The 112,572-nt window shown below is 63.4% G+C and carries 110 protein-coding genes and 1 pseudogene (2 of these 111 running past the window's edge); 56 read left to right on the top strand and 55 right to left on the bottom strand.

Going from position 1 to position 112,572, the window contains the following annotated elements; all coding sequences use genetic code 11:
- Positions 1–806, top strand: partial view of a ubiquinone anaerobic biosynthesis protein UbiV gene (gene ubiV / locus LPW30_RS04225; protein WP_025282442.1) — the 3' portion only. The gene continues 88 nt to the left of window position 1, outside the view; 806 of the gene's 894 nt are visible here — the last part of the coding sequence; its start codon lies off the left edge, out of view; it ends in the stop codon at positions 804–806.
- Positions 803–2,374: a lipoyl protein ligase domain-containing protein gene (locus tag LPW30_RS04220; protein WP_239680169.1), complete on the top strand. Its 1,572-nt coding sequence runs from the start codon at positions 803–805 to the stop codon at positions 2,372–2,374. The genes ubiV and LPW30_RS04220 overlap by 4 nt, the downstream gene beginning before the upstream one ends.
- Positions 2,375–2,377: 3 nt before the next feature.
- Here the strand turns inward: LPW30_RS04220 and LPW30_RS04215 are convergent, their stop codons facing one another.
- Genes LPW30_RS04215 through rph form a run of 4 tightly spaced genes read right to left on the bottom strand, consistent with a single transcriptional unit; the run spans position 2,378 to position 5,097 of the window.
- Positions 2,378–2,572 carry a CPXCG motif-containing cysteine-rich protein gene (locus LPW30_RS04215; protein WP_239680168.1) on the bottom strand — a complete coding sequence of 65 codons (195 nt, stop codon included), beginning with the start codon at positions 2,570–2,572 and terminating at the stop codon, positions 2,378–2,380.
- Complete coding sequence (gene hemW, locus LPW30_RS04210; RefSeq protein WP_239680167.1) at positions 2,569–3,732, bottom strand: radical SAM family heme chaperone HemW; 1,164 nt, start codon at positions 3,730–3,732, stop codon at positions 2,569–2,571. Before hemW ends, LPW30_RS04215 begins: the two co-directional genes overlap by 4 nt.
- Before the next feature lie 25 nt (positions 3,733–3,757).
- Positions 3,758–4,348, bottom strand: coding sequence for an RdgB/HAM1 family non-canonical purine NTP pyrophosphatase (gene rdgB, locus LPW30_RS04205; RefSeq protein WP_239680166.1), 591 nt, complete (start codon positions 4,346–4,348; stop codon positions 3,758–3,760).
- A 32-nt stretch (positions 4,349–4,380) separates the two neighbouring features.
- Positions 4,381–5,097: a ribonuclease PH gene (gene rph / locus LPW30_RS04200; RefSeq protein ID WP_239680165.1), complete on the bottom strand. Its 717-nt coding sequence runs from the start codon at positions 5,095–5,097 to the stop codon at positions 4,381–4,383.
- Positions 5,098–5,276: 179 nt separating this feature from the next.
- Between rph and LPW30_RS04195 the strand changes: the two genes are divergently transcribed.
- The gene (locus tag LPW30_RS04195) at positions 5,277–6,590 is read left to right on the top strand and encodes a pilus assembly PilX family protein (protein ID WP_239680164.1); all 1,314 of its coding nucleotides are present in this window, start codon (positions 5,277–5,279) and stop codon (positions 6,588–6,590) included.
- A gap of 47 nt (positions 6,591–6,637) precedes the next feature.
- Here the strand turns inward: LPW30_RS04195 and LPW30_RS04190 are convergent, their stop codons facing one another.
- Complete coding sequence (locus LPW30_RS04190; protein ID WP_025282434.1) at positions 6,638–7,162, bottom strand: retropepsin-like aspartic protease family protein; 525 nt, start codon at positions 7,160–7,162, stop codon at positions 6,638–6,640.
- Between the two features lie 272 nt (positions 7,163–7,434).
- Between LPW30_RS04190 and LPW30_RS04185 the strand changes: the two genes are divergently transcribed.
- From LPW30_RS04185 to LPW30_RS04170, 4 genes are all read left to right on the top strand, one after another.
- Positions 7,435–8,598 (top strand): Fic family protein, encoded by a 1,164-nt coding sequence (locus LPW30_RS04185; RefSeq protein ID WP_239680163.1) that lies wholly within the window; start codon positions 7,435–7,437, stop codon positions 8,596–8,598.
- 164 nt (positions 8,599–8,762) lie between these two features.
- Positions 8,763–9,005: a FitA-like ribbon-helix-helix domain-containing protein gene (locus LPW30_RS04180; protein WP_025282432.1), complete on the top strand. Its 243-nt coding sequence runs from the start codon at positions 8,763–8,765 to the stop codon at positions 9,003–9,005.
- Positions 9,006–9,017: 12 nt separating this feature from the next.
- Entirely contained in the window at positions 9,018–9,443 is a 426-nt protein-coding gene (locus tag LPW30_RS04175) for a type II toxin-antitoxin system VapC family toxin (protein WP_239680162.1), read from the top strand.
- A gap of 93 nt (positions 9,444–9,536) precedes the next feature.
- Complete coding sequence (locus tag LPW30_RS04170; protein WP_239680161.1) at positions 9,537–10,298, top strand: transposase; 762 nt, start codon at positions 9,537–9,539, stop codon at positions 10,296–10,298.
- Positions 10,299–10,434: 136 nt separating this feature from the next.
- Here LPW30_RS04170 and LPW30_RS04165 read toward each other — a convergent pair whose 3' ends face one another.
- From LPW30_RS04165 to tnpA, 3 genes and pseudogenes are all read right to left on the bottom strand, one after another.
- On the bottom strand, positions 10,435–10,716 hold the full coding sequence (locus tag LPW30_RS04165; RefSeq protein WP_025282428.1) for a helix-turn-helix domain-containing protein: 282 nt from the start codon (positions 10,714–10,716) through the stop codon (positions 10,435–10,437).
- A gap of 1 nt (position 10,717) precedes the next feature.
- Positions 10,718–11,032, bottom strand: a complete 315-nt coding sequence (locus LPW30_RS04160; RefSeq protein ID WP_239680160.1) for a type II toxin-antitoxin system RelE/ParE family toxin — start codon at positions 11,030–11,032, stop codon at positions 10,718–10,720.
- Between the two features lie 151 nt (positions 11,033–11,183).
- Positions 11,184–11,465 (bottom strand): annotated as a pseudogene (tnpA, locus tag LPW30_RS04155) (IS200/IS605 family transposase); the annotation flags it as partial.
- A 17-nt stretch (positions 11,466–11,482) separates the two neighbouring features.
- Between tnpA and LPW30_RS04150 the strand changes: the two are divergent.
- Entirely contained in the window at positions 11,483–12,292 is an 810-nt protein-coding gene (locus LPW30_RS04150; protein ID WP_239680159.1) for an RNA-guided endonuclease InsQ/TnpB family protein, read from the top strand.
- A gap of 52 nt (positions 12,293–12,344) precedes the next feature.
- Here LPW30_RS04150 and LPW30_RS04145 read toward each other — a convergent pair whose 3' ends face one another.
- A complete protein-coding gene (locus tag LPW30_RS04145) occupies positions 12,345–12,506 on the bottom strand; it encodes a hypothetical protein (protein ID WP_238984760.1) in 162 nt (53 codons plus the stop codon).
- A 583-nt stretch (positions 12,507–13,089) separates the two neighbouring features.
- On the opposite strand from LPW30_RS04145, the gene LPW30_RS04140 reads away from it, so the two are divergent.
- From LPW30_RS04140 to LPW30_RS04130, 3 genes are all read left to right on the top strand, one after another.
- Positions 13,090–13,320, top strand: coding sequence for a DUF4160 domain-containing protein (locus LPW30_RS04140; RefSeq protein ID WP_338018724.1), 231 nt, complete (start codon positions 13,090–13,092; stop codon positions 13,318–13,320).
- Positions 13,301–13,540 carry a DUF2442 domain-containing protein gene (locus tag LPW30_RS04135; RefSeq protein ID WP_025281135.1) on the top strand — a complete coding sequence of 80 codons (240 nt, stop codon included), beginning with the start codon at positions 13,301–13,303 and terminating at the stop codon, positions 13,538–13,540. Before LPW30_RS04140 ends, LPW30_RS04135 begins: the two co-directional genes overlap by 20 nt.
- 246 nt (positions 13,541–13,786) lie before the next feature.
- Positions 13,787–14,740 carry a transposase gene (locus tag LPW30_RS04130; protein ID WP_239680158.1) on the top strand — a complete coding sequence of 318 codons (954 nt, stop codon included), beginning with the start codon at positions 13,787–13,789 and terminating at the stop codon, positions 14,738–14,740.
- 459 nt (positions 14,741–15,199) lie between these two features.
- Here LPW30_RS04130 and LPW30_RS04125 read toward each other — a convergent pair whose 3' ends face one another.
- Positions 15,200–15,658 carry a pilin gene (locus LPW30_RS04125; protein ID WP_239680157.1) on the bottom strand — a complete coding sequence of 153 codons (459 nt, stop codon included), beginning with the start codon at positions 15,656–15,658 and terminating at the stop codon, positions 15,200–15,202.
- A gap of 481 nt (positions 15,659–16,139) precedes the next feature.
- Between LPW30_RS04125 and pilV (LPW30_RS04120) the strand changes: the two genes are divergently transcribed.
- From pilV (LPW30_RS04120) to LPW30_RS04105, 4 genes are all read left to right on the top strand, one after another.
- Positions 16,140–16,625 carry a type IV pilus modification protein PilV gene (gene pilV, locus LPW30_RS04120; protein ID WP_239680156.1) on the top strand — a complete coding sequence of 162 codons (486 nt, stop codon included), beginning with the start codon at positions 16,140–16,142 and terminating at the stop codon, positions 16,623–16,625.
- A complete protein-coding gene (locus LPW30_RS04115) occupies positions 16,625–17,194 on the top strand; it encodes a PilW family protein (RefSeq protein ID WP_239680155.1) in 570 nt (189 codons plus the stop codon). Before pilV (LPW30_RS04120) ends, LPW30_RS04115 begins: the two co-directional genes overlap by 1 nt.
- A 72-nt stretch (positions 17,195–17,266) precedes the next feature.
- Positions 17,267–18,481, top strand: coding sequence for a pilus assembly PilX family protein (locus tag LPW30_RS04110; RefSeq protein ID WP_239680154.1), 1,215 nt, complete (start codon positions 17,267–17,269; stop codon positions 18,479–18,481).
- A 4-nt stretch (positions 18,482–18,485) separates the two neighbouring features.
- On the top strand, positions 18,486–18,941 hold the full coding sequence (locus LPW30_RS04105) for a tetratricopeptide repeat protein (RefSeq protein ID WP_239680153.1): 456 nt from the start codon (positions 18,486–18,488) through the stop codon (positions 18,939–18,941).
- A gap of 27 nt (positions 18,942–18,968) precedes the next feature.
- Here the strand turns inward: LPW30_RS04105 and LPW30_RS04100 are convergent, their stop codons facing one another.
- The 7 genes from LPW30_RS04100 to LPW30_RS04070 form a co-directional block, all read right to left on the bottom strand.
- Entirely contained in the window at positions 18,969–19,256 is a 288-nt protein-coding gene (locus LPW30_RS04100) for a type II toxin-antitoxin system RelE family toxin (RefSeq protein ID WP_026623772.1), read from the bottom strand.
- A 3-nt stretch (positions 19,257–19,259) separates the two neighbouring features.
- The gene (locus LPW30_RS04095) at positions 19,260–19,550 is read right to left on the bottom strand and encodes a type II toxin-antitoxin system Phd/YefM family antitoxin (protein WP_035369602.1); all 291 of its coding nucleotides are present in this window, start codon (positions 19,548–19,550) and stop codon (positions 19,260–19,262) included.
- A 197-nt stretch (positions 19,551–19,747) separates the two neighbouring features.
- Complete coding sequence (locus tag LPW30_RS04090; RefSeq protein WP_338018723.1) at positions 19,748–19,975, bottom strand: hypothetical protein; 228 nt, start codon at positions 19,973–19,975, stop codon at positions 19,748–19,750.
- Positions 19,976–19,997: 22 nt separating this feature from the next.
- On the bottom strand, positions 19,998–20,315 hold the full coding sequence (locus LPW30_RS04085; RefSeq protein WP_025281672.1) for a helix-turn-helix domain-containing protein: 318 nt from the start codon (positions 20,313–20,315) through the stop codon (positions 19,998–20,000).
- Positions 20,316–20,398: 83 nt separating this feature from the next.
- Positions 20,399–21,592 (bottom strand): RNA-guided endonuclease InsQ/TnpB family protein, encoded by a 1,194-nt coding sequence (locus LPW30_RS04080; protein ID WP_239680152.1) that lies wholly within the window; start codon positions 21,590–21,592, stop codon positions 20,399–20,401.
- Between the two features lie 78 nt (positions 21,593–21,670).
- Entirely contained in the window at positions 21,671–22,588 is a 918-nt protein-coding gene (locus LPW30_RS04075) for an Rpn family recombination-promoting nuclease/putative transposase (protein WP_239680151.1), read from the bottom strand.
- Positions 22,585–22,755, bottom strand: a complete 171-nt coding sequence (locus LPW30_RS04070) for a Type I secretion system protein TolC (protein WP_239680150.1) — start codon at positions 22,753–22,755, stop codon at positions 22,585–22,587. Before LPW30_RS04070 ends, LPW30_RS04075 begins: the two co-directional genes overlap by 4 nt.
- A 157-nt stretch (positions 22,756–22,912) precedes the next feature.
- Here LPW30_RS04070 and LPW30_RS04065 point away from each other — a divergent pair, with 157 nt between their 5' ends.
- The 10 genes from LPW30_RS04065 to LPW30_RS04025 all read left to right on the top strand — a co-directional run bounded on the left by LPW30_RS04065 (position 22,913) and on the right by LPW30_RS04025 (position 32,008).
- Positions 22,913–23,131, top strand: a complete 219-nt coding sequence (locus tag LPW30_RS04065; protein ID WP_239680149.1) for a hypothetical protein — start codon at positions 22,913–22,915, stop codon at positions 23,129–23,131.
- Between the two features lie 310 nt (positions 23,132–23,441).
- A complete protein-coding gene (locus tag LPW30_RS04060) occupies positions 23,442–23,681 on the top strand; it encodes a hypothetical protein (RefSeq protein ID WP_025282590.1) in 240 nt (79 codons plus the stop codon).
- On the top strand, positions 23,681–24,070 hold the full coding sequence (locus LPW30_RS04055) for a type II toxin-antitoxin system VapC family toxin (RefSeq protein ID WP_025282589.1): 390 nt from the start codon (positions 23,681–23,683) through the stop codon (positions 24,068–24,070). Before LPW30_RS04060 ends, LPW30_RS04055 begins: the two co-directional genes overlap by 1 nt.
- A gap of 46 nt (positions 24,071–24,116) precedes the next feature.
- The gene (locus LPW30_RS04050; RefSeq protein ID WP_239680148.1) at positions 24,117–25,070 is read left to right on the top strand and encodes a transposase; all 954 of its coding nucleotides are present in this window, start codon (positions 24,117–24,119) and stop codon (positions 25,068–25,070) included.
- 406 nt (positions 25,071–25,476) lie between these two features.
- The gene (locus LPW30_RS16005) at positions 25,477–25,611 is read left to right on the top strand and encodes a hypothetical protein (RefSeq protein WP_274521627.1); all 135 of its coding nucleotides are present in this window, start codon (positions 25,477–25,479) and stop codon (positions 25,609–25,611) included.
- A 259-nt stretch (positions 25,612–25,870) separates the two neighbouring features.
- A complete protein-coding gene (pilV, locus tag LPW30_RS04045) occupies positions 25,871–26,353 on the top strand; it encodes a type IV pilus modification protein PilV (protein WP_239680233.1) in 483 nt (160 codons plus the stop codon).
- A complete protein-coding gene (locus LPW30_RS04040) occupies positions 26,350–27,393 on the top strand; it encodes a PilW family protein (protein WP_420797709.1) in 1,044 nt (347 codons plus the stop codon). Before pilV (LPW30_RS04045) ends, LPW30_RS04040 begins: the two co-directional genes overlap by 4 nt.
- 17 nt (positions 27,394–27,410) lie before the next feature.
- A complete protein-coding gene (locus tag LPW30_RS04035) occupies positions 27,411–27,893 on the top strand; it encodes a pilus assembly PilX family protein (RefSeq protein WP_239680147.1) in 483 nt (160 codons plus the stop codon).
- 127 nt (positions 27,894–28,020) lie between these two features.
- A complete protein-coding gene (locus LPW30_RS04030) occupies positions 28,021–31,497 on the top strand; it encodes a pilus assembly protein (protein ID WP_239680231.1) in 3,477 nt (1,158 codons plus the stop codon).
- Between the two features lie 127 nt (positions 31,498–31,624).
- A complete protein-coding gene (locus LPW30_RS04025) occupies positions 31,625–32,008 on the top strand; it encodes a type IV pilin protein (RefSeq protein WP_239680146.1) in 384 nt (127 codons plus the stop codon).
- 74 nt (positions 32,009–32,082) lie between these two features.
- Here LPW30_RS04025 and LPW30_RS04020 read toward each other — a convergent pair whose 3' ends face one another.
- The 7 genes from LPW30_RS04020 to LPW30_RS03990 all read right to left on the bottom strand — a co-directional run bounded on the left by LPW30_RS04020 (position 32,083) and on the right by LPW30_RS03990 (position 39,826).
- Positions 32,083–32,565 carry a GspH/FimT family pseudopilin gene (locus LPW30_RS04020; protein ID WP_239680145.1) on the bottom strand — a complete coding sequence of 161 codons (483 nt, stop codon included), beginning with the start codon at positions 32,563–32,565 and terminating at the stop codon, positions 32,083–32,085.
- 270 nt (positions 32,566–32,835) lie between these two features.
- Entirely contained in the window at positions 32,836–34,776 is a 1,941-nt protein-coding gene (locus LPW30_RS04015) for an Ig-like domain-containing protein (protein WP_239680144.1), read from the bottom strand.
- 106 nt (positions 34,777–34,882) lie between these two features.
- Complete coding sequence (locus LPW30_RS04010) at positions 34,883–37,006, bottom strand: type IV pilus secretin PilQ (protein WP_239680143.1); 2,124 nt, start codon at positions 37,004–37,006, stop codon at positions 34,883–34,885.
- A 19-nt stretch (positions 37,007–37,025) separates the two neighbouring features.
- Positions 37,026–37,592, bottom strand: a complete 567-nt coding sequence (locus LPW30_RS04005) for a pilus assembly protein PilP (protein WP_420797710.1) — start codon at positions 37,590–37,592, stop codon at positions 37,026–37,028.
- Positions 37,585–38,196 carry a type IV pilus inner membrane component PilO gene (locus LPW30_RS04000; RefSeq protein WP_025282882.1) on the bottom strand — a complete coding sequence of 204 codons (612 nt, stop codon included), beginning with the start codon at positions 38,194–38,196 and terminating at the stop codon, positions 37,585–37,587. The genes LPW30_RS04005 and LPW30_RS04000 overlap by 8 nt, the downstream gene beginning before the upstream one ends.
- Complete coding sequence (locus LPW30_RS03995) at positions 38,196–38,765, bottom strand: PilN domain-containing protein (RefSeq protein WP_025282881.1); 570 nt, start codon at positions 38,763–38,765, stop codon at positions 38,196–38,198. The genes LPW30_RS04000 and LPW30_RS03995 overlap by 1 nt, the downstream gene beginning before the upstream one ends.
- Entirely contained in the window at positions 38,765–39,826 is a 1,062-nt protein-coding gene (locus LPW30_RS03990) for a type IV pilus assembly protein PilM (RefSeq protein WP_239680141.1), read from the bottom strand. Before LPW30_RS03990 ends, LPW30_RS03995 begins: the two co-directional genes overlap by 1 nt.
- 186 nt (positions 39,827–40,012) lie before the next feature.
- On the opposite strand from LPW30_RS03990, the gene LPW30_RS03985 reads away from it, so the two are divergent.
- Positions 40,013–42,451, top strand: coding sequence for a penicillin-binding protein 1A (locus LPW30_RS03985; protein WP_239680140.1), 2,439 nt, complete (start codon positions 40,013–40,015; stop codon positions 42,449–42,451).
- A gap of 39 nt (positions 42,452–42,490) precedes the next feature.
- A complete protein-coding gene (locus tag LPW30_RS03980) occupies positions 42,491–43,087 on the top strand; it encodes a hypothetical protein (protein ID WP_025282872.1) in 597 nt (198 codons plus the stop codon).
- A 40-nt stretch (positions 43,088–43,127) separates the two neighbouring features.
- On the opposite strand, the gene hemE is transcribed toward LPW30_RS03980, so the two are convergent.
- The 3 genes from hemE to rpsU form a co-directional block, all read right to left on the bottom strand.
- A complete protein-coding gene (gene hemE, locus LPW30_RS03975) occupies positions 43,128–44,192 on the bottom strand; it encodes a uroporphyrinogen decarboxylase (RefSeq protein ID WP_239680139.1) in 1,065 nt (354 codons plus the stop codon).
- Between the two features lie 102 nt (positions 44,193–44,294).
- A complete protein-coding gene (locus LPW30_RS03970) occupies positions 44,295–44,750 on the bottom strand; it encodes a GatB/YqeY domain-containing protein (RefSeq protein ID WP_238623839.1) in 456 nt (151 codons plus the stop codon).
- Positions 44,751–44,912: 162 nt separating this feature from the next.
- Positions 44,913–45,128, bottom strand: a complete 216-nt coding sequence (rpsU, locus tag LPW30_RS03965) for a 30S ribosomal protein S21 (protein WP_025282869.1) — start codon at positions 45,126–45,128, stop codon at positions 44,913–44,915.
- Positions 45,129–45,249: 121 nt separating this feature from the next.
- Here rpsU and tsaD point away from each other — a divergent pair, with 121 nt between their 5' ends.
- Positions 45,250–46,293, top strand: a complete 1,044-nt coding sequence (gene tsaD, locus LPW30_RS03960; RefSeq protein ID WP_239680138.1) for a tRNA (adenosine(37)-N6)-threonylcarbamoyltransferase complex transferase subunit TsaD — start codon at positions 45,250–45,252, stop codon at positions 46,291–46,293.
- Between the two features lie 85 nt (positions 46,294–46,378).
- Here the strand turns inward: tsaD and plsY are convergent, their stop codons facing one another.
- On the bottom strand, positions 46,379–46,972 hold the full coding sequence (gene plsY / locus LPW30_RS03955) for a glycerol-3-phosphate 1-O-acyltransferase PlsY (protein ID WP_025282867.1): 594 nt from the start codon (positions 46,970–46,972) through the stop codon (positions 46,379–46,381).
- A 303-nt stretch (positions 46,973–47,275) separates the two neighbouring features.
- On the opposite strand from plsY, the gene bioH reads away from it, so the two are divergent.
- The 11 genes from bioH (at position 47,276) to LPW30_RS03900 (ending at position 57,701) form a co-directional block, all read left to right on the top strand.
- Positions 47,276–48,040 (top strand): pimeloyl-ACP methyl ester esterase BioH, encoded by a 765-nt coding sequence (gene bioH / locus LPW30_RS03950; protein ID WP_239680137.1) that lies wholly within the window; start codon positions 47,276–47,278, stop codon positions 48,038–48,040.
- Positions 48,033–48,893: a malonyl-ACP O-methyltransferase BioC gene (gene bioC, locus LPW30_RS03945; protein ID WP_239680136.1), complete on the top strand. Its 861-nt coding sequence runs from the start codon at positions 48,033–48,035 to the stop codon at positions 48,891–48,893. The genes bioH and bioC overlap by 8 nt, the downstream gene beginning before the upstream one ends.
- A gap of 171 nt (positions 48,894–49,064) precedes the next feature.
- Positions 49,065–50,558 (top strand): cytochrome-c oxidase, cbb3-type subunit I, encoded by a 1,494-nt coding sequence (ccoN, locus tag LPW30_RS03940; RefSeq protein WP_025282864.1) that lies wholly within the window; start codon positions 49,065–49,067, stop codon positions 50,556–50,558.
- A 26-nt stretch (positions 50,559–50,584) separates the two neighbouring features.
- Positions 50,585–51,319 (top strand): cytochrome-c oxidase, cbb3-type subunit II, encoded by a 735-nt coding sequence (gene ccoO, locus LPW30_RS03935; RefSeq protein ID WP_025282863.1) that lies wholly within the window; start codon positions 50,585–50,587, stop codon positions 51,317–51,319.
- Positions 51,320–51,331: 12 nt separating this feature from the next.
- Complete coding sequence (locus LPW30_RS03930) at positions 51,332–51,538, top strand: cbb3-type cytochrome oxidase subunit 3 (RefSeq protein ID WP_025282862.1); 207 nt, start codon at positions 51,332–51,334, stop codon at positions 51,536–51,538.
- A complete protein-coding gene (gene ccoP / locus LPW30_RS03925) occupies positions 51,535–52,470 on the top strand; it encodes a cytochrome-c oxidase, cbb3-type subunit III (RefSeq protein ID WP_025282861.1) in 936 nt (311 codons plus the stop codon). The genes LPW30_RS03930 and ccoP overlap by 4 nt, the downstream gene beginning before the upstream one ends.
- 5 nt (positions 52,471–52,475) lie before the next feature.
- Positions 52,476–53,870, top strand: coding sequence for a cytochrome c oxidase accessory protein CcoG (gene ccoG / locus LPW30_RS03920; RefSeq protein ID WP_239680135.1), 1,395 nt, complete (start codon positions 52,476–52,478; stop codon positions 53,868–53,870).
- Between the two features lie 57 nt (positions 53,871–53,927).
- Entirely contained in the window at positions 53,928–54,752 is an 825-nt protein-coding gene (locus LPW30_RS03915) for a FixH family protein (protein WP_238623807.1), read from the top strand.
- On the top strand, positions 54,749–57,352 hold the full coding sequence (locus LPW30_RS03910) for a heavy metal translocating P-type ATPase (protein WP_338018807.1): 2,604 nt from the start codon (positions 54,749–54,751) through the stop codon (positions 57,350–57,352). Before LPW30_RS03915 ends, LPW30_RS03910 begins: the two co-directional genes overlap by 4 nt.
- Entirely contained in the window at positions 57,349–57,546 is a 198-nt protein-coding gene (gene ccoS, locus LPW30_RS03905) for a cbb3-type cytochrome oxidase assembly protein CcoS (RefSeq protein ID WP_025282858.1), read from the top strand. The genes LPW30_RS03910 and ccoS overlap by 4 nt, the downstream gene beginning before the upstream one ends.
- Positions 57,546–57,701 carry a hypothetical protein gene (locus tag LPW30_RS03900; protein WP_156946814.1) on the top strand — a complete coding sequence of 52 codons (156 nt, stop codon included), beginning with the start codon at positions 57,546–57,548 and terminating at the stop codon, positions 57,699–57,701. Before ccoS ends, LPW30_RS03900 begins: the two co-directional genes overlap by 1 nt.
- 232 nt (positions 57,702–57,933) lie before the next feature.
- On the opposite strand, the gene rpoH is transcribed toward LPW30_RS03900, so the two are convergent.
- The 4 genes from rpoH to ftsY form a co-directional block, all read right to left on the bottom strand.
- A complete protein-coding gene (gene rpoH, locus LPW30_RS03895; protein WP_025282857.1) occupies positions 57,934–58,791 on the bottom strand; it encodes an RNA polymerase sigma factor RpoH in 858 nt (285 codons plus the stop codon).
- Positions 58,792–58,961: 170 nt separating this feature from the next.
- The gene (ftsX, locus tag LPW30_RS03890) at positions 58,962–59,927 is read right to left on the bottom strand and encodes a permease-like cell division protein FtsX (protein ID WP_239680133.1); all 966 of its coding nucleotides are present in this window, start codon (positions 59,925–59,927) and stop codon (positions 58,962–58,964) included.
- Positions 59,924–60,598, bottom strand: a complete 675-nt coding sequence (gene ftsE / locus LPW30_RS03885) for a cell division ATP-binding protein FtsE (RefSeq protein ID WP_025282855.1) — start codon at positions 60,596–60,598, stop codon at positions 59,924–59,926. The genes ftsX and ftsE overlap by 4 nt, the downstream gene beginning before the upstream one ends.
- A gap of 27 nt (positions 60,599–60,625) precedes the next feature.
- The gene (gene ftsY, locus LPW30_RS03880; RefSeq protein WP_239680230.1) at positions 60,626–61,966 is read right to left on the bottom strand and encodes a signal recognition particle-docking protein FtsY; all 1,341 of its coding nucleotides are present in this window, start codon (positions 61,964–61,966) and stop codon (positions 60,626–60,628) included.
- Between the two features lie 395 nt (positions 61,967–62,361).
- Here ftsY and LPW30_RS03875 point away from each other — a divergent pair, with 395 nt between their 5' ends.
- The 3 genes from LPW30_RS03875 to rsmD all read left to right on the top strand — a co-directional run bounded on the left by LPW30_RS03875 (position 62,362) and on the right by rsmD (position 65,701).
- Entirely contained in the window at positions 62,362–63,738 is a 1,377-nt protein-coding gene (locus LPW30_RS03875) for a M16 family metallopeptidase (protein ID WP_238623790.1), read from the top strand.
- A gap of 131 nt (positions 63,739–63,869) precedes the next feature.
- Positions 63,870–65,129, top strand: a complete 1,260-nt coding sequence (locus LPW30_RS03870; protein ID WP_239680132.1) for a M16 family metallopeptidase — start codon at positions 63,870–63,872, stop codon at positions 65,127–65,129.
- Positions 65,126–65,701 carry a 16S rRNA (guanine(966)-N(2))-methyltransferase RsmD gene (rsmD, locus tag LPW30_RS03865; protein WP_239680131.1) on the top strand — a complete coding sequence of 192 codons (576 nt, stop codon included), beginning with the start codon at positions 65,126–65,128 and terminating at the stop codon, positions 65,699–65,701. The genes LPW30_RS03870 and rsmD overlap by 4 nt, the downstream gene beginning before the upstream one ends.
- Here the strand turns inward: rsmD and LPW30_RS03860 are convergent.
- The 6 genes from LPW30_RS03860 to LPW30_RS03835 all read right to left on the bottom strand — a co-directional run bounded on the left by LPW30_RS03860 (position 65,691) and on the right by LPW30_RS03835 (position 72,245).
- Entirely contained in the window at positions 65,691–66,575 is an 885-nt protein-coding gene (locus tag LPW30_RS03860) for a fructosamine kinase family protein (protein WP_239680130.1), read from the bottom strand. The genes rsmD and LPW30_RS03860 overlap by 11 nt on opposite strands.
- Before the next feature lie 12 nt (positions 66,576–66,587).
- Positions 66,588–68,630, bottom strand: a complete 2,043-nt coding sequence (locus LPW30_RS03855) for a transglycosylase SLT domain-containing protein (RefSeq protein ID WP_239680129.1) — start codon at positions 68,628–68,630, stop codon at positions 66,588–66,590.
- A 225-nt stretch (positions 68,631–68,855) separates the two neighbouring features.
- The gene (locus LPW30_RS03850) at positions 68,856–69,440 is read right to left on the bottom strand and encodes a pseudouridine synthase (RefSeq protein WP_239680128.1); all 585 of its coding nucleotides are present in this window, start codon (positions 69,438–69,440) and stop codon (positions 68,856–68,858) included.
- Positions 69,441–69,442: 2 nt separating this feature from the next.
- Positions 69,443–70,564, bottom strand: coding sequence for a nickel/cobalt transporter (locus LPW30_RS03845; RefSeq protein ID WP_239680127.1), 1,122 nt, complete (start codon positions 70,562–70,564; stop codon positions 69,443–69,445).
- On the bottom strand, positions 70,552–71,238 hold the full coding sequence (locus tag LPW30_RS03840) for a DUF1007 family protein (RefSeq protein ID WP_238623771.1): 687 nt from the start codon (positions 71,236–71,238) through the stop codon (positions 70,552–70,554). The genes LPW30_RS03845 and LPW30_RS03840 overlap by 13 nt, the downstream gene beginning before the upstream one ends.
- A 128-nt stretch (positions 71,239–71,366) precedes the next feature.
- Entirely contained in the window at positions 71,367–72,245 is an 879-nt protein-coding gene (locus LPW30_RS03835) for a 5'-3' exonuclease (protein ID WP_239680126.1), read from the bottom strand.
- 170 nt (positions 72,246–72,415) lie between these two features.
- Between LPW30_RS03835 and LPW30_RS03830 the strand changes: the two genes are divergently transcribed.
- Together LPW30_RS03830 and LPW30_RS03825 are read left to right on the top strand one after the other, a co-directional pair.
- Positions 72,416–72,670, top strand: a complete 255-nt coding sequence (locus LPW30_RS03830; RefSeq protein ID WP_025282845.1) for a DUF6489 family protein — start codon at positions 72,416–72,418, stop codon at positions 72,668–72,670.
- A 161-nt stretch (positions 72,671–72,831) separates the two neighbouring features.
- Positions 72,832–73,812 (top strand): malate dehydrogenase, encoded by a 981-nt coding sequence (locus LPW30_RS03825; RefSeq protein WP_025282844.1) that lies wholly within the window; start codon positions 72,832–72,834, stop codon positions 73,810–73,812.
- Between the two features lie 187 nt (positions 73,813–73,999).
- On the opposite strand, the gene LPW30_RS03820 is transcribed toward LPW30_RS03825, so the two are convergent.
- Positions 74,000–74,800, bottom strand: a complete 801-nt coding sequence (locus tag LPW30_RS03820) for a thermonuclease family protein (protein WP_239680125.1) — start codon at positions 74,798–74,800, stop codon at positions 74,000–74,002.
- 17 nt (positions 74,801–74,817) lie between these two features.
- On the bottom strand, positions 74,818–75,021 hold the full coding sequence (gene rpmE / locus LPW30_RS03815) for a 50S ribosomal protein L31 (protein WP_025282842.1): 204 nt from the start codon (positions 75,019–75,021) through the stop codon (positions 74,818–74,820).
- Between the two features lie 465 nt (positions 75,022–75,486).
- Here rpmE and rimO point away from each other — a divergent pair, with 465 nt between their 5' ends.
- A complete protein-coding gene (gene rimO / locus LPW30_RS03810) occupies positions 75,487–76,794 on the top strand; it encodes a 30S ribosomal protein S12 methylthiotransferase RimO (RefSeq protein ID WP_239680229.1) in 1,308 nt (435 codons plus the stop codon).
- 127 nt (positions 76,795–76,921) lie between these two features.
- On the opposite strand, the gene ubiT is transcribed toward rimO, so the two are convergent.
- From ubiT to LPW30_RS03795, 3 genes are all read right to left on the bottom strand, one after another.
- Complete coding sequence (gene ubiT / locus LPW30_RS03805; protein WP_025282840.1) at positions 76,922–77,446, bottom strand: ubiquinone anaerobic biosynthesis accessory factor UbiT; 525 nt, start codon at positions 77,444–77,446, stop codon at positions 76,922–76,924.
- Between the two features lie 94 nt (positions 77,447–77,540).
- Positions 77,541–78,206 carry an N-acetylmuramate alpha-1-phosphate uridylyltransferase MurU gene (gene murU, locus LPW30_RS03800; RefSeq protein ID WP_239680124.1) on the bottom strand — a complete coding sequence of 222 codons (666 nt, stop codon included), beginning with the start codon at positions 78,204–78,206 and terminating at the stop codon, positions 77,541–77,543.
- Between the two features lie 2 nt (positions 78,207–78,208).
- Complete coding sequence (locus tag LPW30_RS03795; RefSeq protein WP_051582582.1) at positions 78,209–79,288, bottom strand: aminoglycoside phosphotransferase family protein; 1,080 nt, start codon at positions 79,286–79,288, stop codon at positions 78,209–78,211.
- A gap of 180 nt (positions 79,289–79,468) precedes the next feature.
- Between LPW30_RS03795 and glgX the strand changes: the two genes are divergently transcribed.
- A complete protein-coding gene (glgX, locus tag LPW30_RS03790; RefSeq protein ID WP_239680123.1) occupies positions 79,469–81,631 on the top strand; it encodes a glycogen debranching protein GlgX in 2,163 nt (720 codons plus the stop codon).
- A 153-nt stretch (positions 81,632–81,784) separates the two neighbouring features.
- On the opposite strand, the gene cpdA is transcribed toward glgX, so the two are convergent.
- A complete protein-coding gene (cpdA, locus tag LPW30_RS03785; protein WP_239680122.1) occupies positions 81,785–82,591 on the bottom strand; it encodes a 3',5'-cyclic-AMP phosphodiesterase in 807 nt (268 codons plus the stop codon).
- 161 nt (positions 82,592–82,752) lie between these two features.
- Here cpdA and LPW30_RS03780 point away from each other — a divergent pair, with 161 nt between their 5' ends.
- Entirely contained in the window at positions 82,753–83,415 is a 663-nt protein-coding gene (locus LPW30_RS03780) for an O-methyltransferase (RefSeq protein WP_238623758.1), read from the top strand.
- 7 nt (positions 83,416–83,422) lie between these two features.
- Here the strand turns inward: LPW30_RS03780 and argA are convergent, their stop codons facing one another.
- Positions 83,423–84,778: an amino-acid N-acetyltransferase gene (gene argA, locus LPW30_RS03775; protein WP_239680121.1), complete on the bottom strand. Its 1,356-nt coding sequence runs from the start codon at positions 84,776–84,778 to the stop codon at positions 83,423–83,425.
- A 121-nt stretch (positions 84,779–84,899) separates the two neighbouring features.
- Positions 84,900–86,051 carry an acetylornithine deacetylase gene (gene argE / locus LPW30_RS03770; protein ID WP_239680120.1) on the bottom strand — a complete coding sequence of 384 codons (1,152 nt, stop codon included), beginning with the start codon at positions 86,049–86,051 and terminating at the stop codon, positions 84,900–84,902.
- A 985-nt stretch (positions 86,052–87,036) separates the two neighbouring features.
- On the opposite strand from argE, the gene LPW30_RS16175 reads away from it, so the two are divergent.
- From LPW30_RS16175 to LPW30_RS03750, 4 genes are all read left to right on the top strand, one after another.
- Positions 87,037–87,984 (top strand): hypothetical protein, encoded by a 948-nt coding sequence (locus LPW30_RS16175; RefSeq protein ID WP_476588332.1) that lies wholly within the window; start codon positions 87,037–87,039, stop codon positions 87,982–87,984.
- A 155-nt stretch (positions 87,985–88,139) separates the two neighbouring features.
- Positions 88,140–88,445: a hypothetical protein gene (locus LPW30_RS03760; protein ID WP_239680118.1), complete on the top strand. Its 306-nt coding sequence runs from the start codon at positions 88,140–88,142 to the stop codon at positions 88,443–88,445.
- A gap of 55 nt (positions 88,446–88,500) precedes the next feature.
- Positions 88,501–89,184: a C39 family peptidase gene (locus LPW30_RS03755; protein WP_420796943.1), complete on the top strand. Its 684-nt coding sequence runs from the start codon at positions 88,501–88,503 to the stop codon at positions 89,182–89,184.
- Positions 89,185–89,201: 17 nt separating this feature from the next.
- Entirely contained in the window at positions 89,202–89,768 is a 567-nt protein-coding gene (locus tag LPW30_RS03750) for a hypothetical protein (protein ID WP_239680117.1), read from the top strand.
- Between the two features lie 22 nt (positions 89,769–89,790).
- On the opposite strand, the gene LPW30_RS03745 is transcribed toward LPW30_RS03750, so the two are convergent.
- Both LPW30_RS03745 and LPW30_RS03740 read right to left on the bottom strand, forming a co-directional pair.
- Positions 89,791–90,846: a transporter gene (locus tag LPW30_RS03745; RefSeq protein ID WP_420796944.1), complete on the bottom strand. Its 1,056-nt coding sequence runs from the start codon at positions 90,844–90,846 to the stop codon at positions 89,791–89,793.
- A gap of 92 nt (positions 90,847–90,938) precedes the next feature.
- Entirely contained in the window at positions 90,939–92,270 is a 1,332-nt protein-coding gene (locus LPW30_RS03740) for a sigma-54 dependent transcriptional regulator (RefSeq protein WP_338018806.1), read from the bottom strand.
- 335 nt (positions 92,271–92,605) lie between these two features.
- Between LPW30_RS03740 and ilvD the strand changes: the two genes are divergently transcribed.
- A complete protein-coding gene (gene ilvD, locus LPW30_RS03735; RefSeq protein ID WP_239680115.1) occupies positions 92,606–94,468 on the top strand; it encodes a dihydroxy-acid dehydratase in 1,863 nt (620 codons plus the stop codon).
- Between the two features lie 2 nt (positions 94,469–94,470).
- On the opposite strand, the gene LPW30_RS03730 is transcribed toward ilvD, so the two are convergent.
- From LPW30_RS03730 to LPW30_RS03715, 4 genes are all read right to left on the bottom strand, one after another.
- Positions 94,471–95,871, bottom strand: coding sequence for an MBL fold metallo-hydrolase RNA specificity domain-containing protein (locus LPW30_RS03730; protein WP_239680114.1), 1,401 nt, complete (start codon positions 95,869–95,871; stop codon positions 94,471–94,473).
- A 69-nt stretch (positions 95,872–95,940) separates the two neighbouring features.
- Positions 95,941–99,438 carry a translocation/assembly module TamB domain-containing protein gene (locus tag LPW30_RS16105; protein WP_239680113.1) on the bottom strand — a complete coding sequence of 1,166 codons (3,498 nt, stop codon included), beginning with the start codon at positions 99,436–99,438 and terminating at the stop codon, positions 95,941–95,943.
- The gene (locus tag LPW30_RS03720) at positions 99,435–101,216 is read right to left on the bottom strand and encodes an autotransporter assembly complex protein TamA (protein WP_239680112.1); all 1,782 of its coding nucleotides are present in this window, start codon (positions 101,214–101,216) and stop codon (positions 99,435–99,437) included. The genes LPW30_RS16105 and LPW30_RS03720 overlap by 4 nt, the downstream gene beginning before the upstream one ends.
- A 169-nt stretch (positions 101,217–101,385) precedes the next feature.
- Complete coding sequence (locus tag LPW30_RS03715) at positions 101,386–101,778, bottom strand: hypothetical protein (protein WP_025282822.1); 393 nt, start codon at positions 101,776–101,778, stop codon at positions 101,386–101,388.
- A gap of 621 nt (positions 101,779–102,399) precedes the next feature.
- Between LPW30_RS03715 and LPW30_RS03710 the strand changes: the two genes are divergently transcribed.
- The gene (locus LPW30_RS03710; RefSeq protein WP_239680111.1) at positions 102,400–104,385 is read left to right on the top strand and encodes a type VI secretion system Vgr family protein; all 1,986 of its coding nucleotides are present in this window, start codon (positions 102,400–102,402) and stop codon (positions 104,383–104,385) included.
- Here LPW30_RS03710 and LPW30_RS03705 read toward each other — a convergent pair.
- From LPW30_RS03705 to LPW30_RS03695, 3 genes are all read right to left on the bottom strand, one after another.
- Positions 104,369–105,412, bottom strand: coding sequence for an ABC transporter ATP-binding protein (locus tag LPW30_RS03705; RefSeq protein ID WP_239680110.1), 1,044 nt, complete (start codon positions 105,410–105,412; stop codon positions 104,369–104,371). The two genes, LPW30_RS03710 and LPW30_RS03705, sit on opposite strands and share 17 nt — an antisense overlap.
- Positions 105,396–107,087: an ABC transporter permease gene (locus LPW30_RS03700; RefSeq protein WP_238623735.1), complete on the bottom strand. Its 1,692-nt coding sequence runs from the start codon at positions 107,085–107,087 to the stop codon at positions 105,396–105,398. The genes LPW30_RS03705 and LPW30_RS03700 overlap by 17 nt, the downstream gene beginning before the upstream one ends.
- Before the next feature lie 275 nt (positions 107,088–107,362).
- The gene (locus LPW30_RS03695) at positions 107,363–108,400 is read right to left on the bottom strand and encodes a Fe(3+) ABC transporter substrate-binding protein (RefSeq protein WP_239680109.1); all 1,038 of its coding nucleotides are present in this window, start codon (positions 108,398–108,400) and stop codon (positions 107,363–107,365) included.
- Positions 108,401–108,588: 188 nt separating this feature from the next.
- Between LPW30_RS03695 and LPW30_RS03690 the strand changes: the two genes are divergently transcribed.
- The 3 genes from LPW30_RS03690 to LPW30_RS03680 all read left to right on the top strand — a co-directional run.
- The gene (locus LPW30_RS03690; protein WP_025282817.1) at positions 108,589–109,065 is read left to right on the top strand and encodes a hypothetical protein; all 477 of its coding nucleotides are present in this window, start codon (positions 108,589–108,591) and stop codon (positions 109,063–109,065) included.
- Positions 109,066–109,149: 84 nt separating this feature from the next.
- A complete protein-coding gene (locus LPW30_RS03685; protein ID WP_239680108.1) occupies positions 109,150–111,582 on the top strand; it encodes a protein kinase domain-containing protein in 2,433 nt (810 codons plus the stop codon).
- 42 nt (positions 111,583–111,624) lie between these two features.
- Positions 111,625–112,572: the 5' portion of a type IV pilus twitching motility protein PilT gene (locus LPW30_RS03680; protein WP_025282815.1), read on the top strand. The gene runs 147 nt beyond the window's last position; only the first 948 of its 1,095 coding nucleotides appear in the window; the start codon lies at positions 111,625–111,627; its stop codon lies off the right edge, out of view.

Here is a 112,572-nt window from a genome sequence, read left to right as displayed (position 1 = left end):
ATATCGTCTACCTGGGCGAGACGGTGTGCTCCAAGCGCCGCGAGCTGCGTGCCGCTGACTGGCTGGAACTGGCTGATCGCCTGAGCGAGTCTGGCAAGACGGTGGTCATGTCCACCCTGGCCCTCATGGAGGCGGAATCCGAGCGCCTGGCCCTGGAACGCCTGGTGAACAACGGCCGCTACATGATCGAGGCCAACGATGCTACCGGCCTGGGCCTGTCCATGGGCAAGCCCTTCGTGGCCGGCCCTCACATCAACACCTATAACGCCGGCACCCTCAAGGAACTGGCCGACGTGGGTGCCGTGCGCTGGGTGATGCCCGTGGAACTGTCCAGGGACATCCTGGCGGCCATGCACGCGGCCCGGCCCGAGGGGCTGGAGACCGAGGTGTGGGGCTTCGGGCGTTTGCCTCTGGCCTTCTCCGCCCGCTGTTTCACCGCCCGGGCCCGCAACCTGCCCAAGGATAGCTGCGAGCTGGCCTGCATCGATTACCCTGGCGGTCTGTCCATGTCCACCCAGGACGGCAAGGGCTTCCTCACCATCAACGGCATCGAATTGCAATCTGCCGACCCATGCAACCTCATCGAAGCCGTGCCGGAGTTGCTGGACATGGGCGTGGAAGTGCTGCGCATCTCCCCCGAACCCGAGGGCACCGAGCAGGTGATCCAGGCCTTCCGCGACTGCGTTGAGGGCACCCGCTCGTCCGCCCAAGCCATGGAACAGATCAGGGACCTGTATCCGCGGTTCTCCAACGGTTACTGGAAGGGCGAGGCCGGCATGAACTGGCAGGAGAGCTTATCGGCATGAGCACCCGGCCCTGCCGGGTGTGGAGCGAGCCGGCCGCGCCGGGTTCCGTGCAGGCCGCACGGGACCGCCTCCATCTGGAGGGCTGCGTGGCTGCGGATGAGGCGCGGTTGCGGTTTCATCGCTACCAGCCCACCGCCAGCCTTGGCCGCTTCGAGGCCGCGTGCCACGCGGTGCGCGAGCAGTACTGTGCCGAGGTCGGCATCCCCGTGGTGCGTCGCCTCACCGGCGGCGGGGCCCTGTACCTGGCCCCGGCACAATGCTGCCTGAGCCTGACCCTGCCCCGGCACTGGCTGGGAGAGGGTGATACTCTCACCGCGCTCATGGCCCGTCTCAACCGGGCCCTGGCCCGCGCCCTGCAAAGCCTGGGCGTGCCCGCGCGCACGGCGTTTCCCAACGACCTGGAAGTGGACGGCCGCAAGCTGGGGTCCGGTTTTCTGGCCATGGATGCCGAGTCGGTGCTCTACCAGGCGGTCCTGCTGGAAGACCTGGATACCGAAGTGCTGCTCAAGGTACTGCGCGCCCCCCGGGAAAAGCTTAGTGCCCAGGGCATCCTCAGTGCCCGGCAGCGCTTCATCACCCTGCGGGACTTCCCGGGCGACGCCCCGGAGATGGAAGCGGCCAAGGCGGCGGTATCCCAGGCACTGATGAAGGAACTGGCCCTGGAGCCAGTGGCCGCGCCGCCGGACCGCTGGATGGCGCTGGATCAGGGCAGGCCGCCTCCTGCAGTGAATCCGGCCCTTCAGGAAGACTGGTCCGATCAGCGCCAGGATCGCTGGGAGGCCTTCTTGCCCACCGCCGGCGGCGTGCTGCACCTGCGCGTCACACCGGATGCAGAGGGTCGTGTGATCGAGCAGGCCGTGTTTGCCGGCGCCGTGCATGTTTCGCCGGCCGACCTGTTCGACTCCCTGGCGGATGCCATTACCGGTGCGCCCATGGATGCCGCCGAGGTGCGCCTGATCCGGCGCCTTCGAACCGACGCGGGGCAGACGCCGGGTTTTGGGCCCGATGAGTTGTCGCTGTTGCTGCGCCTGGCCCTGGGACGCCGCTCCGAGCAGGCCCTGGGGTTGTCCAACTGGCAGGCCAATCGTTTGATGGTGCATCGGGTGAGTGGCAACGAGACCGCAAGGCAGATCCTGGATCGGGCCACGGTGATGCTGGTGCCCTATTGCGCCAAGCCGGGCTGGTGCCGGTGGCGTCACGAGGATGGCTGTCCGGAATGCGGTGCCTGCGAGGTGGGCGAGGCCTACCGCCTGGCCCGGGAGCGTGGGCTGGAAGTGGTGACCATCACCCGTTTCGAGCATCTGTGTGAGGTGCTGGAGCAAATGCAGGCCCGGGGTGAGCCCGCGTACGTGGGCATGTGCTGCAGCCACTTTTACCTCAAGCGCATCCACGCCTTTCGCAATGCGGGCATACCGGCGGTGCTCATGGATATCAGCGGTTCCAACTGTTACGAACTGGGGCAGGAGGACGAGGCCTATGCAGGGCGTTTCACGGCCGAGGCCCAACTGGATGGCGAGCTGCTGGAGAAGGTGATGGTGTGGGTGCCGAAGATGCCTGGCAAGCCCTGAGGCTCAGTCGTTTTCGCGACGCACGGTGACTTCCAGTTCGCCATCCATGCCCTCCTGGATATGGAATTCAATGGGGCTGCAGCAAGTGGGGCAGTCCTCCACATAGCTGTCGCCCAGCTCCAGGATGTCCACGCGCGTTTCAAATGTCTCGCCGCAGTGGGGGCATTGGGTGGTGATGAATTCGAGCGGATGGGTCATGGTTGATCCTCCAAAAACATCCCCACCAGATCGTTGAGATACCGCCGCCCCAACTCTGTGGCCACCAGCCGATCAGCATGGTTCGCCAGCAACCCCCTCTCCACCGCCTGGCCACGGGCCGGCTCCAGCACCTCCGGTGTGAGCCCGGTGTGGGCGGTGAACATCTCCACTGTAACCCCCTCCCTCAAGCGTAGCCCATTGAGCATGAATTCAAAGGCCGCGTCCGCCACCGTGAGGGCGCGCTCCCCGGCGACAGCAGATCCCGCTCGGGCCTCGTCCATGAACGCCTGAGGCTGACGCTGCTTCCAGCGGCGCAGGATGCGCCCCTCGCCAGGCAGGGTAAGCTTGCCATGGGCGCCGGCGCCGATGCCCAGATAATCCCCAAAGTGCCAGTAGTTCAGGTTGTGGATGCATTGCCGCCCGGGCAGGGCATGGGCCGATACTTCGTAATGGGCGTAACCTGCCACCCGGAGTCGCTCATCCCCCGCTTGCTGCATGTCCCACTGGGTGTCTTCATCGGGCAGCATGGGTGGGTGGCTGGCAAAACGCGTATTGGGCTCCAGGGTCAGTTCATACCAACTTAGGTGTTCAGGCCCGAGCGCCAGGGCCGTGTCCAGATCCTTCAGGGCCTGATCCAGGGTCTGGTTCGGCAGCCCGAACATCAGGTCCAGATTCAGGTTGTCAAAGCCCGCTGCACGAGCCGCCGCCACGGCGCCATGGGCCTCATCCCCGGTGTGAATCCGCTCCAGCCGTTGAAGCAGCCCATCATCGAAGCTTTGCACCCCAATGGAGAGCCGGTTCACCCCGGCCTCGCGATAGCCCCGGAAGCGGTCCTGTTCCACCGTGCCGGGATTGGCCTCCATGGAGATTTCGATCCCCGGCCGGCAGGTGAGCCGGGCGCGGATGGCGCTCAGCAGACGGTCAATGGCCTCCGGGCTGAACAAGCTGGGGGTGCCGCCCCCCAGGAATATGCTCTCCAGCCGCCGCCCCCATACCAGCGGCAGGTCCGCCTCCAGGTCGGCGATCAAGGCATCCACATAGTCAGACTCGGGGACGGAGTCCGCCGCATGGGAGTTGAAGTCGCAGTAGGGGCATTTGCGCACACACCAGGGCAGGTGGATGTACAAGGACAACGGTGGCGCGGGCAGCGAGGCGAACATCAGTGGATGCACTCGGGCCAGCGCCCTACACGGTCTCCAGCCGTGCCAGGAAGACCCGTAGTGCCTCACCCCGATGGCTGCGGCGGTTCTTTTCGTCGCCGCTCATCTGCGCCGCCGTCATGCCCAGTTCGGCATCCAGGAAGATGGGGTCGTAGCCATGTCCGCCATCACCGGCGGGCCCCGGCGCGATCATGCCCTCCCAGCTGCCCTCGGCGATGATGGGGGAGGGGTCCTCGGCGTGGCGCAAAAAGGCGATCACGCAGCGAAAGCGGGCAATGCGTCCCGATGCGGGGATCTCCCGCACGGCCTTGAGCAGCTTGATGTTGTTCTCCTCGGCCGAGGCATTGGGGCCGGCATAGCGGGCGGAATAGATACCCGGCGCACCGTCCAGGGCGTCCACCTCGATGCCCGAGTCATCGGCCATGGCGGGCAGGCCGGTGTGGGCGGCGGCGTTGCGGGCCTTGAGAATGGCATTCTCCACAAAGCTCAGGCCCGTCTCCTCGGCCTCGGGCACCTGAAAGTCCGACTGGGGCACCACCTCGTGGCCGCTTTGGGCCAGCAGTTGCGCGAATTCCCGAACCTTGCCCTGATTGCCGGTGGCCAGCACGATCTTCATTTTCAGTCTCCCGTGATCAAGGCGGACCACGCTTACAGCGCCAGCGCCGCCTGCTGTGCGGTGATGATCTCGCCGATACCCTTCTGGGCCAATTCCAGCATGGCCTGCAACTCCTCCGGGCGGAAGGCGTGGCCCTCTGCCGTGCCCTGCACCTCGATGAAACCACCGGCCTCGTTCATCACCACATTCATGTCGGTCTCGGCTTCGGAGTCCTCTGGGTAATCCAGGTCCAGCACCGGCGTGCCCTTGTAAATGCCTGCGGACACCGCCGCCACGCTGCCAAACAGCGGATCGCGCTTGATCTGGCCCTTGGCCTTGAGGGCAGCAATGGCGTCCGCCAGGGCCACGTAACCGCCACTGATGGAGGCGGTGCGGGTGCCACCATCGGCCTGGATCACGTCGCAGTCCACGGTGATCTGACGCTCACCCAGGGCCTCCAGGTTCACGGCCGCCCGCAGGCTGCGACCGATCAGACGCTGGATCTCCACCGTGCGCCCCCCCTGCTTGCCCCGGGCCGCCTCGCGGGGTACCCGATCATGGGTGGCCCGGGGCAGCATGCCGTATTCCGCCGTCACCCAGCCGCGCCCCTTGCCCTTGAGGAACGGGGGCACCCGATCGCTCACCGAGGCGGTGCAGATCACCCGGGTATTGCCATACTCCACCAGCACCGAGCCTTCGGCATGGGAGGTGAACCCCCGGGTGAAACGGATGGGTCGCAACTGATCCGGGGCGCGGCCGCTGGGTCGCATAGGGTGCTCCTTCTGGAAAATGGGGGGAGAGTATAACGCTCTTGATGTTGGGGCGCCGCCTGGGCGTTTCCCCAACGGGTGGCGCCGATTGCGGAAAATTTGAACTAGTACGCTGTTTGTCGGCTGGATGAGCGCTTTAATCGGGAGACACACTGTCGATACAGGGATAGGAGGTCCTCATGCGCTACAGACCCGCCAAGGAGCAGGGAGCGGTCCTGATTGTTTCATTGGTGATGCTGTCACTGGCCACGCTGATCGGCGTGAGTGGGATGACGTCGGCCCACCTTCAGGAGCGCATTGCCGGTAATCAGAAGCAGGGCACCGATGCGTTCATGGCGGCCGAGACGGGGGTGGCCGAGGTGCTCGCCAATTCTCGCCTCATCTACAAGAATCTGAACCGACTGGATCCCGACGTGTTGCTTGAAGATCTCGGCGGTATGGGCCCGCATGATGTCACTGGCGAGCATCCGGCCCAGTGGTGGCTTGCTCAGGCTCCCGAAGCCAGCGGCAGTGCGATGACCGTGCAGGTCGTGGGCGGCGTGGGCAACACCGCCGCCCGGCGCACCCTTGAGATCACCCTGGAGACCGGCCTCGGCGGGCCTCATCCTGAGGGGGCCTATCATTGCTTTGGGGCTGCGTGTGCCGTGGACGACGATGATGTCGTTGTCCAGAGCGACAACTTTGACTTGCTCTTCGATGGCCGGATCTGGCCGTTGCCCAGCAGTGATGATGGCTATGTCTGCACATCGGGTTCATGTCCGAGCGATCCTCCCGAGAACCTGCCAGAGGCGTTGGCCGAGGCGCTTCCCGTCACAGGGCTTTACCTGGTGCTGGGAGACGCAAACGCCCCTGCGGAGGGCCCGCGCTCTGTGGAGACGACGTCGGAACGGATTCATGGCGAACCTGCTCCCGTCATGGTCAGCGAGGGGGTGAGCACGGGGGGTGGGAACCCCTCCGGCACGCGCGCCAGTGACTGGAAGAGTTACGTGGACCAGCTCCTGACGCACCCGGAGCGAAAGCATGTGCAGCTTGACGCTGATGGGGGGCCCTTGATCAACGACCGTTCCCCTACTGAGTATGGTAGTGTGGTGGACTCTGTGTACGTTCAGGACTTCATGGGTAACCGGGAGTCCCCGGGTATTTACCATGTGGAAGGGGAGGGCAGCATCGGTGTGAGCGGGGATGTGCATGGGGCGGGCATCCTGGTGATCTCCGATCAGCTCACACTCCACCCAGGCGACGACATGTCAATTACCTTCGAGGGGCTGGTGATCCTTCTCGAAGGGGCGGAAATGAACGCGGATGCGGCGAAAGTGAATATCTTCGGGTCCGTGATTTCTCTAGCGGGCGACGATGGCGAGTTATTCGACCACCTCTCCGGCAACATTAACATCCGCTACAGCCCCGAAGCCCTGGACAATCTGCGTGAACACGGCCTGTGGGACGCCGCTTTCGAGCATCCACAGATCACCGCCTGGCGGGAGTTGATGTAAATAGAATGGAACCTGGTGGGAGAAGCGGCCGCCCTTCGGCGGCCTCATCAACGCCGCTCGGGTGTCTGCAACACCATCGTGGAACCACGGATCTGGATGTCAAAACGCCCCAGGTAGCTCATCCCCAGCAAGGCAAAATCCCCCTCCAGCCCCGGCGTGATGGCGCCGCGCACCCCGCGGGCGGACAGGTCTCCCAGTCTCACATCATCCAGCGTGGTGAGATGCCCCTGAACGCGCCCATTGGCCGTGTTGAAAGTGGCCCGATGCTCCCGTGGCAGACCAAGTCGTTCTGCCAGATGCGCAGGCAAGGCCACATAAGTGGCGCCGGTATCCAGAAGGAAATCCACAGGCTCCCCATTGATCCGGCCCGTGGCCACAAAATGCCCCGCCCGGTTGCGCTCCAGGGTAACGCTGCCATCCCCATCGCCAAGGCTGTGCACAAGGTGCGTATTGGGATTGCGCTGACCATCCAGCACCCCCTGATACACCCACGTGCCCGTGCCCAGGGCCAGCACCCAGAACAGGGTCAACATGATCAAACCGGCCCGGCGGCCGGGGGGTGCCTGGTTCATCCGCGAAGCCCCGCGTATCCACTTCATCGTATGGGAATTGGAGTCGGATCCATTGTCGCGGGTTCCCGGGGGCTTGAGCGGCGTTGTCACTCACAGAGCAATACAGGTGACGATCCCCATTCTTATGTGGGAGCGGGCCTCGCCCGCGAAGGCGGTGGGCACACGGCCTGGCCTGGGCGCTGCTGGCGCATCACCCGAAATCCCAAGGCTTCCTTGCTTGCCCACTGAGCCGAAAAGGGCCATTCTTTCAGCTCACATAATGAGCCGAATAAATGACCGATCAAGCCCCCAAGTGGATCTGGCAACATCCCGATTGGCCCTGCTTTACCTGGCAAGTGGCTGAGGTTCAGCCTCGGCTTCAGAAGTGCTGGAGGGGGCTCGGCATCTTGCTGGGGCGGTCGGAGGCCCTGTTGCCCGCAGATGATCCGGAGGCCGAGGCGAGAGCCGCCCTGGACACGCTATTGGAGAACATTGTGACCTCCTCGGCCATCGAAGGTGAGCGCCTGAATGTTGCGTCGGTACGCTCATCGCTGGCCCGGCGCCTTGGTGTGCAGGAGCCTGGCGGGCCCCCTTCACCGCGCTCCGAAGGCCTGGCAGAGTTGATGCTGGATGCCACCCTCAAACCGGATTCACCGCTGGATGCAGAAAGACTATTTCAATGGCATCGATGGCTGTTCCCTGATGCGGAAGCCTCTCTTACAACGCTGCGCCCCGGCCAATGGCGAGGGGTGGAGCCGATGCAGGTGGTCTCAGGCCGCATTGGCCGCCCCAAGGTGCATTTTGAGGCCCCGCCCCGAGAACGCCTGGAGTGCGAGGTTGACCAATTCCTCCAATGGTTCGAGTCCAGCCGCCATGACCCCGGGATGGACCCTCTCGTGCGGGCAGGGCTGTCCCACTTCTGGTTCGTGACGTTGCACCCGTTCGAAGATGGCAACGGGCGTATCGCCCGGGCCATCGCCGATCGAGCCCTGGCGCAGGCGGACCAGCAAGGGATTCGCTTGTATGCCATGTCCGCAGCCATCCTGGAGCGCCGAGCCAATTACTATCGCCATCTCGAGGAGAGCCAACGTGGAAAGCCGGACCTGACGACCTGGCTTGTCTGGTTCCTGGATACCCTGAATGCCACGTTGCTGAACGTAATTGATCAGGCTGAGCGGACACTGGCCAAAGCCTGCTTCTGGCAGCGCTTCGGGACGGCTGGCCTGCTCCCCGAGCAGGCAAAAGTGCTGAACCGGTTGCTTGATGGAGGGGAAAGGGGATTTGAGCAAGGCATCAGTGCTTCGCAGTATCAGAAAGTGGCCAAGGTGAGTAAGGCCACTGCCACCCGCCATCTTGCCGGGCTTGTCGAGAAGGGCTGCCTGGTGAAGTTATCGGCAGGAGGCCGAAGCACTCGATATCAGGTTCCAGAACTGTGCCGTAAGTGGATCCATTCCTGAGTGTTCTGGTCAAGTCGCAGCGGACACGGATTAAGCAGCAACCGCTAGAAAATGTTGCTGTGGGGGGCGGTCAAGAGTGCCTGTCCCTCGCTCCTGGTCCAGCTGGGTGAGTTGATATCAATGCAATCAAAGATTAATCTTAAGAGAGCTTGATGGAGAGTGCCATGGCCAGTATCACAATTCGTAATCTCGACGAGGGTCTGAAGCGTCGCCTGCGCATGCGCGCGGCCCAACATGACCGGTCGATGGAGGAGGAAGCGCGGGAAATCCTGCGCCAGGCCATCGGTAAGCCGGTGGCGCCCAAGAACCTCGGCGAGACTATCCACCGCCGGTTCGCGGCGCTCGGTGGGGTGGATCTCCCATTGCCGCCGCGGGAACCGATGCCGGAACCGCTACGGTTCGACTAAAGCGGACCGGCAATGATCCTGATCGACACGAATGTGATCTCGGAGCTGATGCGTCCAAACCCCGCCCCGGCTGTTCTAGCCTGGTTCGGGGTACAAGACGCTGCAGTGCTTCATATCAGCGCGGTGGGAGAGGCCGAACTGCGGCGCGGGGCAGCGGTGATGTCCGAGGGCAAACGACGCAGTCGATTGATCGCCGAAATCGACGCCATGATCACCGAGGACTTCGCGGGCCGGGTTCTGCCCTTTGACAGCGTCGCAGCGCAAGCCTTTGCTACCATCTTCGTCGACCGCCGCGCCGCCGGTCGGCCGATCAGCTTCCCGGACTGCCAGATCGCCGCCACGGCACGTGCTCATGGCGCCGCCATCGCGACCCGCAACGTGACCGATTTCACGGGCTGCGGTGTCGAAGTGATCGACCCCTGGAAGCACGGGGCTTGAGCAGTTGATTCGGGCCTGGCCTCCTACCTCGCGGTAGGCTGTCGTTCCACGGCCCATGGATCTGGCCGGTTAACCATCGTCCAGGAGGGACACATGCCGCGCCCCCGTTGCCAGCAGATATCGGTCACCGAGACCCCTTACTACCACGTCGTCTCGCGCTGCGTGCGGCGCACTTTCCTGAGTGGGCAGGATCACGCCACCGGCAAGAGCTTTGAACACCGCCGACAATGGATCGAAGATCGTATCCGACTGCTGGCGTCCTTGTTCGCCGTGGAGGTGGCCGCCTACGCGGTCATGTCCAACCATTACCACCTGGTGGTCAAGCTGGAACCGACCCAAGCCGAGCGCTGGTCCGATGACGAGGTGCTACGGCGCTGGAGCTGCCTGTTCAAAGGGCCACTGCTGGTTCAGCGGTATCTGGCCGGCGCGTCGCAGGAGAGCTACGAGCTGAGCCAGGTGGCAGAATTTGCCCAGTGTTACCGGCGGCGACTGGCGGACCTGAGCTGGTTCATGAAGTGCCTGAACGAGCCCATTGCCCGCCAGGCCAACCGGGATGGCGGCCACCCCGGAGGCCTGGGCGCACACCAGCATCCGGAAACGGATCACGCCCCGGTTCAACCTGGCGCAGGCCGTGCGCGAGCAGATGGGGCAGGGAGTCCATCTGCATCATGTGGGAGCGGGCCTCGCCCGCGAAGGCAGTGGGCGCATGGGCTGGCCCGGGCGCTGCTGGTGCAACGCATCGCCGGCAGGCCGGCTCCCACTGGGGGCGGTAGAGCAGGCAGACCAGCTGCCGCCCATCCTGCAGCGTCTGGGCATCACCTCGGATCAGTGGCTGGAGCAGAGTACGCGGTTTGAGGCCGTGTACCGACGGCAGCGGCGACGATCAGTGGCCTGAGGGGCTTTTCTGACCGACTTTTCCCATGCGGCGGCGAAAGGATGCCAACGGGGCGGGTGGACCTCGTCAGTCAAGAGTGCCAGTCCCTTGCTCTGCTCAGTCAATCCGCAACTCCACACGCTTACCCGCTCGGTGCAGCAGGCCCACCAGTTTGTCAGCGCTAAAGCGGTCGGTCTTGTGATGCAGCACCTCGGAAATTCGGCTGCGTGACACCCCTAACTCTGCTGCCAGCTCCCGCTGTGTCTTGCCGCGTTTGCGCAGTTCTTTCTCCAACGCGATCAAAAGAGTTTCCCTTACTTGCATTGCCGCAGCATCCTCCGGCGAGAATCCTAAATCCTCAAAAACGTTGCCACAGCTCACTGTCATCTTTTCGTCCATATCAGAACCCGATTTGCCTGTACCTGCGCTGTCCCAACTCGATATCCTTCGGGCTGGTCTTCTGCGCCTTTTTCTGGAAGGCATGCAATACATACACAGCGTTACCAATGTTTGTGACATAAAGGACCCGGAACTGGCCCTTAACATTGACCCGCACCTCGCGCACACCTTTGCCCACAGTCTTCATCGGCTTCCAGTTATCGGGGTCCAGTCCATGCTGAATACGAAGCAACTGTCGCCCAAGCTCCCTCCGCGCCCCCTCCGGAAAACCCCGGATATCCTCGCGACTGGAGCCCATGAAAATCAGTGTTTGCATGCTCGGAGTGTACGTAATTTTAGACGTCGCAGCAAACAGCAGGCACGCCTTTGCCAGCGCCTCGCTCCGCGCTAGTCTGACCCAGCGCGCGACAAGCCCCGCCGTTCAGGGCGGGGAAGGATAGCGCGGACGGCGTAGCCGTCCTTGGGTTTCAGTGAGGTGTCTGCTGCTGCTCGATGTACTGGCGCACGATGGAGGTCGGCGCGCCGCCGCAGGAGGATGCGAAGTAGGACGGCGACCACAGCACGCTGCCCTTCCAGTAGCGTTTCTCGATATCCGGGCGCTCCTTGCGAAGCAGACGGCTGGAGACGCCCTTGAGGCTGTTCACGAGGTTCGAGACGGCCACCTTGGGCGGATACTCCACCAGCAGATGCACATGATCGTCCTCGCCGTCCATCTCGATCAGTTGTGCCTCGAAGTCGGCGCAGACCTTGCCCATAGGCCAAGGTGGTGGGCGAGGTTCGCAATGTCACCGTTGCCCTCTCGGGCGGGCGCTGGCATGTATCCATTCAGACGCGACAGGAGATCGAAGATCCCCGCCACCCGGCTCGCAGCATCGTCGGCATGGATATGGGGGTGGCCTGCTTCGCCGCCCTCTCCAGCGGCGAGATCATTGCCCCGGCGCATGCCCTCAAAAAGCGCCAGCGGCAACTGGCGCGGGCTCAACGGGCGATGAGCCGCAAGGTCAAATTCAGCAATAACTGGAAAAAGGCCAAAGCCCGTATCCAGCGCATTCACACCCGCATCGGCCATGCCCGCCGCGACTTCCTGCACAAGACCTCGACCGCGATCAGCCAAAACCACGCAGTCGTTGTGATAGAGGACTTGCAGGTACGGAATATGTCCAAGTCGGCAGCAGGCACGGTCCATCTGCCGGGGCGAAATGTCCGGGCCAAATCGGGCCTGAACCGATCCATTCTGGATCAGGGATGGGCCGAGTTCCGACGCCAGCTTGAATATAAGCAGACATGGCGCGGTGGAATGGTCATTGCGGTGAATCCACGCAACACCAGCCGGATGTGTCCGGCTTGTGGTCATGCGGACAAGGCCAACCGCAAGACCCAGGCCCGATTCAAATGTGTTGCCTGCGGTCACACGGCTCATGCCGATGTGAATGCAGCCAACAATGTATTGGCGGCAGGGCATGCCGTCATGGCCTGTGGAGGGGATGTAAGGCCGCACCCACACCTCGGTGTAGGCACGGCAGCTCCGATGAAGCAGGAACCCACCGAAGCGACTCAAATCGCATCAGCGAACTGAGCGCCGTAGGAATCTCCGGCCTTCGGGCCGGGGAGGATGTCAACAGAGCGCTTCACCGCCAGCGCTCCTTGAGATCATCGTCGGAATAAAGATCCGGTTCGTCCTCCAGGCCTCGCATGGATTGTTCAATACTCATGGCCCGGAACTCTTGTTCTGGCCAATCCACCTGTTCACTTGGAGGCGAAACCCCATACCGCTGTTCCAAGAACGTCACGAAATCTATCACCTCCTGGCGACGACTGTCTGGTAGGCGGCCTGAGGGGCTTTCCTGACCGACTTTTACCATGCGGCGGTGAGGTGCCGAGGTTGGCGCGTGGGCGCGGTTCGTGCTCTCAGCCAGATGGCGGGGAAATTCGAGGCTGGAAGCGCATTCCCAGGTGGGGAAAGGGTCGCCAGCGGGGCGGGTGGGCGTTGAACATAACGGCCAGGGGACGAAAGGCTGACCACGATGGTCAAGACTGCCTGTCCCTTGCCTTCTCGTCTTGCTCCGCCGCCCTGAGGCGGTAGTCGTGCTATCCTCGTGGTGCGTGGTTATCCCCTGCTTGCTTAAGGTGTCATATTTACGCGGTAGAGTTCGAGACGGATATCAAAAGCGCGTTCATCCGGATTCCGCAGTTTGAGAAGCTGATGAATCGCCACGTGAAGGTGATCGTATTAATGGAGGATCCGCCCGAGGATGTATTGGCGGTGAAGGTCCAAGCCTCATCGTCCCGGCGACACCCGGCGAAGGTGCCTCCTATACTTTTCCAGGGTGGCGTTATCGACACGGTGCCGGATTCCAGGTGGAAACTAAGTTGATGCCGACCTTATTGAACGAAAAAGGGTTCAAATTCTTTTTCTATGCGAATGAGCATCGGCCAGCGCACGTGCATGTGATGAAGTCTGGCGGCTGGGCCAAGATCGAAATGGAAACCAGCGTGGTGGTATATTCAACGCTCAAGAAGCAAGAACTCAAGGAGTGTCTTGAACTTTTGAGCTTGCATAGACGGCAATTTCTGGAGGTGTGGAATGCATGGTTTGGGAGGTAGGGAAGTTCATTTTGACGACCATTTCCTTCATGTCGAGCTGAGTGATGGTCGGCGTATCTCGACACCACTGAGCTGGTATCCAGAGCTTGAGCAGGCCTCTGTCAAGGAATTACGTCACTACCAGTTTATCTGCGACGCTACAGGTATTGAGTGGCCGGATATTGACTACCATCTGAGCATTGCCGCCATGCTGGAAGTCCCCTCCCAGCAGGTGGCGTGAGGGGAACACTGTAAGATGATTTTGTCTGCGGGGCCTGAGCCCTCCTCGCCGTGAACGAGGATTCCGAGGTTACGGTTGCCTGGCCGGATCGTTTTCACAAACGACCTTTCCTGCTTCGCGGCGGGTTGGCTTACAGTCCGGCTGATGCCGACCTGCCACCAAGACCACTGCAGAACACCCCTGCGCTAATCTGCCGCGACACCGGCTCATGGACTCAGCCGTTGAACCATCGTCCAGGAGGGACACATGCCACGCCCCCGTTGCCAGCAGATATCGGTCGCCGATACCCCTTACTACCACGTGGTCTCGCGCTGTGTGCGTCGCACCTTCCTGTGTGGGCAGGATCAGGCCACCGGCAAGTGCTTTGAACACCGACGGCAATGGATCGAAGATCGGATCCGGCTGCTGGCCTCCCTGTTTGCCGTGGAGGTGGCCGCATACGCGGTCATGTCCAATCATTATCATCTGGTGGTCAAGCTGGAGCCGGCGCACGCCGAGCGTTGGTCCGATGACGAGGTGCTGCGGCGCTGGAGCTGCCTGTTCAAGGGGCCGCTGCTGGTTCAGCGGTATCTGGCCGGCGCGTCGCAGGAAAGCTACGAGCTGAGCCAGGTGGCAGAATTTGCCCAGTGTTACCGGCGGCGACTGGCGGACCTGAGCTGGTTCATGAAGTGCCTGAACGAGCCCATTGCCCGCCAGGCCAACCGGGAGGATGGCTGCAGTGGGCATTTCTGGGAGGCGCGGTTCAAGTCCCAGGCGCTGCGCACTGAGGCGGCGCTGCTCAGCTGCATGGCCTATGTGGATCTCAACCCGGTGCGGGCCGGGATGGCGGCCACCCCGGAGGCCTCGGCGCACACCAGCATCCGGGAACGGATCACGCCCCGGTTCAACCTGGCGCAGGCCGTGCGCGAGCAGATGCAGCTGGATGCCCTGTTGCGGTTCGATGGCAAGGTGAAACCGCTGCTGCATTTCGAGGGCGCGTTCGTGCAGGAAGGGCAGACCGGCATACCGTTCGCCTTCGAGGATTATCTGGCCCTGGTGGACGCCACGGGGCGGTCCATCGACCCGAGGAAGAAGGGCGCCATTGCCAACACTCAGCCGCCCATCCTGCAGCGCCTGGGCATCACCCCGGATCAATGGCTGGACCAGAGCACGCGGTTTGAGGCCGTGTACCGACGTCAGCGGCGACGATCAGTGGCCTGAGGGGCTTTCTTGGCCGACTTCTCACATGCGGCGGTGAGGTGCCGAGATTGGCGCGTGGGCGCCGTTCATGCTTTCAGCCAGATGGTGGGGAAATTCGAGGCTGGAAGCGCATTCCCAGGCGGGGAAAGGGCAGTCAACGGGGCGGGAGGCCGTTGAACATAACGGCTATGTGACGAAAAGCTGAGCGGGATGGTCAAGAGTGCCTGTCCCTTGCTGCTGCCTGTCCCTTGCCTTGCCTTGTGCCTTGTGCAGAGCCAGGTCAGGAAAAGTGCCTGTCCCTCGCCTCGCTGTGCTCCTCCAAGTGGAATGGTCAAGAGTGCCTGTCCCTTGCTCCGCCCCCCGCGCTTCGCGCGAAAAAAAGAAACCCCGGCGCGAGGCCGGGGTTCAGGTTGCTGCTATCTAGGTAAGCGTCAGGTCAAGAAAAGTGCCTGTCCCTTACTCAACTAACTTACTTTCTACCTAGTCTTGACAACTGGACGGCAAGTACTTCGCTAGCATTGCGTCGGAGCCGCCTGGTTCACAGGTCCAGCCCGTAACGCGTTCCACATTGCCGCTAGCATCGTCGATTGTGTTGGGAGTTAAAATGAAGGTTTTTCCTGAGACCGCTCCGGCCACATCGGAACTTTTCATCTCTACCTCAACGACGCCAGCATCATTATGCGTAATCTGAAGCACATAGGAGCCAATAGCATTAGTGCCATCCCCCTCGTTGAATTCATCAGCGTCGGGCCAGGATCCTCTCATCATTGCATGTTCTGCGAGAGCGGTTCTTGCAGCAGAAGAAAGGCTAAGCCCCTCAGATACCTGGGCACGAGCCGTATAATCCTGATAAGCCGGAATCGCAATCGCCGCCAAAATCCCAATAATCGCCACCACGATCATCAGTTCGATCAAAGTAAAACCCTGTTGTTTCCGCATCACGAAACACCTCGTCTGTAAGAAGTCATTCCATCGTTTCAAGGCCAGTGATCCCGGCCTCACGCAGCAGGGATATTGCAGATCCCGGGCCAACCCATAAGCGGTTCCTTATCCGGGATGAGCGGGGGTTTCGTGATGCGTCTTGTCCAATCGGCACAGCTTGATCCAAAACGGTGGCACGGGTTTATGTGTGCCACCGACGTAAAGAGAGGCCGTTTCCCGTGCCAATACCCCCGGCTACGTCCGGCCCTCACCCCCAGCCCCTCTCCCGCAAGCGGGAGAGGGGAGCAGCCGCGAGCCCAACCGAAACTGAGCGGTAGAGTTTCACCGACGAGTTGCAACGCCAAACGGTCACCCCCAACCCGTCCCAACGCACCCAGCAATCTCCTCTGTGATCCATCCCCCAAATCCCACCACCCGGCGGCCCACATGTAATGCCGAGGCGTATCATCAGTCATAGTATCGAGAGGACGCCCACACCATGACGCATATGCCGCCTACAACCCGCTCATTGCAAACCGGTTTCTCGCTCATCGAGGCCCTGGTGGCCCTGCTCGTACTCTCCGTTGGCCTGCTGGGCCTGGCGGGGTTGCAGTTGCTGGGGATGCAAAGTTCCCACTCTGCCTACCAGCGCACTGTGGCCAGCGTGATTGCCACCGATGCGGGGGAGCGGCTTTGGTTGGGGATGGCGAAGGCCTGGGCAGACAACGGGGAGTTCACCGGTGCCGATGTGGAAGCCATACGCGACGAATGGCGTGATCATTGGCAGCAAGGGGGCACCGACCTCGATGGCAACCATCGGGTGACACTGCCTGGTATCAGCGCCTCCGATATCGGGAGCTGTGACCAGGATGTCTGCGAGATCACAGTCCACTGGACCGAAGGCCGTTTCGACGAGACTGACGATACAACGGAGTTTCATTACCGCGTGTGGTTGCCGGTTGAGGTTACAGGAGGGAGTTCCTGATGAGACGCCCAAACCAACAACACGGCCTCTCACTCGTCGAACTCATGGTCGCCCTGGTCATCGGGCTCATTCTCACCGCGGGTGTTATTCACGTGTTCCTGGGCAACCAGGCCGCCTACCGCGAGACGCAGCGATTCAGCGCGCTGCAGGACAACATCGGTTTCGCCGTCGACTTCATGGTGAGGGATATTCGCGGGGCCGATGCCATTGCCGAGACCACCACGCCCCAGGGCATCAGCGTGATTCGGGATCGCCCCGCAAACGCAGCCGTTTGCCGCGTGAGCGGGCCAGCGAGCGAAGTGATCTACCACGTGGACGGCGATGCCCTGCGGTGCGGGTCTGAGGGTGACGACAATGACCCGATCCTGGTTCAAGGAATGAAACCGGGCTCCGTGCTGCAATTCGTTCCAAAACCGGATCCGCTCCCCTCGGGCACGGACCCCATTGGCGCAAGAATCACCCTCGTCTTCACCAGCCAAGCCAGTCAAGGGGGGCCGCCGCGCCACCACACCCTGACATTTCACGTGGCGCTGCGCGGCCCCATCTTCAGAAGTCTGACGAACTCGTAACATGCCAGCCGCAGGGATGCGGCGGCTCAACATGCGCCCCCCATCCGCAGGGTGGGGGGCAAGGAGCCCTCAATGAACGCCCATAAGAGCACACAGCGCGGCACCGTCCTGGTGGTCAGCCTCATCATCCTGGCCATGGCCACCCTCATCGGCGTGGCCGGCATGAACGGCAGCTTCATCCAGGAGCGTGTTGCCGGCAACCAGAAACAGACCACCGAGGCCTTCATGGCGGCAGAAACCGGCATGAGTGAAGTGCTGGGAATACTGCGCGACGCCTCCTTTGCCCACTGGGGCGACAGCGAAGAGAGCGTGAAGGCCATTGGCGACCATGACCGCTTCCTCGGCAACGGCCAGGTCGTCGCCTGGCGCCTGGCGGACCTGAGCTATCAGGGCGGCACCGCCCGCGTGCGCATCCAGGGAGAAATCATCGCCACCGGCACCCAGCGCATCGTGGAAGTGGAACTGGACCGCGGACTGGGCGGGCCAACGCCCGAGTCTGCCTACACCTGCTACGGCGCTGACTGCACCACCCGTACTGGCTCCAACAGCGGGAGCGCCATCTACTATGATGGCCGCGACTGGAAAGTGCCTGTGGAAGACGCCTGTACGGGTAACGACTGCAAGAGCGAGAAAGTGGCCGACCGCTCCGGCGACAAGGCCGGCATATACCTCATCGGCAACGACGCCAACGATGCCATCGGCACTGGCAATCAAGCTGGCAACAATCGCCCGGATCAGATCCGGGGCGACCCGCCCTTGCGCCAGACCGATGCCAGCGTGAGCACCGGCGGTGTGAGCGCCAACGACTGGAATCAATATGCCGATGCTCTGGTCAGCCGTTCTGATACGCAACCAATCGACGTCAATGCCGACAGCACGAACAAGGATATTTCCCAGTATCTCGGCAGCCGCAGTGCGCCAACAGTCAGCCACGTGACCGGCACCGGCAGCATCCGACTGAGCGGCAACACCCACGGGGCTGGCATCCTTATCGTGTCGGGAGATATCGAAATCTTCCCCGCCAACGGCACCATGACCTTCGAAGGCTTGGTCATCCTGAGGGACGGTGCCCGCCTGTCATCGGGGTCGGGAACGGCCAATGTCTTTGGCTCCATCATCTCCCTCACCGGCAATGAAGATGCCGTGGACGCCGACCTGGGCGGCAACTTCAGCCTGAAATACAGTTCCCAGGCCCTGGAAAACCTGCGCGACCATGGCCTGTGGGGCAGTCCGCTGAGCGCGCCGAGGGTGGTAACCTGGAAAGAGGTCGTGAATACGGATACCTGAAGCCATGCACCTGGTCACCCTGAAAACCGCCATCTTCCTCACTGGCCTGAGCAGACGCACCCTGTGGCGGCGCATCGCCACGGGCGCCATCGCCAAGAAGAACAAGGACGAGCCCCTGGGCCGCACTCAGGTGCCCCTGGAAGGCCTGATGGATGACATCGGCATGTCGCTGAGCGAAGAGGACATGGACCTCATCCGTCGGGCGGACAACGGCGAGCCCACGGCGCAAGGAGAGTTGGGCCTGATGTTGTTGCAGGCTGGCCAGCCGGAGCGGGCCCTCCACTGGCTGGAGCAGGCCGCAAAACGGGAAGACCCGGACGCCATGCACTGGCTCGGGCGTTGTTACGTCTGCGGCGAGGGTGTGGAGGGCGACGAGTCGCTGGGGCTATCGTGGATCACCCGGGCAGCGGCCCGGGGGCATGTGATTTCGCAGAGGCAGGTGGCGGAGCTGGGGGTGTGAGGGGGTGTCCGTTCTTTGTGGTTTTGTTCAAACACGTTGGTCGGCGAGCTTGTAGGCCTCCTCGTCACGTCTCGCACCCACAGCAATGATCAGCACCTGGACGGCGTTTCCATCCACCCTGTACACGATTCGAGTATTGCCCGTTCGGATTCGTCGGCAACCGGCCAAGGTGCCACGCAGTGGCTTTCCCAGCTTTTCGGGTTCGCCATCACGGATACGCTCCTCAATCACATCAAGAACCCGTTTGGCAGCAGCCGAACCCAATCGCGCCAGGTCTTGCCGGACGCCCGGATGGTAGATCACCTTCCATGTCACGGGTCAGTCGCCTTGCTCGAAAAGGGACCGCATATCTTCATGAGAGATGGCCTGGTCGGCCTCATAAGTGGTTAACCGATCCCGTGCCACAGCTTCGATGCGCAGATCTTCGAGTTCATCGACAAGGTCTTGATACGCCTGAACATTCATCATGACCGCAACGGGCTTATTATCCTTGAAGATGACAAGCCTGTCGGTCTGCCGGGCCGATACTTCCTTGAGATGAGCGCTGAAACCTCGTGCCATGGATGTGGCAGAGACTGCATCTTCAGGACGATCCAATAGGGATGCCATCGCGATCCTCCGTGGGAGGTGTAATATAGTACGCTCTATTATACGTACTACATCGCTCGATCACCAAGCCTGCTGGGTTGCTCATGGCCTCGGAGATGTGGCATGTCGTCTTGAGGTGGCTGGATGTCGAGGCGCTGTCCCTGGTGACGGAATGATCGGGGTCACAAGCGTGCCTGCCCCACGACGCCGAACGATGGTCAGGTTCTCCTGCCAGTGCTTGAAGAAGGTGATCCAGTCCGACAGCGGCCCGGGTGGCAAGCGGGATCAGTGCGGGACGTACCAATGTTCCCCAGCGTGACCTCGGGCTGGGTTTCATCACGCATCTCAAAGCGCCACACAGCTTGCCGGCGTTCGGCCTCGCTGTGGGTGAACAGGTCAAAATCCAGCAGGTGCAGGCCCACCGAGGCAGGCAGAAAGAGGTGCATGTGCTCCAGATGAGTTCTGCCTCTAGATGATGGCTTGAATACCTTTTTTCTCGATCACCGTCAGTAGACGCAAAGCAGGTCCCCCAGGGCGCTTCACGCCACGCTCCCAGTCGGATACCAGGTTCTTGCTGACGTTGAGGTAACGTGCGAAAACGGGCTGGGATAGATGCTCACGTTCACGCAAGGCGCGGATCTCTTCTGGTGGAAGTGGTTTGACTGGGGCAAGGCATGCGTCATCGAAGTCACGCATGGTCTGCTTGTCGATGGCGCCGACCTCGTGCAGGGCCTCCATGGTTTCGTGAATCGATGCCAGGGCTTCACTGCGGTACTGTTTTGCCATTGTCTTTTACCTCTGAAAATAGCCCCTTATGCTGAACTGCTCAAACCGTTCCATCATACCTACCCAAACCTATTCAGAAGCATCTAAACCGGTTCAGTGCTGATTTCCTGCTTCACAGAGGCCGGTTTCACTCCGGTCTCGCGACCTGAGCCAGCGCCTTCCTCTCCACAGGCTGACACCGTGGAACTCACGGCGTAATGGGCAAGATTTCTTGCCGCATTCACATCCCGGTCGTGGTGTACGCCACAGTCCGGGCAAATCCACTGCCGCGTGGATAGTGGCATTGCCTTCTGCACTGCTCCACAGACCGAACACATTTTGCTGCTGGGGAACCAGCGGTCGGCCACCACCACCTGCCCACCCCGCTGATCTGCCTTGTACTCCAGTTGCCGACGGCACTCATGAAAGCTCATCTCAGCAATGGAGCGGGCCAGATGCCGGTTCGCCATCATGCCGCACACATTCAGATCCTCGATGCCGATGGTATGAAACCGACGGGTCAGATCAGACGTGAGTTTGTGCAAGGCATCGGACCGGATGTTGGCAATGCGGGCATGCAGCCGTGCCAGTTTCGCCTTGGCCTTGTTCCGGTTGCTGGAACCTTTTTGCTTGCGCGACAGGCTGCGTGATACCCGCCGGAGTCGCTTGAGCAGGGCGGTATGCGCCTTTGGGCCGGTGATGGTGTCTCCCGTCGAGAGCGTGGCCAGTGCCGAGACCCCCAGATCCACCCCGACCGAGCCTTGGTTTTCAGCCGGTCGCCTGGGTGGGTCTTCGGTCTCCACGGTGATGCTGACAAACCAGCGGTCAGCGACGCGGGAGACCGTCGCAGACATGATCTTGCCGGCAAAGCGCAACGACTCCCGCATCCGCACCCAGCCGAGATGGGGGATGCGGATGCGGGAATCTTCGACGCGGAACTGGTCGTTGGTGAGGGTGAATCGGTCATGAACGCCTTTTTTGCGGAACTTCGGGTACTTGGCGCGACCGGCAAAGAAGTTCTTGAACGCTTCGCCCAATTGAATGATCGCCATCTGCGGTGCCGTTTTGGTGACCTCCAGCATCCATGGAAACTGCTTGCGCTTGATGGCGTTCAAATGGCGACGAAGCGCCGCCTGCGAGGGCTTGGGCAGGCTGTTGTCCTGCTTCCATGCCGCGTACTGGCACTGCCATTCGGCCAACGCCCAGTTGTAGGCGAAACGCGCCGTGCCGGCCGCGCGGGCAAAATAGGTCGCCTGCCTGTTGTTGGGCGCAAGCGCAATCCTGTGGGCACGGATCATGTCGCGTCCTCCACGGCCTTCTTCATGGTCAAGAGTGCCTGTCCCTTGCCTCTGCTGCCTCTGCGGGGTGAAGCCGCTTCAGTGCGGAACCTCGTGACGCAGGCTTACCACCTCCTCAAGAGCCAATCCGGAGATCTGCGAGATCATCTGGTGATCCATCTCGGTGCGGGCAATCAGATTACGTGCCGTTTCCTGTTTTGCTTGGAGGCGCCCTTGCTCGAGCCCCTCTTCACGCCCCTTTTCGAGCCCCTTTTCGAGCCCCTCTTCACGCCCCTCTTCACGCCCTTCCCGCTTCGCCTCATTCAACAGCGACACCTCATCCCGGAGGGCGCGTTCACGCACGAAGGCCAGACGACGGGCTTCCTCGTCGGCGCTCAATTCCTTGAGCGGATTCATTGCCTGCTGTACAGGCTCGTGGGCAATCTTGGCCATGGTCAGGGTCTCCCGCCAGTGCTTGAAGAAGGTGATCCAGTCCGACAACGGCCCAGGCGGCAGGCCCAGGGTGTCGGCCTTTCTCAGTTCGATCAGGTTCATCTGCAGTACGTTCCCCAGTGTGACCTTGGGCTGGGTTTCATCACGCATCTCAAAGCGCCATACAGCTTGCTGGCGTTCGGCCTCGCTGTGGGTGAACAGATCAAAGTCCAGCAGGTGCAAGCCCACCGAGGCGCGCAGATGTTGGTAATCCTCGCCCGCATTTAGCTGGTTGCCCAGGGTGCGAGCCAGGTAGAACAGGCCGCGCTTGTGCCAGGCGCCATAGCGGCGCACCTGTACCTCCACATTGTAGCAGTGGCCTTCGCCATCGCGGGCGAGGACGTCGAGGATGATGTATTTGCCGGTGAGTTCGCTGGCTTCGATGTTGGGGTTGAGCACCTCCACCGAGGCGATGTTTGGCAGGTCCGGGCGCAGATCATTGATCAAGGCCACCAACAGGTCCGGGGCCTCGCTCAGCAGGCGCTTAAAGACATAATCATTGGTGGGGTCAAGCAGTTGGCTCATGCGGCCCGCTCCAGGGTGTGCTCCTCAATCCGGCCGCGTCGGTGCTCGTAGGTGTTGCCGTTGAAGTGATTCTGACCGGAGAGGAAGGCATGGCGCACACGGTGTGAGACCGCGTGGTTCCAGGGTGGCGCATCCATGCCGACGAGAGCTGAGCGTGGCGAGACCATGGGTTACCCATGCTTGTGGATTGATAAACTGTAAATTAATACAACACGATCGGTGCGTCAACGGGACAGCAGCGAGGTGGTTGATCTAGGAGGGGCAAGGTGGGTGTCCTTTTACCGGTGAGAGTGCCTGTCCCTTGCCTCCCATGAGGGCGCGTTCGTGCAGGCAGAGCAGACCGGCATCCCGTTTGCCTTCGAAGATTATCTGGCCCTGGTGGACTACACCGGGCGGGCCATTGATCCGAAAAAGAAGGGTGCCATTGCCAACGCACTGCCTCCGATCCTGCAGCGGCTGGGACTCAACCCGGAGCAATGGCTGGCTCAGAGCACACGGTTTGAGGCCGTTTCCCGGCAGCAGCGACGACGATCAGCGGCCTGACGGGCTTCCCCGAGCGACTCACCCATGCTGCGGTGATATGCCGAGGCTGGCGCCTGGGCGCCGTTCAGGTGTCGGGGACGAGATCGGGGGAAATCGGGTGCTGAGGGCGATTCAAGGCCGGGAAATGGGGGAGGGTGGTCGTTGACATCATCGGCAGGGGGTGAATAACCGACCGAAATGGTCAAGAGTGAAGAGTGCCTGTCCCTTACCGCTACCTCAGCGCCTCTTCCTGGAGGCACTTCCGGCCTCGGGGCGGTGGTCGTGCTATCCTCGCGGGGTTTGGTTATCCCTTGCTTGCTGGAGGTGCCATATGTACGCGGTAGAGTTCGAGACGGATATCAAAAGCGAGTTCATCCGTATTCCGCAGTTTGAGAAGCTGAAAAATCGCCACGTGAAGGTGATCGTATTGATGGAGGATCCGCCCGAGGATGCGCAGGCAGGGAAGGCTCAAGCCTCATTGCCCCGGCGACACCCGGCCAAGGTGCCTCCTATACTTTTCAAGGGTGACGTCATCGACACCGTGCCGGATTCCAGCTGGAACTTAATTTGATGCAAGTGCTGGATACGCACGTCTGGCTCTGGTGGATGGCAAATGATCAGCGGCTAAATCCGGTGTGGCGTGATGCGATCGAAACAGACACGAGTGTAGGCGTTAGCGCGATCAGCCTTTTCGAGGTGGCCTGGTTGGTCGAGCATAAGCGAATTAACCTAGGTTTGCCGCTAGATCAGTGGTTTGAGCAAGCCCTCGACGCTTCTGAGATTAATCTATTGCCCATTACACCCGCGATTGCGGAGCGTGCCGTCACTCTGCCCGAACATCATAGCGATCCACAGGATCGCATCATCATCGCGACTGCTTTGGTACATCAGGCGCATCTGTTATCTGCTGATTCGAAGTTTAAGTGTTATCAGGAATTGGAAGGACTATTGGTGCGTTGAGCATTGGCCATGGTTCGACCGGGAAAACACCGTCCAGGAGGGACACATGCCACGCCCCCGTCGCCAGCAAATATCGGTCACCGACACCCCTTACTACCACATCGTCTCACGCTGCGTGCGGCGCACCTTCCTGTGTGGGCAGGATCACGCCACCGGCAAAAGCTTTGAACACCGGCGGCAATGGATCGAGGACCGTATCCGGCTGCTGGCGTCCCTGTTCGCCGTGGACATCGCCGCCTACGCGGTCATGTCGAATCATTATCACGTCGTCGTCAAGCTGGACCCGGTTCAGGTGGAGCACTGGTCCGATGACGAGGTGCTGCGGCGCTGGGGCTGCCTGTTCAAGGGGCCACTGCTGGTCCAGCGGTATCGGGCCGCAGACCCGCAGGAAAGCTACGAGCTGGCCCAGGTGAAGGAATTCGCCCAGTGCTACCGGCAGCGGCTGGCGGACCTGAGCTGGTTCATGAAGTGCCTGAACGAACCCATCGCCCGACAGGCCAACCAGGAGGACGGCTGCACCGGGCACTTCTGGGAGGCCCGCTTCAAGTCCCAGGCCCTGCGCACCGAGGCCGCGCTGCTCAGTTGCATGGCCTATGTGGATCTCAATCCGGTGCGGGCCGGGATGGCGGCCACCCCGGAGGCCTCGGCGCACACCAGCATCAGGGAGCGGATCACACCCCGGTTCAACCTGGCGCAGGCCGTGCGCGAGCAGATGCAGCTGGATGCCCTGTTGCGGTTCGATGGCAAGGTGAAACCGCTACTGCACTTTGAGGGCGCATGGGTGCAGGAGGAACAGACCGGCATCCCGTTCGCCTTTGAGGATTATCTGGCCCTGGTGGACTACACCGGGCGGGCCATTGATCCGAAAAAGAAGGGTGCCATTGCCAACGCACTGCCTCCGATCCTGCAGCGGCTGGGACTCAACCCGGAGCAATGGCTGGATCAGAGCACTCGGTTTGAGGCCGTTTACCGGCAGCAGCGACGACGATCAGCGGCCTGACGGGCTTCCCCGAACGACTCCCCCTGCTGCGGTGATGTACCGAGGATGGCCTCTGGGCGCCGTTCAGGTGTCGGGCAAGAGATCGGGGGGAATCGGGTGCTGAGGGCGATTCAAGGCCGGGGAATGGGGGAGGGTGGTCGTTGACATAATCGGTAGCAGGCGAACATCCGACCGAAATGGTCAAGAGTGCCTGTCCCTGGAGTCAAGAGTGCCTGTCCCTTGGCTTCGCCTTGGCTTCGACCAGATGGCAACTGCCGGTCACGCCGCTGGCGCCGCCGTGGTGGAGGAGGGTGGGGTGGTTGGGGGTGGGCATGGGAGGCCTTCCTTGGGTGGATTGTTCGTGGCTTCGGGATTGTGATGGGCCGTCTTGAAGTCGTCGGATGGCGAGCTGCTGCGGTGCTGAGGTTTGTTCAAGGGGCCACTGCTGGTCAAGCGGTATCTGGCTGGCGATGCTCAGGAAGGCGAAGCGCTGTCCCAGGTGACGGAATTGATGGCCACGGCAAGCGTGCCCGCTGGTCACCGCCACCGTGGCCGCTGGTAGGCGCGCGCTGCGATCAAGCGCCGGTCGCGACCGCTTACGCAGGATTTTGGACCTCCTGCCCGATCCCTCCTTGCAGCACAAGACTTTGGCGCTTATCTATAGTGTTACGCCCCGGCGGCGGCAGTGACGCGCCCGCCCTTAAGTAGTGGCTAAAGCCGCGTGTGATTTCACCAGCGTGCCGGGGGGAGATGCCAGCGGCGAATCCGCGAGCCACGTTTCCAGCGATAGCATAGCCCAGCATCAAAGCAGGATCCGCATGATGGCCAAAACGATGCAGAATCCTTACTCACCTCACAGGTCCTCGGGGGTCACCCTCATTGAGGTGCTGGTTGCTCTGTTTGTGCTTTCCATCGGGTTGATCGGTATTGCCGCCCTGCAGGCCAGTGCGCTACAGGCTAATCATGGCTCCCAGCTCCGTTCGCAGGCGACGAACCTTTCATACGACATTGCCGACCGGATGCGTACCAACCGTCAGGCGGCTCTGAACAACGACTATGTCGGTGAGTATGAGGCGGTGGGTTGTCCGAACGACAGCGAGGATATACCGGATTTCACTGGCAGCCTCGCCGAACGCGACATCGCCGAATGGCGTATTGCCCTGGCCTGCGGTTTGCCCAATGGCCGCGCCGAGATCAGTCGCAGCGGCAACGAATTCGTGATCCGTATCCGTTGGGACAACGACCGACTGGCCGAGGATGAGGCCGAAGAAGTCGAGACCTTTGTCACCAGGACAGAGATATGAAAGCTTGCAGAGCTCCCTTAGTGCGCCCCTTATCCACTGCCCGTGGACTAACACTGGTGGAACTCATGGTGGCCATGGTGATTGGGCTTTTGCTGGTCGGGGGGGCGATCAGTATTTTCCTCACTACCCAGCAGACTTATCGTACTCAGGAGGCGATGTCTCGGGTGCAAGAGACGGGAAGATTAGCGATCGAGGTAATTGCTCGCGATGTGCGCGAAGCAGGTTATGGTCGTTGCCCTGGTTCTATCAAGGATCTGCTCAATACAGCAAGCGCACATTACAATTCAGAAGTCCACGCCTTGAGTCAGGGGTTCTTAGAAGGCGATATTCCATCGGACCACCTCCGCGGCGATATTCTGACTGTCTCTTCGATGGGCGTGGTTGGAGGTGGCCCCTTCGTTGCGTCTGGGGGTACACAGCCTGCATTCCAGCTTGACCAAGGGGACCCCGGGCAGATCTACCAAGGTCAGATTGTTTTGATTGTTGACTCTATAAAAGGCTTCTGCGAGCAATTCCAAAATGTTCCTGCGCAGCAAGGTGTTATTAACCGGGGGCCTGGGCAAAACGTAGATCCTGGAAATATTGGGCCTGCGGGGCATGTAGACTATACTGATTTTGAAGGGCCGATTGATATCTTGGCTTTGTCAACCCGAACTTACTATATTGCGGCTTCTTCTAGTGGCCTTACCACGAGTCTCTATCGCCGCATGACCAGTGCAGATGTTGATGGTGGGGCGTCGGAGAGGGGTATATGGGAAATCGCCGAAGGCGTTCACGACATGCGTATCGAATACGGCATCGACGACAACGGGAATGCGCGTGTGGATCACTATGTCGCCGCAGATGATATGGCCACCGACGACTGGCCCAAAGCGGCGGCTGTTCGCGTTCACCTTCTCGTGAATAATGGTGCGGAGGATAACGTTGTCGATGATCCTCGCCAGAACCTCTATTTTGGCGGCACCCTGTTCAACGCTCCGGACCGTCGACTCTATCAAACCTTCACCACCACCATTGCCGCACGCAACCTTCTTGAGTGAGGCTGGGACGGAAAGCCATGACTTATGAACGCAAGCGAGTATCCCTCGCTGGCAACCCCCAAGGCCAAACGGGCGCCGCGTTAATCGTCGCCCTCGTGATGCTGCTGGTGACCACTATGCTGGCGGTGGCCGGTGTGCAAAACACGGTGCTTCAGGAGCGCATGGCGGGCAATATGCATGATCGCAATATTGCCTTTCAGTATGCGGAAAGTGGTCTCCGGGATGCACAAAGGGGTCTGCCTGGAAACGCCAATGATCCCGTGACCTTCTCCCCAGGTAACGCCGCAACCTGGGATGATGAGCTCACTGCTTCCACGCGCAGTTTTGCGCACCATGTCGAACGTCTTGAGGTGTCGGCTGCGGATTGTCCCGCTGGCCAAGTGTGTCCCGAGGATTTTGGGCCTGTCACCACGGGCGATGTGTATCGTATTACCTCCAAGGGTGTTGGTGGCACCGAACACGCCGTGGTCATCCTACAGGCCACCATCCGTTCGAATTAAATTTTCGCCTCAAGCGCAAACCTCGCCAAGAGAGAACTCAGCCATGCCCTTAAATCGAGCCCATTTGTTACAGACTCGGTCCTTGTGGCCGCGCCGTAGGGTCGCCGTAGCAGTCGCGACGGCTGTGATGGCTTTCTCCGGGGCGGCACAAGGCATCAATCTGGCCAGCACACCCTTGTTCCTGCAGGACTCCGCGCTACCGCCCAATATCCTGTTCATCCCGGACACCTCCGAGAGTATGCAGGAGGGCCTGGATGGTCGCGTAGCGGCAGATTGGCACATCCCTGATTGCATCCCAGGGGACAACGTGGATGCTGACAATTGCGTTTCTGGGGCAGCCCATCCAGGGAGTAAAGCTAGTATTGTTAAGCAGGTTGGCATTAGATTGGTGAATTCTTATCAGGGCCAAATCAACCTGGGTTTGATGTCGTATCAGCAAAACCCGGCTGGGCATGTGCGTAACAATGTATTCGAGTCGACCACCCCCCATGAAACAGTCCTTTGGCGGCTCGCCCATCGGGCTGGGGACGTCCGCTATGCCAACAACCCGAACCCACCTTTCTACGATCCTGACTTTAGTGGTGATCTTAGATCCGATACCAAGCGATTCCGTGAACCACATCCACAGCTTGAAGGTTGGTATGTGTTCTACAATTATGCACTCCCCGGCTACATTCGGGACAGCGGGGGCGGGTGGCCGTTAGACCCTGATCGCGATGATTTTACAAGTTTTTTTCACGATTTTCCGGGTGATCAGAGCACATCCGGTGGCCAGGTGTTTCCATTCCGACAATTCGCGACGGCGAGGTTACCTTCGCAGTCAGGTGAAGAAACCGATCCTGATAGCCTTAAGAGATATAGAGATCAGGTGTCAAGCTTCTGGAGAATCACGACTACAGATAGTATGCGCAACCGTGGCCTCTCTGAGGCAGCGGATTGGGGGACGAGGGTTTCGTATGCCCCGACTGGGCAAAGCGAATGGCGAACCAATACCTCGCCTGGCCTCGGGTATCTGCATGTGCCAATTGGCGGCTTTGACGCCAACGGGAACGTCGATTCTGACCACTGGCAAGGGATACTTAACAAGTTGCAGCCGCAGCGCCACGACTGGGATATTGGGGATGGCAATGTCATGGTCGATCCAGATTGGCCCCTTATCAGTGCGGGGCTTACGCCGCTTGAAGGCACCATGCAGACTGCCCGAGACTACTTCCTGGACTTCGTGCATCCGGAAGAGAGCGGAGGGATGACCGGAAGTGCTGGTTCGAGTTTTGAAAATGATCAGGGTCGCATTAACGCTCGGCAGATACCGCGTAGCTGCGGCGTGAACGCTGCGATCTGGGTCACTGATGGGATGCCATCCGTCGCTGCCGATGGTACGGGCTTGGGCGATGACCTGCCGGAGGCACTCAGCGAAGCCGCCGACGCGATTGCCAATTTTCACAATGACACAGGGGTTGCCGTTCACGTTGTTGGGTTTGGTCTTCCAGCCGGAGTTTCCGATATCCCGGGTATGCCGGAAGATCCATTGAATCTCTTGGCACAAGCCGGCGGTACCGGCACCGCATACGACGCCACTGACGAAGCCAGTCTTGACGCCGCCATGACCCAAATTTTCGAGGCCATCATTGCCGAATCGACTGGCAGTGCCTCTTCGGTAGCTGCGGCATCGACGAGCTATCAACCCGATGGAACCAACCTCCTGTACCAGGCCTCATTCAATTCGGCTGATTGGTCCGGTGATCTTCAGGCGTTCAACTTCGTTTTTGAACAAGGTACCTTCACCAAGCAATGGAGTGCGGCGGAAGCTTTACCCTTGCACCATCAACGGAACATCTTCTCCCATGATGGAGACCAGGGGATTCGGTTTAGCTGGGATACGAATGGTGGCTTGAGTGATTCGCAGCGCCAGATTCTTGATAACGATTCTACTTTGCTGGCATACCTTCGGGGAGATGGCAGCAACGAAGTAAGAAACGGTGGGAGTTGGCGAAATCGCTCAACGCCGCTGGGTGACTTTGTGAACTCGAATCCTGCGGTTCAAGGACCAAACTTGAACTTTGGCTACTCACAGTTGACAGGTTACTCGGAGTTCAGGGCTGATAACCAGAATGCTCCAGAGGTGATTTATGTGGGTGGCAACGCAGGGATGCTCCATGCCTTTGATGCGCAGAATGGGCAGGAGCTCTTCGCTTACGTCCCCAATGCTGTCTTTGACAAGTTGCCTGCGCTTACCAATCCTGACTACAGCCATGAGTATTTTGTGGATGGTCAGCAAACCGTCGCCCATGCCCAGATTGATGGCCAGTGGCGCACTGTACTTGTAGGAACCCTTGGCGCGGGCGGCCGTGGCATTTATGCGCTGGATGTGACGGACCCCGCCAATTTTTCAGCGGATAACGTACTTTGGGAAATCACGGGCGACGATCTTGACGCGCTGGGTTACACGTTCGGGGAACCAACGGTAGCGCGCACCGCCAACGATCAGTGGTCAGTGCTGTTTGCCAATGGGTACGGCAGTGATTCGGAGGAGGCGGTGTTGCTTATCGCTGAGCTTGCTTCGGGTGACATCCGAGAGGTCGAAACGGGGACGAGTGGGGGTAATGGTCTTTCGCCCGCGATCTTCCGGGCGAATGCCGAAGGAATTATTCGTGATGGGTTTGCAGGGGACCTCCAAGGCAATCTTTGGAAGTTCGACTTGAGCAGTAGCAACGCCAGCCATTGGGAGATTGCTTTCAAGCATGGCCAAACCAGAAACCCCCTATTCGAGGCTCGCGGCCCCAATAACGAAGTCCAGCCCATCACCGCACGCCCAACGGTGGGCAGCCATCCAGACGGTGGATCGATTGTTCTGTTTGGCACTGGAAAGTATTTGGAAAACGCCGATAATCAGGTGCCCACCCCCGCGCCCGTTCAGAGCTTTTACGGAATCCGGGATTATTCGGGAGTGAACGCACCGGTCGACCGTAGCAATCTTCATCGAAACGAATTTATTGGGTCCGGGGCCGTTGCTGGAGTGAGCGTACGAGCCACTACAGCCGATATAGCCTTCGACTCTGTAATACATGACGGTTGGTATATTGATCTCGACTACCCAAGTCCACGGGGGGAGCGCGTGGTTGAGGCGGCTCAGATTGTTGGTGGGCGAATTGAATTTGTAACCCTTACGCCCTCCGATGAGCCCTGCGAGGGTGGGGGCACCTCATCCATCGTCGCGCTGAGTGCCGCGACCGGGGGGCGCCCCAGCGAGCCTGTATTTGACTTGAATCGCGACGGCCTCTTCGATCAGGCAGAGATGATTGCCGTTGCTGGCGAGTTGGTCCCTGTAAGCGCAGTAGATCCTGGGCGCGGTATCCTTAGCAGACCAACAGTTATCACGAGTCCGGACGGTCGGATTACCCGGGTGATCGGAGGCACTAATGTCGGTACTGCAGGGACTACTCCCCCCGGGCAGGATAACGGCTCTGGCACGGGTCCTGGTACGGGTCCCGGTACTGGTGGTCCCGGTGCTGGCCAAAGTATTAGTCCCGGCCAAGAACTTGCCGATATAGGCGGTCCTCGTTCCTCAGGCTTTCGTCCTCGCTCCTGGATCCAGCTACGTTGATTATGAATACGAGGGCGCGCGCTCAGAGGGTGCTTCTACCATCCGGCGGCGTGCCTATGGCACCTGAATGCCATGCATTGGAAGGCATGGAAAATTGATCTGGGGTTTGACCTGCGGGAGAGAATTAATGGTTAGCCGTACCACTACAAACCTGGGCTTCAGCTTGATCGAACTGATGATTGTCGTGGTCATCATTGGCATCCTCGCGTCTATTGCGTATCCGTCCTATGTGAACCATGTTGAGCGTACACAGGTTTCGGACGGTAAAGCAGCGTTGATGCAGGCGGCACAGCGTATGGAGCGCTGTTTTACGTCTGAAATGACATATCAGAACTGTGTCATTGCCGACGAGTCACCGGAAGGATATTACGACCTGGATATTTCCTCCGCTACCGCGTCTGCTTTTTTACTGACGGCCGAGGGGCAGCGTGGTCGAGTCGAGTCCGGATCCTGCAGCGTTCTAACGATCAACCAGCGTGGAGAAAGAACCCCCACCGATGACTGCTGGTGAAGTAGGGTTACAGTTGGGGAATCTTAGCTGACGAGATAGCGGTAGTGTCGATTCGGGAAGAAGCTCGTCTTTTGTTACCCGTCTTTGCATTCGACTCGCTGTACTCCCACATGCCCTGCTGGGCCGATCTGGAGTGCGCGAGCACGTTCGCCTGTGCAACCCTGCACCGCAATGTAAGTGAACTGGATGGTGCCGCCACCTGCGTTTTGACCTAGGGCGCCGAACATGGGGGAGTCGCTAGGTGAGTCGATGGTTACCCTAGCGGGCAGGCGATCCCAGATTCTCAAAGGGTCGGAGCTACCATTGCACGTACCAACACGGACGCTCCATCCATCGGCCCAATCAGAATCAAGCGGGCAAACCGAGACGTTGCCACCCCGACGCACCGCTTCGCTGCGGGCGTAATGAAGGGCGGTGACGAGTTCATTTGCAGCCGTTGTCGCTCGTGTGTTTTGCACCAGTGTCTGAAAGCCTGGCACCGCAATCGCAAGCAAGATGGCGAATACCGAGATCGTGACCATCAGTTCGACAAGGGTTAAACCGCTGGTTTGTCGCATGGCGCTTTGCCTTTGCTAGTAGAGTTGGCGGCGATTCGTTCGGGAGAAGTATTGCGCAATTGTCGTATGGCTTCCGGAATACCCAAAATCGTTATTGGATTCTCCAAGCCGTTGCTGGCGTGTTTGCAACAGCAGTGGCTTGTGTCGCGGATGCATAGGCCATTAGCAATCCCGACAAGTTGGTGGGCTATCACCCCAGATTGATGCGCCCCTCGTGGGGCGCATCAGTGTCGCGGGATAGATCATAATCAAGCGCGACGTCAAGTTGCCTCACTCAGTGTCCGCACAAGTGCCGGAGAGGCCGAATGGGCTCTCAATGCCGGGCGGTTCTACTTCGAAGTCATCAATGTCATCTGAAGGTATGGGCAACCAGAAGCGAGCTCTCTCAACCGATTCGGTGCCTTGAACCGAAGCGCGGGCTGTCAGTTCCACACGAACCCACCCCGCATAGTTCTTGGGATAACGAACTTCGAAATCAGCAAATCCAGAGTCGTCCGTTCTGACGGATTGGGCCGAAAGTGTCGCTATGTTGCCTGGTGTAATCATGCCGTCGTTATTGTCATCGGCAGATTCGTCAAAAATGCCGTCTGACCCATGGTCTTCCGCTTCACACCTGGCTGAGATATCTCGAAACCAAAGGAAGGGGTTTTCAAATGGCTGATCTGGATCATTGGGGTCGGCAAATTCGGTGTTGGGTAGCCTATATTTCCCCTTTCGGTATGCAATCGAGTGCACACCGATGGTCACGGTCTTGTTACGTACTGGTGAGCCGTTGACGTCGGTCACCAGAACGGTATAGGGCTTATAATATTTCGTTTCGTCCGGCCCTAGTGTTGTGTTACCCGTTCCGAGCGTAATGAACAACGGTTGGCCGGCCACGGTCAGGAATGCGGTCTCAGGATCGACGGAGGCATCCTCGACGGTTGCAGTGATCTCTACTGCATCTTGCCCGCTTGAAGCACTGCCCGCTATGTAGGTGGTGGTCGCTCTTCCAAAACGATCGGTTTCGGCCCGTGAGCGTGTCAGCGAGCCTCCGGTGTTGTCTCTCAGATTGAAGTCAATCCACTGACCCTTGACCAGATTGCCGTCGGGATCACGTAACCTGGCAATTATCTCGCTTCGCTGTTCCGTGCCGTCTCCGGAGTTGACGCCGATTACTGCTGGATCCGCCTGAAGCGTTAAGTCGTCTGGGTTGTCAGCTACAAAAAGGACCTCCACTTGAGAAGATAACCCCCTTTCTAAGGGTGTTGCGGTGATCAGCGACGGGCCCGCCGTATTGGCACTAATCGAAATCCTTGCTTCTCCGTCCGCATCTGTGATTGCGGACGTCGCTGAGCGCTCGCCACGCGTGACAGAGAAATCAATCTGCTGACCAGCGATCGCCACCCCGGCATCCTGCCATCGCACAGCGATGTCTTGGGACTGATTAAGAGGGATTTCAAGACGTTCCACGTTACCGTCAGGAACCGAGAATCGAAGGGATTCGGACGTGATTGACAGTTCTCGTGAAACACTGGCTCCCATAGACGATGCAGTGACTGTTATTGGATCAATGGTGCCGGCCGGTGGGGTGATGATTGCAGATGCCTGGCCATTAGAGTCTGTTTCTGGGGTTTCTGGTTCAATGACAACGCCAGCGCCCGAGGTCAGCTCGATCGTTCGACCTTGAATCGGGCTTCCGTCGGAGTCCGTCAGGCGGAAACGGAAGGTGGCACTTTCATCAAAGCCAATCGCACTTGGAGCGTCAGCGCTCAGAGTGTTACCCACCACATTCAGTTCAACGGTGTCGGAGCTACCTCGAACCTCCGCACCGGCAATAACCGTCCTAAGGGCTGGTGTTTCGGAACTGATTTCAGCTAATGCCTGCCCTGTGTCGTCGGTCACGCCCTGCTTGACCACAATGACACTGTCCGAGTCGTTGGTGAAGAATCTTACGGGGACATCCTCGATTGCTACGTTGTTACTATCTCGAACCAATGCGCGTAGCGTAACGGGGCTGCTTCCAGCCGAGTCCATCTGGAGGCTGTCTGCGCGCATTACGACCCGGCCAATAACTGGTTCGTCATTATCTGGTTGCGCGGCTCCGTTTTCGTCCGGACCGTCGCCGTTGGTGAAGCCATTATCATCTCCTCCCCCGCATGCTGTTAGGATCAACAGGAAGATTAGGATGATGGGTGACCCTTTGGCTTGAGACCAGCCGTTCAGTTTCATTGCTTTATCCTTTCAACCTTGCAGGTAAGCTTTCGGCACTCTGTTAGGTGGCCGTGGTGGTAATGTAGGGGGTGCAGGCATCTCATGGAATCGGTGCCGCTCGCCATCAATTCATCACCGCCTCTTCCACAATCTTGGGCGTCACAAACACCAGCAACTCGGCCTTGGTTTCCGTGTGGGAGCGCTGCCTGAACAGGTTGCCGATGATGGGCAGGTCGCCCAGGAACGGGGTCTTGGTGAGCTGCTCCAGGGTGCTGATCTCGTAGATGCCGCCGAGCACCACGGTTTCCCCGTTGCGCACGAACACCTGGGTTTCCACTTCTCGGGTCTCGATGGAGGGTGTTCCAAGCACTTCCCGGGCGCCGGGGTTGTCGCGGTTCACCTTGATGTTGAGGATGATGTTGCCGTTGGGCGTGATCTGCGGCGTGACTTCCGTGGAGAGCACGGCGTCCACGAACTGCACGCTGGTGGCACCGGAGGCGGTGGCCTCCTGATAGGGGATGCTCTCACCCTGCTTGATGATGGCTGTCTGGCCGTTGGCGGTGATCACCCGCGGCGTGGAGATGATTTCACCCCGGCCTTCCACCTGCAGGGCGGTGAGTTCCAGGTCCAGCAGCACATCGGGCCGCAGGATGGACACGCCGATGCTGCCGGCGCCTGCGTCGGTAATGGGGAGGTTGACGTTCAGGCGGTCGGTGAGGGCAGGGATGGTGCCCGTACGGGCGTCGGCAGCACCGGAGAGATTACCGCTCACGCCTGTCTGGGTGCGCCCGGTGGTGTCGCGACCGGTCACCCCGAAACGCACGCCCAGGTCTCGGGCGAAGTCATCGGTGGCCACCACGATGCGGGTTTCTATCAATACCTGCTGCACGGGCACGTCGAGGCTGGTGATCAGGCCGCGGATCTCCTGCAGCTTGGCAGCCGTGTCCTGGACCAGCAGGGTGTTGGTGCGTGAATCCACCTTGAGGCTGCCACGCTCGGAGAGGAAGCTGATGCCATCGCTGCGAATGATGTTGGCCACATCCTCCGCGCGGGCATAGTTCACCTGAATGAACTCGGCCCGCAGGGGGGCCAGTTCGGCGGTCTGGCGCTGGGCTTCCATCTGCTGGCGCTCCCGTGCGGCAATCTCATCCGCCGGGGCCACATACAGCACATTGCCGCTCTCGCGCATGTCCAGCCCGCGGGTTTGCAGGATGATGTCCAGGGCCTGGTCCCAGGGCACGTTGCGCAGGCGCAGGGTGATGTTGCCGCCCACGGTGTCGCTCACCACCACGTTCAGGTCGGTGAAGTCGGCGATGAGTTGCAGCACGGAGCGCACTTCGATGTCCTGGAAGTTGAGCGACAGGCGCTCGCCGGTGTACTGGAAGCGTTCCCGCTCCAGGGCCTCACGCTCCTCGCGGGTGAGTGGTTTGACCTCCAGGGTGAATTCGTCGTCGGTCTGGTAGGACATGGCGTCGTATTCGCCGTGGGCGGCCACGGTGATGCGGGTGCGGTCGCTTTCGCCAATGGCATCGATGGTCTGGACCGGGGTGGCGAAGTCGGTGACGTCCAGGCGGCGCTCCAGCTCCTCGGGCAGGGCGGTGCGGGCGAAGCTGAGTTCGATGCGGCCGTCCCGCTGGCGCACGTCCACGGGGGTGCGGGGGTCGCTGAGGCGGATGATCACCCGGCCTTCACCCTCGGGGCCGCGGCGAAAGTCCACGTTGTCGATTTGTCGGTCGCTGGGGGGCGCGGCACGCCGCTGTTCGGCAGAGATGGGTGTGGGTCGGGAGGGGGCGGCGGCCTGGGTGGGGCTGGGTGTGAGGGTGACCACCAGGTTGTTGCCGTCCACGCGGGTTTCAAAGCCCATCATGCGCACCAGGTTGAAGACCACGCGGGTGCGGTCGCGGGCTTCCACGGTGTTTACCGATTGGGTGAGGCCCACGTTGATGTCCTGGCGGCGCTCGCGCAGGGCGGAGCGGGTGTTGGGGAAGTCCAGGGCCAGGCGGGCCGGGTTGTCGATGGTGAAGCTCTCGGGAGCCGGAGGCGGTTCGGAGAATCGCATGATCACCTGCAGGCGGTCGCCGGGCAGGGCGTTGTAGATGATCTCCTGCAGCGCGCGGTCGGGGCTGGCGGCGGCCGTGTGCCCCCACAGGAGCAGCAGGCACAGGACCATGAAGGCCGTGATGCGCCGGTGGAGAGTCCCGGCGCCGGAAATCCGGGGCGTGGAGCGTCGCTGGGTCGCCAGTGTCATGGGGTGTGTCCTCGTTACCTTATTCTGTGAGCGCGACGGAGCTTTCCCGCTCCTGATAGCCGCCGAAGCCGTCGGGCACGATCTCGGTGATTGCGATGCGCGTGTCCGTGATCTGGTCGATGCGTCCGTGGTTCTGGCCCATGTAGTTGCCTTCCCGCACGCGCTGGATGTTGCGTTCCGGGGTGCGGATCAGGGCCCATTGCACGTTGTCCTGCTCCATGGTGCCCACCATGCGCAGGCTGTCCAGGGGGTATTGTTCCAGGAATTCCGGGGGACGGTCGGGGTCGATGGTGACATCGCTTTCCGGGCCCACCTCTTCGGTCACCCGGGTGGCGATCACGGAGCGATCGAAGGGATCGCGTTCGTTGCCCGGGTAGATGAAGGTCTCCTGGGGCGGGATTTCCGGGATGGGTTCGATCTCGCCGCCCGGGCGCTGCTTGGTGCGCTCCACATAGCGTTCCAGGTCGGAGATGTCACCGCCGCAGCCGGCCACGAGCAGGGCGGTGGCCAGGGCTGCCACCAGCCAGCCCGGTCGCAGGGGCCTGGCCCGGGGGCGTGCGTGCGTGCGCTGTGCAGGATCAGTTATCGACATCATCCAGGTACCGGTAGGTCTTGGCGGTGGCTTCCATGGTCAGCCGTGTGGTGTCGCCATCCGGGCGCAGGGTGATGTCGTGGATGGTGACGATCCGGGGCAGGGCGGCGACGCCGCTGGTGAACTCGGCCACCTGTTCATAGTTGCCCTTCATGCGCAGCCGGATGGGTTTCTCGGCGTAAAAGCCGCGGCGGCGCTCGTTTTCGGGGCGGAACAGGTCGATCTCCAGGCCGGCGGAGAGGCCGGTCTGGGAGACATCCACCAGGAGGTTGGGGATCTCGGTGCGGCTGGGCAGTTGCCGCAGCATGGTGCCGAAACTGCGCTGCATCTCTTCCAACTGGGCCTTGTAGTCGTCCAGCAGGGCGGCGCGGCGCTGGCGGGTCTCGAACTGCTGGCGCAACTGGCTCTCCTGAGCCTGCACACGCTCCAGTCGCTCCAACTGGTTTTTGGTGTCGAACCAGTAACCCAGGCCCAGGATGGCGGCGGCCACGATCACCAGCAGGAACACGCGCACCGCCAGCGGCGCGGTGCCTACGGTTTTCAGGTCGACGTTGTTGAGTTCGTTGAGGTCCTTGAGGTCCAGGCTGCCCAGTTTCATTACGAGGCCTCCTCGTCATTGTCCGGGCCGGGGTCGCGCTGGCTCACGGTGAGGCGGAAGTCGCTCAGGCGCACGCCGTTCTGTTCACGGGTTTCGATGACCTGGAGCACGGGGTCGTTGAACCAGGGGGAGCCTTCCAGATTGCGCATGAAGGCGGATACCCGGGCATTGGATTCGGCCCGGCCGGTGATCTCCAGGGACATGTCTCGCTGGGTGAGGCCGGTGAGGTAGATGCCGTTGGGCAGGGTGTTGACCAGTTCATCAAACAACCGCACGGCCAGGGGGCGGCTGGCCTGGAGTTCCTGGATGATTTCCATGCGGTCCAGCAGGGCCTGGCGGGTGGATTCCAGTTCCTGAATCTCGCGGATCTGGCGGTCCAGGATGCGAATCTCGTTCTGCAGGAAGTTGTTGCGCTGTTCCTGGGCCTGGATCTGACCGTTGATGGCCACATGGGTGACAAAGACGATGATCAGGCAACCCAGGGCCACCAGGGCGGCGAGGACGGTGAATTCCTTTTGCTGTTCACTGCGCCGTTGCTCGCGCCAGGGGAGTAGGTTGATGTGCGACATCAGTCGAAGCTCCTCAAGGCGAGCCCGGCGGCGATCATGAGGGCGGGGGCGTCGTTGCCCAGGCGTTGCGGGTTGATGCGGCTGTGCAGCGCCATGCGCCCGAAGGGGTTGGCGATGCTGGTGGGGGTGCTCACCCGGCCTTCGATGACTTCGTCCACCCCGGGGATGGCGGCACAGCCGCCGGCCAGCAGGATGTGCGAGACGCGATCATGGGGGCTGGCGGCGAAGAAGAACTGCAGGAAGCGGTTCACCTGCTGGGCCATGGTTTCCTTGAAGGGTTCCAGGATCTCGGGCACGTAGGTGTCCGGCAGGCCGCCTTCTTTCTTGGCTCGGCCGGCCTCCTCATAAGAGAGGCCGTAGCGGCGCATGATCTCTTCGGTGAGTTGCTTGCCGCCGAAGGACTGCTCGCGGGTGTAGATGAGGTGATCGTTCAGGAAGATGTTGATGGAGGTCATGGTGGCGCCCACATCCACCACGGCTATGGGGAGTTCGGTATCCAGGTCGGGGATCTGCTCGGTGACCAGTGGGTAGCTGTGCTCGATGGCGTAGGCTTCCACGTCCATCACCTTGGGGGTGAGGCCTCCAAGCTCGGCGGCAGTGACGCGCATGTCCACGTTTTCGCTGCGGGAGGCGGAGAGCAGGACCTCGACGGTTTCGGGGTTCTTGGGGGTGGGGCCGATGACCTCGAAATCCAGGTTCACTTCTTCCAGGGCGTAGGGGATGTACTGGTCGGCTTCGATCTGAATCTGGCCTTCCATCTCATCCGGCTTGAGGTTGGCCGGCATGTTGATGGTTTTGGTGATCACGGCGGAGGACGGCACGGCCAGCGCGCACAGGCGCGTCTTGCTGCCGGTGCGCTTGTAGGCCTTGCGGATGGCTTCGCCTACGGCTTCCACTTCCTGTATGTTCTTTTCCACCACCGCGCTGCCGGGGAGTGGTTCCACGGCGTAGGCTTCCACCCGGAGCTTGCCGGGCGAGCCCGCCAGTTCCACCAGTTTCACGGAGGTGGAGCTGATGTCGATGCCTATCAGCGCGGGGGTTTTGCGGCCGAGTCCTAACACGGTAACCCCTTATCTCATTGCGGCTCGAGGGTTGGATAGCTTATATTTTTTCATAAATACTAGTCCCAACTCCCGGTAATTACTACCGTAGTCTTCTGCAAAACGCGACCCCCTTCGGTAAGTGCCCGAGGGGCGGTGGTTTTAGGCGGATGACCTGCCGTCCGATGCCAATGACGGACCTTTTTGATGAAATTTTTCCTTGTATCCCTGCGCGTTTTTTTCTCCGCTGCCCTGGCGGCGCTCACCCTGGGCGTGCTCGTGGTGGCGGGGGCCTATGTCTACGTGGCACCCCAGATGCCGGAGGTGGATGGCCTGAGGGATGTGCAGTTGCAGGTGCCGTTGCGGGTGTTCACCCGCGATGGCGAGTTGATGGCCGAATATGGCGAGCAGCGCCGTGAGCCGGTGTCGGTGGATGAGGTGCCGGAGCTCATGCGCCTGGCCTTTCTGGCTGCCGAGGATGAGCGCTTTGAGGAGCACCCGGGGGTGGATGTGGTCGGCCTCACCCGGGCTGCGGTGAACCTGATCTCCACCCGGGAGAAGACGCAGGGTGGCAGTACCATCACCATGCAGGTGGCGCGCAACTTTTTCCTCGACCGGGACAAGACTTACACGCGCAAGATCACGGAGATCTTCGTCGCCATGCGCATCGAGCGGGAGCTTTCCAAGGATGAGATCCTCGAGCTCTATCTGAACAAGATCTTCCTGGGGCAGCGGGCTTATGGTGTGGGCGCGGCTGCGCAGATCTATTACGGCAAGGCGCTGGATGAGCTCACGTTGCCGCAGATTGCCATGATCGCGGGCTTGCCCCAGGCGCCTTCGGCAGCCAATCCCGTGACCAATCCGCGTCGCGCCACGGCCCGGCGCAATTATGTGCTGGGGCGCATGCATGACCTGGGCTATATCTCCACCGAGGACTTCGAGGCCGCCCGCCAGGCGCCCATCACGGCCCGGTTGCATTCTGCGGTGGTGGAGGTGAGCGCGGGGCACGTGGCCGAGATGGTGCGCATGGAGATGGTTGCACGGTATGGGGAGGCCGCCTATGAGGACGGTTATCGGGTGTATACCACCCTGGATCGGGACATGCAGGAGGAGGCCACCCGTGCACTGCGGCGGGGGTTGATCACCTATGATCGGCGGCATGGTTATCGGGGACCAGAGGCGGAAGTGGGCCTGGATGAGTACCCGGACGAGGCTGCCCGGGATCGACTGCTGGCCGGGCACCCTCGTGCCGGAGGCGGGCTCTGGGCCGGGTTGGTCACCCAGGTGAGCAGCAACAGCGCCACGGTGTATGTGGGGCAGGGTGAAGAGATCGAGCTGAACCTGGCGGCCATGGAGTGGGCGCGGCCCTATATCGATGCGTCGCGGGTGGGCAATGCGCCGCAGCGGGTGTCGCAGGTGGTGAGCCCGGGGCATGTGATCCGGGTGATGCGGGGCGAGGGCGGCGAGGGCTGGTCGCTGGCTCAGGTGCCGGCGGTGGAGGGGGCGATTGTGGCTCTGGACCCGGAAGACGGGGCGGTGCGTGCCCTGGTGGGGGGGTACGACTTTTTCCGCAGCAACTTCAATCGGGCGGTGCGGGCCGAGCGTCAACCGGGGTCGGCCTTCAAGCCGTTCATTTATTCGGCGGGCCTGGCCCATGGGCATTCGCCGGCCTCGGTGTTTAATGATGCGCCGGTGGTGGTGGCCGATATTTCCCTGGAGGGGGACTGGCGCCCGCGGAATTACTCAGGGCGTTTTTATGGGCCCACGCGGTTGCGGGAGGCCCTGGCCCACTCCCGTAACCTGGTATCCATCCGGCTGCTGGACGAGGTAGGGGTGGAGCGCACGCTGGATTTCCTGGGGCATTTCGGGTTTGAGCGCTCGCGGCATCCGTCGGGATTGTCCCTGGCGCTGGGCAGTGGGTCGGTGACGCCGCTGGAACTCACCCGGGGCTTTGCGGTGTTTGCCAATGGCGGGTATCGGGTGGACCCCTGGTTCCTGGATCGTATCGAGGATCCGTATGGCGAGGTGGTGTTCCGCACGGTGCCGCGCCGGGTGTGTCCGCCGCCGTGCCAGGTGCCGGCGCATCCGGATGGGGATCTGGTGGCGGTGGAAGGGGCCGCCCTGGATGGGTCGGCCGCCGGCACGCCCGCGTTCGTGCCGGCCGAACGCACCCTGCCGGCCACCAATGTCTATCAGATGGTGAGCATGCTGCAGGATGTGATCACCAGCGGCACGGGTCGCCGGGCCACGGCCCTGGGTCGGGATGATCTGGCCGGCAAGACGGGGACCACGAATGATCTGCGCGATGCCTGGTTCAGTGGCTTCAACGGGGATCTGGTCACGTCGGTGTGGGTGGGCTTTGATGATTATTCCTCCCTGGGGCGTCGGGAGACGGGGGCCTCGGCAGCCCTGCCGGTGTGGGTGGATTTCATGGGCAAGGCCCTGGAGGGACGGCCGGAGCGTTTGCCGGAGGAGCCCCGGGGCATGGTCACGGTGCGCATTGATGCGGAGACCGGGAAGCGGGTGACCCACCGCACGCAGCGGGCCATCTTTGAAACCTTCACTCAGGATCAGTTGCCTCATCTTGGAGTGGAGGAACGTTCCGGGCCCAGTCGGGATGAAGTGACGCCGGATCAGATTTTTTGAGGTGAGGGCCCGTTTTTCACCGAATCCAGGAGGCCTTCCATGTCCATCAATGACGTTCGTGTACGGCAGATGATCGCCGAAGAGGCTGCGCGCATCATCCTGGATGAGGGTGTGGTGGATTACCGTCTGGCCAAGCGCAAGGCCGCCGATCGCCTGGGGGCGGGGCAAACCCGCAACCTGCCTCGTAACACCGAGATCGAGGAGGCGGTGTTCGAGCGTCAGCGGTTATTCGAGGATGACGAGTCGCGGCAGCGGCTCACGCACCTGCGGCGAATGGCGGTGCAGGCCATGCAGTTGCTGGAGCCGTTCAATCCGCGTTTGGTGGGGCCGGTGCTGGCGGGGATTGTGAACGGGCGGGATGAGCTCACGCTGCATGTGTTTGCCGACAGCGTGGAGGAGGTGATCTTTTATCTGCAGGATCGAGGGGTCACCTGGCGCAGTGACGAGCGTCGTCTGCGGGGTGCGCAGGGGCATGTGTTCTACCCGTGCATCGAGTTTGGTGCCGAGGGGGTGGATGTGGATGCGGTGGTGTTCCCCGTGGACGGCATCAGGCAGCCGCCACCGAGCCCGGTGGATGGGCGTCCCATGCGGCGCGCGGGGTTGAGGGAGGTGGAGCGGTTGCTGGAGGAAGTTTAATGGGGACGGATCAAGATCCGTCCCCACCACGACAATCTGGTTAGTCGTGGTACTTCCGACCTTCCTCGTGCACCGTTTCCACCATGGCGGCTACGTGCTCCGGGTTGATCTTGGGGTGGATGCCGTGGCCCAGGTTGAACACGTGGCCGCTGCCCTTGCCGAAGCCGGCCAGGATCTTCTTGGTCTCTTCGCGCACCTTCTCGGGCGAGGCGTACAGCACGGAGGGGTCCATGTTGCCCTGCAGGGCCACGCGGTCGCCGACGCGCTGGCGGGCTTCGTTGATTTCCACCGTCCAGTCCAGGCCCAGGGCGTCGCAGCCGGTGTCGGCCATGTCTTCCAGCCATTGAGCGCCACCCTTGGTGAACAGCACCACGGGCACGCGGCGGCCATCGGCTTCGCGGGTGAGCCCATCAACGATGCGCTGCATGTACTGCAGGGAGAACTTGCGGTAGTTCTCGGGGCTGAGGGCGCCGCCCCAGGTGTCGAAGACCATCACGGCCTGTGCGCCGGCGGCGATCTGGGCGTTCAGGTAGGCGATGACGGTGTCGGCCAGCACGCTCAGCAGGTGGTGCAGGGTGTCCGGGTCATCGAACATCATGCCCTTGAGCAGGGCGAAGTCCTTGGAGGAGCTGCCTTCCACCATGTAGGTGGCCAGGGTCCAGGGGCTGCCGGAGAACCCGATGAGCGGCACGCGACCGTCCAGTTCCTTGCGGATCAGGCGCACGGCGTCCATCACGTAGCGCAGTTTGTCTTCCGGGTCGGGCACGCCCAGGGCGCGGATGGCCTTGGCGTCCTGCACCGGGCGCTCGAAGCGCGGGCCTTCGCCTTCGGCGAAGTACAGGCCCAGCCCCATGGCGTCGGGGATGGTGAGGATGTCGGAGAACAGGATGGCGGCATCCAGCGGGAAGCGATCCAGCGGCTGCATGGTCACTTCGCAGGCCAGCTCCGGGTTTTGGCACAGGTCCATGAAGCTACCGGCGCGGGCGCGGGTTTCGCGGTATTCCGGCAGGTAGCGGCCCGCCTGGCGCATGATCCAGATGGGGGTGGTGTCCACCGGTTGGCGCATCAGGGCCCGGAGGAAGCGGTCGTTTTTCAGTTGGCTCATGAGTTCTCAGTGCAGTGGGGTTAAACTCCCGATTATACGAAGGGTTGGCTGCATGAGTATATGGATGCGGGGCCGAATGACGATCTGAGTCAAGCGGGGGACTCAGGACAACCTTGCCTTCACCATGCCGCTCACCGCTCCCATGTCCGCGCGCCCCTGTAGCTTCGGCTTGAGCACGCCCATGACCTTGCCCATGTCGCGCGGGGATTCGGCGCCGGTCTCGGAGATGGCGGCTTCGATGTGGTCGCGGATCTCGTCTTCGGAGAGTTGTTGGGGCAGGTAGGTCTGGATGATGTCCAGTTCGGCCTGTTCCTTGGCGGCCAGGTCTTCCCGGTTGGCGTTCTGGTACTGGCTGATGGATTCGCGGCGCTGCTTCACCATCTTGTCCAGGGCGGCGAGGATCTGGGCGTCGTCCACTTCCGCGCGGGTGTCCACTTCCAGTTGCTTGATGGCGGACTGGATGAGGCGCAAGGTGCCCAGGCGGGGTTTGTCGCCGCTGCGCATGGCGGCCTTGGTGTCTTCGGTGAGGCGGGTCTTGAGGGGGGCGGCTTGGGTCATGGGTGTCGGTTACCTGGGCCGGCGCTGGACCTGTCCGCCGGCTGGCGACCGCACGACCGGGGGTGGGTCAGGGGCGAGGCCCTGAGAGGGATGCGTTGACCGGGTCATGGCACCCCGCGCCAACGGGAGGCGGGCGCGGGGCTGGAATCTGTGCGGATGGCCTCAGTAAAGGCGTTCGCGACGACCGATTTCCTTGGACAGACGCTTCATCTGACGCTTGACCGCGGCAGCAGCCTTGCGCTTGCGCACTTCGGTCGGTTTTTCGTAAAACTCGCGGCGACGGACTTCCGTGAGCACGCCGGCTTTTTCGCAGGTACGCTTGAAGCGGCGCAGGGCCACCTCAAAGGGTTCGTTCTCTTTTACTCGTACATGAGGCATAGGGTCACATTACCGTTGTTCGGTTCCAGTATCGGGTTCAGGGCAAAGCCTCTCCACCTCCGGCGGAGAATCCAGCATTATAGTGGCCTTCCCGTCAAAATCCAAAGCCCTTAACAATAAAATGATTTTATCCACCGAATCCGCCCCCGCCCGGGATCTTTGTGTGCTGGGCATCGAGACCTCCTGCGACGAAACCGGGGTGGCCTTGTTCCATACCCGTCGGGGGCTTTTGGCCCATGCGCTGCACAGCCAGGTGGCCATGCATGCCGAGTATGGCGGCGTGGTGCCGGAGCTGGCATCGCGGGATCACGTGCAGCGGGTGTTGCCGCTATTGCGGCAGGTGATGGACCAGGCGGGGGTGAGTGCTTCCCAGGTGGACGGTGTGGCCTATACCGCCGGGCCGGGGTTGCTGGGGGCGCTGCTGGTGGGGGCCTCGGTGGGTCGCAGTCTGGCCTGGGCCTGGGGCGTGCCGGCTGTGGGGGTGCACCATATGGAGGGGCATCTGCTGGCGCCGCTGCTGGAGGAGCCGGCGCCCGAGTTTCCGTTCGTGGCGCTGCTGGTGTCTGGCGGGCATACCCTGCTGGTGGATGTGCAGGGGGTGGGGCGGTATCGCATCCTGGGGGAGAGCCTGGACGATGCCGCTGGCGAGGCCTTCGACAAGACGGCCAAGCTGCTGGGCCTGGGCTATCCCGGCGGCCCGGCGTTGGCGCGGCTGGCGCAGCAGGGTGATCCGGGGCGGTTCCGGTTCCCGCGCCCCATGACGGATCGGCCGGGGCTGGATTTCAGTTTCTCCGGGTTGAAGACTCATGCCTTGACCACGCTTCGGGATACCCCGGTGGATGACACCCTGGCAGCGGATGTGGCACGGGCCTTCGAGGATGCGGTGGTGGATACGCTGATGATCAAGTGTCGTCGAGCGTTGCGGGAGACGGGGGCGGGTCGTCTGGTGGTGGCCGGCGGCGTGGGCGCCAACCGGAGGTTGCGCGCGGCGCTGGCGCAGATGGCCGAGGCCGAAGGTGGGGCGGTGTTTTACCCGCGCATCGAGTTTTGCACCGACAATGGGGCGATGATCGCCCTGGCGGGCGCTTTGCGACTGGCGGCGGGGGCTTCGGCCGGACCGGAGATCGAGGCCCGGGCAAGGTGGTCGATCGAGGAGTTGAGTTGAAGGGGGCATGAGCCCCTCTCCCGCTGGCGGGAGAGGGGTTGGGGTGAGGGCAGGTGGACTTCAAAAAAGGTGTCAGTCACCTCTCTCAGCTCTTGCGGCCGATTTTGGGCTCTGTCCCCGCCAGGATGCGCTGGATGTTGCTCCAGTGACGCCAGTACAGCAGGATCATCATGATGCAGCCGGTCATGGTGAGCCAGAAGTCACCCAGGATGAGGGCGATCCAGATGGGGGTGAGGGTGGCGGCCACCAGGGCGCCCATGGATGAGATGCGGCTGATGCCGGCGGCGAGCAGCCAGGTGACCAAGGCCGCGACGCCCACGGCCCAATGCAGACCCAGCAGCACGCCCAGGCCGGTGGCCACGCCCTTGCCACCCTTGAAACCGTGGTAGGCGGGGAACAGATGCCCCAGGAAGGCGGCGAGGGCCACCAGTGCCAGGGCCAGGCCGGAGAGGCCGAAGGCCTGGGCGATCAGTACCGGTATCAAGCCCTTGAGCAGATCGCCCGTCAGGGTGATGATGGCGGCCTTTTTGCCGCCGGAGCGCAGCACGTTGGTGGCACCGGGGTTGCCCGAGCCCTGGGTGCGCGGGTCGGGAAGGCCCAGGAGCTTGCAGGTGATGATGGCGGTGGATAATGAGCCGATCAGGTAGGCGGCGATGATCAGGATAATCTGGAGGATCATGATGAAACGGTATCCTTGCGACCGGGATCCGGTGGGTGATCTGGATGTGAGGGGATCATAACCGATGCAGGCGGGAGTTCCACCCTCACCCCAACCCCTCTCCCGCCAGCGGGAGAGGGGCTCAAGTACCCAATGCCCCATGATTGCCAACTCCGTCTCCCCCCGGGGGAGACGGAGCGGGGATGAGGGGTCGGTGGGCACGGGTGCCGATGACCACCCTCACCCCAACCCCTCTCCCGCTAGCGGGAGAGGGGCTTGATAGGGAGAATGGTGTTGATTGAATCGCATGCACGGGGTTCGAATGTGAAACACAAGCTCACGCTTATCCACGGCTGGGGGCTCAACGCCGGGGTGTGGGACGATCTGATCCCGCCACTGCGGGACGAGGGCCCGGTGCGGGCGGTGGATCTGCCCGGTCATGGGCGACTGGCCGGGGAGGGGGGGCTGGGTGAGCTGGATGAGGTGGCCGATCGGGTGGTAGCTGCCGCGCAGGCCCCTGACGTGGATTCCTCCGAGTCCGATGCCCTGGCGCTGATCGGCTGGTCCCTGGGTGCCCTGGTGGCCATCCGCGCGGCGACGCGGCATCCTGAGCGGGTGGGCAGGGTCATCCTGGTGGCCGGTACGCCGCGGTTCGTGCAGGGAGAGGGCTGGCCCCACGCCATGCGTGGTCCGGTGCTGGACGCCTTTGCCCAGGGGCTGGCGGCCAATTATCGCACCACGCTGAACCGCTTTCTGGCCCTGCAGTTCCATGGGCTGGATAATGCCCAGGACGCCCTGCGTGGATTGCGGGCCCGGTTGCTGAGCGATCCGCCGGCGGAGCAGGCGCTCCACGAGGGGCTGGACTGGCTGCGTCATCTGGATCTGCGCGATGAGCTGGCGGCTCTGGAGTGCCCGGTGCATGCCATCCTGGGGGAATACGACACTCTGGTGCCGGCGGGCGTGGGTGAACAGCTCAGGGCCCTGCGACCCGACATGAAGACCCCCGTGATCGAGCGGGCCGGACACGCGCCGTTCCTGTCCCGGCCCCAAGCCTTTGAAAAGACCCTGCGGAGCCTTTTGCATGACTGATGCCTCTCCCTATCGCCTGGACAAACGGCGGGTGCGTGCCACCTTCGACCAGGCGGCGTCCTCGTATGATGAGGCGGCGGTGTTGCAGCGGGAGGCGTGTTCGCGGCTGCTGGAGCGCTTGCAGTGGGTGAAGCTGGACCCGGCCCGGGTACTGGATGCCGGGGCGGGCACGGGGCAGGGGGCCCATGGGCTCAAGCGGCTGTACAAGGGCAGTCGGGTGGTGGCCCTGGATCTGTCGCCCGCGATGTTGCGGCTCACGGCCAAGGGGGCCGGCTGGTGGCGCAAGCCGGGGCTGGTATGCGCCGACGTGGAATCCCTGCCCTTTGCGGATGCCAGCTTTGACCTGATTTTCTCCAGCCTGACGGTGCAGTGGTGCAATGATCTGGACCGGGCCCTGGCGGAGTTTCGGCGGGTGCTTTCGCCCCAGGGACTGTTGATGTTCACCACTTTGGGGCCGGACACGCTGGTGGAGCTGCGTCGGGCCTGGGAGGTGGTGGATGGTCGCGCCCATGTGAATGCCTTCATGGACATGCATGATATCGGTGATGCCCTGGTGCGGGCGGGGTTTGCCGACCCGGTGATGGATGTGGAGCGGATGACGGTGACGTATCCGGATGTGCGGGGGTTGATGCGGGATCTGAAGGCGATCGGGGCGACCAACGCGTTGTCGGGGCGGGGTCGGGGGCTGACCGGGCCTGGGCGGTTGCGGGCACTGGAGGCGGCTTATGAGGAATATCGGCAGGAGGGGCTGTTGCCGGCCAGTTATGAGGTGGTATACGGGCATGCATGGGTGCCGGATGCGCCAGCGCCGAGCGGGTTGCCCAAGGGGGCGATTCCGATTCGGGCGGGGTGAGGGTGGGGCGGCTACCCTGATCACTCCGTCTTTATACCCCCATCAATTCCCTTTGGTCGCGGAAATTAATTCCTTGGATTAGGGTCAGGTTTTGCCGGCGGCCTTGAGCGGTCGCAATTTTCCACGGAAAGGTCTATACCTTTTCCAAGGGAATTCATAAGAGACCAGATCATGGCCCAGTCGAGCACCGCAGATGCAGCACGGCCAAGCGCGCCGGTTGCCCCCTCCGAGCAGTACAACTACGCCATCGTCAAGAAGTTTGCCATCATGTCCCTCGTCTGGGGCGTGCTGGGGATGGGCGTGGGGGTGTATATCGCCGCGCAGCTGGCGTTCCCGTTCCTCAACTTCGATATCGCCCAGATCAGTTTCGGGCGATTCCGCCCGGTGCATACCACCCTGGTGATCTTCGGTTTTGGCGGTAACGCCCTGTTTGCCACCTCGTATTACGTGGTGCAGCGCACCTGTCAGACGCGACTGTTCGGCACCCGATTGGCGGAGTTCACCTTCTGGGGATGGAACGCGGCGGTGTTCCTGGGGGCGATCACCTACATGGCGGGCTTCACCCAGGGAAGGGAATACGCCGAGTTCACCTGGCAGATCGACATCCTCATCACCGTGGTCTGGGTGGCCTATTTCCTGGTTTACCTGATGACCCTGCTGCGCCGCACGCAGCCGCATATCTACGTGGCCAACTGGTTTTTCATGGCCTTCATCCTGGCCACGGCCATCCTGCATATCTTCAATAACCTGGCGGTGCCGGTGAGCCTGTTCAGCCTGGAGTCGTACTCCCTGTTCTCGGGGGTGCAGGACGCCATGACCCAGTGGTGGTACGGCCATAATGCCGTGGGCTTCTTCCTCACCGCGGCCTTCCTGGGGATGATGTATTACTTCGTGCCCAAGCAGGCGGGAAGGCCCATCTATTCCTACAGGTTGTCCATCGTGCACTTCTGGGCGCTGGTGTTCCTGTACATGTGGGTGGGGGCGCACCACCTGCACTGGACGGCCCTGCCGGACTGGGTGACCACCCTCTCGGCCACCTTCTCCATCCTGCTGCTCCTGCCCTCCTGGGGGGGCATGATCAACGGGGTGATGACCCTCTCCGGGGCGTGGGACAAACTGCGTACCGATCCGATCATGCTGTTCATGATCACCTCCCTGTCCTTCTATGGCATGGCCACCTTCGAGGGGCCGATGATGTCCCTCAAGAGCGTGAATGCCCTGTCCCATTACACCGACTGGACGGTGGGGCATGTGCACTCCGGGGCCCTGGGCTGGGTGGCCATGATCACCTTCGGCTCCCTGTATCACCTGATCCCGCGGCTGTGGGACACCAAGCTCTACAGCATCCGCCTGGTGTATGTGCACTTCTTCCTGGCCACCATCGGCATCGTGCTCTACATCGTTGCCATGTGGGTGGCCGGCATCGGCCAGGGCCTGATGCTCAGGGCCTTCGATGAGTTCGGCAATCTGTCCTACACCTTTATCGAGACGGTGGTGTTCCTGCATCAGCCCTATGTGGTGCGTGCGCTCGGCGGTGGGTTGTTCCTGGCCGGGATGTTGCTGATGGCCTTCAATATCTACAAGACCGTCATGCCCGTGCATCGCGCGTTGAAGGCGGCGGAGTCGCGGACCGCGGGTGGCGCCACGGCCACTGCCCGGGCCTGATCAGGGAGCCATAAGCAGCCATGAAGATGAAGCACGAAACCATCGAGACCAATGCAGGCCTGCTGGTCATTCTCACCCTGATCGTGATCAGTATCGGCGGCCTGGTGGAGATCGTCCCCCTGTTCTACATCGACGACACGGTGGAGGAGGTGGACGGGGTGCGCCCCTACACGCCGCTGGAGCAGCGGGGGCGGGATATCTATGTGCGCGAGGGGTGCTACAACTGCCATTCCCAGATGGTGCGGCCCTTCCGGGACGAGATGCTGCGTTATGGGCACTATTCCCTGGCGGCGGAGTCCATGTATGACCATCCCTTTCAGTGGGGCTCCAAGCGCACGGGGCCGGACCTGGCCCGGGTGGGCGGCAAGTACTCCAACGAATGGCATGTGCGCCACCTGATCGACCCGAAATCAGTGGTGCCCGAGTCCATCATGCCGGGCTATCCCTGGCTGGCCCGGCGTGATCTGGCCTACGACGACATCGAGCGGCGCATGCGGGCCCTGCGGCGTGTGGGCGTGCCTTACTCCATCAACGAGGAGGAGTACCAGGCCAACGTGGAGCGTTTCGGTGAACAGACCGCGCGCATGCTGCATATCGATGATGCCCGGGAGAACCTGGAGGCCCAGGCGCGTCGGGGCAACTATGACGGCGATCCATCGCGCATCACCGAGATGGATGCCATGGTGGCCTATCTGCAGATGCTGGGCACGTTGGTGGATTTCAGTCAGTACGACGAGGGTTACTTCGTCGAATTTCGATGATGGGGTGTTGACGTGGCAGACCTCTGGCTTTGGATCACGGACCTGGGCAACAGCAAGATCGTGGCGCTATTGCTGTTCTTCAGCACCTTCGTGGGTATTCTCATCTATCTGTTTTCCAGTCGCAGTCGTTCGGATCGTCTTGAATCCTATCGTTATATTCCCTTCGACGATGAAGACACGCCTGAACAACGCGACCAGGACAGGAAGGACCGGCCATGAGCGAATCCGGACAATCACCTGAAGCTCCCGCCGGCAAGGGCGTGCCGACCACGGGTCACACCTGGGACGACAACCTGCGTGAACTGGATAATCCCTTGCCCCGCTGGTGGCTCTGGGGCTTTTATGCCACGGTGATCTTCTCCCTGATTTACTGGCTGCTGTATCCGGCCTGGCCGGTGGCCGACACCTTCACCAAGGGGCTGAGCACGGTCACCTTCGAGGTGGATGGCGAAGAGCGGACAACTCACTGGAACAGTCGCGCGCTGCTGGTGCGGGACATGCAGACCGGTGATTCCGCGCTGCGCCAGCGTGAGTTCTTGCAGGTGATTGACGATAGCACCCTGGACGAGGTGCTCGGCGATACCAACAAGCTGGCCTTCGTGAACTCCTATGGCCGGGGGATGTTCGGTGACTTCTGCGCCGCCTGCCATCAGACCGGCGGGGCGGGGCTCATGGGTGTGTATCCCAACCTGGCCGACGATAACTGGCACTGGGGCGGGGATGTGGAGACCATTGCCCAGACCATTACCCACGGGCGACTGGGGTTCATGCCTGATTACCGTGAGGTGCTGGACGAGCAGCAGCGGGACCATGTGGCGGCCTATGTGCTGAGTCTGGCGGGATATGAGGGGGATGCAGAGAAGATCGCCCGGGGCGGGGAGATCTTTCAGGGGCGTGAGGGTGGCTGCCATGCCTGCCATCGGCACGATGGCACCGGCCTGCGCTCCCAGGGGGCCCCGGACCTGACCAACGATATCTGGCAGAACATTGATGTGGCCGGCGCCGAGGACGATGCGGCCCGCCGCGCCCTGATCAGTCAGCTGGTTCACGACGGGGTGCGCCAGGAGATGCCGGCCTTTGGTGATCGCCTCTCCGATGCCGAGATCAAGGTGCTGGCCACCTATGTGCACCAGTTCGGGGGTGGTCAGTAGCGCGCATGCCCGACACTCAGTACCAGGCCCGTATTCCCATCTACCCCCGGGCCGTCAAGGGGCGTTTTCGCAACCTGAAGTGGAGTGTGCTCGCCCTGGCCTACGGGGTGTACTTCCTGCTCCCCTGGCTGCGCTGGGAACGTGAGCACGCAGCCAATCAGGCGGTGCTGTTCGATATCCCCGGGCGCCGTTTCTATCTCTTTGACCTGCTGGTGCACCCGCAGGACATCTTCTGGCTGGCGGCGTTGCTGATCATCCTGGCGCTGCTGCTGTTCATGGTGACGGGCATTGCCGGGCGGGTGTTCTGCGGGTATTTCTGTTTTCAGACCCTGTGGACCGATGTGTTCATGCTGATCGAGCGCTGGGTGCAGGGGGATCGGGCGGCGCGCATGCGACTGGCCGAACGGGGCGGCCCCCGGGCGACGGCGCTCAAGGGGGCCACCCATGGGCTGTGGCTGCTGGTGGCTTTTGCCACCGGGCTGACTTTCACCCTGTACTGGGCCAATGCGCCGGATCTGGTGGTGGCCTTCTTCACCGGTCAGGCGGCGTTTGCGGCCTATGCCACCGCCGGGTTTCTCACCATCACCACTTACCTGCTGGCGGGCCTGCTGCGCGAGCAGGTGTGCACCTATATGTGCCCGTATGCCCGCTTTCAGAGTGTGATGTTCGACAAGGACACCCTGATCGTGTCCTACGATGCCGCGCGGGGGGAGGGCTCTGAAGGCCGCTCGAAGCCCGTGCGGGGCTTGCGCAGTCGCGAGGAGCGTCAGGCCAGGGGCGTGGGTGACTGCATTGATTGTGGCTATTGCGTGCAGGTGTGCCCGGTGGGCATCGATATCCGTGACGGGCTGCAGTACCAGTGCATCCACTGTGCCCTGTGCGTGGATGCCTGCGACACGGTGATGGATGGTCTGAAATGGCCCCGGGGGCTGGTGCGCTATACCTCGGAGAATGCCCTGGAGGGGCGGCGCACCCGGTACTTCAAGCCCAAGACCATTGGCTATGCAGTGCCCCTGGTGTTGATTGCGGTGCTGCTGGGCTGGGGCATCGCTCATCAGACGCCCCTGGATGCCTCGGTGAGCCAGGTGCGTCAGCCCCTGTTCGTGCAGCTATCGGATGGCTCCATCCAGAACAGTTATGAAATCCGCCTGCACAACAAGGCGCAGCACCCGGTGGTGCTGGAGTTGAGGCTCACCGGGCTGGACGGTGCGGCGCTGGACACGGGGCGTATCGAGCGGGTGAGCCTGATGCCGGAGCAGCGCACCACGTTGCTGGCAAGGGTGCGTTACGACGTGCCGGCGGGGGCGCCGCGGCAGCAGGGGGTGGTGTTCGAGGTGGTGCCGGTGGAGCCGGAGGGGATGGATGTGGTGCGGGTGGAGTCGCAGTTTATCTTGAGATGAGCGGAAGGCGGGCGCTGTGCCTGAATTGATACCTACTTTCAGCAGGTTGACAACATCATGGATCCATTAGTCCTCACCCTGAGCCTGGGCGTCGTTGCCGGCATCGTCCTGTTCTTCGTGCTCTACCGCTTCACCCGGCTGCGGGCCTACCAGACCTCCCTGACGGTGCTGGTGTTCACCATGCTGGTGTTCATCCCCATCTCGGTGGTTTTCTGGCCCGGGGCGGATGTGTTTGCCATCCATCTGGCCTTTTATGTGATCACCCCCTACGGCCTGGGCATCATCATGAACCAGATCGAGAGCCAGAAAGGCCGGGGTGAGAAGGTGGGGCGACTGCAGGTGCACTGGGCGCCGGCCACGATCATCGGTTTTTTCCTGGTCATCGCCACGGTCAACGGCATCCTGGTGACTGTGGCCCACCAGGGTATGCCCAGTAATCTGGTGGGACGCATCCTGCCGGAGCCGCGCAGCGGCGCTGAACAGGTGACTTCCTTCTTCCCGGGCACTGCCGCCCACATCTCTCACAAGAATCAGGCCCTGGCCCAGGAATATATGCAACAGGCCAAGGTGCAGGCCGAGCGGGGTTGGCAGGTGCGCCAGGGGTGGCTGGAGGCGCCCCGGCTGGATGAGCCCAGCACCTTCCAGGTGAAGGTGACCGATCGGGAGGGTGAGCCGGTGCGCCGGGCGCAGATCGTGGGGGAGTTCATGCGGCCATCCGATGAGCGAATGGATCAGGTGTTCGAGATGCGTGAGGTGGGGCCGGGACTGTATCAGACGCAATTGCGCTTCCCGGCTCCGGGGCGCTGGGATCTGCTGCTGCAGGTGTACCGTGGTGAGGATCTCCATGAGCAGCGGGGCGTCACTTCCGTGAGGGAAGGGTGACCCGGGAGCCTTGTTACCACTGCGGCTTGCCTGTCCCCGAGGGCAGCCCCGAGGGCAGCAAACTCGGCCGGGTAGTGCTGGGGGAAGAGCGGGTCTTTTGTTGTCCGGGTTGCCTGGCGGTGGCGGGTGCCATTGTCGACGCCGGTCTGGAGGACTATTACCGGCATCGCACCGAGACCCCCGACGGCCCACCGGACCCGTTGGCGCCTCTGGCAGGCCTGGATCTTTACGATACCGAACAGGTACAGCGCAGCTTTGTGCATGTGGCCGAAGGGGATGTGCGCGAAGCCTCGCTGATGCTGGAGGGCATCACCTGTGCCGCCTGCGTGTGGTTGAGCGAGCGCCATGTGAAGGCCCTGCCCGGGGTGCTGGATTTTTCGGTGAACTATTCCACCCATCGGGCGCGGGCTCGTTGGGACGCCAGTCGGGTTCAACTCAGCCGGATTCTTCAGGCCGTCCATGAGATCGGTTACCGGGCCCATCCGTTTGATCCGGGGCGCCAGGAGGCCTCGTTCAAGCGTGAGAGGGACCGTGCCCTGAGGCGCCTGGCGGTGGCCGGGCTGGGCATGATGCAGGTGATGATGATTGCCGTGGCCCTGTGGCTGGGGCACGGCGTGGCCGGGCAGGAGGACATGATGCACTTCCTGCGCTGGGTGGCCCTGTTCATTGCCACGCCAGTGGTGGTGTATGCGGGTGCCAGCTTCTTCACCTCGGCCTGGCGGGATGTGCGCCAGCGTCGCTTGGGGATGGATGTGCCGGTGGCCCTGGCCATTGGTTCCACTTATCTGGCCAGCGTGTGGGCCACGGTCACCGGCAGCCATGAGCATGTGTATTTCGAGTCGGTGACCATGTTCGTCTTCTTCCTGCTCACCGGTCGTTACCTGGAGATGGAAGCGCGTCAGCGGGCCGGCCAGGCGACGGAGGCACTGGGTCGGCTGTTGCCGGCGGTGGCCACGCGTCTGATCGACACGGGGGAGGAGCAGGTGTCTGTGACGGAGCTTTCACCGGGGGATCGGGTGCGCATTCGCCCGGGGGAGCCGGTGCCTGCCGACGGCGTGGTGGAATCCGGGCGCTCCAGCGTGGATGAGTCCCTGCTGACGGGGGAGAGCCTGCCCAGGGCGCGGGGACGGGGCGATGGGTTGACAGGGGGCACGGTGAACGTGGAGAGCCCGCTGGTGATGCGGGTGGAGCAGGTGGGCGCCGATACGGTGCTCTCGGCCATCCAGCGCCTGCTGGACCGCGCCCAGACCCAGAAGCCGCGCCTGGCGGTGATGGCGGAGCGCGGCACCGGCTGGTTCGTGGGGGCGGTGCTGGTGCTCACGGTCCTGGTGGGGTTGGTGTGGTGGTTGTGGATTGATCCGGCCCGGGCTTTCTGGGTGATGGTGGCCATGCTGGTGGTGAGCTGCCCCTGCGCCCTGGCCCTGGCCACGCCGGCGGCGATCACGGCGGCCACGGGGGCGTTGACCGGCCGGGGCCTGCTCACCGCCCGGGGAGAGGCCCTGGAGGGGCTGGCCGGTGTGACCGATGTGGTGTTCGACAAGACGGGGACGCTGACCGAGGGGCGGTTGAGTCTGCGCGGGGTGGAGGTGCTGGGGGCCCTGGATCGTGGTGCCTGTCTGCAGATGGCTGCGGCGCTGGAGGTGGGGTCGGGGCATCCGGTGGCGAGGGCGTTGCTGCAGGCGGCGGAGGATGAGGCGACTGCCGGGGCTTGTGAGGCTTCGACATTCGCGGCCGAGGGCCGCTCCCACGGGGGCGGAGTTCTGGCCCCGGAGGCCGGTGCTGATGGGGATGGCATGTGGGAGCGGCCCTCGGCCGCGAAAGGGGAGGCACCGGACGATGACGGGCCCCGGACCTTCCCGGGCCTGGGTGTCGAGGGCTGGGTTCATGGTAGGCGGGTGCGCCTCGGCAGTCCCCGGTTTGTGGCCGAACTCATCGGCGGCGAGGCAGGCGGCCACCTTCTCGAAGTGGCCCGGCAACATGCTCAACACGGTACTGTCATCGCCCTGGGTGACGAGGCCGGCCCGCTGGCCCTTTTCACCCTGGAGGACCGGCTGCGGCCCGATGCCCTGCCCACCGTGGAGGCCCTCAGGGAACGCGGCCTGAACCTGCATGTCTTCTCGGGTGATGATCCGGCCACGGTGAAGCGCCTGGCCGTGGGACTGGGCATCGAGGATGCCCGGGGCGGCCTCACCCCCGCCGACAAGCTGGCCGCCCTGGAGGCCCTGGAGACGCAGGGGGCCCGGGTGGCCATGGTGGGGGATGGGGTCAATGACGCGCCGGTGCTCTCCCGGGCCACGGTATCGGTGGCCATGGCCGGGGGCACTCAGCTGGCGCAGGCCAGCGCCGACATGATCCTCTACCGGGATCAGCTTTCGGTGCTGCCGGCAGGGCTGGACAAGGCCCGGGAGACGGCGCGGGTGATCCGCCAGAACATCGGCTGGGCCATTGGCTACAATTCCATTGCATTGCCCGTGGCGGCTGTGGGGCTCATCACCCCCTGGATCGCGGCGCTGGGGATGTCCCTGAGCTCGCTGCTGGTGGTGGTGAATGCCCTGAGGCTGCGCGATCAGGGTCTGACGGGCGGGAGTGAGGGCGCATGAACATTCTTTACTTGCTGATCCCCCTGGGGATCATCTTCATGGCAGTGATCCTGGCGGCGTTCCTGTGGACGGTGCGCGCCGGGCAGTATGATGACATGGAGGGTCCGGCCCACCGGATCCTCATGGATGACGATGACCCGAGGATCCCGCGTCGGGATCCGGCATCCCGGGAAACCCGGGAGGAGGACAGGTGATGCTCGACAGGTTGAACGAATGGGTCGCGGCGGCCCGCCGCCTACCGGTGCTCAGACACCCCATGTTCAGTTTCGAGAACGGGGCGATGACCTTCATCGTGTTCCTGATCATCCTGGGCTGGGTGAGCTTTTTCTCGGTGATCCTGCTGGGATAGCCCCCCAAAAGGGGTGCCTCCATTCCCAAGGCGCAACCGTGTGGAAGCGGGCCTCGCCCGCGAAAGCGGTGGGCACATGGTTTGGTTCGGGCGCTGCTGTCGCAGCGCATCGCCGGCCGGCCGGCTCCCACAGGGGGGGCAGGAGACAAGGGGCGAACCCCATACATTTTGCTTTGCAAGCCCCTCTCCCGCTGGCGGGAGAGGGGTTGGGGTGAGGGTGGAGGAGCGCTGATCAGGCCGCCATGGCCTTGCGTAACTTGCCGATGGCGTTGTTTTCCAGTTGCCGGATGCGTTCGGCGGATACGCTGTATTCGGCGGCCAGTTCGTGCAGGGTGGCTTTGTCTTCGGCCAGCCAGCGCCGGGCCAGGATCTGGCGGCTGCGGTCGTCCAGGGCCTCCATGGCTTGCTGCAAGCGGGTGTGGTGGTAGCTGTCCCAGTCGCTGCGCTCCAGGGCCTGGGCCGGGTCGTCAGTGTGGTCGGTCAGGGACTCGGACGGGGGCAGGTAGGGGGTGTCGTCGTCCTGGGGTTCCGGGTCGAAGCTCATGTCCTGTCCGGCCATGCGCGACTCCATCTCCATGACCTCGCGGGGGGTGACGCCCAGATCCCGGGCCACGGTGTCCACTTCTTCCTGGCTGAACCAGCCCAGACGCTGCTTGGCGCTGCGCAGGTTGAAGAACAGCTTGCGCTGGGCCTTGGTGGTGGCCACCTTGACAATGCGCCAGTTGCGCAGCACGAATTCGTGGATCTCGGCGCGGATCCAGTGCACGGCGAACGAGATCAGGCGCACGTTCATTTCCGGATCAAACCGCTTCACCGCCTTCATCAGGCCGATGTTGCCCTCCTGGATGAGATCCCCCAGGCCCAGACCGTAGCCGGAGTAGCCCCGCGCGATGTGCACCACGAACCGCAGGTTGTGCATGACCAGCGTGCGCGCCGCCTCCAGATCCTGGTGGTCGCGCAGGCGACGGGCCAGCGACTTTTCATCGTCGGCCTCCAGCACGGGCAGCTGATTGACCGCCTGGATGTAGCTCTCCAGGTTGCCGACCGGTACGGCCAGATTGTCTTTCGTGGCGACTAGCGCGGTGTTCATCGTTGGCGTCCTCCCCATTCCTGCCGGAATGCCGTGATTTTAGCAGTCTGCTCGTTGGAGTGCTAACCGGTGGGGGAGTTCCTGCAAATTGTAGGGTCCAAAAAAGGTAGACAAGGTGCCTGTCCCCATTCAGCGTCCCATTCGGAAAAGGGGTCTATCCTCTGATGGGGTCAGGAGGGTTCGATGTGCTTGAGGTGGCGGCCTACGGTGATCCAGGAGCCGGCGAGGCCGAGGAGGGCGCCGGTGGCCAGGAGGGTGAGGCTGTCGGTGGGCGTGAGGCCGCGGATGCCGTACTGGCCGCCGTAGAGGGCGGCCAGATCCTGTACCGGGTAGGTCAGCAGGATGCGGGTGGTGGCGACGATGAGCAGGGCGATGAGGGCGCCGCCCAGGCCCAGCCAGAGGCCGCCGTAGAGGAAGGGGCGGCGGATGAAGGCGTCGGTGGCGCCCACCAGCTTGGCCACCTCGATCTCCTCGCGCCGGTTCTGGACGTCCAGGCGGATGGTGTTGCCCACCACCAGGATCACCCCCAGCCCCAGCAGCAGCGCCAGGATGAGGGTGGTGCGCTCCAGGGTGTCCATGATGGCGTAGAGGCGCTGCACCCATTGCATGTCCAGGCTGGCGTTTTCCACCTCGGAAAGTTCGTTCAGGGACGCCACCAGGGCCTCCAGGTTGGCCGGGGTCTGGGTGTCCAGGGCCGGAGTGACCAGGATGACGGCCGGTAACGGATTCTCCCCCAGGGCATCCACGGCGTCACCGAACCCGGAATGGGTGCGAAACTCCTCCAGGGCCTGATCCCGGGTGATCCCTTCGGTGGTGGCCACGTCGGCGCGCTGGGCCAGGCGGGTGGCCAGGGCCGGGACATCGTCATCCGCCACGGAAGACGCCAGGAAGACGGAGATCTGCGCGGTGCGGTCCCACTGGGGCGTGACCTGCTGCAGATTGACCAGGATGAGGTACAGGATGCTGGGCAGGGTGAGCGCGATGGCGATCACCAGCAGGGTGAGCAGGCTGGAGAAGGGGGCCCGATAGAGCTTGCCCAGGCTGAACACCAGGGCCCGCAGATGATTGATCCCGTAGGCCTGGAAGCGGGCATGGGTGGTGGGACGGTTGAGCCGCCGGCGTGACCTGGAACTCATGCGGGCTCCGGCTGGGCTTCGCGCTGCAGGCGGCCCTCGTGCAGGCGCACCATGGGCTTGCCCAGGCTGGAGATGAGTTCCAGGTCGTGGCTGGCGATCATTACCGTGGTGCCCACCTGGTTGAAGCGGATGAACAGTTCCATGATCTCCCGGGACAGATCCGGGTCCAGATTGCCGGTGGGTTCGTCGGCCAGCAGGATGGCCGGCTTGTGCACCACCGCCCGGGCGATGCCCACCCGCTGTTGTTCGCCGCTGGATAGGGTGATGGGGGCAGCCCCCTCCTTGTGCAGCAGCCCTACCCGGTCCAGGGCGGCGCGGGCCCGGCGGGCGATCTCGTGCTGCCGATAGCCCTGGATCACCAGGGGCAGGGCCACGTTGTCGAAGACGCTGCGGTCATGCAGCAGGTGGTGATCCTGGAATATGATGCCGATTTGCCGACGAAAGTAGGGGACCTGCCGGGGGGCGAGCCCGGCCAGGTCCTGATCATTGACGATGAGACGCCCACGGGTGGGCCGCTCGATCAGGGCGATCAGCTTGAGCAGGGTGCTCTTGCCGGCCCCGGAATGGCCGGTGAGAAAGGCCATGGCGCCCTTGTCCAGCTTGAGATTGATGCGGGACAGGGCCTCATGGCCGGTGGGGTAGCGCTTGGTGACGTTCTTCAGGTGGATCATGGATTGGGGATGGCGCCAGGGGCGCCGTCACTCCTTTTGAGCGCCATCCGACAGCAATGCCCGGGCAAAGTCCTTGGCGTCGAACTCGCGCAGATCCTCGATGCTTTCCCCCACGCCGATGAAACGCACCGGGATGCCCACCTTCTGGGCCATGGCAAACAGGATGCCGCCCTTGGCGGTGCCGTCCAGCTTGGTGACGGCGATGCCAGTGACGCCCATGGCCAGGTCGAAGTCCTGGGCCTGGTTGAGGGCGTTCTGGCCGGTGCCGCCGTCCACCACCAGGAGGATTTCATGGGGGGCGTCCGGTTCCAGGCGCTGTATCACCCGTTTGACCTTCTTGAGTTCGTCCATGAGATTGGTCTGGGTGTGCAGACGGCCGGCGGTGTCGGCGATGAGCACGTCCATGCCGCGGGATTTGGCGGCCTGCAGGCCATCGTAGATCACCGAGGCGGAGTCGGCCCCCTTGCCCTGGGAGATCACCGGGGCCTGGTTGCGCTCGCCCCAGGTCTGCAGCTGTTCCACGGCGGCGGCACGGAAGGTGTCGCCGGCGGCCAGCATCACCGACAAGCCCTGGGACCGCAGGCGGTGGGTGAGCTTGCCGATAGTGGTGGTCTTGCCCGAGCCGTTGATGCCCAGCACCAGGATGACGTAGGGCTTGTGGTCACGGTCGATCTTCAGGGGCGCCTGTACCGGCTCGAGCACATCCACCATGGCCGCTTCCAGGGCCTTGACCAGGGCTTCGGCGTCCTTCAGTTCCTTGCGTGCGACGCGGGTGGTGAGGTTATCGAGGATCTCCTCGGTGGCCTCGATGCCCACATCGGCCATCAGCAGACGGGTTTCCAGTTCCTCCAGAAGCTCATCGTCGATGGCTTTCTTGCCCATGACCAGACCGGCCATGCCCTCGGTGAGGGTGGAGGAGGTCTTGGACAGGCCCTTGCGCAGCCGGGAGAAGAGGCCGGACTTGCTGGTGGGGGCTTCTTGCGTGGGGGCGGAGGGCTTGAGTGCCTCGGCCTTGGGCTCTGCAGGCTTGGGCTCCGCGGACTTGGGTTCGGGGGCCTTGGTGGGCTGGGGCGACGGGGCTTCGGCTGTGGTGGCCTTGCTGGGCTCCGGCTTCGCGGCCGGGGGCCGCTCCCACGGTTTTTCCGGGGGCTTGGGGGCCTCGGTGCGGGCCTGGGGGGGCTGAGTCCGGGAGGGCTCGGGTTTGCGGGCCTGATCGGGGGACGGTGCCGGTGCCGGGGGCGGCTGGGTGGCCCGGGCTTCGGGTGTCGGGGTCTTTGGGGGCGTCTGCCTTGCGGGCTCGGCGGCAGGGGGGGCGCTCGCCGGGGCCTTGCCGGGCTCGGGATGCCGGGCAGGGGGCGCTTTCGCCACCGGGGAGGGCTCCGTCGGCGTCTTCGGGGGCGCTGCGGGCCGAGGGGGCTGAGCCGTGGGTGCAGGGGCCTTCTCGGGCTCCGGCTTCGCGGCCGGGGGCCGCTCCCACGGTTTTTCTGCGGGCCCGGGTGCCTCGGTGCGGGCCTGGGGTGCGGGGGCCTCCTTCGGGGCGGAGCCGGCCTTGTCCCTTCGGGGAGACCTGATACTCTCGGGGGCCTCGATGATCTCCAGGGCCTCGAAGCTCTCGCCTCCCTCGGAGGACTTGGGGGCCTCGGAAGGTTTCGGAGCCTGGGTGGGCTCTGCGGGCTTTTTCTTTTTTCGGAAACCGAACATGGGTTGAGAAGGTCTACGGTGATCGAGTTGCCACATCCTACCACTGAGGAACGTCTGCCGAAATGAAACAGAAGGCCCTGCTGCTTTGCTTTGCACTGCTCCTGTTCGGCAATGGCCCCGCGCTGGCCGGGTCAGGGAGTGAGGTCCACGAATTCGAACTCGACAACGGCATGAAGGTGCTGGTGCGACCCGACACCCGGGCGCCGGTGGTCTCGTCCATGGTCTGGTACCGGGTGGGTTCCAGTCATGAACATGGGGGCATCACCGGGATCTCCCATGCCCTGGAGCACATGATGTTCAAGGGTACCGAGGAATATCCTGCCGGGGAGTTCTCGCGGATCATCGCCGAACTGGGCGGGCGCGAGAATGCCTTTACCAGCCGCGATTACACGGCCTACTTCCAGCAACTGGCCGCCAGGCATCTGGACCGGGCGCTGGAACTGGAAGCCGACCGGATGCAGAACCTGGCACTCCCCGAGGATGAATTCATCCAGGAGATGCGGGTGGTGCGCGAGGAGCGCCGGCTGCGCACCGAGGACAACCCCAATGCCCTGACCCGGGAACACTTCAATGCCACGGCCTGGCTCAACAGCCCCTATGGCATTCCGGTGATCGGCTGGATGGTGGATATCGACGAATACACCGTGGCCGACCTGCGCGACTGGTATGACCGCTGGTATGCCCCCAATAACGCCATTCTGGTGGTGGTGGGGGATGTCGACCCCGATGAGGTGCATGAGATGGCCAGGACCCGTTTCGGCGACATCCCGGCCCGGGATCTGCCCCAGGTGAAGTCCCGCACCGAGACCCGTCAGCTGGGTGAGCGGCGCATCACCGTGAAGGCCCCGGCCCGGGTGCCGCAGTTGCTCATGGGCTACAAGGTGCCGGTACTGCTCACGGCTGAGGAGTCCTGGGAGCCCTATGCCCTGCTGGTGGCCGCCGGAGTGCTGGATGGCGGCGAGAGCGCCCGCATCCCCCGGGAACTGGAGCGGGAGCGGGAACTGGTGGCCTCGGCAGGGGTGAGCTACACACCATTCTCGCGTCTGGACAACCTGTTAATGGTGCGTGCCACGCCCTCTGCCGACGCGGATCGTGACCAGGTGGAGCAGGCCTTGATCGAGGCACTGGAGCGGCTCAAGGATGAACCCATCAGAGAGTCGGAACTGGAGCGGGTGAAGGCGCAGGTGGTGGCCCGGGACGTGTACCGGCGGGACTCCATCCAGGGGCAGGCCATGCAACTGGGGATGCTGGAGAGCGTGGGGTTGTCATGGGAGGAGGGCGAACGCTTTGCCGAGCGAGTGCGTGCGGTCACGGCGGAGCAGGTACAGGAAGTGGCGCGGCGTTATTTCGACCCGGATCAGCGTACCGTGGCCTGGCTGGATCCCCAGCCCATCGATCCGGATGATCCGCCGACCTACTTCGAAGGCCATCTGCGGTGAGGAGGTGGATCATGACTGGAATCCGGATTGCTGAGGAGGATCGTACGGTGACTTCGATATTCGCGGCCGAGGGCCGCTCCCACGGGTGGAAAGGCTTGGTTGTGGCGCTGGCCCTGGCGCTTGGGGTCCCAATGGGTGCCACAGCCGGTGAGGGTGATATCCAGCACTGGGAGACCGACAACGGGCTGAAGGTGTATTTCGTGCCCGCGCCGGCCCTCCCCATGGTGGATATGCGACTGGTCTTCCATGGCGGCAGTGCCCGGGATGGAGATCAGCCCGGCCTGGCGCGACTCACCAACAGCCTGCTCTCCGATGGGGCCGCGGACTGGGATGCGGATACCATCGCCGAGCGATTCGAGGGCGTGGGTGCCCAGTTCAGCAGCAATTCGCAACGGGACATGGCCATGGCCTCGCTGCGGACCCTGACCGAGGCAGACTGGATGGAGACGGCGGTCGAGACCTTCGTGACCACCGTGAGTCAGCCCCGTTTCGAGCAGCGCGGGCTGGACCGGGCCCGACGTCAGGCCCTGGTGGCCCTGCAGGCCCAGGAGCAGAACCCGGGTGCCATTGCCAGGCGCACCTTCTTCGAGACGGTATACGGCGATCATCCCTATGCGCGCATGCCCATCGGCACCCAGGAGGGGCTTGAATCCGTGACCACGGATGACCTGAAGGCCTTCCACGAGCGCTACTACGTGGCCCGTAACGGCGTGCTGGCCCTGGTGGGCGGTCTGGATCGCGAGCAGGCCGAGGCCCTGGCTCAGCGGGTGTCCGAGGCCCTGCCCGAGGGGGAGCCGGCACCGGCCCTGCCGGAGGTGGAACCCCTGGAATCCGCCGAGACGGTGCGGGTGTCCTTCCCGTCCGAGCAGGTGCATGTGTTCATGGGGCAGCCCGGCATGGCCCGTGGGGATGCGGACTACTTTCCCCTTTATGTGGGCAATCACCGCCTGGGGGGCAGCGGGTTCACCTCCCGGTTGATGGATGAGGTGCGCACCCAGCGGGGGCTGGCCTACAGCGTGTTCAGTTATTTCTCACCCATGTCCCGGAGCGGGCCCTTCCTCATGGGGGTGCAGACCCAGGTGGATCAGGCGGACGAGGCCATCGGCGTGATGCGCGACACCCTGGAAAACTTCGTGGCCCAGGGCCTGGACGGGGATGAGCTCAACGCCAGCGTGCGCAATATCGTGGGTGGATTCCCGCTGCGCACGGCCAGCAATTCCGGGATCCTGGATCATGTGGCCATGATGGGCTTTTATGGCCTGCCCCTGGATTTCCTGGACACCTTTACCGATGAGGTGGAGGCCCTCACGCCGGAACAGGTGAACGAGGCCTTTGCCCGCCGGGTGGATCCGGAGCGCCTGGTCACGGTGATCGTCGGAGGCGAGGGTTGAGGGGCGCGCCGCGCCGGGGCGCCCCCGGGCGGCTGCGGATCATCGGCGGACAGTGGCGCAGCCGTCGCCTGCCGGTGCCCCATGCGCCGGGCCTGAGGCCCACTCCGGATCGGGTGCGGGAGACCCTGTTCAACTGGCTGCAGCCGGTGCTGCCCGGGGCCCGATGCCTGGATCTGTTCGCCGGATCCGGGGCGCTGGGGTTTGAGGCGGCGTCCCGGGGGGCTGCCAGGGTGGTGGTGGTGGAACGCGATCCCCGGCTGGCGGCCCACCTGCGGGAGCAGGTGGCAGCCCTGGGCGCTGAACAGATGGAGGTTCAGGCGCGGGATGGACTGGGGTATCTGCGGCAGTGCGAGGAGGGGTTTGATCTGGTGTTTCTGGATCCGCCCTACCGGCAGGGCCTGCTCGTGGACGCCATCGAATGCCTGGAGCGCCCCGGGCTGTTGCGCCCGGGGGCGCGGGTGTATCTGGAGCACGAGTCGGATGCGTCCGCACCAAAATTGCCCGAGGGCTGGGAGGTGCTGCGGGAGACCCGGGCGGGGGATGTCATGGGGGTGTTGGTTCTTATCCCTTGACCTCCGCCAGCAACCGCCGCGCCAGCCGCTCCGATTGACCCGCATAGCCACCGCCAAACAGGTTGAAGTGGTTCAGCAGGTGGTACAGGTTGTACAGGTCCTTGCGGATCCGATACCCCGGATCGCGCGGCCACGTGGCGTCATAGGCGGCGTAGAAATCCCGGTCACAGCCACCAAACAGTTCCGTCATGGCCACGTCCGTCTCCCGGTCCCCGTAGTACACCGCCGGATCGAAGATCACCGGGTTCCCCTGGGCGTCCGAGTCGTGATTCCCGCCCCACAGGTCACCGTGCAGCACCGAGGCTTGTGGCCGATAGTTCGTGAAGAAGGCCGGCAGGGATGCCATCAATTGTTCCACGGCTTCCACCAGGGTCCGACCGGCGCCCTGGTCGCGCGCACGGCCCAACTGATAGCCCAGGCGGTGCTCACGCCAGAAATGCACCCAATCGTCGCTCCAGGTGTTGATCTGCGGCGTGCTGCCGATGGTGTTGTCCCGGTGCCAGCCATGGCGGGGCTGGGTGTGCTGGTGCAACCGGGCCAGTTGCTCGCCGAAGGCTCGTGAGTTGCGCGGCCCACCCAGGGGGATGTGCTCCATGATGAGATAGCTGCGTCCATCGGTGATGCCATGACACAGGGGCGTGGGAACGCGGATCTCTCCTGGTTCTCCCAGGGCCTGCAGGCCTTCGGCCTCGGCGGCGAACATGTCCTCCAGGTCCGGGCGGTTGAGCTTGACGAAGAAGCTGCGCCCGTCCTTGCCTTCCAGCACGGCCGCCTCGTTGATGCAGCCGCCGCCGGCCCCCCGGTAGTTCTTGAGGGTGAAGCACTCGCCGCTGGCTTGAGTGATCTGGTTGGAGAGGTTTTGCCAGAGGGTCATGGTCTACCTTGCTTACAGACAGGGGTTCTCGGTATACCCCGGCGCATCACAGATCCGCGTCAGCGGCTGGCTCAGGTTGTCGTCGCCGGACCAGCGGGTCTGATGCAGGATCTGCGACTGGCTCAGGCGGGAGCGGGGCGTCACCGGGGGCAGCAGGCTGCTCAGGGTGGTGGGGGTCAGGCCCATGCGCACCTCGTAGATCACCTGGTAGGCCAGCACCCGGCGCACATAGTCGCGGGTCTCGCGGAAGGGAATCAACTCGGCCCACACATCCGCGGGCACGGCATCCTCGGGCAGCCAGCTGCGCACCCGGCCCGCCCCCGCGTTGTAGGCGGCGGTGGACAACATGGGATGGCCGCCAAAACCCTCCAGATTGCGCTTGAGGTAATAGGTTCCGATGCTCACGTTCACCTCGGGATCCAGCAACTGCAGGTTGTGATTGATGCTCAGGCCCACGTTGGGGGCCATGGAACGACCGGTGGCGGGCATGATCTGCATCAGTCCCAGGGCGCCGGCGTGGGAGCGGGCGTCTTCCATGAAGGCACTTTCCTGACGGGCCACGGCCATGGCCCAGGCGGGGTTGATGCCCTGTGCGGAGGCCTTTTCGGTGATCAGTCGGGCGTGCGCGAGAGGGAAGCGCAGGTCGATGTCGTCGAACCGCTGGGCCCGGGCCGCGGCAAAGATGGCCCGGTCGTGCCAGCCCACGCTGCGCGCCAGGATGGCAGCGGCGGCCAGGTCGTCGCCTTCCAGTTGGTTCTGCAGGTGGAACCACTCCCGACGAGCGTCGATATGGCGCCCCAGGGCGCGCAGTTCCATGGCGCGACGCAGGGTGTCGTTCCGGGCGATGTCCTGCAGACGACCGGATTCCACGTCCAGCGGGCGGTGGCCGATGCGATACGGGGCATTGATGCGGTCGGCGGCAAGAAAGCCATAGAAGTTGCGGCTCTCGGCCACCTGCGCGTACAGGGCACGGGCACTCCTGTCGTCGCCCATCTGTTCCAGCGCACGGGCATGCCAGTAGCGCCAGACATCCTCTTCGCGGCTGTCGGCCGACATGTGGGTGATGGTCCGGGCCACGGTCTCCCAGTCCTGACCCGCCAGGGCGGCGCGGGCCTGCCATTGCCGGAGTGTGTCGTCAAAAACCGCATGGGAAAGGGATGCCAGGTGGGGCAGGGCATCCTGGCGTTCCCGCACGGCCAGACGCAGGGCGATGAAGCGCTGGGTGTCCAGGGCGTCCTGGCGGCTCAGGCCCCAGTCGGAATCCGAGCTTTCCCAGATCTCCAGGGCCTCGCGCGGATCCCGGCGGGTGAGGCGATTGAAGGCATGGGTGATGATTTCGCTGGCGCGGGGATGGGTATCGGCCCGCCAGTTGATGTCACTGATGCGTTTCGGGTTTTCGTGGAGGGAGACCCAGCGGTTGGCCCAGGTCCGGTCCTCTTCGGGCATGTAGCGGCGCAGGTACCGGGCCAGGCCCGGTTGACCGGCCTCCATGGCCAGGCTGAAGCGGCCCCAGGCCAGTTCAGGGGTGAGGCGGCCGGCGTCGCGCCAGGCATTGAAGATGGGGTCGCAGGCATCGGGCTGGGAACGGCCCACCAGCCAGAGTTCCTCCACGCCCTCCAGGGCGCGCTGGCGCTGCCCTGTCCTGAGCAGGGCCGTGTGATGGTGGCAGGTGAGGGTGGTGCCCAGCCCCTCACGGTAGTGTTCCCGATAGGTCGTCCAGTCTTCATCCCGGGCCAGTTGGGTGAGCCAGCGGATCTGCAGGCGGCGCCCCGGGGGCGTATCGCCCCAGCGCTCCAGGAACTGCTCCACCTCGCTGGGGCGAAGCTGCGAGAAGCGTTTGTTCAGATCGGCATGCAGCAGGTAGGGCAGCAGGGGGTAATCCTGGAGGGCCTTGACGCCACTCTGGAAGGCCTGGCGATCGCCGCGGTTCAGGGCCGATTCGGCGCGCTCGAAGGCGGCGCGCTCGGCGGTGGTCTCGGAGATGAGGGCCGCTGCCATTCCCGGCAGCAAGAGCAGGACCGGAATGAGCAGGCCGGCCAGTCGGATCGATGACATCAATAAACCCCTTCCGGGTAGGTGCCCGGTTCACTTCAACCACCGACTCTAAGGCCGTGGTGCAAGTTCCTGCAAGGGACATCACTGTGGAAGCGGCCTCTGGAATGACGAGGCCCCGTGGGAGCGGCCCTTGGCCGCGAATGCCGGTGTCTTGGGATGCCTTCGCATGCGTGGGCAGGCCCGGTCCCACAGGGGGGAGGCTGCGATACCACGGTTGATGCCGGATCAAGGGTGCAGGGCATACCATGCCCCCGGCACCAGGCCGTCGAGCGTCCATGAGCCCACACGGTAACGGATCAGTCTCAGGGTCGGATGGCCCACGGCGGCGGTCATGCGCCGGACCTGACGGTTGCGGCCCTCCGACAGGGTGAGTTCCACCCAGGCGGTGGGGATTTGACGACGCTCGCGGATCGGTGGGTCACGGGGCCAGAGGCTGGCGGGTTCTTCCATCAGTCGCGCGCGGGCGGGCTGGGTCAGGCCGTCACGCAATTCCACGCCGTCGCACAGGGCCTTGAGGGCCGCATCGTCCGGGATGCCCTCCACCTGGGCCCAGTAGGTCTTGCTCATGGCGTGATCCGGGTGGCTGATGCGCGCCTGAAGCTGACCGTTGTCGGTAAGCACCAACAGGCCCTCACTGTCCCGGTCCAGGCGACCGGCGGCATACACGCCGGGCACCGGGATGAAGTCGGCCAGGGTTTTGCGACCCTCCTTGTCAGTGAACTGGGTGAGTACGTCAAAGGGCTTGTTGAACAGGATGACGCGGGTCGGCTCCTTGCTTGGGTCCTGAGGTTTATGTCGGGAGCGGGTCATGGTTAGAGTCCCATGGGGTGGGGCACGCGGGTGGTGAAGCTGCCCAGGAGCAGGATCAGTCCCATGCCCAGGATGAGCATCCCGCCCAGCAGGCCCACGCCGTGGGCGGCGACCTGCGTCTTGACGCCCAGCCCGCCGGAGAGTCGCGTGGCCAGGGCGCGGGCCTGCACGGCCATGATGGCCAGGATGGATACGGTGATGGCCGTGCCGATGGACATGGCCATCACCGCAGCGATCCCGGCAGTCCACAGGCCCATGATATGGGCCACGACCAGGACCAGGATGGCCCCGGTACAGGGACGGATGCCCACGGCTGTCACCGTGGCCAGCATGGCCCAGACGCTGTCGGCACGGGCAGCCTGGCTCGGGTCCACGTGATGGGCGCAGCCGCAATGGGGGCCGTGTTCATGATGGGCTGCATGGCCGTTCATGGACGGGCCGTTCATGGACGGAGCGAGGGGGGCGGGCGTCCCTGACTGTGACGGCCCCGCCATGAACACCGGCGCGGCGCCCGCCGCGGGGGAAAGCGTGGGCGCACGGCGACGGCGTCGCTCCCGGGCGATGCGGATCAACTGTCGGAGTGCCCGCAGCATGAGCCAGGCCCCCAGCAGGGCCACCAGGGCAAAACTGGCCTGTTCCAGCGCCGGTGCCTGCCCCATGGCATCCCGGGCCGTGCGGCCGATGACGAACAGCACGGTGGCCACGGCGATGATGGCGGTAAGCCCCTGCATCAGGGCGGCGGCGAAGGACAGGGTCAGCGCTCTGCGCATGTGCTGCCGATGGGTGAGCAGGTAGGTGGTGATCACCGCCTTGCCATGGCCGGGTCCGGCGGCGTGAAAGATGCCGTAGAGAAAGCTGATGAGGATCAAGGCGCCGGCATTGGCCGCCGTGGGGGCATCCTGCAGGGCCTCCATGCCGTCGGCCAGCTGGCGATGCAGGGCCCGTTGCTGGGTGATGGTCCAGGCGACGAAGCGGTCCAGGAGACTGTCGGTTCCCGTGGCCTCTGCCGGGGCTTCCTGCTGCTCTGTGCTTTCCTGGGCCGGGTCGCCGCCGGTCAGTGGGGAGGCTGAGGCAGGCCCGGGGATGAGCAGGGCGGCGATGAGGAGGATGATCAGCGGGAACATTCGATGGTCACCCGTTCGGCGAAGTGTTTACCCATGTTGGGGTCGCCCTGCTGGTCGAAGTCCAGCATGGCGGCCCGGGCCACCATGGCAGGGTCGGGGCGGGGGATGCGCAGGTCCATGTCACAGCGCTCGGAGCCGCCCTCCAGGTGGATGCCGCCGCTCTCGGCATGCAGGATCTCGATGAAGTAGGTGGGATCAAACACCGCGTACTTCAGGGGGGCATCGGCGGGGTCCAGCGGTTGCTCGAAGCTGAGCGTGAAGCTCAGTTCCAGGCGCCGCTGTTTCTGAACCAGTCGGGGGTTTTCCGCCCTGGCGTCCTGGATGGCGGTGTCGCCATGATGAATCTCGGTGAAGTAGTGGTAATCCCTCAGGTTCTTGATGATCTGCCGGGCGATACTGTCCAGTTGTTCTTCCTGGGTGTCGCCGCTGGCGTCCTGGGCCATGTCGTCCAGCAGGAAGGTGCTGTAGAAGGGGTCCATGAGCCAGGCCTGGCGCAGTTGGGTGATGTGGCCCTCGTCATTGAAGACGGCGCTGACCTGCAGGTCGATCCAGGCATGGGGGTGGCTGTGGGTTGGGGCTGCCCAGAGCAGGGTGAGCAGCAGGGCGAGCGCCACTGCCCGGCGAAGGGGGCGTGTGCATTGTCCGGTGCTGGCGGTATGGGTGTGTAGGTCCATGGTCTCCATGCGTGATGACGAGGGGCTGTATTGTGCCAAAACCCAAGGGGCGCCTTTAACGGCTCCCCTGCCGGGCCGTGCCCTTGGGTGCCGAAGGGACGGGCTCCCGCTCCGGGTGGGGCGCCTGTCTAGATCCTGTCCCAGTCAAATCGCCGGGACGGGGGCAGGGCCAGTTGGTCCATCAGGTCTCCCAGTCGAGCCCCATCCGGACGCCTGCGCTCCAGGTTCAACCCTGCCGGCAGACCGGCCTCACAGTGGATGCCGGTGAGCTGACGAGCCAGTCGGACCGTGTCGCGGTGGGTGTCCACCAGGCCCATGAGGCGTTTGGCACCGCGGATGGGCATGTGGGCAATGGCAGGGATGTCCTCCAGCAGGGCCTCCAGGGTGTCGGTACGGCGCAGCAGGCGGGCCGCGGTGGCCATGCCCACACCGGGGATGCCCGGGATGTTGTCCACCTTGTCTCCGGCCAGGGCCAACTGGTCCGCCACCTGGTCGGGGCGCACCCCCAGGCGCTTTTCAATACCCTGGGGGTTGAGCCGCTGACTGCGGTGCGGGTCCCACCACAGGTCATCCTCATGGACGAGCTGGGAGAGGTCCTTGTCGCCGGTGACCAATACGACCGCGCGACCTTCCTGGCGTTCCCTGGCGGCGAGTGTGCCAATGAGGTCATCGGCTTCGAAGGTGGGGCTGGATACGTGGGCCAGACCCAGGGCATTCACGAATTCCCGGCACCAGCCGAACTGGCGCTTGAGTTCTTCGGGGGCCGGTGGGCGGTTGGCCTTGTAGGCGGGGTAGAGGGCATGGCGATAGGAGGTGCCCCGGCTTTCATCGAATGCAAAGGCGATACGGGCCGGTCGTTCGCTTTGCAGCAGGGTGTGCACGAAGCGCACGAAGCCATGGGCTGCATTGGCCGGGTGGCCGTCGCGGCAGGTGATGGTCTCGGGCAGGGCGAACCAGGCGCGAAAGACGAAGATGCTGGAGTCGATCAGGTAGGTGGGTGTGTTCACCGGTCGCAGTTTACCTGCCGCGATGCAGCAGGGCCATCCTGAAGGCACCCCTGCGCGGTTGGGCAGGTTTTGGTAACGTGTGCGCATGGGGTGGGGCAACACGCCGTGCGACTTTACTTTTGTCCTCCCCGGTCACAGCATTGCAACAACTGACAGGCGAAGGAGTTTCCATGAAGATCAATGTGGAGGTGGATGCCACCCCCGAAGAAATCCGCGCCTTTCTGGGCCTGCCCGATGTGGCTCCTCTTCAGAAGGAAATGATGGAGGATGTCGCCAAGCGCATGCGCGAGGGGCAGCAGGGTTACGAATCCCTGGCCATGATGCAGCCGCTGATGCAGAGCGGCGTGGCCAACATGGATGCCATGCAGAAGCTGTTCTGGCAGGCCTTTACCCAGAGTGGCAGCAAGGACGACAACAAAAAATAGGCCCCCACGATGGGCCGGGCATCGGCTCACGATCGGAGGCCATGCGGAAAACCAAGGGGTGGAGGTGTATCCTTTGTCCGTTTCCGAGCCGCTGGCCCCAGGGTGCGGCGCCCGGAATCGAGCATTTACACCCTATTAAAGACTTTACTGGAGGTAGCTTCATGAAGAACCCCATGCGCGTCGCCGTTACCGGCGCTGCTGGCCAGATCTCCTACAGCCTGCTGTTCCGCATCGCCTCGGGCGACATGCTGGGCAAGGACCAACCGGTGATCCTGCAGTTGCTGGAAATCACTCCGGCCATGGACGCGCTGCGCGGTGTGGTCATGGAACTGGAAGACTGCGCGTTCCCGCTGGTGGCGGGGATCACCACCTCCGACAAGCCGGAAGTGGCCTTCGACAAGGCAGACGTGGCCCTGCTGGTGGGTGCTCGCCCACGTGGCCCGGGGATGGAGCGCAAGGATCTGCTGGAGGCCAATGCGGCCATCTTTTCCGAGCAGGGCAAGGCGCTGAATGCTGTGGCCAGTCGTGACGTGAAGGTGCTGGTGGTGGGTAACCCTGCCAATACCAATTCCCTGATCGCCCAGCGCAATGCCCCGGACCTGAACCCGCGCAATTTCACTGCCATGACCCGTCTGGACCACAACCGTGCCCTGGCGCAGTTGGCGGGCAAGACCGGCGCTTCCACGACGGACATCAAGAAGATGATCATCTGGGGCAACCATTCTGCCACCCAGTACCCGGATATCAGTCAGGCCATGGTGAAGGGCGATGCCGCGTCCGGTCTGGTGCCGCGGGACTGGTACGAGTCTGACTTCATTCCCACCGTGCAGCAGCGTGGCGCCGCCATCATCAAGGCCCGTGGTGCCTCCAGCGCCGCTTCCGCCGGCAGTTCCGCTGTGGATCACATCCGCGACTGGGTGATGGGCACGCCGGACGGTGACTGGGTGAGCATGGCTGTGCCCTCCGATGGCAGCTATGGCATCGAGAAGGGTCTGATCTATTCCTTCCCGGTCACCTGCAAGGGCGGTGACTACAGCATCGTGCAGGGGCTGGAGGTCGATGATTTCAGTCGTGAGCGCATGCAGGTCACGGAGCAGGAACTGCGCGAGGAGCGTGACGGGGTGGCACACCTGCTGCCCTGATCAGAAACGGGGGGCAGACCCGCCCCTCTTTCCCCCATATTGAGCCCCTCTCCCCTGAGGGGAGAGGGGTTGGGGTGAGGGGGGAGGGCCGGCGCAGTGCCTCCCCCACCCCCTCATCCCCAGCCCTTCTCCCCCATGGGGGATAGGGAGCTTCAGTAGCTGAACCTGGGTGCTTTCACGTTAAGGTTCAGTCCAGGATGCGCAGATCCGCCGGGTGCCGGATGCGGATTCGGGGTTGGCCTCGGTGGGTGTAGACGAAGCCGCGACCCTCCACCTGTTCGCCACGCAGGGCGTCGATATCCAGGTCGGGGAAGTAGTGCATGTCTTCCCGGTCGATGCGAAAGGCGACATTGCCCTCAAGATTGATCCAGTGGGCGCGCTGGCTCAGCCCTATGCGCACCACTTCCCCTGTGACGATCCGGAAGCCCTCGGCATCACGGGGCAGTTCCTCTGCCTCGAAGGCTTCCAGGTGCTCCAGCGACCAGATCCTCAGGGCCTCGCCACGGGCGAGTGCCTCGGTGTCCCGGTAGCACTCCACATGCCAGTCGTTGGGGGGGATGGTCAGGGCCGTGGCCAGGCCCTGGCGCAGCATCAGGGCGGTGATGGGCTGGCCGTCAGGTGTGAACAGGTGGGCCAGGGTGCGTTGATAACGGTCCTTGCGTTCCGCATCGTGCACCAGGAGCACCTGGTTGTCGTGCTCCCTCAGTAACTCCACGAGAGCATCCCGGGCCTCGTGGCCGTAAGGCTCGGCGGTCTGTTCACGCCAGAAGATCTCGGGCGTGTCCAGGCCGATGAGGCGCACCCGGGTGCCATTGGTCAGGCGTACGGTGTCGCCGTCATAGACGTGGTCCACCTGACCCTGGCTGGTGCGACCCTGCGGTCCGCCACAACTGTCGGGCAGGTCGGCCGCCTGGACAGTGCCCAGGCATAACGCAACAAGGGCGCCGATCCACGGCGCCCTTGTGCCCCATTCGAACCTTCTTGCCATGGGGCGTGCCCCCGGCATTACATACCGTAGCGGCGACGGAACTTGTCCACCTGCCCGGCCGTGTCGAGAATCTTCTGCTTGCCGGTGTAGAACGGATGGCATGCAGAGCAGACTTCCACGTTCAGGGCGTCGCCTTTGTGAGTCGAGCGGGTCTGGAACGCATTCCCGCAACTGCAGGTCACGTTCACTTCATGGTAATCAGGATGGATTTCCGGCTTCATGCAAGCACCCTCGAAAGCCTGTAGCGCTGAAAAAAGACGAGTAATATACTGGACCCCGCTTCGGGTGGCAAGGCCCGGCCCGGGCCAGGCGATGAGCCCGGAAGATCGGTCGCTCGGTTTACCCGCTTTTTTCCAAACGTGACTTGAGTCTTTGCAGCTAAATCCTCCCCGGCACTTCATTTTCTCCTGTTTTCCACAAAACCTGTGGATAACTATGTGGATGAATTGGGGTAAAGTGCCTCCAGGGCGCGTGCCGACACGGCTCGAGTCAAATCGGTCATTTTTTGTACATGTTTTCAACCGTCTGTTTTTATTGGAGTTAAATTTGTTCAACACGACCTGTTGCGGTCTGGGAGATAAGCGTGTATGCACTGCGACGCCCTTGATCCCCGGTGTGCATAAATGCCCGCCCCTTCTGGCGGACATCCGTACCGGGCGGGCATCGTGAGCGGCCCGCAGGAGGTGATGCCCCAGGTGGGCTTCGTCAGCCTGGGCTGCCCCAAGGCCTTGTCGGACTCCGAGCATATCCTCACCCGATTGCGGGCGGAGGGCTATGGCATCACCGGCACTTATCAGGACGCCGACCTGGTGGTGGTGAACACCTGCGGATTCATCGATGCGGCGGTCACCGAGTCTCTGGAGGCCATTGGCGAGGCCATGGCGGAGAACGGGCGGGTGATCGTCACCGGGTGTCTGGGTGCGGATGCGGATAAGGTGCGGGCTGCGCACCCGGGGGTGCTGGCGGTCTCCGGTCCCCATGCCTTCGAGGCGGTGATGGGCGCGGTGCACGCGCATCTGCCAGCCCCGCACGACCCCTATCAGAGCCTGGTGCCGCCGCAGGGCGTGCGTCTGACCCCGCGCCACTACGCCTACCTGAAGATCTCCGAAGGCTGCAACCATCGCTGCAGTTTCTGTGTGATCCCGCATTTTCGGGGCGATCTGGTGAGTCGCCCGGTGGGCGAGGTGATGGCCGAGGCAGAGCGCTTGGTGGAGGCCGGGGTGCGCGAGTTGTTGGTCATCTCCCAGGACACCAGTGCTTACGGGGTGGATGTGAAATACCGCACGGGTTTCTGGGGTGGCAAGCCGCTGCGTACCCATGTGCAGAACCTGGCCGAGGCCCTGGGCAGCCTGGGCGTGTGGGTACGCCTGCACTATGTGTATCCCTATCCCCACGTGGATGATCTGATCCCGCTGATGGCCGAGGGTCGCGTCCTGCCCTATCTGGATGTGCCCCTGCAGCATGGCAGCACACGGGTGCTCAAGGCCATGCGCCGGCCAGCGGCCACGGAGCGGGTGCTGGAGCGGATTCATCGCTGGCGCGATATCTGTCCGGATCTGACCCTGCGCAGCACCTTCATCGTCGGCTTCCCCGGGGAGACGGAGTCGGATTTTCAGCAGTTGCTGGATTTCATTCAGGAAGCGCAGCTGGATCGGGTGGGTTGCTTTACCTATTCGGCAGTGGAGGGCGCGCCGGCCAATGCCTTGCCCGACGCGGTGCCCGAAGCGGTGAAGGAGGAGCGTCTGGCGCGTTTCATGGAAGTGCAGGCGGAGATCAGTCAGGCCCGCCTGGGCCGTCGCGTGGGGCAGACGTTGACTGTGCTGGTGGATGAGATCGATGCCGAGGGGACGGCGATTGCGCGTTCGGCGGCAGACGCGCCGGAGGTGGATGGTCTGGTGTTCGTGGAGGACGGTGCGGGGCTGGCTGTGGGTGAGTTTGCGGAGGTGGAGGTGGAAGCGGCCTCCGAGCACGACTTGTTTGGCAGGCGCACCTGAATCTCTCTTCTCCCCTTGGGGGTGAAGAACTGGGGAAGAGGGGGCGGTGGGTATGGTGCGGACGACGGCCCTCACCGCAACCCCTCACCCGCAGGCGGGAGAGGGGCCTCTGATGCGGGGAGTATGTCTACTGGGTAGGGTGCAGCCCCCCCGGCAGCAGCTTGCCCAGGCCCAGCTGATTGAGCATGCTGACGGCCTTGGACCCGGCGCGTTCTCCCAGCACCGCGTGGATGTGGCTTTCCCAGTCGGGCTCGGCGGTGTCCAGAAGGTTTTTCAGGTACAGGCCGGCCTCGGTCTCGCCTTCCAGGTCCAGGCGGCGGCTGAAGAACAGGGTGTCCGGGTCCTCGGCGCGGGCAGCCAGGCGCCAGAAGTCTTCGAGGCGGCCGCGGATGCGCACGTCCCAGTCGTCGTCGGCCTTGCAGTCCCAGGGGGTGACGCCGCCTTCCTTCACCAGAAAGCAGACGCCCCCATGGTGATCCGTGACCGATAGGCAGATGCGCTTGCCTTCCAGTGGGCCCAGCTCTTCGGCGGCCGGTTGTCCCTTGAGCAGGTGATTGACCAGGGCCGAGAAGAGGCGTGTATGAACGGCGTCGGGCAGCAGTCGCAGGGCGACGCCGAGGGGGAGCAGGACGGGTGGTTTGGGCAGTTGCATGGTGTTGGGTACCTGTCGAGAAGGTCGGTTTGGCCTTGAATCCTTGGGGTAAGTCTAGCGGGGATTGGGTTTTGTCCCAAGCCGGGCGGTGGGATCAGGTCAATTGTCGGTCCAGCGCCGCCAGTCGTTCGGGGGTGCCGATGTCCAGCCATTGTCCGGGGTGATATTCGCCGCTCACCTGGCCGCGATCCATGGCCTGGCGTAGCAGCGGGGCCAGGGGGAAGGCGCCGAGGGGGGCATCCGCGAACAGGGCCGGACGGTACCAGCCGATGCCGGAGAAGGTCAGGCAAGGGGCTGCGTCTGCCACGCCGTGATGCACCCGTCCTTCACGAAGCCGGAAGTCCCCCCCGGGATGATGCGGCGGATTGTCCACCAGGACCAGGTGGGCCAGGGTGTCGTGGGCCAGCGTGGGCGGGGCGAGCGGGTGGTCGCACCAGACATCCCCATTGATCACCAGGAAGGGATCGGATTCCAGCAGCGGCAAGGCCTGACGGATGCCGCCACCGGTCTCCAGTGCCTCGGGCTCTGGGGAGTACCGGATGTTCAGGCCCCACGGGCGACCCTCACCCAGGTGATCGCGGATCTGTTCGCCCCGCCAGGCCAGGTTGATGACCACCTGTCGATAGCCGGCGGTTGCCAGGCGCTCCAGATGATGCACGATGAGCGGGCGGCCTCCGGCGCACAGCAGGGGCTTGGGCGTGTGATCGGTGAGCGGGCGCATGCGCTCGCCGCGACCGGCGGCCAGGATCATGACATGCATGTTCAGGCCCCCGGCCGGATGCCGATTCGGGAAAGGGCGTTGTCGGAGCACGCCAGCACGCCGGCCTGCAAGGCCAGGCGTCGTTCGGGCGGCAGGTGGGCGTCGAACCACTGGCGTACCGGGGTGAGGGCCGGATGGGCCAGTTCCTGTTCCAGCAGGCGCCACAGCCTGGGCAGGTGACGCAGATACGAGGGTTTGCCGTCGCGTCGCCACAGGCGGGTGAAGATGCCGATGATCTTGGTGGTGCGCTGCGCCCCGAGTATCCAGAAACTGTCGTCCAGGGTGTTGGCGTCCAGGCCCTGGAAGGCATCCCGGTAGCGGGCCACCATGGTCTCGGCCACGACGGGGTCCACGTCCCGGCGGGCATCCCGCAGCAGGGAGACCAGGTCGTAGGCGGGCGAGCCGATCAGGGCATCCTGGAAGTCCAGCAGTCCGCAGGCAGCCACACCCTGGCGGCCCGCCAGCACCATCAGGTTGTCCACGTGGTAGTCTCGCAGTACCAGGGTGGGGGGCAGCCGGTACACCGGCTCCAGGGCCTGTTGCCAGGCCTGCTGGAATCTTTGCTGCACGTGGGCTTCGCACGGGGTGTCAAAGGCCTCGGGCCAGTACCATTGAGTGAACAGATCGGCCTCGCGCAGCAGCGCGGCCTCGTCGTAAGGGGGGACGCGGCGGGTATGATGGCGTGACCAGTTGCGATGCAGTTCAACGAGGGTGTCGGTGGCCAGGCGGTAAAGGCCCGCCTCGTCGGCCCCCTCGCCCAGGGCACGACTGAAGGTGTGATCACCCAGGTCTTCAAGCAAAAGAAACCCCTGGGTCTGGTCAAAGGCATGGATGCGGGGCGCGCTCAGGCCCAGTTCCCGCAGGATGTCGGCTATATGGACGAAGTCTTCCGCGGACTCCTTGTCGGGCGGGGCGTCCATGATCACCCGGGAGGTGTTGTGATCCCGTAGCCGGAAATAACGGCGAAAGCTGGCATCGGCCGACAGGAGGGTGGGTTCGGGCGTCTCGGGCCCCAGGGTTTCCCGCAGCCATTCCTGCATGGCCTCAAGTCGCTGGTCCGGTTCACTGATGAGGGCTGTCATGGGGGGCGAGGCTCTCCAGAGCGGTGTTTCTTGCGCCGTGTCATTATTACACGCCCGCAGCCTCAGCCAATGCCCCGGTGGCCATTGACCGACAGGGTGATGGTCGGGTGATCATAGTACAAGTGGTCGTAGCGGCCGCGTGTTTTCCATGGGCGCCCACAGGCGCAGAAGGTTATCCGCATGAGCCAACCGAACTGGGCCATCTGGCCCGGCAGTCCCTATCCCCTGGGTTCCACCTGGGACGGTGAAGGGGTGAATTTCGCGCTGTTTTCCGAGCACGCCGAGCGGGTGGAGCTGTGCCTGTTCAGCGAAAGTGGCCGGCGGGAACTGGAGCGCATCGAGATGCGCTGGCAGACCGATCAGGTCTTTCATTGTTACCTGCCGGAGGCGCGCCCGGGGCTGCTCTATGGCTACCGGGTGCATGGGCCTCACGATCCGGCCGCCGGGCATCGGTTCAATCCCAACAAGCTGCTCATCGACCCCTACGCCAAGGCCCTGCATGGGCAGGTGAAATGGAACGATGCGCTGTTTGGTTACCACATCGGCGCCGAAGAGGCGGATCTGGTCATGGACAAGCGGGATTCAGCCCCCGGCATGCCCAAGGGGCAGGTGATTGACACGGCCTTCACCTGGGGGGATGACAAGCCGCCGAAGACCCCCTGGCACGAGACGGTCATCTACGAGCTGCATGTGAAGGGATTCACCGCCCAGCATCCCAGGGTGCACCCGGAGCTGCGCGGTACCTACGCCGGGTTGGCCACGGCGCCGGTGGTCTCCTATCTGCAGCGCCTGGGCGTGACGGCGGTGGAGTTGATGCCGGTGCATGCCTTTCTGGATGACAGGCACCTGGTTGAGAAGGGGCTGCGCAATTACTGGGGCTACAATTCCATGTCCTTCTTCGCGCCGGACATGCGTTACAGCGCCTCGGGGCATGTGAACGAGTTCAAGACCATGGTGAAGACGCTGCATTCGGCGGGGATCGAGGTCATCCTGGACGTGGTGTACAACCACACCGCCGAGGGCAGTCACCTGGGGCCCACCCTGTCGTTTCGCGGTATCGATAATCGGGCCTATTACCGGCTGGTGCACGATGATCAGCGTTATTACATGGATTACACCGGCTGCGGCAACACCCTGAACATGCAGCACCCCCGGGTGCTGCAGTTGATCATGGACTCTCTGCGCTATTGGGTGCAGGAGATGCACGTGGACGGCTTCCGTTTCGACCTGGCCTCGGCGCTGGCGCGTGAGCTGCACGAAGTGGATCGCCTGGGGGCCTTCTTCGACATCATCCATCAGGATCCGGTGTTGTCCCAGGTGAAACTGATCGCCGAACCCTGGGATCTGGGCGAGGGGGGCTATCAGGTGGGCAACTTCCCGGTGGGCTGGACCGAATGGAACGGACGGTACCGGGATACGGTGCGGGCCTATTGGAAAGGCGAGGACGGGCTGATCGGCGATATGGCCTATCGTCTCACCGGTTCATCGGATCTGTACGAATCCAGCGGTCGCAGGCCCTATGCCAGCATCAACTTCGTGACCTGTCACGATGGCTTCACCCTGGATGACCTGGTGAGCTTCAACGAAAAGCACAACGAGGCCAATGGTGAGGAAAGCAGGGACGGCGAGAGCCACAACCTTTCCTGGAACTGTGGCGAGGAAGGGGCCACCCGCAACAAGCACATCATGGACCTTCGGGCGCGGCAGAAGCGCAATTTCCTGTCCACCCTGTTCCTCTCCCAGGGCATCCCCATGCTGTTGGCCGGGGATGAGCGCGGTCGCAGTCAGCAAGGCAACAACAACGCCTATTGCCAGGACAACGAGATTTCCTGGATGGACTGGGCCCTGGACGAATATGGCCGTGACCTGTTGCCCTTCGTGCAATACCTGATCACCCTGCGACGCGAGCACCCCGCGCTGAAGCGGCGGCATTTCTTTCAGGGGCGCCCCATCATGGGGGCTGGCGTGAAGGATCTGGCCTGGATCCGACCCGATGGCGAGGAAATGGACGACGAGGACTGGCAGCAGGGCTTCGCCCGCAGCCTGGGCATGTTCATCGCTGGTGACCTGTTCGAGGAGTATGACGAGCGCGGCCGCCGGGTGCGGGACACCGACATGCTGCTGTTGATGAATTCGAATCACGAGGCCATCTCCTTTCGGCTGCCCGCCCAACCGGAGCGTACCCGTTGGGATGTGCTCCTGGATACGGTCTACCCCCGCGGGCCCCGTCCGGACCATCGCAAGTTCCACAGCCACGAGGTCTACCCGCTGCAGGGGCGCTCCCTGGTGCTGATGATCAATGCCAGCCGACCCGTGCCGCGTACCAGCAATGGCATCGAATGAGTCGCAGTGGGTGCCTCCCGTTCGCGGACCGGCCCGCTGCCACAGGGAAACGGGTACACGAATCAGTGGTACCTGGAATGGTCATGCCCCCGTGGGAGCGGCCCTTGGCCGCGAATGGCGGCGTTGCCGAAGGAGTGGATGCCTGGGTCTGCCTCAGGATCCACACAGCCGCCATGCGGGGGCTTGGGGCAGGTATTCCACCCGGGTGTGGATACGGCCATCCGGGAACAGGTCCAGACGCCGGTAACCGGGTGGCAGGTCATCCAGACGCACGGTCTGACTCCCGGGTGCAAACTGTGCACCGGTGGAAGGCGCGCACAGCAGGCGCACGCCGTTGCGGGTCTGGTCCACTGCCTGATGGGCGTGACCGAAGAGCACGCCGCGCACCTTGTCGTGCTGATCGATGACTCCCCAGAAGTCATCGGCGTTGCGCAGGCCGATGCGATCCATCCAGGGGGTGCCCACGGGGATCACCGGATGATGCAGGCAGATCAGTGCATGCCTTGCCGGGTGTCGGGACAGGCTTTCCTCCAGCAGGTCCAGCTCGGTGTCTTCCAGTCTGCCGTGACTCACTTCCGGTACCGCACTGTTGAGCAGGACGACAAGCCAGTCATCCAGACTCAGAATCTTGCCGCAATGCAGGTTGCTGCCTGCAAGGGTATCCTCCATGAGGTCGGCATCATCATGGTTGCCGGGCAGGCAATGCACCGGGCAGGGCAGGGCGTTCAGCTGTTTGCTCGCCCGCTGGTAGGCCTCGGGCACCGGATCGTGAACCAGATCCCCCGTCACCAGCGCCCGGTCCAGGTGTGGCTCCTGTCGCTTGACCTGCGCGAGCACACGCTGGAGGCTATCATCGGTGTTGATGCCCGACCCCATGACATCTCCCGGTTGCGGGCATAGGTGGAGATCGGTGATCTGAAGGATTCGCAGTGGTGAGACGTGCGCGCCCATATCGCTCATGATGACTACCTCCGTGAGCCGGGATAAGGCATTTTCCAGACAGAAAGTGTATAAAAAGACATCATCCTGTCTCCGGATGGGCGAAGTATAACCGAATTCTCTGACAAAGCTCTGACGGAACCGTCACGGCCCGACGACACAGCACGCCAAGGAGTCACCTGATGTCCAACCTGACCACGCCCATGGACGAGCGCCTGCAGGCCTACATGCGCTCGGTCTCCCTGCGGGAGCCCGCCTTGTATCGGTGCCTGCGGGAGGAAACCGCCCATATGCCCGAACACAACCTGCAGGTGGCGCCCGAGCAGGGCCAGTTTCTGGGCCTGCTGGTGGAGTTGCTGGGGGCGCGGCGTATCCTGGAGATCGGTACCTTCACCGGTTACAGCGCTCTGTGGATGGCGGGGGCCATGCCGGAGGATGGTGAGCTGGTCTGCTGCGACATCAGCGAGGAGTGGACGGCCATCGCCCGTCGTTACTGGGCCGAGGCAGGGTTGGCCGACCGCATTGACCTGCGTCTGGCGCCGGCTCTGGACACCCTGGATGGGCTATTGGCGGACGGTCAGGCGGGTCGGTTCGACCTGGCCTTCATTGACGCCGACAAGGCCAATTACGTGAATTACTATCGGCGCTGTCTGCGCCTGATGCGCCCGGGCGGAGTGGTCTGCCTGGACAACACTCTATGGGGTGGCCGGGTGGCCGACCCGAACGACCACGAACCCGATACAGAGTCCATTCGCGCCTTCAACGCCCTGGCCCACGAGGACCCGGGCGTGACGGTGAGTCTGGTGCCCATCGGCGACGGCCTCACCCTGGCCCGCAAGCGCTGAGGTTGTCTCAGGCGAGCTTGCGACGCGTGTGTCGGGGCTGCAGTGGCTTGATGAAGATCTTTGAATTTCGCTGGATGTTGTACATCTGCTGCCGGCTGATGGGCAGGGACTGGATCTCCCCGGGCTCGAACCCCCGCTCCCGGAACCAGTGGGCGGTGCGGGTGGTGAGCACGAACAGCCGGGTGATGCCCAGGTGGCGGGCCTGGGCCTCCAGGTGTTCCACCAGCATGTCGGCGCGACCACCGCCCCGATGTTCGGGGTGCACGGCCACGCAGGCCACTTCCGCCACGGCCTCTTCCGTGGACGGGTACAGGGCGGCACACGCCAGGATCATGCCGTCCCGCTCGATGACGTAAAACCGCTCGATCTCCAGCTCCAGTTGCTCCCGGGAGCGGCGCACCAGGATGCCCTCCACCTCCAGGGGCTGGATGAGTTCCAGGATGCCGCCCACATCCTCGATGGTGGCCTGGCGCAGGCGTTCGTAGTTCTCCCCGGTGATCAGGGTGCCTGCCCCCTCGCGGGTGTAGAGTTCCATGAGCAATGCGCCGTCCCGGCTCCGATCCACCAGGTGCACCCGTTCCACCGATTGCCGCGAGGCGCTGATGGCGCATTTCAGGTGCAGGGCCAGTTCCTCGGGCAGGCGACGACGACCGTTCAGGAGCGCCTGGGCCTGGTCAGCGGTCATCTGGGTGATGGGACGCCGGTTGGCGTTGCGCAGAGCAGGGGTGTCGCTGAAGAAGATGAGCTTGTCGGCCCCCAGGGCGGCGGCGGCGGCGGTGGCCACGTCCTCGGCGGTGAGGTTGAAGATCTCGCCCGTGGGGGAATAGCCCATGGGCGGCAGCAGGACCATGTCGCCGGCTTGCAGGTGGTGTTTCATGCCCTCGGTATCCACCCGCCGGACTTCGCCCGTGTGCTGATAGTCCACACCATCACGCACGCCCAGCGGGCGCGCCGTGACGAAGTTCCCGGATGATACCCGCACCCGCACGCCGGACATGGGGGTGTTGGCCAGCCCCATGGACAACAGCGCCTCGATCTCTGCGCGCAGCGAGCCGGCTGCCTCCTTGACCGCCTGCAGGGCGGAATCGTCGGTGAGCCTCAGGCCGTTCACGTACTGTATCTGTGCCCCCCGGGCCCGCAGGCGTTCCTCGATCTGCGGGCGCGCCCCGTGCACCAGGACCAGTCGCACGCCCAGGGTCTGCAGGATGGCGATATCGTGCAACAGGGCGGCAAAGCCCGGTTGCAGGGCTGCCTCGCCACCAAAACAGATGACGAAGGTGCGTTCCCGGTGGGCGTTGATATAGGGGGCGGCGTCCCTGAACCAGGCGACATGGGGGGATGTGGGGTTTTTCTTCAAGGCCATCAGGTCCTTAGGCGGTGCGAGCGTATGCGGCACGATCATAAGCAATTGCACGCCCCGCTGCCAAATACCGGCGCGATCCGCCTGCGGGCAACCGGTGAGTCAACGCGCTGTTCGGCGGAAGTCACGCATGGATGCAGAATCGCTGGATCAGGCCGCGCAGGATCTTCAGCATCGGTTCGATGCGGTCCAGGGCCAGGTATTCATCCGGTTGATGCGCCTGCCGGATGTCGCCGGGGCCCAGGATCACCACGTCCATGTCCATCTGGCGCAGGAAGGGGCCTTCCGTGCCGAAGGCGACCGCCTCGGCGGCATGCCCGGTGAGCTCCTCGGTGACCCTCACCAGTTCACTGTCGGCGGGTGTTTCCATGGGAGGGACGCCCGGAATCAGGCGGAAGACCTCGTGATCCAGGCCCGTATCCTGCAGGGCCTTGTCCACGCGCTCGGTCAGGGTTTGGCGCAGTGCGTCGGGCTCCATGCCGGGCAGGGGGCGCAGGTCGATATGCAACTCGCATTGGCCGCAGATGCGGTTGGGGTTATCACCGCCGTGTATGTGACCCAGGTTCAGGGTGGGTACCGCCACCTGGAACTGCGGGTTGCGATGCCGGGCCTGGAGTTCGTCCCGCCAGGCCAGAACCTCGCCCATCACCCGATGCATGCCTTCCAGGGCGCTGTTACCCAGGCTGGGGTCGCTGGAATGCCCGGCCTGCCCCGTCACCCGGATGCCTTCCATGAGAATGCCCTTGTGCATGCGCACGGGCCGCAGGTTGGTGGGTTCGCCGATCACCGCCTGGCGCCCCAGGGGTTGTCCGGCTTCAGCAATGGCCCGGGCCCCGCGCATGGAGCTTTCCTCGTCCGCCGTGGCCAGGATCACCAGCGGGTGTCGGAAATCTTTTGGGTCAAAACCAGCTGCAGCCTCCAGGGCCAGGGCCAGGAAACTCTTCATGTCGCAGCTGCCCAGGCCGTACAGGCGGTCGTCACGGACGACCCCCTGGAAGGGATCCTGGGACCACAGGTGAGGATCGCAGGGCACGGTATCGGTGTGCCCTGCCAATACCAACCCGCCAGGCCCTTTGCCCAGGCTGGCCACCAGGTTGGCCTTGTCGGCCACGCCTTCCAGGTGCCTGACCTCCACCCGAAAGCCTCCCGCCTCGCACCAGCCAGCCAGCTCGTCGATCAGCGGACGGTTCCCCATGTCGTGGCTCGGCGAGACGCTGCTCACCGAGGGGATTTCGATGAGGCGCTTGAGCATGTGCATGAGCTCGGGCTGGTGCATGGCGGCGCTCCGGATGGATTCCCTTCCAAGATACGCCCCCTGCCTCAGCGCAACAATGCGAAGCCAGTCGCGATCTGTTGAGAGTGTATCAACGATGTAACAGGTGAAACTTTTTCCCTGCGGAGCCCGCCTGGATGGGGTTTGCGGCGGATTCGATCATGTGCTTATGCCTTGATGTGTAACAGCACCTGAACAGGTTGCGGCCGCAAAAGTGTGCACTTGTGGGCATTGATGAAGCTGGCGCATTGCAGGGTTCTGGTTTTTCGACCTTTTTTTATGTTGGCCTGCTTGTTGCTGAGGATGGGTCACGGACTGGTAAGGCCCTTCGCCCGCCGGCCGGACGACAGCTCACGTGAGGAGGAATGATTTCATGATGACGTTCAAGAAGACCGCGATCTCCGCCGCAATTGCCCTGGCCTTCGGTATGTCTGCCCCCGCTTGGGCAGACGCGAACAACACCGGTGAGGGGGAATTTGGGGATCAGACGGCGAATTTTGCTGCTGACTCCTACAATCAGACGGATTCCAACAATTGGACGGATTCGGGCAACGATAACAGTTCTCACGATAACTCGGACAACAGCATCAATACAGCTGACTCGAACAATGACAATTCGAATCACAGCACCAATACGGCTGACTCGAACAATGACAATTCGAATCACAGCACCAATACAGCTGATTCGAACAATGATAACTCTGATCAGAGTGTTGCATGGTCAGATTCGCAGAATGACAATTCTGCCGTTGCCGATAGCAATAATGACAACTCGGTGATGAGTGACAGTAACAATGACAATTCCGACCACAGTCAAAGCTGGGCGGACTCGAATAATGACAATTCAGATGCGAGCACTAGCCTAGCAGACTCCCAGAACGATAATTCGGACAGCAGTACCAATCTGGCCGACTCCCAGAACGACAGTTCCGATAACAGTATCAACTGGACTGATTCCCAGAATGACAATTCGGACAGCAGCACGAATCTGGCGGATTCCCAGAACGACAGTTCGGATAACAGCACCAACTGGGCGGATTCCCAGAATGATAACTCGGACAACAGTGTTGCTGATAGCTACAACACTGTAGATAGCAATAACGACAGCTCGGACAACAGTCATAACTGGGCTGACTCGAACAATGACAACTCCGATAACAGTGTTGCCGATAGCAATAACGACAGCTCGGACAACAGCACCAACTGGGCTGATTCCCAGAATGATAACTCGGACAACAGTGTTGCCGATAGCAATAACGACAGCTCGGACAACAGTCACAACTGGGCTGACTCGAACAATGACAACTCAGACAACAGCGTTGCCGATAGCAATAACGACAGCTCGGACAACAGCCATAACTGGGCTGACTCGAACAACGACAACTCCGACAACAGTGTTGCCGACAGTAATAACGACAACTCCGACAACAGCATTGCGGACAGCTATAACGACAACTCCGACAACAGCGTTGCCGACAGTAATAACGACAGCTCAGACAACAGCCACAACTGGGCTGACTCAAATAACGACAACTCCGACAATAGTGTTGCCGACAGTAATAACGACAACTCGGACAACAGCATTGCGGACAGCTATAACGACAACTCGGACAACAGTGTTGCCGACAGTAACAACGACAACTCGGACAACAGTGTTGCGGACAGCTATAACGACAACAGCACCTACACCGACAACAGCATCACCGATTCCTTTAATATCGGTTCCATGGTGGTGAGCGAGAACGACCTCAGCGGTGCGGTGACTGACACCTATGTGTACATTGAGGCCGACTCCTCGTACACCGCTTACAACACCATCGGTGAAGGTGGCCTGAGCAACTCCGCGGGCATCACCCAGGTGTCCCAGAACAGTGGTGCAAACAGCCTCACTCAGCAGCAGGTGTCCGTGCAGGCGCACCTGGGTCTGGGCCAGTAGTCCCCATACCTGAAGTCTGTTGAGAGGTGATCGGGGGCAGCGGGCAATCGCCCGTTGCCCCTGGTTTCAGGCCAACTCCACAACCCTGGAGGTGAAGGGTGATGGTCGCGAAGCAAGGTGGCAGACAGGGGAGGAGGGTTTTTCCTCTGGCTTTGATGGTGTTGCTTGCAGGCACGTCGGTGGCCCACGCCGGTTCACTGGACCTGCCGGAGGCAGTGGCAGCTGAAGCCCTGGAGGATCAGCGGGCCATGTACAATATTTCATCGGTGCAGTTGGGGCAGATGACCTCCAACGCCCAGGTGTCGAATACCCATATGCAGGGGGCCTTTGCCAGCGGAGACAACGTGCTGGGGGCAGGGGCCTTTGATCACGCTCAGGGAATCAGTACCGTGATCCAGAATTCGGGTCATAACGTGGTCATTCAGGAATCCCTCATTCTCAATGTCAATGTGGCGCCGTGAATCCATCATGAAGCTCGCTGGCAAGGGAGGTTACAGCTGTTCCCATGCGAGCCTCATGGCATGGACGCTGGGGGTGCTGGCGCTGGTCATGCCGCATGCCGGCCTGACATCGGGCATGGTGCACATTCCGGGCGCCATGGGTACACACGAGGTGTCGGTGACCAGTCTGCAAGGCATGCGCTTCAAGAGGGTGGTGCGTCAGCAGTATGATTTCAGTTGTGGATCGGCCGCACTGGCCACGGTGCTGACCTACCACTATGGTCGCCCCACCCGGGAGCGGGAAACGTTTGACGCCATGTACGAGATGGGCGATCAGGCGCGCATACGGCAGCAGGGTTTTTCCATGCTGGATATGAAGCGTTACCTGGCGACCCAGGGCCTTGCTTCGGATGGTTTTCGAATCCCGCTGGAAAAACTCGAGGAATTGGGCATACCCGCCATCGCCCTGGTGGATATCGAGGGCTATCGCCATTTCGTCGTGGTCAAGGGCATCAAGGGTGACCGGGTTCTTGTGGGCGACCCCGCCCTGGGGGTGAAGGATTACAGCCGGGCCGAGTTTGAGGACATTCGCAGTAACGATATCCTTTTTCTGATTCGCGACCGGCTGGACCTGGGTCGTGAACATTTCAATGCCCCGGTGACCTGGGAGGCCCTGACCGCGCCCCCTTATGGCACGGCTTTGGCGCGTGACGGGCTGGCGGATTTTCTTCTGGCCCTGCCACGTCACTCTGACTGGTAGCCGAGGTGCAGGCGGACATGCGATCCCTTTCCGAGTTTCAGGTTGGTGCACGAGGCAAGGTGACGTGTTGCTCGCCCCGGGCATTCCTGTATGGGCTGGTGATGGGCCTGAGTCTGGTGGCAACGCCGGTTCTGGGTGATTGGCCTGCTCCTCTGGACAGCGGGGCCGCGCCGGGTGGATCCGATCCGCTGGCGATGATGAGTTGGGCGCTGGTGCCGGACCATGAGCTGGCCGAGCAGCGGGGCGGGCTGATCCGCCGTGATGGCTTTGAGCTGGCGCTGGGTATTGAGCGTACCACCGCCATCAATGGGGAGGTGGTGGCCCATACGGTGCTCATGGATCACTCGGGTCTCCGACCCAGGGTCGCCTCGGGCGGTATCCACATCCAGAATGCCCTGGATGGTCTGGCCGTCCAGGCGCTGTCCGGTTCGAGCTGGACCTCCATTATTCAGAACCAGCTCAGCGATCAGATCATCAGCAATCAGACCACTCTGAACGTGGACCTGTCAGGCATGAACCTCGATCGCATGGACATGCGGCGCGTCATGGATGCACAGATGATTCAGGGCTTGCGAGGCTACTGAGCCGTTCTATTGCCGTCACCTGTCAGAATCGCATGGGGATGCGCAGTGTGACCTGGGTGTCCGGGGCGGCTGAAGTGGCTCCAATGCCCACCGACAGGTTCATGCTGGTGCGGGGGGAGAAGCGGTGTGACAAGCCCCATAGGAAGGTGCCTACCTGAATGCGGTCGAACGAGGGGTCCAGCGGCGGGGCATTTTCATAGCGGGTTTTGAATACCATGCTGTGGTCGTAGCCCAGGCTGATGGAGGTCTGATTGTTCAGGGCAATACCTGTACCCACGCTGATGCCCAGGGCGTCGCCTGGGTTGATCCTGCCGATGTCATCGCCTACATCCCGCTCGATATTCCAGAGGTAGCTGATGTTTCCGTAAATCACCGCGGGGTCGGTGGGGTAGGTCATGGTGAGGCTGGGCTGGATGGCCCAGAAGCCCGAGCCTGTGGGCTGTTCAATGAATATCTCCGTTATGGGACGCCCGTCGTCATCCTCGATAAGTTCCCGATCCACGTCGAACGGGGAGGTGCCCGTGGGCGCTTTCACGCGCAGGTTGCCGATGAAAAACGGCTTGCCCGTCACGGCCCGGTTGAATTGGTAGTGCAGGGCCAGTTCCACATCCCCAAGGCCGTGGCCATCGGAACCGGTGACCTGGTCGGCAGAGGTGCCCACCAGGACTTCCCGCCGACGCAGCGATTCATCCCGCCAGACGTAAGGTATACGAATACCCACTTCCATGCGATTGGACAGGCCATAGCGGAAGGAAAGCGCTGCGGTGAGCGTGTCCCTTTGGACTTCGGTCAGGTCGATCAGGCCGATGGCGATGGCCGGCAGGATGGTGAACCCGTCGATGGCCACCGTGGTGGATGAACTGTGCACGTACTGCAGCGACGGCTCCACCACCCAGCCCCCCTTGGGGGTGAGCAGACCGCGCTCCTGGAACACCGCCGCCACGTCCGGCTGGGCCTCTTCCTGGGGCGGCCTCTCACCCACCTCTTCTGGCGGCTGTCCCTGGGCCCAGGCTGCTTGAGTCAGCAGCAGTGGCAAAGTGGAGCAGGCAATTGCCAGGCGTTTGCGGGTGAATCTCATGACCTTGGGGCTCCCTTGTATGGATGTTCCAGCGCGGCAGTTATCGGGCGGGCACGTTGAGCGATGCCGTGTTTGCCTTGCCGTTCGGGTCTCTAGCTCTTGACTGCCGCTTGCCCCTGCAGGGGGATTTCGTGACGTCGAGCCAGCCGGTAGAGTGTGATGCGCGAGACGTTCAGGCGACGGGCAGCCGCCGAGACGTTGCCCTCGCAGGCCCGCAGGGCGCGGACAATGGCGGCGCGTTCCGCCTCTGCCCGCACCTCCTCCAGAGAGGCCTGGGGCAGGGTGTTCTCCAGTGCGTCCTCGAGCCCCAGATCCTCGGGCTGGATGAAGCGGTTCTCGCACAGCACCATGGCGCGCCGCACGCGATTGATCAGTTCCCGGACATTGCCGGGCCAGTGGTGCTGGCGGATGGCTTCCAGGGCGGACGCGCTGAAACCCTTCACGCGGGCGTTGCGGTCGCGTGCGAAGGCCTGAAAGAAGTGATGAGCCAGCAATACGCCATCCCCGTCCCGTTCCCGCAGGGGTGGCATCTCGAAGTGCAGGACGTCCAGGCGATAGAACAGGTCCTCCCGGAATCGCCCTTCCTTCACTGCCTCCGTCAGGTTGACATGGGTCGCAGCCACGACGCGCACATCGACCTTCTCTTCATGATCGCTACCCACCTTCTGCACTGTCTGGTTCTGCAGGAATCTGAGCAATGAGGCCTGTACCTCCAGGGGCAGGTCACCGATCTCATCCAGGAACAGGGTTCCACCATGGGCAGACTGCACCCGGCCACCTCGGGTGCGATGGGCGCCCGTGAAGGCCCCGCGCTCGTGCCCAAACAGCTCCGACTGAATGAGCGAGGCCGGCACCGCGGCGCAGTTGATGGCCTCGAAGGGGCGGCCTGCCCGGGGGGAGGCCTCGTGCACGGCGCGGGCCGCCAGCTCCTTGCCAGTGCCGCTCTCACCGGTGATCAGCACCGGGGCGGCGACGCGGGCCACCTTGGAGATGGTGCGGCGGATCTGATCCATGGGTGGACTCTCGCCGGTGAGAGGGTCCTTCTGATCAAGGGAGTTGCAGTGCACGTCGGAGTGCATGAGCAGCTCAGCCATGCCGAAGGCATGCCCCAGCACCACCTCCAGGCGATAGGTATCCACCGGGAGGGAGTGGAAGTCATAGCACCAGTGGCGCAGGATCTCGCGAACACGCGGGTCCCAGAGCAGGTCTGGTTCCACCAGTGCAATCCACTCCCGGGTACCATGCTGTTGCAGGAAACGCTCGAGGGCGGGCAACTGGTTCAGCAAATCCTGCCTGAGCGGGAATACCCCTATCATCACGCTGGGGTCCCTGAGGATTGCTTCCGCCTCGGCGAGGCAGGGGACCACCAGGATCTCCCAGGAATTCGTCAGATCAGGTGGCTCTGTGTGTTCCGAGAGGTCCACCCAAAGAAGTCGGTGTGCTTTTATCGCACCTGAGTCCACGCCTGATTGCCTGCAATCCGCTTATCCTTAACTTGATCAGCATATCTCGTGCCGTAAACTGAGTTGCTAATGAAATCAGAGTGTTGAGCGTTTTTTGGGTATGCATCCTGGCGTGTGCTGTAAAGAAATTTGACGATTCAGCCATTGCTGCCGGCATGATCAGCCCCGGCCTTTCAGGCTTCTCCCGGCGAAGGCTCCACGGGGCGATCCGACCTTGTTACCGTTGCAGATACTCGGAACGGATCGGGTGCCGGTGTAGACTGTGCGCCATCAGCAACAATCTTCGGAATCACCCCATGCCCCAGTACAGATCTCGCACCACCACCCACGGACGCAACATGGCCGGGGCCCGCGCCCTGTGGCGCGCCACCGGCATGAAGGACGGGGACTTCGACAAGCCGATCATCGCCATCGCCAACTCGTTTACCCAATTCGTGCCCGGGCACGTCCACCTCAAGGACCTGGGACAACTGGTGGCGCGGGAGATCGAGAAGGCCGGTGGCGTGGCCAAGGAATTCAACACCATTGCGGTGGACGATGGCATCGCCATGGGCCACAGCGGCATGCTTTATTCCCTGCCCTCCCGGGAGGTGATCGCCGACGCGGTGGAGTACATGGTGAATGCCCACTGCGCGGATGCCCTGGTGTGCATCTCCAATTGCGACAAGATCACCCCGGGGATGCTCAATGCCGCCATGCGTCTGAACATTCCTGTGGTGTTCGTCTCCGGCGGCCCCATGGAGGCGGGCAAGGTGCGCCGCGGCGAGCAGGTGATCAGCCTGGACCTGGTGGATGCCATGGTGGCAGCGGCCACGCCTGGGGAGAGCGATGAGAGCGTGATGGAATATGAGCGCTCCGCCTGCCCCACCTGCGGCTCCTGCTCGGGCATGTTCACCGCCAATTCCATGAATTGCCTGACCGAGGCCCTGGGCCTGTCGCTCCCGGGCAATGGCTCCCTGCTGGCCACCCATTCGGGTCGTCGGGATCTGTTCCTGCAGGCCGGTCGTCAGGTGGTGGATCTGGCGCGGCGCTACTACGAAGGTGACGATGACTCCGTGCTGCCCCGCTCCATCGCCAGCATGAAGGCCTTCGAGAATGCCATGAGCCTGGATATCGCCATGGGCGGTTCCACCAACACGGTCCTGCACCTGCTGGCGGCGGCCCGGGAAGGAGAGGTGCCCTTCACCATGGAGGACATCGACCGGCTCTCCCGCAAGGTGCCCAATGTCTGCAAGGTGGCCCCGGCCACCCAGAAGTACCACATGGAGGATGTGCACCGGGCGGGCGGAGTCATGGCCATCCTGGGCGAACTGGAGCGAGGTGGTCTGATCCACACGGAGGTGCCCACGGTGCACAGTCCCAGCATGGGACAGGCCCTGGATGAGTGGGATGTGGCACGCACCACGCGATCGGAAGTGGCCCGGGAGCGTTACCTGGCGGCCCCAGGCGGGGTGCCCACCCAGGAGGCCTTCTCCCAGTCGCAACGCTGGGACGACCTGGATCTGGATCGCGAACAGGGTTGCATCCGCAATGTGGCCCACGCCTATTCCCGGGACGGGGGGCTGGCGGTACTGGCGGGTAATCTGGCCCTGGACGGCTGCATCGTCAAGACCGCGGGTGTGGACGAGAGCATCCTGAAATTCTCCGGTCCGGCGCGGGTGTTCGAGAGTCAGGATACGGCGGTCGAGGCCATCCTTGCGGATCAGATCAAGGCAGGGGACGTGGTCATCATCCGCTATGAAGGCCCCAAGGGTGGCCCTGGCATGCAGGAGATGCTCTATCCCACCAGTTACCTGAAATCGAAGGGACTGGGCAAGGACTGCGCCCTGATCACCGACGGGCGCTTTTCCGGGGGGACCTCGGGACTGTCCATCGGCCATGTGTCTCCGGAGGCGGCCGAGGGGGGGGCAATCGGTCTGGTGGAAGAGGGGGATACCATCGAGATCGATATCCCGGCACGCAGCATCCGCGTGGCCGTGGAGGATGCGGAGCTGGATCGCCGGCGGCAGGCCATGGAGGCCCGGGGCGAGGAGCGGGCCTGGCAGCCGGTGAGCCGCCAGCGGGTGGTGAGCCAGGCCCTGCAGGCCTATGCCCTGATGGCCACCTCGGCCTCACAGGGCGCAGTGCGTGATCTTTCCCAGTTGAAGCTCAAGCGCTGAGGTCAGATCTCCACGGTCTGTCCCAACTCCGGCACCCGGGCATCGCGTTTGGCCCGGGTGCGCAGGGCCTCCGCAAGCGCCTCCCGGGCCTCGGGTTCCCCGTGCACCATGTGGAACACCGGCTGGTTCTTGAAGGCCCCGGCCCAGTCCAGCAGAGCCGACTGCCCGGCATGGGCGGACAGCCCCCCCAGGGTGTGGACCTTGGCGGCCACCGCCAACTCGTTGCCGAGCACCTTGATCCTTTTGGCTCCGTCCACCAGTTTTCGTCCCAGCGTGCCTTGTGCCTGAAAGCCGACGATGACCAGGTGTGTCTGGCGGCGCCACAGGTTGTACTTGAAGTGGTGGGTGATGCGTCCGCCATTGCACATGCCGGCACCGGCTATGATGATGGCGCCCCCTGTGATCTGGTTGATGGCCATGGATTCTTCCACCCGTCGGGTGAACTGCAACTGGGGCAGATAACGCTGGAGATCGCCCCCTGATGCCCGGTCCAGTTCATCCATGTCGGCGCCATTGAGCAGTTTGCGGCGTCTGGCGTAAAGCTCCGTGACCTGGATGCCCATCGGGCTGTCCAGAAAGACCTTCTGCTGAGGCAGGCGCCCTTGATGATGCAGTCGGCCCAGGTGGTAGAGCACCTCCTGGGTGCGACCCACGGCAAAGGCGGGGATGAGCACGTTACCGCCGGCCTCATGGGCCTCTTTCAGGATGCCGGCCAGTTCTTCGATGGTCTCTTCAAGAGGGCGGTGATCCCGGTTGCCGTAGGTGCTCTCCAGCATCACCAGGTCGGCATGGGTGAGACGGGCCGGCGTGTTCATGAGCACCGAGTCCGGATTGCCCAGGTCTCCGGAGAAGACAAGATGACGGGAGCGCCCGCCGTCCTGGAGGACCATCTCGACGATGGCCGAACCCAGGATATGTCCGGCATCGTGGAACTTGAGCTGGATGTCCTTGCCCACCGCCTGCAGGTGGCCATAGTCCACGGCGCAACACTGGTCCAGGGCGGCTTCCACATCGTCCATGTTGTAAAGCGGTTCGATCAGATCCTTGCCGGCGCGCTGGCGCCATTTGTTCTCCCATTCCACATCCTTGGACATGACATGCGCGGAGTCCCGCAGCATGATGTGCAACAGGTCCCGGGTGCCGGTGGTGCAGTAGACGGGGCCCCGGTAACCATCCCTCACCAGCTTGGGCAGGAGGCCGGCGTGGTCCAGGTGGCCATGGGAGAGGACGACCGCATCCACGCTGTCGGCCAATGCCTTGAGGGAGGCCTGGTTGGCCTCGCCGGCCTGGCGTCCGCCCTGCTGCAGGCCACACTCCAGCAGCAGACGGGTGGTTTCGGTCTCGATGAGGTAGCGCGAGCCGGTGACTTCGCCGGTGGCGCCCAGGAAGGTGAGCTGGGCCATGGCAGGGCCTTGATCGATGGGCTTGCACCCAGCCTACTCCCGCTCAGCGCGGGGTAACAGGGGCCTGGGTCAACGCTCGCGCCGGTAGAGCAGGTCCATGCTCTGGGCCTCGCTGCTGGAGCGGGTTTCAAGGCTCAGGGTGCGGGTGAGCTGGTAACGCAGCATGACGGTATTCACCCGATCGAACAGGCCCACGCTGTAGCGCAGGAACAGGCGCGGCGAGAGATACTTGCCCATCATCAGGGCCGAATCCTCCAGTTCCGTGCCCGTGTCCACGGTGAACTCGTCCAGGCCCACCTCCTGACCGATGCGGTCGGTGATGAAGCCACCTCTTTCGATGCCGAACATGGCCACCGCCGACACGATGTCGGTGGCCTCTCCCTCGCCTGCGCCCGACAGGGGGCGCCCCGTCACCAGAAAGGCCAGGGCATCGCTGTCCTCCATGGGGGGCTCCGAGAAGACCCGTGAGCGGGGCTCTTCCAGGGTGCCACCGATCTCCAGCCCCACGACCACGTCGTAGGCGGGCACACTTCTGGACGCCCGGATGTTCAGCCCCGGGTTCTCCGGCGGACCCTGGAATACGATGATGCCCCGTTCCACGGTCAGGTCCTGTCCGTAGGCCTTGTAGCGGCCCTCAGCCACGCGCACTTCGCCCACCAGTCTGGTGGGCCTTCCCGGCGAGTCCTGCACGGCGATGTCGCCGGTCAGGCGGGCCTCCAGGCCATAGCCGCTGATGCGCACGTCATCTCCCAGGATGACCCGCACCCGGGCGATCACCACCAGCGCCTCACCCGCCTCTTCCTCGTCATCCAGGATCAGCTCGTCCCGGGAGACGGATACCGCCTGGGGCGGCAGTTCCACCAGTTCCACTCGTGCTTCGGGAATCTCCACCTGACCGGTGACGATGGCCCGCTGGCCGATGAGGGTGATGCGCAGATCCGGGCTGACCAGGGCCTGCACATCGGGGCGACGCGCGGCCTGGAAACGATCCCCGCGCACGTTGATGATGATGGGCATGTCCCCGTCGGCCAGCTGCACCTCGCCATCCACCTCCAGGGCGCCGGGGCCGGAGCGCATGTCACCCGCGAACACCAGGCGTTCCAGGCCCTCGTTGCGCAGCTCCAGATTCAGGGCCTCCACGGTGATGCCCGCCTCGGTGATGAAGGCCGTGCCCTCGGTGAGGGTCAGCAGGCCCTCGATGCGGGGATCCGCCGTGGTGCCGCCCACGGTCAGGTCCACACGCAGGCGCCCGCCGGGGTCTGTCACCTGGGGAACCAGCGGCATCAGCCAGCGGAATTCGTCCAGGGCCACCTGGACGTCGCCGTCCAGGTCCAGGTCGCCGTCGTCCCGTTGACGGGCGTCCAGTCGGCCGTCAACCTGTCCGCCCTCCAGAAAGCCCAGCGCCAGGCGCGCGGTGATGTCCCGGTCCTCAACGAGCAGATCCACCTGGCCGTCCTGGTAGGGGATGATGTGTTCCTCGTCGTCCAGGTCCCGCAGACGCAGCTCTCCGGCGCTGGGCTCCACCCGTGCCTCGAGCCATAGCTGATCGTCCAGGCGCAGGCTCGCCGTGGCACCCAGCGAGCCGTCAATCCGCAGGTTGGGGGGCAGGAAGGGGGTCAGAATCTGCAGGGAGAGCTCGGTCAGTTGCAGGTCGGCTGCGGCCCCCGCCTCGGCGGACCAGTGGCCGTCCAGACACAGGCGACCCTCGTTCTGTGCCAGGCAGAGGCTGTCCTCCAGGCCTGCCGCATGGGGAGAGGCATGGAGGCCTACGGCGGTTTGCAGCTGCCAGGCACCTGCCTGGGGCTGATCCAGATCCAGGCGGGTGAGCTGGCCCGCCCAGGCGGGGCCCTCGTCCAGGGCGCCTTCCAGGGTGAGCCCCAGTTGGCCCTGATCCGCCTCCAGGTCCAGGTTGATCTCATGGGCCTGCGCGGTGCCACTGCCCTGCAGGCTGAGGCTGCTCAGTTCCAGGTCCTGCCCAAGCCGCAGGTCGCGAGCCTCCAGGTCCAGGCGCAGGGGGCTGTCGGGACTCACCCCGGCCTCCAGGTCCAGATCCAGTCGAGCCAGGGAGAGATCCCCCAGGCCCAGGTCGCGGATGTCTGCCCGGGTGGAGACCACCGGGGCCTCCAGGGGGCCGCTCACCTGTCCGCTGGCGTTCACCCGACCTTCCAGTCCCGGCCACAGAGCAGGCAGGTCCGGGGCATTGAGATCAAAGTCCAGTGCCAGGGTGTCGCTCACCCGACCGCGGGTGCTCAGGCGGTTCTCGCCCACGCCCAGTCTCAAGCCGGGGGTGTTGAGGGTAGTGCCTTCGATGGCTACCTGCCCCTGGCCCGTCACGGGATAGTCACGCAGTTGACCCGCCAGACGCTGCAGGTCCACCTGCGCCACCACCCCCTGTTCCGGATCCAGGCGCCCCCGGGTGTGCAGGTCCAGGTTGAGGCGGCCGGTCAGGTCCGCCACGAACTCAGCGGGATTCAGGTCCCGTCCACGAACTTGTAGTGCCCAGTCCGGGGCGTCGACCCAGCCCAGGCGACCGGCCACTTCCAGGTTGCCGGCCGGACTGGTCACGGACAGGGGGGCCAGATTCAGGGATTCCAGGTTCCCATCGGCGGCGAGGGCCAGGTTTGCAGCCGGCAGGTCGGTGACCTGCAGGGCCGCGCTCAGACCCAGTTCATAAGCCTCCAGACCACCTCGCGTGGTGAGGGTGCCCGAGGCCACGGACAGGTGCTGTTCGGGTGCCAGATCCAGCTCGAAGGGTTCCCACTGGTGGGTCAGGTCAAGATTGAGATCGGTGATCGGTTGATTGATGCGACCCGCGCTGACCAGGGACAACGGACCCAGCAACCGATGATGGATTGTCAGGCTGTCCAGATCTCCCTCCAGGGCCAGTCGCCCGCGGGCGGGTTCGTCCGGCAAGAGCTCCCGGGCGGCCTCGGGCAGATCCAGTTGCCAGTCCAGCGACAGGGCAAGGGGGTAAGGTTGGGCCAGGGCCGCGCGACCGGAGGCCCTGGCCTGAATGTCGGGCGTCTGGACGTTCAGATCACGGATGAGGGCACGCTCGGCATCCAGGTGCAGGCTCAGGCGCACCTCATCCACGAGGATCGGTTCGGCCTGCTCCTGGGTGCGAAAGCGGATGTTCTGAATCACCCCTTGGGTCAGATCCACCGTGACCGGCATGGGGATGGCATCGGGCAGGGTGAAGGGCGCATCCGGGTCCGGCGGTGGCGCGTCGGGATCCGGTGTGAGAGTGAGCTCCAGGCCCTGGGCATCCAGTGCATTGATATGCACTGCCAGACCGGTCAGGGGCAGCAGTTCCATCTGCAGGTCGAGGCTTTCCAGGGACGCGTTCAGGGCCTCGTGGGTGTAGACCACCCCCTCGGCCCGCAGGCCGGTGAGCAGGGTGCCGCTCACCTGTTCGATGCGCAGTTCCCCCGGCACGAAGCCCACGCCCTGCTTGACCACCAGGCGGGCGCCGGGTTCGGTGGCCACCAGGGCCGTCACCAGGCCGGTGATCAGGGCCACCAGCAGCAACAGCACCACGACGAGGCTGATCAGGGCGCGTCGTATCACAGATCCATTCCCATGGTCAGGTGCAGCCGGAAGTTGTCATCGCCATCGGTGGGATGGGCGATATCCACACGAATCGGCCCGATGGGCGAGCGCCAGCGCACGCCGGCCCCGACGCCGTACTTGGCGTTGTAGTCGTCCAGGCGCTCGAAGGCGTTACCTCCGTCCACGAACACGGCGGCACTCCATTGACCGACGATGGGATATTCGGCCTCCACGCTGGCGGTGAAGAAATGCCGTCCACCGATCACCTCGCCGTCATCATTGGTGGGCCCCAGCTTTTGGTAACCGTAGCCGCGCACGCTGTTGTCGCCGCCGGCGAAGAACCGCACGGAACTGGGCAGCTCGGCAAATTCATCCACTGCCGTGGTGCCGGCATCTGCGCGGGTGAGCAGGCGTCCCTGGCCCAGGGGAGTGATCAACTTGGCCCGGCCCGTGGCCTGGCCGAAGGTGACGGTGGAGAGCAGGTCTTCGGATGCGCCACGCACGTTGGCGCTCAGGCGCCAGCCCTGGCGCGGGAAGATGGGGTGATCCGCCTGGATGCGTGACCATTCCAGACCGGGGGTCAATAGCCTTGAGGTGCCCCGGGTGTCGGAGATCTTGTAGTCCTCGTGCTCGTAGCGCAGGAAGCGGGTATGGGTCCAGCCCGAGGGTCTTTGCCGGATGTGGGCGACCCCCAGGGTGAACAGGTCACCGTCGGCGGTGTCGGTACTTTCGGTCTGAAAGCCGGCTGTGAGATCCAGTCGTTCCCGGGCCGGGTCCCCCAGGGGGATCTGATAGTTGAGGCCGATACTGGAGCGCACCGGTGACAGTTCCAGGTCTGCGCCATAGCGGTGTCCGGACAGATTGGCTCGGTGGTTTTCCAGGCCGAGGCGCAGCCGGGGGCCGATGTCCGTGCTCACCCCCACGCCAGCCAGATAGGACCATTTGTTGCGGGCGCCCAGGGTGGCCGTGATGGGGATTTCCAGATCTTCGGCATCCTCCGGGTGGGTATCCACGCGCACATCGGAGAAATAACCGCTGTCGATGAAGGCCTGCTGCAGCTGGATCAGGCGTCGACTCTCAAAGTCGCTGCCCTGCTGGAAGGGTACGAACTTCTGGACCAGTTCATCGTGGAGGATGTCCTGCTCCACGCTGACTGGACCAAAGCGGAAACGGGGGCCGCTGTCCATGTGCACCACCACATCGGCGGCCTGCTCGCTGACCTGAACCCGGATCTGGGTGGTGGTGAACCGGGCATCGAAATAGCCACGGGAGGATGCCAGCCGGTTGAGGCCACTCTTGATCTGCTCGTACTGGTTGTGGCGCAGGCGCTGGCCTTCGCGCAGGGGCAGGTTGCCCAGGAACTCCTGGAAGGCCGAATCCTCACTGGCGGCACCGGTCAATGCCACATCCATGGAACGGATGCGTACCGGCGGACCCGGGTCCACCCGGACGTTCAGTCGCCAGCAGTCGTCGATGCGTTGGAAATCAATGTCGATCTCCGGGCTGTAATACCCCAGGGCCCGCAAGGCGTTGCGGGCATCCTCCCGGGCCGCCCGCACCAGCGGGCGTTCCCGCCAGGGGGGCAGGTCGCATCCCTCGCGGGCAAGACCCAGGTGGGCGCGAATGTTATCCCGAATTTCACTGTCGCCGCCGGAGATCTCCACCCTGGGGCTGCCCCAGGCACTCGACGCCATCACCAGCAGTAGCACGGCCGCGAACGCCGACGTCAGCCGGGTCCTGGGGCGTGGCCGTCGCGAGGGATGGATGGAGACTTCAGGGATGAGGGTGGGTGTCATGGGGCGATTGGGGATCCTTTTCCATCGGACACCGGGAGGGTCGCTTGGTTCACGTGGAAGCGGGGCCGGGTCCTTGGTGATGATGCCAAGGATAACCCATGGGCATGGGGTATGCCTCCTGCGGGGCCACTCGCGGTTTACCGCGCTGACCTCGCAGGGGGCAGGGGCTTCAGCCCTGTAGCTGGCGTCTCTGCAGGTTGCGGGGGTCGTGACGGCGATGGTTGAGGATGACCACCACGCCCTGGCGTTTGCCCTCGGGCAGGGACTGTACGATGGCACGACCCAGATGACGGGGCAGGCGCTCGAACAGGCGGGCGACGGTGTAGGTGGGCAAGCCGCCTGCCAGGCGAACGGCATCCTGCTGGGGGATGTGCTGGAGAACACCGATCTGGGATGACTCGGCCAGTTTCAGAAACCGGGTACGGGCAGTCTGGTAATGCCCTTGTCTAACGGCCCGGTCCACAGTCTGCAGTGCGGGGTCCTGGCGCTCATCAATCCAGTGGATGGCCTGGTTGCGGCTGGTTTCGAAGTGGTCATTGGCCTTGGTCATCATCTCGGTCATCTCATCGTTTCCTTCTTGCCCGGGGGCGTGCTGCGCGGTCTGGCGGATATGGCAACGGGCGGAGGGTGGGGAGAGATGATCCCGACATCAATGCCATACCCCCACGGGACCGGCCGGGCCGGGCGTGGGGACGCGAAGTCGGGGGTCGGGCTCTCCCGTGCGTGCCGGATGGCGGCGCCTGGGGGAGGGCCCGGGAAGGTCAGATGACCATTGCGGGGCGCTCGTCCCGATGGACGCTGCACACCATCCTGGGCAAGGCCGGAAGGGCCGCCGCGCGTGTGCCGTTTGTACTGCAACTGTCCATACGAGAGGTGAATCCTCTATTGCCTCACAAAGGCCCCCGGGCAGGGTTTTCAACCTGCACGGGGATGCGGACGGGGTGGCCAGGGGCCAGGGTTCGCATCCCTCCGGGAACGGGCGCCACCATAACGCTTCGGGACGCATTTTTGAAGGGTTTTAAAGGGCTTTTTTCATGCCATTGGTCTGCCCTTCAAAGCCATGCCCGGCGGTGATATGTTCATGCCTCCTCCCACGGACCAGGGAAGCCCTTCGATGCCCATGGATGTGCCTGCCAGACAGCCCCATCACACCCCTTTATCCCGGGTTGTCCCGGATTTGACCTTGCGCCTGACCCTGGGCGGCCTGGATCTGCCCGTCGTGGCCCTGCGGCTGCGCGAGGGGTTGTCCCGTATCACCCGCATGGAGGTGGAGGTGATCCATGCCGGATCGGCATGTCTGGAGCGTCTGGGGGCGTCGGCCCGGTTGACGCTGTCTGCCGCCCCCGGCCCTGTGCGTGAATGGCAGGGCATTCTGATGGCCTGTCGCCCCAGTGGTCTGGCTGGGGATGTGGGGCGGCGCTGGCGCCTCACCCTGCGCAGCCGCCTGGCGGGACTGACCCTGCATCGCCACACCCGCCTGTTCGCCGGTCTGGATGCGGTGGACCTCGCCCGTGAACTGCTGGATCCGCTGGGGGTGGCGGTGGATGCCCGGCACCTCACCCTGGATCACCCGCGTCGCGGGGCCATCCTGCAGGCGGACGAGAGCGACGCCGATCTGCTGTTTCGGGTGCTGGCCCGGGCCGGTATTCACACGCGGCTGGCCGTGGTCCAGGGAATGGAGACGTTGCGACTGGCAGACGGCCTGGATGCGAACCCGCCACGGGTGCTGGACTGGCTGGGATCACCCGGGGGGTGGGGGGATCGAGCCCCGGGGGTTTTCAGCGTCCGGGAGCATCATCGCCAGGTCTGCCGGCAGGTACGGGTTCGGGGTCGGCTGGCAGATGGCCGGCCCTGCGAGGCCCTGGCGGATACCGGGCATGGCGAAGGGATTCAGGACCATCCGGGCTGGGGGCTGCATGACAGCCAAAGCCTGGAATGGCGTGGACGTATCCTGGCCCAGCGAGAGGCCTGTCGGGCTCGTACCGTGTTGCTGGAGACCACGGTGCAGGATCTGCAGCCCGGAGACCGGGTGCGGATATCGGCCCCGGACCACCCCTCAGTCCCCCCGGGGGTTTGGCGTGTGGAATCCGTGCTGCATCGGGCGCGCTCCGATGCGTCGGGTCGATGGGCTTATTGCAATCGGGTACGGCTGTGCCCCGGGGATATTCCCTATCGACCCGACGAGCCCCGTCGTCACGGGTCGTTGCCGGATATGCTGCAAGCCCGGATTCAGGGATTGAACGTCCCGGACCTGGATGAGGCCGGGCGCCAGCGGGCCCGCGGGCTGTTCGAGGATGCGGGCCTCGTGGAGCCCGACAGGAGGGGCCGCTGGGGGCGCCTGACCCCTTACGTCGCTCCACCTGGGCAGGATGGCCGGGCCAGTGGCTGGCATGCGCCGCTGCATCCTGGTCAACCCGTGAGCCTGCTGATTCTGGGCGGTGATCCGGATGGCTTTGCGGTGATCGCCGGCGCCGGCTTCGATGGGGCCCATGCCAATCCGGTGAACGGCCCGGATGACACGACGAACCGCTACCGCAGCGCCAGCGGTCACACCCTGCTGATGGACGATCGGGAGGGGCGGGCGCTGCTGAGGTTGTTCACCCGCAATGAGCAGCATTTGCTGGCCCTGGATGCCCACGCGGATGCGGCCATGCTGTCCCTGATCTGCCGGCAGGGGGCGCTGATTGCCACCACCGGTGGTTGCCTGCACATCCGGTGCGGTGGCGATCTGGAGGCGCGGGCCGGGGGGGATCGGAATGAGCGTGTGGCAGGCGAAGCCTCGGTTCAGGTTATGGGGCAATGTCTCCATGGGGCTGCGGCTGACTGGTGTGGGCGCGCTCGCCGCCACGTGGCCATGGTGACTGAAGGGGGGCTGCAGGTGACGGCCGCCCGCGAACTGAACCTCGCCAGCGGTGATCGGGTGGGCCTGGAGGTGGTCGCGGGGGATGGTCGCTGGCAGGTGCAAGGGGATGTGTACCTGTGGGCAAACCGGGATCTGCATATCCGATCCCGGCGTGGGCGCCCCATCGTCATCGGCACCCCCGAGGCGGGGATCACCCTGCTGCCGGCCCGTGGTGTGGTGATCCTCCATGGGCGAGCCATCCATCTGGCGGGCAGCGCCGTGCAGCTGCGGGGCCGGGTGGAGCATCACCTCAGCGGGGGAAGATGACCAGATGATTGAAGCCCAGTTTGAGGGGGATGCGTTCCCCCAGGGCAAAGTTGTAATGGGAGGGGGTCAGGCACAGCACCCGGGTGCCGCTGCCCAGCTGCAGGTTGTACAAAAAGCTGGCGCCACGGAAGGCCTTGTCCATCACTTCCCCGAAGATCTCGCTGTCGTCGTCGGGCATGATGTCGTCGGGCCTGACCAGGACATCCACCGGGGCCCCGGGGCTGCAGTCCTGGGGGACATTGCCGGTGATGGTGCCCAATTCCGTCTTCACCTCGTGCTCGCTGAGCACCTGGCCGGGAAGCATGCGGCCCTGACCGATGAAGTCGGCCACGAAGCGGTCACGAGGTTTGTGATAGAGGTTGTAGGCGGTATCCCACTGCAGTACCCGGCCGGCATGGATCACGGCGATGCGGTCGGCGAAGGCAAAGGCCTCGTTCTGGTCATGAGTGACCAGCATGGCGGTGATTTCCTCCTGCTTGAGGATGGCCCTGACCTCCCGGGCCAGGCCCTCGCGCAGTTCCACGTCCATGTTGGAGAAGGGTTCATCCAGCAGCAGCACCCGGGGGCGGGGTGCCATGGCCCGGGCCACGGCGATGCGCTGCTGCTGCCCGCCGGAAAGGGCATGGGGGTAGGCCTCGCCATAGCCATCCATGGAGATCAGGCCCAGAAGCTCCTTGACCCGCTGACGGCGCCGACCCGCCGTTTGGCCGCGGATGCCAAAGGCAATGTTCTCGGCCACGGTGAGGTGCGGGAACAGGGCAAAATCCTGGAAGACCATGCCCACCTGACGACGTTCCGGCGGCTGGGTGCGGCCCGGTCGACTCACCTCCTGGCCCTCAAGCCGGATCTGTCCGTCGCTGATGGGCTCGAAACCGGCGATGGAGCGCAGCAGCGTGGTCTTGCCGCAGCCGCTGGGGCCCAGCAGGCAGCCAATGACGCCGGTGTTCAGGTTCAGGGTGACATCGTGGACGACGTTGGTACCGTCGTAGCCCACGCTGACGTGGTCGATCTCAAGCAGGCGTGTCATGTCCGGGTCTTGAGCGGCTGATGGTGCGGCTGATCAGGATCACGGGGATGATCCCGACCAGGACGATGGCCAGCGCGGCGCTGGCCGAGTCTGCCAGGCGTTCATCCGAAGCCAGCTCGAAGGCGCGCACCGCCAGGGTGTTGAAGTTGAAGGGGCGCAGTATCAGGGTGGCGGGCAGTTCTTTCAAGACATCCACGAACACCAGCAGCAGGGCGGTGAGGATGCTGCCGCGCATGATGGGCATGTGCACGCGCCTGAGCACGGTGCGCGGCCCCGAGCCCAGGGAGCGGGCGGCATCATCCATGGAGGGCTTGATCTTGGCCAGGCCCGCCTCGACCGTGTTCAGCGACACGGCCAGGAAGCGCACGCAATAGGCAAACACCAGGGCCACCAGGGTGCCGGAGAGGATCAGTCCGGTGGAGATGCCGAAGGCCTCGCGCATGAAGCTGTCGATGGTGTTGTCGATCCAGGCGAAGGGCAGCATGATCCCCACGGCGATCACCGTGCCCGGGATGGCGTAGCCCATGCTGGCGATGCGCACGGCGGCGTTGGTGGTGCGGGAGGGGCCCAGGCGTTTGCCATAGGCCATGATCAGGGACAGGAACACCGCCAGCACCGCGGCGATGGCCGCCAGGGACACGCTGTTCCACACCAGCCCCAGGAACTGCGGCTGCATCCACATGTGGGTGGTCTTCAGGGCCCACTGGAACAGCTGCGTGGAGGGCACCAGGAATCCCAGCACGATGGGCAGCAGGCAGGCCACCAGGGCACCGATGCGGGCCCAGCCCGTGAGGCGATAGCGGGGCAGGCGGGAATAACGGGCACTGGTGTGATGGAAGCGGGCCCGGCGCCGGGAATAGCGCTCGAGCACGATCAGCACCAGGACGAAGGTCATCATCAGCGCCGCCAGTTGCGCCGCCGCCCCCGGGTCGCCCAGGCCGAACCAGGTGCGGAAGATGCCGGTGGTGAAGGTGGGGATGCCGAAATATTCCACGGTGCCGTAGTCGGCCAGGGTTTCCATCAGGGCCAGGGTGAGGCCGGTGATGATGGCTGGGCGCGCCAGCGGCAGGGCCACGCGCCGAAATCCCGACCAGGGGCTGGAGCCCAGGGTGCGGGAGACCTCCAGCACGCAGATGGATTGCTCCAGGAAGGCGGCACGGCTGAGCAGGTACACATAGGGGTAGAGCACCAGCGTGAGCATGGCGATGGCGCCCGAGAGGGAGCGGATCTCGGGGAACCAGTAATCGCCGTAGCCCCAGCCGGTGAGTTCGCGAATCTGCGTCTGTACCGGGCCGGCGAAGTCCAGCATGCCGGTATAGGTGTAGGCGATGATGTAGGCGGGCATGGCCAGGGGCAGGAGCAGGGCCCATTCGAAGATGCGCCTGCCCGGGAAGTCGCACATGCTCACCAGCCAGGCCGTGGGCACGCCGATGAGCAGCACCCCCACGCCCACGCCGAGCATCAGCACCAGGGAGTTGACCACGTAGTCCTGCAGCACGGTCTGCCGCAGGTGCTCCCATACCTCCGAGGCCGGTATGAACACGTGGGCGAAGATCACCAGGATCGGCAGGGCCAGCACGGCCGCGATCAGCAGCGTGCCAATGCTCCAGGCGTCCGGTCGCCGCCAGCGGGGACCAGACAGCGCCCCTCCGAGAGTGGCCAGGGCCGATTTCATGAAACGCTTGGATGATGGGTCATGGGTACGTGAAGCTAAAAGCCCGACATGTTAACGCGTTGCGGCCCGGATGACAGCCTGTTGTGCGGCGTCCGGGGGTGAATGCGGGCTTGCGGGCGGGGTGCCATCCAACCATCGAGATGGCCATGGACCCTATCACAAGTGCGGGAGAGGGATGATTGTGGGAGCCGGCCTGCCGGCGATGGGCTACTCACCCCTCAGCCCAATCCCTCTCCCCGCAGGGGAGAGGGGCTTGTTAGGTTGGTGCTTGAAAGTCAGCGCCAGTTCACCCGGTCCATCAGACGCACGGCTTCGGCGTTGTACTCACCCAGTCGACCCAGGTTGACCGAGTCAGCCTCGAATTCACCCAGGCTGGTGAGGGTGTCACTCCATTCCACGCCGGGCTTCACCGGGTATTCCTGGTTGGCCTCGGCATACCATTGCTGGGCCCGGTCGCTGGCCATGAACTCCAGGAGCTTGATGGCGTTGTCCACGTTCTGGGTATGGGTGATCAGGCCCGCGCCACTCACGTTCACATGGGTGCCCCGATCCTCCTGATTGGGCCAGAACACGCCGATGGCCTCGGCAGCGGCCCGCTCGGCATCGTCGCTGGAGTTGAGCATCTGGCCCAGGTAGTAGGTGTTGGCGATGGCGATGTCGCAGACACCGGCGGCCGCGGCGCGGATCTGATCCCGGTCGCCGCCGCGGGGTGGCTGGGCCAGGTTGGCCACCAGGCCCCGAGCCCATTCCTCGGTTTCGGCCTCACCGTTGGCGATGATCATGGAGGCCACCATGGACTGGTTGTACACATTGCTGGAAGAGCGTACGCAGATGCTGCGGCGCCACTGCTCGTCTGCCAGGGCCTCGTAGGTGGAGAGTTGCTCCGGGTCCACCTTGCCCTTCACATACATGATGGGCCGGGCGCGCATGGACAATCCGTACCAGTAGCCATCGGGGTCACGGTAGCTCTCCGGTATGGCCTCCTTGAGCACCTCCGACTCGATCGGACGGAGCACACCGGCCTCCTTGGCGCTGTGCAGGTTGCCCGCATCCACGGTGATCAGGACATCGGCGGGGGTGTTACGGCCCTCGCTGCGCAGGCGCTGCAGCAGGGCGTCGGCCCGGGCGCTGACGATGTTGACGCGAATCCCGGTCTTTTCGGTAAATTCATCCATGAGGGGCTTGATCAGGGCTTCCTGTCGGGCCGAGTAGACGTTCACCTCGCCGTCGGCCAGGGCCGGCAGGGGCAGGGTGAGCGCGGTCACGGCGGCCACGGCAAGGCTGGCCAGTGCGGTGATGGGGCGTTTGATCATGGACGGGGTCACTCCCTATCTTGAAGGTGCGGGACTCGGCTGTGGCCGAATTAAACAAGAACGATTGTTATTTTGTTTCGTGTCCATGTCAACAAGATCCGCATGGCGGTCTTCGTCAGCGCAGGATGTTTGCGGCATACTGTCCTGTCATCCGTCAATGACCTCCAGATCCTCCATAGGGGGCACCCGTGGACAAAGAAGCGCTGAAGATTCCCAAGAAGCTCAAACCGGTCAAGGTCTGGGTGCATCCTGATGGCCTGGTCGTGGGCTCCCTGTTCGTGCATCTGCAGAGTGCGCAGCATGCGGGCGAGGAGACGCCGGCGGAGATTCTCAACGGGGCCGAGCCGTTCTTTGTGATCCAGTGCGGCGAGGAGGAGACGCGGTTCTACAACAAGCACTCGGTGGTGCGGGTGGAGCACGAAGTGGATGCTCCCGGGCCCGATGAGCGCGGCGTCTGCCTGGGCGCGCGGCTGCATCTCATGGACGGCTCGAACCTGACAGGCACCATCCGGGAGTTGCTGGATCCGCAAAACGCCCGCCTCTACGACTACATCAATATCCACGATCAACGCTTTGTGCGCCTGTTCCTGTCGGACACGGAAGTCACGCTGGTGAACAAGGCCTACATCGTGCGTGTCTCGCCCGATGATGGCCCCCGGGACTGAGCGTCTGTGTGCCCCGCGGCGTCCCGGCAGACGGGGTGATGCCATCCTTCGCCTGCCCGCCGGGGGCTTTGCGGGGAGCTGCCCATGAGCGTGTTCAGCGATTTTCGTGCCGAACGCCAGATCCAGCGCCTGTTGGAGGCGGCGGATCTGGACGAAGCGGAAGCGCAAAAGCGCCTGAACAAGCTGAGGTCCCTGGGGGAAGCCGGCGTGCGGCGCCTGTTGCATGGGCTGACCGATGCGTCGGGTGACGGTCTTCCCCGCACCATGGAACTGTTGCGGCGGCTGGTGAACGATACGACCCTGCCGGTGTTCCTGCGGGCGCTGGCCGACATCAACCAGACCCGGGTGGACCGGGTTGCCCAGGTGCTTGAGGGGGCCAGTGGTTTCGACCCCAGCCCCCTGGCCCGTGCCTTTCGGGACCCCACTGTGTCCAAGTCGGCCCTGGTGCGGGTGCTGCATGCCCACCGGCACCGGCTCAATGCCAGCCTGCTGTTGCGCGAGGCGTATGACTTGCAGCCGGTGGACCGCAATGCGCTGTTCCGTGTGGTGGACGAGGTGGCTGACGAGTCGGTGCTGCCCGACCTGGTAAGCCGTGCCTCCGGGAAGGATCCCGTGATCCGGCGGATGGTGGTCAAGGTGCTGCGCCGCTTTGATACCCCTCAGGTGCGCGCCGTCCTGCAGGAACGGCTCAACGACGAGGACAAGGGGGTGCGTGGCGCCGCCCTGGAGGCGCTGATGGCCATGGGCGCGGTGGACATGGAGGCCGGCTCCCTGTGCACCTTGCTGCATGATCCTGACATCAACGTGCAGCACAAGGCCATCGACGCCATCATCCAGCTCGACGACCCCCACATCATGCGTCACTTGTTGCCGGTGCTGCAGGACGAGTCGGAGTATGTACGCCGGGCCGCCGTGGAGGTGCTCAACGGTGTGGGTAACGCCAGCAACATCAAGGAACTGCTGGTCTCCATCAAGGATGAGGACTGGTGGGTGCGCGCCCGTTCCGCCGACGCCCTGGCGCAGATCGGTGGGCCCCGGGTGGTGCGGGCCGTGGTGGAGTTGATCCGTGATGAGGATGAATTCGTGCGCCGCTCGGCGGTGGAGATCCTCAACTCCACTCGTGATGAGACGGCCCTGACCTATCTCATCGATGCCCTTGAGGACTCGGACTGGTGGGTGCGGGAGCGCGCCGTGGATGCCCTGGGGAGTATCGGCAATGCCTCGGCGGTGCCGGCCTTGCTGAAGATGCTGGATCGGGACGCCGATGCGGCCCCCGTGGTGGTGCGTAACCTGGCCCGTCTGCAGGATGACCGGGCCGTGGAACCCTTGATGCGGCATCTGGCAGGCAACGATCGTTCGGTGCGCCTGGAAGCGGTGAATGCCTTGGTGGAACTGGCCGATGCCCGCACGGCTCCCGAAGTTCTCAGGGCCATCCAGCAACACACGGCGGATGCCGACGAGGAGTTGCAGGACATGGCGCGGGATGCCAGTGCCCGGCTGGAGGCCAGGTTTGCCATTTCTTCGCTTGGGCAGGGGGTCTCCGGTCAGGCCCTGCCTGAAGCCACTTCCATGCTGGATAGCGATACAGGGCAGATCGCCCTGACCCTGGGCGGGGCGGACGAGACCGCTGCAGGCACCCGTCGCTTCAGTGCCCACGGCGCCGGTCTGAACCTGGAGGCCCTCAGGCCGGGGGAAATGCTGGGCGAGCGCTACCGCTTCATCCGCCGCGTGGGCAAAGGGGCCTTTGGCACCGTGCTGCTCATGGACGATGTGATGATCTCCGAGACCATCATTCTCAAGGTGATGAATCCGCAGCTGGCCACCGATGACGAGATGATCAAGCGCTTCGTTCAAGAGCTGCGCCTGTCCCGCAAGATCACCCATGAGAACGTGATACGCATCTACGATTTCCTGACGGTGCAGGGGGTGCTGGCCATCTCCATGGAGTATTTCCCGTCATCCACCCTGGGTGTGGTCCTCAAGCAGGAGCGCCCCATGCCCCAGGACAGGGCCGTGGGGTTTGCCGCCTGCATTGCATCCGGCATCGGTGCTGCCCACGAGGTGGGCGTCATCCATCGGGATCTCAAGCCGGGCAATGTGCTCATCAACAACCGGGAACAGGTCAAGATCGTGGATTTCGGCATTGCCTCGGTGACCGGTTCGGCGGATACCCGCCTCACCCGCACCGGTATCCTCATCGGCACCCCCAAGTACATGGCCCCGGAGCAGGTGACCGGTCGCAAGATCACCCATAGTGCCGACATCTATGCCCTGGGGGTGATGCTTTACGAGATGATCACCGGCCAGGTGCCCTATAGCGGCGAGGACCAGATGGCCATCATGTATCAGCATGTACAGGGTCAGGCGACACCGCCCCATGAGGTGAACCCCGGAATCGACCGTGAGCTCAGCGCCATCGTCATGACGATGATGGCGGTGAACCCCGAGGATCGCTTCCCCACCATGCGGGATGTGCGCAAGACTCTGTTAGAGTTCCAGCAAGAGCGGCGGGCCTGATGGCCCGCGCGGCTGGATTGGCTGACTGAACGAGACCTCGCCATGCCCAGAATCGACGCCTTTCTCAAGCTGGCCCGGGAACAGGGGTGTTCCGATCTGCACCTGGCCGTGGGGGTGCCCCCCATGCTGCGCATGAACGGCGAGCTGATGCCCATCCGGTTTCGCGACCTGGGTGATCGGGAACTGGAGGCCTATGTGATGGAGATCCTCACCCCGGCTCAGAAGGAGCGGTTTCGAGACGGTGACGACCTGGATTTTTCCTATGTGAACGACGAGGTGGGCCGGTTCCGGGCCAACCTGTTCCGCAAGGCCACCGGGGTGGGGGCCACCTTCCGGCACATCCCGGCCCAGGTGCCTTCCCTGGAAAGCCTGGGCCTGCCGCCGGTGGTGACCCGGATGGTGGATCATCACCAGGGCATGGTGCTGGTGACGGGCTCCACGGGTACCGGCAAGTCCACCACCCTGGCGGCCATCATCGACTACATCAACACCCGGCGTGCGGTGAACATCATCAGTCTGGAAGATCCGGTGGAGTTCGTGCACCGCTGCAAGCGGGCCCAGGTGATCCAGCGGGAGGTGGGTACCCACGTGCCCAGCTATGCCAAGGGCTTACGGGCGGCCCTGCGCCAGGACCCGGACGTGATCCTGGTGGGGGAGCTCAGGGATGTGGATTCCATCATCATGTCCATGGTGGCCGCCGAGACGGGCCACCTGGTGCTGGGCACCTTGCACACCACTTCGGCGGTCAAGACCATCGACCGCATCCTGGATGCCCTGCCACTGGAGCAGCGCGAGCAGGGCAAGACCTTCCTTTCCCAGAACCTGCATGGCGTGGTCACGCAGAACCTGGTCAAGTCAGCCGACGGTCGGGGGCGGCGGGCCATTGTGGAGTGCCTGGTCATGAACCGGGCCATTGCACGCATGGTCATGTCCGACAAGGTGCATCAGATCCCGTCGCAAATGCAGACGGGCCGGGATCAGGGCATGCAG

It is taken from the genome of Ectothiorhodospira variabilis (assembly GCF_022227625.1).
Taxonomy (GTDB): Bacteria; Pseudomonadota; Gammaproteobacteria; order Ectothiorhodospirales; family Ectothiorhodospiraceae; genus Ectothiorhodospira; species Ectothiorhodospira haloalkaliphila.
The sequence above is the reverse complement of the archived record's forward strand: the minus strand, read 5'-3'. Positions and strand labels throughout refer to the sequence as shown.

Bases quoted from the DNA above. Each gene is read 5' to 3' on its own strand.
- cpdA (WP_239680122.1), bottom strand. From the start codon at position 82,591: ATGAGCGATATGGGCGCGCACGTCTCACCACTGCGAATCCTTCAGATC.
- LPW30_RS03820 (WP_239680125.1), bottom strand. From the start codon at position 74,800: ATGGCAAGAAGGTTCGAATGGGGCACAAGGGCGCCGTGGATCGGCGCC.
- LPW30_RS03750 (WP_239680117.1), top strand. From the start codon at position 89,202: ATGCGATCCCTTTCCGAGTTTCAGGTTGGTGCACGAGGCAAGGTGACG.
- pilV (WP_239680156.1), top strand. From the start codon at position 16,140: ATGACGCATATGCCGCCTACAACCCGCTCATTGCAAACCGGTTTCTCG.
- LPW30_RS04160 (WP_239680160.1), bottom strand. From the start codon at position 11,032: ATGCAAACACTGATTTTCATGGGCTCCAGTCGCGAGGATATCCGGGGT.
- LPW30_RS03900 (WP_156946814.1), top strand. From the start codon at position 57,546: ATGCTCGACAGGTTGAACGAATGGGTCGCGGCGGCCCGCCGCCTACCG.
- LPW30_RS04050 (WP_239680148.1), top strand. From the start codon at position 24,117: ATGCCACGCCCCCGTCGCCAGCAAATATCGGTCACCGACACCCCTTAC.
- LPW30_RS03730 (WP_239680114.1), bottom strand. From the start codon at position 95,871: ATGGCCCAGCTCACCTTCCTGGGCGCCACCGGCGAAGTCACCGGCTCG.
- LPW30_RS03985 (WP_239680140.1), top strand. From the start codon at position 40,013: ATGAAATTTTTCCTTGTATCCCTGCGCGTTTTTTTCTCCGCTGCCCTG.
- LPW30_RS04110 (WP_239680154.1), top strand. From the start codon at position 17,267: ATGAACGCCCATAAGAGCACACAGCGCGGCACCGTCCTGGTGGTCAGC.
- ccoO (WP_025282863.1), top strand. From the start codon at position 50,585: ATGAAGCACGAAACCATCGAGACCAATGCAGGCCTGCTGGTCATTCTC.
- LPW30_RS03845 (WP_239680127.1), bottom strand. From the start codon at position 70,564: ATGTTCCCGCTGATCATCCTCCTCATCGCCGCCCTGCTCATCCCCGGG.
- murU (WP_239680124.1), bottom strand. From the start codon at position 78,206: ATGCATGTCATGATCCTGGCCGCCGGTCGCGGCGAGCGCATGCGCCCG.
- LPW30_RS03780 (WP_238623758.1), top strand. From the start codon at position 82,753: ATGTCCAACCTGACCACGCCCATGGACGAGCGCCTGCAGGCCTACATG.
- rpoH (WP_025282857.1), bottom strand. From the start codon at position 58,791: ATGAACACCGCGCTAGTCGCCACGAAAGACAATCTGGCCGTACCGGTC.
- LPW30_RS04040 (WP_420797709.1), top strand. From the start codon at position 26,350: ATGAAAGCTTGCAGAGCTCCCTTAGTGCGCCCCTTATCCACTGCCCGT.
- LPW30_RS03745 (WP_420796944.1), bottom strand. From the start codon at position 90,846: ATGAGATTCACCCGCAAACGCCTGGCAATTGCCTGCTCCACTTTGCCA.
- LPW30_RS04220 (WP_239680169.1), top strand. From the start codon at position 803: ATGAGCACCCGGCCCTGCCGGGTGTGGAGCGAGCCGGCCGCGCCGGGT.
- LPW30_RS04025 (WP_239680146.1), top strand. From the start codon at position 31,625: ATGGTTAGCCGTACCACTACAAACCTGGGCTTCAGCTTGATCGAACTG.
- LPW30_RS03760 (WP_239680118.1), top strand. From the start codon at position 88,140: ATGGTGTTGCTTGCAGGCACGTCGGTGGCCCACGCCGGTTCACTGGAC.
- LPW30_RS03850 (WP_239680128.1), bottom strand. From the start codon at position 69,440: ATGACCCGCTCCCGACATAAACCTCAGGACCCAAGCAAGGAGCCGACC.
- LPW30_RS04015 (WP_239680144.1), bottom strand. From the start codon at position 34,776: ATGAAACTGAACGGCTGGTCTCAAGCCAAAGGGTCACCCATCATCCTA.
- LPW30_RS03715 (WP_025282822.1), bottom strand. From the start codon at position 101,778: ATGACCGAGATGATGACCAAGGCCAATGACCACTTCGAAACCAGCCGC.
- LPW30_RS04075 (WP_239680151.1), bottom strand. From the start codon at position 22,588: ATGAGCCAACTGCTTGACCCCACCAATGATTATGTCTTTAAGCGCCTG.
- LPW30_RS03855 (WP_239680129.1), bottom strand. From the start codon at position 68,630: ATGTCATCGATCCGACTGGCCGGCCTGCTCATTCCGGTCCTGCTCTTG.
- LPW30_RS04195 (WP_239680164.1), top strand. From the start codon at position 5,277: ATGCGCTACAGACCCGCCAAGGAGCAGGGAGCGGTCCTGATTGTTTCA.
- LPW30_RS03980 (WP_025282872.1), top strand. From the start codon at position 42,491: ATGTCCATCAATGACGTTCGTGTACGGCAGATGATCGCCGAAGAGGCT.
- ccoN (WP_025282864.1), top strand. From the start codon at position 49,065: ATGGCCCAGTCGAGCACCGCAGATGCAGCACGGCCAAGCGCGCCGGTT.
- LPW30_RS03915 (WP_238623807.1), top strand. From the start codon at position 53,928: ATGGATCCATTAGTCCTCACCCTGAGCCTGGGCGTCGTTGCCGGCATC.
- LPW30_RS03755 (WP_420796943.1), top strand. From the start codon at position 88,501: ATGGCATGGACGCTGGGGGTGCTGGCGCTGGTCATGCCGCATGCCGGC.
- LPW30_RS04080 (WP_239680152.1), bottom strand. From the start codon at position 21,592: ATGATCCGTGCCCACAGGATTGCGCTTGCGCCCAACAACAGGCAGGCG.
- LPW30_RS04215 (WP_239680168.1), bottom strand. From the start codon at position 2,572: ATGACCCATCCGCTCGAATTCATCACCACCCAATGCCCCCACTGCGGC.
- LPW30_RS04055 (WP_025282589.1), top strand. From the start codon at position 23,681: ATGCAAGTGCTGGATACGCACGTCTGGCTCTGGTGGATGGCAAATGAT.
- LPW30_RS03860 (WP_239680130.1), bottom strand. From the start codon at position 66,575: ATGACCCTCTGGCAAAACCTCTCCAACCAGATCACTCAAGCCAGCGGC.
- LPW30_RS04070 (WP_239680150.1), bottom strand. From the start codon at position 22,755: ATGGTCTCGCCACGCTCAGCTCTCGTCGGCATGGATGCGCCACCCTGG.
- LPW30_RS04010 (WP_239680143.1), bottom strand. From the start codon at position 37,006: ATGACACTGGCGACCCAGCGACGCTCCACGCCCCGGATTTCCGGCGCC.
- hemW (WP_239680167.1), bottom strand. From the start codon at position 3,732: ATGTTCGCCTCGCTGCCCGCGCCACCGTTGTCCTTGTACATCCACCTG.
- ubiT (WP_025282840.1), bottom strand. From the start codon at position 77,446: ATGCAACTGCCCAAACCACCCGTCCTGCTCCCCCTCGGCGTCGCCCTG.
- ccoP (WP_025282861.1), top strand. From the start codon at position 51,535: ATGAGCGAATCCGGACAATCACCTGAAGCTCCCGCCGGCAAGGGCGTG.
- ccoG (WP_239680135.1), top strand. From the start codon at position 52,476: ATGCCCGACACTCAGTACCAGGCCCGTATTCCCATCTACCCCCGGGCC.
- LPW30_RS04030 (WP_239680231.1), top strand. From the start codon at position 28,021: ATGGCTTTCTCCGGGGCGGCACAAGGCATCAATCTGGCCAGCACACCC.
- LPW30_RS03995 (WP_025282881.1), bottom strand. From the start codon at position 38,765: ATGTCGCACATCAACCTACTCCCCTGGCGCGAGCAACGGCGCAGTGAA.
- LPW30_RS04175 (WP_239680162.1), top strand. From the start codon at position 9,018: ATGATCCTGATCGACACGAATGTGATCTCGGAGCTGATGCGTCCAAAC.
- LPW30_RS04035 (WP_239680147.1), top strand. From the start codon at position 27,411: ATGACTTATGAACGCAAGCGAGTATCCCTCGCTGGCAACCCCCAAGGC.
- plsY (WP_025282867.1), bottom strand. From the start codon at position 46,972: ATGATCCTCCAGATTATCCTGATCATCGCCGCCTACCTGATCGGCTCA.
- argE (WP_239680120.1), bottom strand. From the start codon at position 86,051: ATGCACCAGCCCGAGCTCATGCACATGCTCAAGCGCCTCATCGAAATC.
- LPW30_RS03870 (WP_239680132.1), top strand. From the start codon at position 63,870: ATGGGTGCCACAGCCGGTGAGGGTGATATCCAGCACTGGGAGACCGAC.
- LPW30_RS04140 (WP_338018724.1), top strand. From the start codon at position 13,090: ATGCCGACCTTATTGAACGAAAAAGGGTTCAAATTCTTTTTCTATGCG.
- LPW30_RS04190 (WP_025282434.1), bottom strand. From the start codon at position 7,162: ATGAACCAGGCACCCCCCGGCCGCCGGGCCGGTTTGATCATGTTGACC.
- LPW30_RS04085 (WP_025281672.1), bottom strand. From the start codon at position 20,315: ATGGCAAAACAGTACCGCAGTGAAGCCCTGGCATCGATTCACGAAACC.
- LPW30_RS04090 (WP_338018723.1), bottom strand. From the start codon at position 19,975: ATGCACCTCTTTCTGCCTGCCTCGGTGGGCCTGCACCTGCTGGATTTT.
- LPW30_RS03970 (WP_238623839.1), bottom strand. From the start codon at position 44,750: ATGACCCAAGCCGCCCCCCTCAAGACCCGCCTCACCGAAGACACCAAG.
- LPW30_RS03795 (WP_051582582.1), bottom strand. From the start codon at position 79,288: ATGACAGCCCTCATCAGTGAACCGGACCAGCGACTTGAGGCCATGCAG.
- bioC (WP_239680136.1), top strand. From the start codon at position 48,033: ATGACTGATGCCTCTCCCTATCGCCTGGACAAACGGCGGGTGCGTGCC.
- hemE (WP_239680139.1), bottom strand. From the start codon at position 44,192: ATGAGCCAACTGAAAAACGACCGCTTCCTCCGGGCCCTGATGCGCCAA.
- argA (WP_239680121.1), bottom strand. From the start codon at position 84,778: ATGGCCTTGAAGAAAAACCCCACATCCCCCCATGTCGCCTGGTTCAGG.
- LPW30_RS04095 (WP_035369602.1), bottom strand. From the start codon at position 19,550: ATGGCATCCCTATTGGATCGTCCTGAAGATGCAGTCTCTGCCACATCC.
- LPW30_RS04000 (WP_025282882.1), bottom strand. From the start codon at position 38,196: ATGAAACTGGGCAGCCTGGACCTCAAGGACCTCAACGAACTCAACAAC.
- LPW30_RS04165 (WP_025282428.1), bottom strand. From the start codon at position 10,716: ATGGACGAAAAGATGACAGTGAGCTGTGGCAACGTTTTTGAGGATTTA.
- rdgB (WP_239680166.1), bottom strand. From the start codon at position 4,348: ATGAAGATCGTGCTGGCCACCGGCAATCAGGGCAAGGTTCGGGAATTC.
- rimO (WP_239680229.1), top strand. From the start codon at position 75,487: ATGCCCCAGGTGGGCTTCGTCAGCCTGGGCTGCCCCAAGGCCTTGTCG.
- pilV (WP_239680233.1), top strand. From the start codon at position 25,871: ATGGCCAAAACGATGCAGAATCCTTACTCACCTCACAGGTCCTCGGGG.
- ftsE (WP_025282855.1), bottom strand. From the start codon at position 60,598: ATGATCCACCTGAAGAACGTCACCAAGCGCTACCCCACCGGCCATGAG.
- rph (WP_239680165.1), bottom strand. From the start codon at position 5,097: ATGCGACCCAGCGGCCGCGCCCCGGATCAGTTGCGACCCATCCGTTTC.
- rpmE (WP_025282842.1), bottom strand. From the start codon at position 75,021: ATGAAGCCGGAAATCCATCCTGATTACCATGAAGTGAACGTGACCTGC.
- LPW30_RS03825 (WP_025282844.1), top strand. From the start codon at position 72,832: ATGAAGAACCCCATGCGCGTCGCCGTTACCGGCGCTGCTGGCCAGATC.
- LPW30_RS03700 (WP_238623735.1), bottom strand. From the start codon at position 107,087: ATGAAATCGGCCCTGGCCACTCTCGGAGGGGCGCTGTCTGGTCCCCGC.
- LPW30_RS04180 (WP_025282432.1), top strand. From the start codon at position 8,763: ATGGCCAGTATCACAATTCGTAATCTCGACGAGGGTCTGAAGCGTCGC.
- LPW30_RS04185 (WP_239680163.1), top strand. From the start codon at position 7,435: ATGACCGATCAAGCCCCCAAGTGGATCTGGCAACATCCCGATTGGCCC.
- LPW30_RS04105 (WP_239680153.1), top strand. From the start codon at position 18,486: ATGCACCTGGTCACCCTGAAAACCGCCATCTTCCTCACTGGCCTGAGC.
- LPW30_RS03705 (WP_239680110.1), bottom strand. From the start codon at position 105,412: ATGACACGCCTGCTTGAGATCGACCACGTCAGCGTGGGCTACGACGGT.
- LPW30_RS03720 (WP_239680112.1), bottom strand. From the start codon at position 101,216: ATGACACCCACCCTCATCCCTGAAGTCTCCATCCATCCCTCGCGACGG.
- LPW30_RS03695 (WP_239680109.1), bottom strand. From the start codon at position 108,400: ATGATCAAACGCCCCATCACCGCACTGGCCAGCCTTGCCGTGGCCGCC.
- LPW30_RS04130 (WP_239680158.1), top strand. From the start codon at position 13,787: ATGCCACGCCCCCGTTGCCAGCAGATATCGGTCGCCGATACCCCTTAC.
- LPW30_RS04135 (WP_025281135.1), top strand. From the start codon at position 13,301: ATGCATGGTTTGGGAGGTAGGGAAGTTCATTTTGACGACCATTTCCTT.
- LPW30_RS03840 (WP_238623771.1), bottom strand. From the start codon at position 71,238: ATGGACCTACACACCCATACCGCCAGCACCGGACAATGCACACGCCCC.
- LPW30_RS03830 (WP_025282845.1), top strand. From the start codon at position 72,416: ATGAAGATCAATGTGGAGGTGGATGCCACCCCCGAAGAAATCCGCGCC.
- ccoS (WP_025282858.1), top strand. From the start codon at position 57,349: ATGAACATTCTTTACTTGCTGATCCCCCTGGGGATCATCTTCATGGCA.
- LPW30_RS04125 (WP_239680157.1), bottom strand. From the start codon at position 15,658: ATGCGGAAACAACAGGGTTTTACTTTGATCGAACTGATGATCGTGGTG.
- LPW30_RS03685 (WP_239680108.1), top strand. From the start codon at position 109,150: ATGAGCGTGTTCAGCGATTTTCGTGCCGAACGCCAGATCCAGCGCCTG.
- rpsU (WP_025282869.1), bottom strand. From the start codon at position 45,128: ATGCCTCATGTACGAGTAAAAGAGAACGAACCCTTTGAGGTGGCCCTG.
- LPW30_RS04020 (WP_239680145.1), bottom strand. From the start codon at position 32,565: ATGCGACAAACCAGCGGTTTAACCCTTGTCGAACTGATGGTCACGATC.
- LPW30_RS03875 (WP_238623790.1), top strand. From the start codon at position 62,362: ATGAAACAGAAGGCCCTGCTGCTTTGCTTTGCACTGCTCCTGTTCGGC.
- ilvD (WP_239680115.1), top strand. From the start codon at position 92,606: ATGCCCCAGTACAGATCTCGCACCACCACCCACGGACGCAACATGGCC.
- glgX (WP_239680123.1), top strand. From the start codon at position 79,469: ATGAGCCAACCGAACTGGGCCATCTGGCCCGGCAGTCCCTATCCCCTG.
- ftsX (WP_239680133.1), bottom strand. From the start codon at position 59,927: ATGAGTTCCAGGTCACGCCGGCGGCTCAACCGTCCCACCACCCATGCC.
- tsaD (WP_239680138.1), top strand. From the start codon at position 45,250: ATGATTTTATCCACCGAATCCGCCCCCGCCCGGGATCTTTGTGTGCTG.
- LPW30_RS04060 (WP_025282590.1), top strand. From the start codon at position 23,442: ATGTACGCGGTAGAGTTCGAGACGGATATCAAAAGCGAGTTCATCCGT.
- LPW30_RS04170 (WP_239680161.1), top strand. From the start codon at position 9,537: ATGCCGCGCCCCCGTTGCCAGCAGATATCGGTCACCGAGACCCCTTAC.
- LPW30_RS04115 (WP_239680155.1), top strand. From the start codon at position 16,625: ATGAGACGCCCAAACCAACAACACGGCCTCTCACTCGTCGAACTCATG.